General features: G+C 64.8%; 94 protein-coding genes, 1 other RNA gene and 3 pseudogenes (1 of these 98 running past the window's edge). 35 read left to right on the forward strand and 63 right to left on the reverse strand.

The window, feature by feature from the left end:
- Positions 1–212 precede the first annotated feature (212 nt).
- Both FHT09_RS10420 and FHT09_RS10425 read right to left on the reverse strand, forming a co-directional pair.
- Positions 213–428: a hypothetical protein gene (locus FHT09_RS10420; RefSeq protein ID WP_104606557.1), complete on the reverse strand. Its 216-nt coding sequence runs from the start codon at positions 426–428 to the stop codon at positions 213–215.
- 351 nt (positions 429–779) lie between these two features.
- Positions 780–1,655: a DMT family transporter gene (locus FHT09_RS10425; protein WP_016902964.1), complete on the reverse strand. Its 876-nt coding sequence runs from the start codon at positions 1,653–1,655 to the stop codon at positions 780–782.
- Between the two features lie 304 nt (positions 1,656–1,959).
- Here FHT09_RS10425 and FHT09_RS10430 point away from each other — a divergent pair, with 304 nt between their 5' ends.
- Entirely contained in the window at positions 1,960–2,811 is an 852-nt protein-coding gene (locus tag FHT09_RS10430) for an SAM-dependent methyltransferase (protein WP_104538635.1), read from the forward strand.
- Positions 2,812–3,055: 244 nt separating this feature from the next.
- Complete coding sequence (locus tag FHT09_RS10435) at positions 3,056–3,562, forward strand: hypothetical protein (RefSeq protein ID WP_181141360.1); 507 nt, start codon at positions 3,056–3,058, stop codon at positions 3,560–3,562.
- 180 nt (positions 3,563–3,742) lie between these two features.
- Here the strand turns inward: FHT09_RS10435 and FHT09_RS10440 are convergent, their stop codons facing one another.
- Complete coding sequence (locus tag FHT09_RS10440) at positions 3,743–3,955, reverse strand: hypothetical protein (RefSeq protein ID WP_104538636.1); 213 nt, start codon at positions 3,953–3,955, stop codon at positions 3,743–3,745.
- Between the two features lie 419 nt (positions 3,956–4,374).
- Here FHT09_RS10440 and FHT09_RS10445 point away from each other — a divergent pair, with 419 nt between their 5' ends.
- On the forward strand, positions 4,375–4,920 hold the full coding sequence (locus FHT09_RS10445; RefSeq protein WP_104538637.1) for a hypothetical protein: 546 nt from the start codon (positions 4,375–4,377) through the stop codon (positions 4,918–4,920).
- Positions 4,921–4,984: 64 nt separating this feature from the next.
- Here FHT09_RS10445 and FHT09_RS10450 read toward each other — a convergent pair whose 3' ends face one another.
- From FHT09_RS10450 to FHT09_RS10460, 3 genes are all read right to left on the reverse strand, one after another.
- Positions 4,985–5,884 (reverse strand): NAD(P)/FAD-dependent oxidoreductase, encoded by a 900-nt coding sequence (locus FHT09_RS10450; protein WP_104538638.1) that lies wholly within the window; start codon positions 5,882–5,884, stop codon positions 4,985–4,987.
- A gap of 423 nt (positions 5,885–6,307) precedes the next feature.
- Positions 6,308–6,748, reverse strand: coding sequence for an Rrf2 family transcriptional regulator (locus FHT09_RS10455; protein WP_221230700.1), 441 nt, complete (start codon positions 6,746–6,748; stop codon positions 6,308–6,310).
- A 140-nt stretch (positions 6,749–6,888) separates the two neighbouring features.
- On the reverse strand, positions 6,889–8,721 hold the full coding sequence (locus FHT09_RS10460) for a diguanylate cyclase (RefSeq protein WP_258077237.1): 1,833 nt from the start codon (positions 8,719–8,721) through the stop codon (positions 6,889–6,891).
- A gap of 475 nt (positions 8,722–9,196) precedes the next feature.
- Between FHT09_RS10460 and FHT09_RS10465 the strand changes: the two genes are divergently transcribed.
- Together FHT09_RS10465 and FHT09_RS10470 are read left to right on the forward strand one after the other, a co-directional pair.
- Complete coding sequence (locus FHT09_RS10465; RefSeq protein WP_104606559.1) at positions 9,197–10,288, forward strand: DUF1615 domain-containing protein; 1,092 nt, start codon at positions 9,197–9,199, stop codon at positions 10,286–10,288.
- A 337-nt stretch (positions 10,289–10,625) separates the two neighbouring features.
- On the forward strand, positions 10,626–12,950 hold the full coding sequence (locus FHT09_RS10470) for a S9 family peptidase (protein ID WP_104606560.1): 2,325 nt from the start codon (positions 10,626–10,628) through the stop codon (positions 12,948–12,950).
- Between the two features lie 325 nt (positions 12,951–13,275).
- Here FHT09_RS10470 and FHT09_RS10475 read toward each other — a convergent pair whose 3' ends face one another.
- Together FHT09_RS10475 and FHT09_RS10480 are read right to left on the reverse strand one after the other, a co-directional pair.
- On the reverse strand, positions 13,276–14,451 hold the full coding sequence (locus tag FHT09_RS10475; protein ID WP_104606561.1) for an HBL/NHE enterotoxin family protein: 1,176 nt from the start codon (positions 14,449–14,451) through the stop codon (positions 13,276–13,278).
- Between the two features lie 480 nt (positions 14,452–14,931).
- Complete coding sequence (locus FHT09_RS10480; RefSeq protein WP_026064749.1) at positions 14,932–15,267, reverse strand: DUF3817 domain-containing protein; 336 nt, start codon at positions 15,265–15,267, stop codon at positions 14,932–14,934.
- 149 nt (positions 15,268–15,416) lie between these two features.
- Between FHT09_RS10480 and FHT09_RS10485 the strand changes: the two genes are divergently transcribed.
- The 3 genes and pseudogenes from FHT09_RS10485 (at position 15,417) to FHT09_RS10495 (ending at position 16,904) form a co-directional block, all read left to right on the forward strand.
- On the forward strand, positions 15,417–16,040 hold the full coding sequence (locus tag FHT09_RS10485; RefSeq protein ID WP_146096539.1) for a YiiX/YebB-like N1pC/P60 family cysteine hydrolase: 624 nt from the start codon (positions 15,417–15,419) through the stop codon (positions 16,038–16,040).
- Between the two features lie 45 nt (positions 16,041–16,085).
- Positions 16,086–16,226, forward strand: a pseudogene (locus FHT09_RS10490) (alpha/beta hydrolase); the annotation flags it as partial.
- Between the two features lie 216 nt (positions 16,227–16,442).
- Positions 16,443–16,904, forward strand: a complete 462-nt coding sequence (locus FHT09_RS10495) for a membrane protein (protein ID WP_024937826.1) — start codon at positions 16,443–16,445, stop codon at positions 16,902–16,904.
- Positions 16,905–17,046: 142 nt separating this feature from the next.
- On the opposite strand, the gene FHT09_RS10500 is transcribed toward FHT09_RS10495, so the two are convergent.
- Both FHT09_RS10500 and FHT09_RS10505 read right to left on the reverse strand, forming a co-directional pair.
- Complete coding sequence (locus tag FHT09_RS10500; protein WP_104606562.1) at positions 17,047–17,442, reverse strand: VOC family protein; 396 nt, start codon at positions 17,440–17,442, stop codon at positions 17,047–17,049.
- Positions 17,443–17,521: 79 nt separating this feature from the next.
- Positions 17,522–18,496, reverse strand: coding sequence for a glutathione S-transferase family protein (locus FHT09_RS10505; protein WP_104606563.1), 975 nt, complete (start codon positions 18,494–18,496; stop codon positions 17,522–17,524).
- A gap of 224 nt (positions 18,497–18,720) precedes the next feature.
- Between FHT09_RS10505 and FHT09_RS10510 the strand changes: the two genes are divergently transcribed.
- Both FHT09_RS10510 and FHT09_RS10515 read left to right on the forward strand, forming a co-directional pair.
- A complete protein-coding gene (locus FHT09_RS10510; RefSeq protein ID WP_104606564.1) occupies positions 18,721–19,338 on the forward strand; it encodes an NAD(P)H-dependent oxidoreductase in 618 nt (205 codons plus the stop codon).
- Positions 19,335–19,934: a TetR/AcrR family transcriptional regulator gene (locus tag FHT09_RS10515; RefSeq protein WP_104606565.1), complete on the forward strand. Its 600-nt coding sequence runs from the start codon at positions 19,335–19,337 to the stop codon at positions 19,932–19,934. The genes FHT09_RS10510 and FHT09_RS10515 overlap by 4 nt, the downstream gene beginning before the upstream one ends.
- Before the next feature lie 213 nt (positions 19,935–20,147).
- On the opposite strand, the gene FHT09_RS10520 is transcribed toward FHT09_RS10515, so the two are convergent.
- Positions 20,148–20,927 (reverse strand): SPFH domain-containing protein, encoded by a 780-nt coding sequence (locus FHT09_RS10520; protein WP_104606579.1) that lies wholly within the window; start codon positions 20,925–20,927, stop codon positions 20,148–20,150.
- A 419-nt stretch (positions 20,928–21,346) separates the two neighbouring features.
- Here FHT09_RS10520 and FHT09_RS10525 point away from each other — a divergent pair, with 419 nt between their 5' ends.
- From FHT09_RS10525 to FHT09_RS10555, 7 genes are all read left to right on the forward strand, one after another.
- Positions 21,347–22,933, forward strand: coding sequence for an SDR family oxidoreductase (locus FHT09_RS10525; protein ID WP_104606566.1), 1,587 nt, complete (start codon positions 21,347–21,349; stop codon positions 22,931–22,933).
- Between the two features lie 134 nt (positions 22,934–23,067).
- Positions 23,068–24,093 carry an alpha/beta hydrolase gene (locus FHT09_RS10530; protein ID WP_104606567.1) on the forward strand — a complete coding sequence of 342 codons (1,026 nt, stop codon included), beginning with the start codon at positions 23,068–23,070 and terminating at the stop codon, positions 24,091–24,093.
- 290 nt (positions 24,094–24,383) lie between these two features.
- Positions 24,384–25,025 (forward strand): GntR family transcriptional regulator, encoded by a 642-nt coding sequence (locus tag FHT09_RS10535; RefSeq protein ID WP_181141358.1) that lies wholly within the window; start codon positions 24,384–24,386, stop codon positions 25,023–25,025.
- Positions 25,026–25,271: 246 nt separating this feature from the next.
- Complete coding sequence (locus FHT09_RS10540; protein ID WP_104538648.1) at positions 25,272–25,412, forward strand: lasso peptide xanthomonin 1; 141 nt, start codon at positions 25,272–25,274, stop codon at positions 25,410–25,412.
- A 48-nt stretch (positions 25,413–25,460) separates the two neighbouring features.
- Positions 25,461–25,607: a benenodin family lasso peptide gene (locus tag FHT09_RS10545; RefSeq protein ID WP_006452333.1), complete on the forward strand. Its 147-nt coding sequence runs from the start codon at positions 25,461–25,463 to the stop codon at positions 25,605–25,607.
- Between the two features lie 110 nt (positions 25,608–25,717).
- The gene (locus FHT09_RS10550) at positions 25,718–26,392 is read left to right on the forward strand and encodes a lasso peptide biosynthesis B2 protein (protein ID WP_104606581.1); all 675 of its coding nucleotides are present in this window, start codon (positions 25,718–25,720) and stop codon (positions 26,390–26,392) included.
- Complete coding sequence (locus tag FHT09_RS10555) at positions 26,392–28,125, forward strand: lasso peptide isopeptide bond-forming cyclase (RefSeq protein ID WP_104606568.1); 1,734 nt, start codon at positions 26,392–26,394, stop codon at positions 28,123–28,125. The genes FHT09_RS10550 and FHT09_RS10555 overlap by 1 nt, the downstream gene beginning before the upstream one ends.
- Positions 28,126–28,186: 61 nt before the next feature.
- On the opposite strand, the gene FHT09_RS10560 is transcribed toward FHT09_RS10555, so the two are convergent.
- The 5 genes from FHT09_RS10560 to FHT09_RS10580 form a co-directional block, all read right to left on the reverse strand.
- On the reverse strand, positions 28,187–30,262 hold the full coding sequence (locus FHT09_RS10560) for an Atxe2 family lasso peptide isopeptidase (protein WP_258077238.1): 2,076 nt from the start codon (positions 30,260–30,262) through the stop codon (positions 28,187–28,189).
- 69 nt (positions 30,263–30,331) lie between these two features.
- On the reverse strand, positions 30,332–32,779 hold the full coding sequence (locus FHT09_RS10565; RefSeq protein ID WP_184416940.1) for a TonB-dependent receptor: 2,448 nt from the start codon (positions 32,777–32,779) through the stop codon (positions 30,332–30,334).
- A gap of 673 nt (positions 32,780–33,452) precedes the next feature.
- On the reverse strand, positions 33,453–33,776 hold the full coding sequence (locus FHT09_RS10570; RefSeq protein ID WP_104607553.1) for a DUF4880 domain-containing protein: 324 nt from the start codon (positions 33,774–33,776) through the stop codon (positions 33,453–33,455).
- A gap of 94 nt (positions 33,777–33,870) precedes the next feature.
- Positions 33,871–34,443, reverse strand: a complete 573-nt coding sequence (locus FHT09_RS10575) for an RNA polymerase sigma factor (protein WP_230608465.1) — start codon at positions 34,441–34,443, stop codon at positions 33,871–33,873.
- Positions 34,444–35,132: 689 nt separating this feature from the next.
- On the reverse strand, positions 35,133–35,966 hold the full coding sequence (locus FHT09_RS10580; RefSeq protein ID WP_104607551.1) for an oxidoreductase: 834 nt from the start codon (positions 35,964–35,966) through the stop codon (positions 35,133–35,135).
- Positions 35,967–36,056: 90 nt separating this feature from the next.
- Here FHT09_RS10580 and FHT09_RS10585 point away from each other — a divergent pair, with 90 nt between their 5' ends.
- Positions 36,057–36,989, forward strand: a complete 933-nt coding sequence (locus FHT09_RS10585) for an AraC family transcriptional regulator (protein ID WP_047126132.1) — start codon at positions 36,057–36,059, stop codon at positions 36,987–36,989.
- Positions 36,990–37,388: 399 nt separating this feature from the next.
- Here FHT09_RS10585 and FHT09_RS20450 read toward each other — a convergent pair.
- The 6 genes and pseudogenes from FHT09_RS20450 to FHT09_RS10615 form a co-directional block, all read right to left on the reverse strand.
- Positions 37,389–37,778, reverse strand: a pseudogene (locus tag FHT09_RS20450) (XVIPCD domain-containing protein); the annotation flags it as partial.
- 1,347 nt (positions 37,779–39,125) lie between these two features.
- Positions 39,126–39,938, reverse strand: a complete 813-nt coding sequence (locus tag FHT09_RS10595) for a hypothetical protein (RefSeq protein ID WP_146096602.1) — start codon at positions 39,936–39,938, stop codon at positions 39,126–39,128.
- Positions 39,939–40,143: 205 nt separating this feature from the next.
- Positions 40,144–40,346, reverse strand: a pseudogene (locus FHT09_RS10600) (SymE family type I addiction module toxin); the annotation flags it as partial.
- A gap of 42 nt (positions 40,347–40,388) precedes the next feature.
- Complete coding sequence (locus tag FHT09_RS10605; RefSeq protein ID WP_258077310.1) at positions 40,389–41,543, reverse strand: XVIPCD domain-containing protein; 1,155 nt, start codon at positions 41,541–41,543, stop codon at positions 40,389–40,391.
- Between the two features lie 36 nt (positions 41,544–41,579).
- Complete coding sequence (locus tag FHT09_RS10610) at positions 41,580–41,987, reverse strand: hypothetical protein (RefSeq protein WP_104607548.1); 408 nt, start codon at positions 41,985–41,987, stop codon at positions 41,580–41,582.
- 357 nt (positions 41,988–42,344) lie between these two features.
- Entirely contained in the window at positions 42,345–42,743 is a 399-nt protein-coding gene (locus FHT09_RS10615; RefSeq protein ID WP_184416942.1) for a SymE family type I addiction module toxin, read from the reverse strand.
- 719 nt (positions 42,744–43,462) lie between these two features.
- Between FHT09_RS10615 and FHT09_RS10620 the strand changes: the two genes are divergently transcribed.
- The 3 genes from FHT09_RS10620 (at position 43,463) to FHT09_RS10630 (ending at position 45,211) form a co-directional block, all read left to right on the forward strand.
- Positions 43,463–44,026 (forward strand): hypothetical protein, encoded by a 564-nt coding sequence (locus FHT09_RS10620; RefSeq protein ID WP_047128025.1) that lies wholly within the window; start codon positions 43,463–43,465, stop codon positions 44,024–44,026.
- Between the two features lie 97 nt (positions 44,027–44,123).
- Positions 44,124–44,786, forward strand: coding sequence for a hypothetical protein (locus FHT09_RS10625; RefSeq protein ID WP_104606225.1), 663 nt, complete (start codon positions 44,124–44,126; stop codon positions 44,784–44,786).
- A 95-nt stretch (positions 44,787–44,881) separates the two neighbouring features.
- Positions 44,882–45,211 carry a hypothetical protein gene (locus tag FHT09_RS10630; protein ID WP_146096499.1) on the forward strand — a complete coding sequence of 110 codons (330 nt, stop codon included), beginning with the start codon at positions 44,882–44,884 and terminating at the stop codon, positions 45,209–45,211.
- Positions 45,212–46,012: 801 nt separating this feature from the next.
- On the opposite strand, the gene FHT09_RS10635 is transcribed toward FHT09_RS10630, so the two are convergent.
- Together FHT09_RS10635 and FHT09_RS10640 are read right to left on the reverse strand one after the other, a co-directional pair.
- On the reverse strand, positions 46,013–46,951 hold the full coding sequence (locus tag FHT09_RS10635; protein ID WP_104606226.1) for an XVIPCD domain-containing protein: 939 nt from the start codon (positions 46,949–46,951) through the stop codon (positions 46,013–46,015).
- 9 nt (positions 46,952–46,960) lie between these two features.
- A complete protein-coding gene (locus FHT09_RS10640; protein WP_258077217.1) occupies positions 46,961–47,428 on the reverse strand; it encodes a hypothetical protein in 468 nt (155 codons plus the stop codon).
- Positions 47,429–47,805: 377 nt separating this feature from the next.
- Between FHT09_RS10640 and FHT09_RS10645 the strand changes: the two genes are divergently transcribed.
- Both FHT09_RS10645 and FHT09_RS10650 read left to right on the forward strand, forming a co-directional pair.
- Positions 47,806–48,546 (forward strand): transposase, encoded by a 741-nt coding sequence (locus FHT09_RS10645; protein ID WP_258077218.1) that lies wholly within the window; start codon positions 47,806–47,808, stop codon positions 48,544–48,546.
- Between the two features lie 74 nt (positions 48,547–48,620).
- A complete protein-coding gene (locus FHT09_RS10650) occupies positions 48,621–49,103 on the forward strand; it encodes a hypothetical protein (protein ID WP_146096500.1) in 483 nt (160 codons plus the stop codon).
- Positions 49,104–49,366: 263 nt separating this feature from the next.
- Here FHT09_RS10650 and FHT09_RS10655 read toward each other — a convergent pair whose 3' ends face one another.
- The 9 genes from FHT09_RS10655 to FHT09_RS10695 form a co-directional block, all read right to left on the reverse strand.
- Positions 49,367–49,795 carry an ASCH domain-containing protein gene (locus FHT09_RS10655; protein ID WP_146096501.1) on the reverse strand — a complete coding sequence of 143 codons (429 nt, stop codon included), beginning with the start codon at positions 49,793–49,795 and terminating at the stop codon, positions 49,367–49,369.
- Positions 49,792–51,963, reverse strand: a complete 2,172-nt coding sequence (locus tag FHT09_RS10660; protein ID WP_146096502.1) for a GNAT family N-acetyltransferase — start codon at positions 51,961–51,963, stop codon at positions 49,792–49,794. Before FHT09_RS10660 ends, FHT09_RS10655 begins: the two co-directional genes overlap by 4 nt.
- Before the next feature lie 312 nt (positions 51,964–52,275).
- Positions 52,276–52,872 (reverse strand): hypothetical protein, encoded by a 597-nt coding sequence (locus FHT09_RS10665; protein WP_146096503.1) that lies wholly within the window; start codon positions 52,870–52,872, stop codon positions 52,276–52,278.
- Positions 52,866–54,224, reverse strand: coding sequence for a dGTP triphosphohydrolase (dgt, locus tag FHT09_RS10670; RefSeq protein WP_104606228.1), 1,359 nt, complete (start codon positions 54,222–54,224; stop codon positions 52,866–52,868). The genes FHT09_RS10665 and dgt overlap by 7 nt, the downstream gene beginning before the upstream one ends.
- Positions 54,225–54,312: 88 nt before the next feature.
- Positions 54,313–57,000 (reverse strand): pyruvate dehydrogenase (acetyl-transferring), homodimeric type, encoded by a 2,688-nt coding sequence (aceE, locus tag FHT09_RS10675; RefSeq protein WP_104606229.1) that lies wholly within the window; start codon positions 56,998–57,000, stop codon positions 54,313–54,315.
- 295 nt (positions 57,001–57,295) lie between these two features.
- Positions 57,296–58,294, reverse strand: a complete 999-nt coding sequence (locus FHT09_RS10680; RefSeq protein ID WP_047126143.1) for an arabinogalactan endo-1,4-beta-galactosidase — start codon at positions 58,292–58,294, stop codon at positions 57,296–57,298.
- An 805-nt stretch (positions 58,295–59,099) separates the two neighbouring features.
- A non-coding RNA gene (locus FHT09_RS10685) (sX9 sRNA) lies at positions 59,100–59,174 on the reverse strand.
- A gap of 86 nt (positions 59,175–59,260) precedes the next feature.
- Complete coding sequence (locus FHT09_RS10690; RefSeq protein WP_104606230.1) at positions 59,261–60,583, reverse strand: XVIPCD domain-containing protein; 1,323 nt, start codon at positions 60,581–60,583, stop codon at positions 59,261–59,263.
- Positions 60,580–61,179: a hypothetical protein gene (locus tag FHT09_RS10695; RefSeq protein ID WP_181141319.1), complete on the reverse strand. Its 600-nt coding sequence runs from the start codon at positions 61,177–61,179 to the stop codon at positions 60,580–60,582. The genes FHT09_RS10690 and FHT09_RS10695 overlap by 4 nt, the downstream gene beginning before the upstream one ends.
- 298 nt (positions 61,180–61,477) lie before the next feature.
- Between FHT09_RS10695 and FHT09_RS10700 the strand changes: the two genes are divergently transcribed.
- Genes FHT09_RS10700 through FHT09_RS10710 form a run of 3 tightly spaced genes read left to right on the forward strand, consistent with a single transcriptional unit; the run spans position 61,478 to position 64,274 of the window.
- Positions 61,478–63,427, forward strand: coding sequence for a SpoIIE family protein phosphatase (locus FHT09_RS10700; RefSeq protein ID WP_221230709.1), 1,950 nt, complete (start codon positions 61,478–61,480; stop codon positions 63,425–63,427).
- Entirely contained in the window at positions 63,427–63,858 is a 432-nt protein-coding gene (locus FHT09_RS10705) for an ATP-binding protein (RefSeq protein ID WP_104606232.1), read from the forward strand. Before FHT09_RS10700 ends, FHT09_RS10705 begins: the two co-directional genes overlap by 1 nt.
- Entirely contained in the window at positions 63,855–64,274 is a 420-nt protein-coding gene (locus tag FHT09_RS10710; protein ID WP_104606233.1) for an STAS domain-containing protein, read from the forward strand. The genes FHT09_RS10705 and FHT09_RS10710 overlap by 4 nt, the downstream gene beginning before the upstream one ends.
- Before the next feature lie 130 nt (positions 64,275–64,404).
- On the opposite strand, the gene FHT09_RS10715 is transcribed toward FHT09_RS10710, so the two are convergent.
- The 9 genes from FHT09_RS10715 to mdcA form a co-directional block, all read right to left on the reverse strand.
- Positions 64,405–65,124, reverse strand: coding sequence for a GntR family transcriptional regulator (locus FHT09_RS10715; protein ID WP_104606234.1), 720 nt, complete (start codon positions 65,122–65,124; stop codon positions 64,405–64,407).
- Positions 65,125–65,203: 79 nt separating this feature from the next.
- Positions 65,204–66,559 (reverse strand): SLC13 family permease, encoded by a 1,356-nt coding sequence (locus FHT09_RS10720; RefSeq protein ID WP_104538666.1) that lies wholly within the window; start codon positions 66,557–66,559, stop codon positions 65,204–65,206.
- A gap of 84 nt (positions 66,560–66,643) precedes the next feature.
- On the reverse strand, positions 66,644–67,564 hold the full coding sequence (gene mdcH, locus FHT09_RS10725; RefSeq protein WP_104606235.1) for a malonate decarboxylase subunit epsilon: 921 nt from the start codon (positions 67,562–67,564) through the stop codon (positions 66,644–66,646).
- A gap of 178 nt (positions 67,565–67,742) precedes the next feature.
- On the reverse strand, positions 67,743–68,588 hold the full coding sequence (gene mdcB, locus FHT09_RS10730) for a triphosphoribosyl-dephospho-CoA synthase MdcB (RefSeq protein WP_104606294.1): 846 nt from the start codon (positions 68,586–68,588) through the stop codon (positions 67,743–67,745).
- A gap of 323 nt (positions 68,589–68,911) precedes the next feature.
- On the reverse strand, positions 68,912–69,553 hold the full coding sequence (gene mdcG / locus FHT09_RS10735; RefSeq protein ID WP_104538667.1) for a malonate decarboxylase holo-[acyl-carrier-protein] synthase: 642 nt from the start codon (positions 69,551–69,553) through the stop codon (positions 68,912–68,914).
- A 2-nt stretch (positions 69,554–69,555) separates the two neighbouring features.
- Positions 69,556–70,260 carry a biotin-independent malonate decarboxylase subunit gamma gene (mdcE, locus tag FHT09_RS10740; protein ID WP_104606236.1) on the reverse strand — a complete coding sequence of 235 codons (705 nt, stop codon included), beginning with the start codon at positions 70,258–70,260 and terminating at the stop codon, positions 69,556–69,558.
- Positions 70,251–71,153, reverse strand: a complete 903-nt coding sequence (locus FHT09_RS10745; protein ID WP_181141329.1) for a biotin-independent malonate decarboxylase subunit beta — start codon at positions 71,151–71,153, stop codon at positions 70,251–70,253. The genes mdcE and FHT09_RS10745 overlap by 10 nt, the downstream gene beginning before the upstream one ends.
- A 124-nt stretch (positions 71,154–71,277) precedes the next feature.
- The gene (gene mdcC / locus FHT09_RS10750; protein WP_104606238.1) at positions 71,278–71,595 is read right to left on the reverse strand and encodes a malonate decarboxylase acyl carrier protein; all 318 of its coding nucleotides are present in this window, start codon (positions 71,593–71,595) and stop codon (positions 71,278–71,280) included.
- Between the two features lie 9 nt (positions 71,596–71,604).
- Positions 71,605–73,251, reverse strand: coding sequence for a malonate decarboxylase subunit alpha (mdcA, locus tag FHT09_RS10755; protein WP_104606239.1), 1,647 nt, complete (start codon positions 73,249–73,251; stop codon positions 71,605–71,607).
- A gap of 187 nt (positions 73,252–73,438) precedes the next feature.
- On the opposite strand from mdcA, the gene FHT09_RS10760 reads away from it, so the two are divergent.
- Together FHT09_RS10760 and FHT09_RS10765 are read left to right on the forward strand one after the other, a co-directional pair.
- Positions 73,439–73,987: a PadR family transcriptional regulator gene (locus FHT09_RS10760; protein WP_104606240.1), complete on the forward strand. Its 549-nt coding sequence runs from the start codon at positions 73,439–73,441 to the stop codon at positions 73,985–73,987.
- 485 nt (positions 73,988–74,472) lie between these two features.
- Positions 74,473–75,261, forward strand: a complete 789-nt coding sequence (locus tag FHT09_RS10765) for a siderophore-interacting protein (protein ID WP_104606241.1) — start codon at positions 74,473–74,475, stop codon at positions 75,259–75,261.
- 444 nt (positions 75,262–75,705) lie between these two features.
- Here the strand turns inward: FHT09_RS10765 and FHT09_RS10770 are convergent, their stop codons facing one another.
- Complete coding sequence (locus FHT09_RS10770) at positions 75,706–76,437, reverse strand: YceI family protein (protein ID WP_104606242.1); 732 nt, start codon at positions 76,435–76,437, stop codon at positions 75,706–75,708.
- Between the two features lie 233 nt (positions 76,438–76,670).
- On the reverse strand, positions 76,671–77,261 hold the full coding sequence (locus FHT09_RS10775; RefSeq protein WP_104606243.1) for a malonic semialdehyde reductase: 591 nt from the start codon (positions 77,259–77,261) through the stop codon (positions 76,671–76,673).
- Positions 77,262–77,397: 136 nt separating this feature from the next.
- On the opposite strand from FHT09_RS10775, the gene FHT09_RS10780 reads away from it, so the two are divergent.
- The 5 genes from FHT09_RS10780 (at position 77,398) to FHT09_RS10800 (ending at position 82,038) form a co-directional block, all read left to right on the forward strand.
- Positions 77,398–78,354: an ELM1/GtrOC1 family putative glycosyltransferase gene (locus FHT09_RS10780; protein ID WP_104606295.1), complete on the forward strand. Its 957-nt coding sequence runs from the start codon at positions 77,398–77,400 to the stop codon at positions 78,352–78,354.
- 49 nt (positions 78,355–78,403) lie between these two features.
- Complete coding sequence (locus FHT09_RS10785; RefSeq protein ID WP_104606244.1) at positions 78,404–79,267, forward strand: DUF2145 domain-containing protein; 864 nt, start codon at positions 78,404–78,406, stop codon at positions 79,265–79,267.
- On the forward strand, positions 79,264–79,767 hold the full coding sequence (locus tag FHT09_RS10790; RefSeq protein ID WP_104606245.1) for a hypothetical protein: 504 nt from the start codon (positions 79,264–79,266) through the stop codon (positions 79,765–79,767). Before FHT09_RS10785 ends, FHT09_RS10790 begins: the two co-directional genes overlap by 4 nt.
- 228 nt (positions 79,768–79,995) lie before the next feature.
- Entirely contained in the window at positions 79,996–81,450 is a 1,455-nt protein-coding gene (locus tag FHT09_RS10795) for a nitrilase-related carbon-nitrogen hydrolase (protein ID WP_104606246.1), read from the forward strand.
- A gap of 30 nt (positions 81,451–81,480) precedes the next feature.
- Positions 81,481–82,038 carry a VUT family protein gene (locus FHT09_RS10800; RefSeq protein ID WP_104606247.1) on the forward strand — a complete coding sequence of 186 codons (558 nt, stop codon included), beginning with the start codon at positions 81,481–81,483 and terminating at the stop codon, positions 82,036–82,038.
- Positions 82,039–82,184: 146 nt separating this feature from the next.
- Here FHT09_RS10800 and glnE read toward each other — a convergent pair whose 3' ends face one another.
- The 10 genes from glnE to FHT09_RS10850 form a co-directional block, all read right to left on the reverse strand.
- Entirely contained in the window at positions 82,185–85,016 is a 2,832-nt protein-coding gene (glnE, locus tag FHT09_RS10805) for a bifunctional [glutamate--ammonia ligase]-adenylyl-L-tyrosine phosphorylase/[glutamate--ammonia-ligase] adenylyltransferase (RefSeq protein ID WP_104606248.1), read from the reverse strand.
- A 491-nt stretch (positions 85,017–85,507) separates the two neighbouring features.
- A complete protein-coding gene (locus FHT09_RS10810; RefSeq protein ID WP_104606249.1) occupies positions 85,508–85,858 on the reverse strand; it encodes a DUF3325 domain-containing protein in 351 nt (116 codons plus the stop codon).
- On the reverse strand, positions 85,846–86,169 hold the full coding sequence (locus FHT09_RS10815; RefSeq protein ID WP_104538678.1) for a hypothetical protein: 324 nt from the start codon (positions 86,167–86,169) through the stop codon (positions 85,846–85,848). Before FHT09_RS10815 ends, FHT09_RS10810 begins: the two co-directional genes overlap by 13 nt.
- Positions 86,166–87,788 (reverse strand): PepSY-associated TM helix domain-containing protein, encoded by a 1,623-nt coding sequence (locus FHT09_RS10820; protein WP_181141320.1) that lies wholly within the window; start codon positions 87,786–87,788, stop codon positions 86,166–86,168. Before FHT09_RS10820 ends, FHT09_RS10815 begins: the two co-directional genes overlap by 4 nt.
- A 40-nt stretch (positions 87,789–87,828) precedes the next feature.
- Positions 87,829–90,357, reverse strand: a complete 2,529-nt coding sequence (locus FHT09_RS10825) for a TonB-dependent siderophore receptor (RefSeq protein ID WP_181141321.1) — start codon at positions 90,355–90,357, stop codon at positions 87,829–87,831.
- Between the two features lie 119 nt (positions 90,358–90,476).
- Positions 90,477–91,526, reverse strand: coding sequence for a FecR domain-containing protein (locus FHT09_RS10830; protein WP_104606251.1), 1,050 nt, complete (start codon positions 91,524–91,526; stop codon positions 90,477–90,479).
- A gap of 9 nt (positions 91,527–91,535) precedes the next feature.
- On the reverse strand, positions 91,536–92,045 hold the full coding sequence (locus tag FHT09_RS10835; protein ID WP_104606252.1) for a sigma-70 family RNA polymerase sigma factor: 510 nt from the start codon (positions 92,043–92,045) through the stop codon (positions 91,536–91,538).
- Positions 92,046–92,462: 417 nt separating this feature from the next.
- Positions 92,463–94,868, reverse strand: coding sequence for a hypothetical protein (locus FHT09_RS10840; protein ID WP_184416944.1), 2,406 nt, complete (start codon positions 94,866–94,868; stop codon positions 92,463–92,465).
- Between the two features lie 129 nt (positions 94,869–94,997).
- Entirely contained in the window at positions 94,998–96,245 is a 1,248-nt protein-coding gene (locus tag FHT09_RS10845) for a phosphodiester glycosidase family protein (RefSeq protein ID WP_181141323.1), read from the reverse strand.
- The gene (locus FHT09_RS10850; RefSeq protein ID WP_104606254.1) at positions 96,235–98,892 is read right to left on the reverse strand and encodes a TonB-dependent receptor; all 2,658 of its coding nucleotides are present in this window, start codon (positions 98,890–98,892) and stop codon (positions 96,235–96,237) included. The genes FHT09_RS10845 and FHT09_RS10850 overlap by 11 nt, the downstream gene beginning before the upstream one ends.
- Positions 98,893–99,004: 112 nt before the next feature.
- On the opposite strand from FHT09_RS10850, the gene FHT09_RS10855 reads away from it, so the two are divergent.
- On the forward strand, positions 99,005–100,168 hold the full coding sequence (locus FHT09_RS10855) for an ROK family transcriptional regulator (protein ID WP_104606255.1): 1,164 nt from the start codon (positions 99,005–99,007) through the stop codon (positions 100,166–100,168).
- Between the two features lie 182 nt (positions 100,169–100,350).
- On the opposite strand, the gene FHT09_RS10860 is transcribed toward FHT09_RS10855, so the two are convergent.
- From FHT09_RS10860 to FHT09_RS10875, 4 genes are all read right to left on the reverse strand, one after another.
- Entirely contained in the window at positions 100,351–101,091 is a 741-nt protein-coding gene (locus tag FHT09_RS10860; RefSeq protein ID WP_146096505.1) for a hypothetical protein, read from the reverse strand.
- The gene (locus tag FHT09_RS10865; protein ID WP_104606257.1) at positions 101,088–101,999 is read right to left on the reverse strand and encodes a peptidylprolyl isomerase; all 912 of its coding nucleotides are present in this window, start codon (positions 101,997–101,999) and stop codon (positions 101,088–101,090) included. The genes FHT09_RS10860 and FHT09_RS10865 overlap by 4 nt, the downstream gene beginning before the upstream one ends.
- Positions 102,000–102,080: 81 nt before the next feature.
- The gene (locus FHT09_RS10870) at positions 102,081–103,133 is read right to left on the reverse strand and encodes a glycerophosphodiester phosphodiesterase family protein (protein WP_258077219.1); all 1,053 of its coding nucleotides are present in this window, start codon (positions 103,131–103,133) and stop codon (positions 102,081–102,083) included.
- A 410-nt stretch (positions 103,134–103,543) separates the two neighbouring features.
- Entirely contained in the window at positions 103,544–105,721 is a 2,178-nt protein-coding gene (locus tag FHT09_RS10875) for a hypothetical protein (RefSeq protein WP_104606258.1), read from the reverse strand.
- 222 nt (positions 105,722–105,943) lie between these two features.
- On the opposite strand from FHT09_RS10875, the gene FHT09_RS10880 reads away from it, so the two are divergent.
- The gene (locus tag FHT09_RS10880; RefSeq protein ID WP_104606259.1) at positions 105,944–107,458 is read left to right on the forward strand and encodes an acetyl-CoA hydrolase/transferase family protein; all 1,515 of its coding nucleotides are present in this window, start codon (positions 105,944–105,946) and stop codon (positions 107,456–107,458) included.
- 798 nt (positions 107,459–108,256) lie between these two features.
- On the opposite strand, the gene FHT09_RS10885 is transcribed toward FHT09_RS10880, so the two are convergent.
- The 5 genes from FHT09_RS10885 to FHT09_RS10905 form a co-directional block, all read right to left on the reverse strand.
- Positions 108,257–109,330 carry a 3-deoxy-7-phosphoheptulonate synthase gene (locus tag FHT09_RS10885; protein ID WP_104606260.1) on the reverse strand — a complete coding sequence of 358 codons (1,074 nt, stop codon included), beginning with the start codon at positions 109,328–109,330 and terminating at the stop codon, positions 108,257–108,259.
- A 27-nt stretch (positions 109,331–109,357) separates the two neighbouring features.
- Complete coding sequence (locus FHT09_RS10890; RefSeq protein ID WP_146096372.1) at positions 109,358–109,567, reverse strand: hypothetical protein; 210 nt, start codon at positions 109,565–109,567, stop codon at positions 109,358–109,360.
- A gap of 217 nt (positions 109,568–109,784) precedes the next feature.
- Positions 109,785–112,676, reverse strand: coding sequence for a TonB-dependent receptor (locus FHT09_RS10895; protein ID WP_104606261.1), 2,892 nt, complete (start codon positions 112,674–112,676; stop codon positions 109,785–109,787).
- 737 nt (positions 112,677–113,413) lie between these two features.
- Positions 113,414–115,054, reverse strand: a complete 1,641-nt coding sequence (gene groL, locus FHT09_RS10900) for a chaperonin GroEL (RefSeq protein WP_011035771.1) — start codon at positions 115,052–115,054, stop codon at positions 113,414–113,416.
- Between the two features lie 147 nt (positions 115,055–115,201).
- Positions 115,202–115,343: the 3' portion of a co-chaperone GroES gene (locus FHT09_RS10905; protein WP_003483210.1), read on the reverse strand. 146 nt of this gene lie beyond the right edge of the window; the window shows 142 of its 288 coding nt (coding positions 147–288); its start codon lies off the right edge, out of view; the stop codon is at positions 115,202–115,204.

Genomic DNA, 115,343 nt, shown 5'->3' on the forward strand with positions numbered 1-115,343 from the left:
GCAGCATGCGCCGGCGAATGGTGGTCGGCTTGCCCCATCGTGGTGCGCCGCTCATCCACGCGGCCACTGCTGTCATCGAGGGGCCGCAGCCGCCAGGGATGCACGCAAGGCATCGCCGGAGCGGTCATCGCCATCTGCCTGGAGCCTGCGCGCTGCGGCGCTGTCATCGGCCGCGTCTGCCTGGTGGTGGCACAGTCGGTTGCCAGCCGCGATTACCCCCCTGCAAGCCCGCCGCCAACGCGGCCCGGCAATGCCTGATCGTCGTCCTCTTCCAGATCGCCCACCTCCTCGCGCAAACCGCCCTGCTGCGGTGTCTGCTCTTCCAGCGGGATATCTTCTTCGTTGGTATCCGGATCGGGCGTGCCATGTGCCGACAGACCGGCGCTGGCGGCGCTCATCGGACGCGAAACGAGTGGATTGAGCTGCATGGGGTGACTCCGACCGGTCGAATGGAGCACCGACAGTGCGCATCGCAGCGCTACCGCACCGTGATCCCGGGCAGCGGAATGCTGACGCGCCGTTGACGGCGGCAGATAGACGCTCGGCCACGTTGCTCCTGCATCTGGCAAGTGGGACGCCCGAGCTGCCCGCCAATCGCTGCGACATCGCCGCATCGCTGAAACCTGGCGTGCACTGCGCAGGGAGCCTGCTGCGCCGCCGTAGCGGGAATCGGGAATCGGGAATCGTAATGGCATCAAGCGCATCGCGGCACTTCGAAGCAGCGCCGTTCCGATTCCCCATTCCCGACTCCCCCATTCCCGCGGCGCACAGCGCCGCCCTCACACGATCTTGGTCCGCCGCCACCACCGCGATACCTGCTCTTCACGGATCAGCGTGAACAGGCCCGCGCCCAGAATCAGGGCGATGCCGACCGCCATCGGCCAATCCAGGTGATCGTGAAACAGCAGGTAGCCGAAGGCGATCGCCCACAGCATCTGGCTGTACTGCGTTGGCGCAACCACACTCACCGGCGCCATGCGCGTGGCATACATCAGGCAGATCGCCGCCAGGCCGGCAAGCAGGCCGTAGCCGGCCAATAGCCCCCACTGATACAGCGTGGGCCAGACAAAGGTCGGCAACATCATGATCCCGCCCATCACCAACGGGCCGATCACCCCGGCGCCGTACAAGGTCAGGCGTTTTTCGCTGTGGCCGGCCATGCGCAGGGTGATGACCGAGATCGCACCGACCAGGCCGCACACGATCGCGGCCACATGCCCATGGGTGAGATGACGAAAGCCCGGGCGCAGCACGATCAACACGCCGATGAAGCCGACGATCACCGCCGACCAGCGCCGCCAGTGCACCTCTTCCTTGAGAAACACCACCGACAGCACGGTGACGAAAATCGGCATCAGGAAGATCAGCGCAAACGCCTCGGCCATCGGCAAGGTGGTGAACGCGATCACCGAGGTCAGGTTGCCGATGGCGCCGGTGAGCGCACGCAACAGCCACAGGCTGGGTTGCTTGGCCATCACCAGTTCGCGCAACCGGTCGTCCGGCTTTTTCAGGAATGGCACGGCCACCAGCATCAGCAGTGCACCGAGAAACAGCACCTCATACACCGGCAGCGTGCCTTCCAGCAGCTTCACGAACGCATCGCTGATCGAATAGGCCGCATAACAGGCAAATCCCAACAACACACCCTTCAGCATTTGCCGATCCTCCGCGGTTGGCGCCAATCGGACAACATGTCGATGGGGCAGTGCGCAGTATGCGGTGCGGCGTGCGTCAGAGGAATCGGCGCACGCATCCGGGCACGATGGCTGCTGCATCGCCATCGGCATACCGTCGCATGCGACCCGGCTTCCCGCGTCGCTGCAGATACCGCCGCTGCGCCGCCCCGCCATCGTGCCGGAGGTGGATTGGATGCGCATGCGCGATGGGGTCGGTTACGATGCCAGTCCACCCCTCGCACCAGCAACGCGCGTAACGCGCGTAGACCCAGACCAGCAATCCGTGCCCCACTATTCCGGCCCACTACTCATTTGCTCCGATGCCCAGGCGCTGCTTGCCGCGCGCGGCAGTGGTCTGACCCAATGGACCGGCTCGCTGGATCTGGGCCGCAGTACCGGCACCGCCCAGCTGGATGCGCAGACCTGGCAGTGGCGCGGCAGGGGCTACCCGTATCCGGGCAAGTTCAAGGAGCGCACGCTGTACTTCTGGGACGGTGACGATTTCGCCCCGATCTCGCGTTTCAGTGGTGCGCTGATCAAGCTCATCCCCACCGAATGGGGCGCGCCCACCTTCGAGATCGATGGCATCAAGATGCTGCCGTCGGCGCAGTTGTCGCCGTTCGAGGATGCGCGGCGCAAGGTGGCGCTGGTCGCGCCACGTGGCAAGATCGTCCTGGATACCTGCGGTGGGCTGGGCTACTTCGCCGCCTGCTGCCTGGAAGCCGGGGTGGCGCAGCTGCAGTCGTTCGAAAAGAATGCCGATGTGCTGTGGCTGCGCACGCTCAATCCCTGGTCGCCGGACCCGGACGATGCCGCCTACGGCGGGCGCCTGCAGCTGGCCCATGCCGATATCTCGCAGCACATCGCCACGCTGGCAGACGATTCGGTCGATGCCATCCTGCACGACCCGCCGCGCTTCGGCATCGCCGGCGAGCTGTATTCGCAAGTGTTCTACGGTCAGCTGGCGCGGGTGTTGCGTCGTGGCGGACGCCTGTTCCATTACACCGGTGCGCCCAATCGACTCACCAGCGGGCGCGATGTACCCAACGAAGTGAGCAAGCGCCTGAGCAAGGTCGGCTTCAGCACGCAACTGGCGCTGGATGGTGTGCTGGCAACGTTGCCGGCGCGGCGCTGAGTGCACGATTGTTGCGGAAATTGAAACCGCGCGGTAAGTAGCAGCCAGCTGTGAATCGGCGCTGCGCGCAAAGCCGCGGCACGGCGGACAAATTCCGCACAGAGCATCGGCTCCCATGCAGGTGGAGCGCATCGCATCTGCCACCCACGCCTGACCAGCAAACGGATCTGCGATACTGCACTGCCCACGACAAGGACGTTGCATGCGCATCCGCTTTCCGACCTGGTTGCTTACTGCGCTGTTGATGACGACCGGTGCGCCAGTGCACGCGCAGACCGCGCCCCAGACACCACCACCGCCCATGTCCGAAGTCACCCCCCGCCATCCGGTGACCACCGCCATCCTGGCCGGGCGTACGATTCGCCTGGGCGAACACGCCGGCAAGTGCGCGATCTTGCGCGATGAGCAAGTGCTCCCGCTGGGCATCGGCGCCCCGTGCTACTTCAGCATCAATCGCCAATACGGCGCCCAGGTGCACCACTTCCAAGGCAGCGACATCGTGCTGGTGCAACACGCCCACCCTACCTCGGCGCCGGACTGGGATAGCAAGGTGTACGGGCCGATCTGCGCGTTCGAAGCGCAGTCCGTGCGCGAAGTCGATGGCGTGCTGGAGCCCGGCAGCGTCGCCACTTCCTGGCACTGCGACCCGACCATGGGAGCCGATCAGAAGCAGTTCGTCTACAGCTACGACACCTGGCCCAAGCGCGAGACGCAGACGCCATCACGCCGGCAAAAACAAACGCAGCCCTGATGGCCGCATGATGCGCAGGCGTCGATCGATCGGCGCAGGTGGTCGTCACTGCCCTGCGCCCGACGGCTGATCGACGCCGCATGCCAAACATCGGCTCGCCGTACGCGGGCGCGGGCGCAGCCGCGTCGTCGTCGACAGCGCGGCACCGCAGTTGCGCATGCTGTGCAACGACCGCGCAGGTCATCGCCTGCCGTGTCGGTACGCCGTCCAGGCAACGTAGGTGAACCAGGCGATGACCGCCAACGGCACACTGGTCAGCAAGCCATCCCAGCCGATGGCGATCCAGAACCGCTGCGGGTCTGCATCCGCGTAAAAAATCCTGGTCGGCCGGCCGCGGATGACGCTGATATAGCGCCCCGTGACGATCGCCTCCAGCACCAGCCACAGCCGCATGCAACAGGCGATCGCCACGACAACGGCTCCCCCGCCGATGATCCATTCGTGGATCCGGGACGCTGCGGGAGCTGGCGCAGGTGGCGGTGATTTGGGCCGCTTTTTTTTCACGCAGGCACCGGTTCGATGGTGGCGGCGCAGTGTACGCGCAGCACAACCGGCCGAGGCCATCCATCGCACGCATGCAACACCTGGTGGTCGCGCAGTGAGCGCATGCCACGCACCTGCCGGCTGAGCGCGGCCGCTATACTGATGGCGCAGCGCACTCGCTCAGAGTGAATGGAATGCTCCACGCTGCATTCGTCTCAGGGAAGATGGCCAGCAACAGTGCAACATGGATTGTCCGGACGCTTCCTTGGGGTTTTTGCTGTCTTCGCCATGCAGTGGCGACAACGGCCTCGTACCAAGGATCTTTCGCTTTGAAGACGTTCACCACCTTCCTGCTTGTCTCTTTCAGTCTGCTGCTGGCTGCCTGCGGTGGCGGCACCACCACCGGCGCCTCCAAGCTCTCCTCCAGCGACTACCTGCTGCACAACATCTCGGTCTGGAATGGCGCGGTCACCATCGTCGACCCGTGGGTGTCGGGCGATCGCGGGCAGAGCCTGGTGGCCGATGCCATCGCGCACAAGCCGCTGGACGGCTACAAGACTGCGCTGGGCAGCCAGCGCAAGGCACTGGCCGCCAACGCGCAGGCCAATACAGCCATGGCCTCGGGCGTGCCCGACAACGCCAAGGACCTGGACGGCAAGCTGTCGGCCTACCTCAACAGTGCCGACGCGATGATGGCCGCGCTAGAACGCGTGGCCGCCCTGCCCAACGGCTACGGCAACCCCGAGCTGGCGCCGTTGGCCAAGGATCTGGAAACCGTGTCCACCCGGCTCAACACCGATATGGAAGCGCTGAATACCGCGCAGCGTGCGTATTCCAAGCAGCACAAGATTGCGATGCAGGAAGTCAGCCAGTAAGCAGCGCAGCCGCGATCAACCCTGCAGGCCGGCATGGTCTGCAGGGGCGATCGCAACACGCCGCTCAGTTGCTCAGACCGAACATCAACGAACGATGCGTTGCCACGCCGGCCATTGCGCCGCTGGCAACCGCAAAGGCGATCGATGCCGCCGGGTTGGCCACATCGCCGCAGGCAGCGATACCCGGCACCGAGGTGGCCTGCATGGCATCCACCGCGATATGACTGCCCAGCGGGCCATCGCTGGTGCTGCATCCCAGCGATGCGACCAAGGCACTGAGCTCGGTGTGGGTGGTGACGAACAAGCCATCCAGCGCGCAGACCTGCCCATCGCGCAACACCAGCTCCAGCACGTCGCCGTCGCCTTGCAGCGCCGCCACTGCGCCGCCTACCACGTGCACGCCACGTGCCTGCAAGTGCGCGTGCTGCGCCTCATCCAGCACCAACGTGTCGTTCAAGAACAGCTGTGTTGCGCCCCAGTCCGGCAGCATGGCCGCCTGATGCACCGCAAAGGCGGAGGTGGCCAGCACGCCGATGCGGCCCTGCTCCAGCTCATAGCCGTGACAATACGGGCAGACGAACACCTGCGTGCCCCAGCGCTCTGCCAGGCCGGCCAGCGCCGGCAGACGATCGACCACCCCCATCGCCAGAACAAGCCGACGCGCCGTATGCGTGGAGCCATCGGCCAGCGTCACCTCGAATGCCTCCGCCTCGCCGCGTAGCCGTGTCACCTGGCCGTCGGCCCATTGCACGCTCGGATAGGCCAGCAGCTGTGCGCGTCCCGCATCGGCAATCTGCGCAGGCAATGCACCGTCGCGGCTGAGAAACCCGTGCGAGGTGGCGGCAAAGCGATTGCGGCGCTGGCCGCCATCGATCACCAGTACCGCGCGCCGTGCACGCGCCAGCTGCAGCCCGGCCGACAGCCCGGCGTAGCTGCCGCCAATGATGATCACATCGTGCTGCATGTCCGCTCCCGATTTAAATTCTCTCATGTAATTTTAGATGTTACATTAAAAGACTGGCGATTCAACCGCGGTGTGCTGACGTGGTCACCTGCTCGATGGTTGAAGGGTCGTGTGCGACCGAGGGTTGCTGCGCTGCCTGCTGTCGCGCTTGCCGTGATCGGTGGTGGTTCGCGTCATCACCTGACAGCAATGAACAGTGCGGCGTAGCGGTACTGCGCGGGTGCGCACCTCACGCCACGTCGGGAAAAACGGCAGCGTCCTGGCGATTGCGCCTGGCCAAGCGCGCCCTGTCTGCGATCGATGCCGACCAGCTGCCGCAAAGCGCATGCGTACGCTGCATGGGACTGCAAGCGCAGGCACACCGCGCGCCTGCCAGCCCGGCTGCACGTCATGCACAACGGCGTATACAACAGTTGGTGTGCGTCAGCGCCTGCGTTTGCCTGTCGGCAGACCGGCAGGCAGCGCGGCTGCCGTGCACAGCGCGTCGAACTCGTCCGCCAGCGTTGCCAGCGTCACCGTGCCCAGGCGCTGCAGCAATACGGTTTGTGCCTGGGCCAGCGCGTCGGCGATGGCTGCGTTGACCACACGCTCCACGCCACATTGCGGGTTGGGGTGATCGGCGCCGATCGCAAACAGATGCGGGCCGCCCACTGCACGATGCACGTCCAGCAATGTCACCTGGGTCAGGTCGCACGCGATATGCCAGCCGCCGTTGTGGCCCTTGCTCGACTGCACGTAGCCGGCAGCGCGCAAGCCGGCCATGGTCCGACGCACCACCACCGCATTGGTCGACAGCATGCCGGCGATCTGCTCGGAGGTCATCGGCTGCTGGCTTCTGGCCATGTGCAACAGCACATGCAGCATGCGGGAAAGGCGGCTATCGGTTCGCACGCGGTATCGGTTCGCTCAATCGACGGAAGGCAACGCGGCAGCGCCACCGCACGATTGTGCCGCAGCCCCGCGCAGATGTCGCAGCCGGCGCCGCGCAGCTGCGCATGCGGCACTCAACACACCGCCCATTGATCGCGCCCGGCGGTCTTGGCGGCGTACAGGGCAAGATCGGCCTGCCCCAGCAGCGCATCCAGACCGATCCCCGCAGTGACGCTCACCGCGCCCATGCAGAACCGCACCGGCTGGTCGGCGGGCAGGCCGGCGATCTCGATCGCGGCCACTGCATTACGCAGCCGCGCGAAGACGGCAGGAATCTCCTCTGCGCTACAGCCCGGCAGCACCAGCAGGAATTCCTCGCCGCCCAACCGTCCCAGGCGATCCTGTGTCCGCAGTGCCAGCCTGGATGCGCTGGCGAGCGCCTTGAGCACGGCATCCCCGGCCGCGTGCCCGCGCATGTCGTTGATCAGCTTGAAGTGATCCAGATCGATCAATGCCAGCATGCACGGAACCTGCGAGCGCACCGCTTGCTCGATCTGCTGCTGCGCCTCGGCGCGAATGGCGCGGCGGTTGGGCAGGCCGGTGAGTTCGTCGCGCATCGCCAGCCGCGAGAGTTGCCGCCGATGGCGCCCACTGAAGGCCAGCACCACCAGCGTGCCCAGCAACAGCAGGCAGGCGGCGCACAGCGCGATCCACAGGGTGCGTTGACCGGCTTCGCGGGCCTGCAACGCCAGTTGCGCGGTCTCGCTGCGCCGGCGCAGCTCGGCGGTTTCGGCGCCGCGGCGCGCGTCTTCGTAACGCGCCTGCAGGCGCAGCATGACGGTATCGCGCTGGCGATCCAGGCTTTGCGCGCGCAGCGTGTTGGCGCGTTGCAGTTCCTGATACGCCTCGGCATGGCGTCCCTCCGCTGCCAGTGCCTGGGCGATGGCATCGAGCAGTTGCGCGCGTCGTTTCAACGGCAGATTCGGATCGTCCGCTGCCTTGGCCGCGACGATCTCCACGCCGAGGCTGCCGGACTTGAGCGCGGTCAATGCCTGGAGCAACACCGCGTGGCAGGCGGCCACACGGCCGACGTTGCCTTGCCGTTGCATCAACGGTAGTGCCTCGCGCGCCATTGCCAGGGCCGCAGTGGCATCGCCGGTTTCGATCAGGACCTCACTGGCGCTGGTCAATGCCGCGGCCACACCGGCCTGATCGCCCAGCTCGCGACTGAGCGCCAGCGCGCGCTTGAAATGCAGCAATGCCGCGTCCGGCTGCTGGGCTGCCAGCGAAGTGCCGTATTCGTACTCGATCAGGCTGCGCTGAAAGCGTGCCGGCTGGCCGCGCAGGCGCGCCAGGGCGCGCTGCAGATAGTCTTCGGCGTCGCTTTCTTCCGCAGAACGCCCCCCCACGCGGGTGGCCAGCGAGCCGAGCTGGGTCAAGGCATCCAGTTCCAGACTCAGGCTGTGTTCGCGCACGGCGCACTGGTAGCTGGCCTGTGCGGCGTTCCACGCCTCGTCGCTGCTGCCGGAGGCGAGCATGCTCCACATGTCGACCGCCTCGACCTCGCACAGCAGATCGTTGCGCCCCATCGCACGTGCGCGCTGCCGCAGCGCTTCCAGCCGCGCCAGCATGCCGCGATTGGGATTCTCACGCACATCGTTGAGCGCCTGCACGATCGCCAGCCACAGCTGCGCCTGCGCCGCATTGCCACGTACCCGTTCCGACATCGCACGTGCCTGCGCCAGTGCCGTCTGACGGCGCTCGGTCTCTTCCAGGGATATCAGCACGCGCGCCTGCGCCAGCAAGGCCCAGAACTGCGCATCGGCATCGCCATCGCTACGGGCACGCTCCAACGCGGCCTGGGCGGCCTGCAAGGCGGCCTTGGGGTCGTCAATCGCGGCGGTTTCGATGCTCTTCCACGGCTGCGGCTGCGCCCACAGCGTCGCGCTGAACAGCATTGCTGCCATCCCGACGCCCATGCGCTGCCAACCTGGCCTCGCACCGCTCATCGACACCTCACGGCGACGATGAGCCACACCGCAGGACTGCCGTGCACAGCACACGCCGCCCGGCCCATGTCGGGCTTGCTGGTTGCTGCGGCACTCAAGCCCTCCCTTGGTTGGCTGGCAGTGGAATCGGGGGCGACGTCGGCATCTGCCCGAACGCCACATCGATGCAGGCACCCGGTCATGATGACCGGCCGGCGCGACAGGTCATGTGATCGCCACGCTTGGCGTCAAGAACGTTATCGGCCCGCACGCAGCGGGCTTGAATCGGCCTGCAGATCGCGCTGGCAGCGGCCCGCGGCCGTGCACCCGCCATGCGCGGCGGCCCAGCGGGCAACCCGCACCGTCGCGACGGCACGGCGCCGATGCAGCCGCCCGGCGACAGCCACGTAAACTGCGGCACGGCACCTGCCACTACCTGGATCCTGGAGACACCGTGATATCCCGCCTGCCCCGCCTGCTCACGCTGCTTGCCGTCGCCTTGCTGTCGGCCTGCGCCACCCAGGCGCCGCGTGCGCCACAGCGCTCCCCGGACGCGGTCAAGGCCGACATCGCCCGGCGGCTGCCGGCCACGCTGAGCGATCGCAACGGCTGGGCCGACGATGTCTACGTGGCATTGTCCTCGCAGGGGCTGGACACCAGCGCCGAGTATATCTGCGCGGTGCTGGCGGTGACCGAGCAGGAGTCGACCTACCAGGCCAACCCGGTGGTGCCCAATCTCGGCAAGATTTCGCGCGCCGAGATCGACCGCCGCGCCAGCGCGCATCACATCCCCGGCTTCATGGTCGATGCCGCCCTGCGCATCGACTCGCCCGACGGCCGCAGCTATGCCATGCGCATCGCGGGTGCGCGCACCGAGCAGGAACTGAGCCGCATCTTCGAAGACTTCACCGGCAGCGTGCCGCTGGGCGCGCGCCTGTTCGACGGGCTCAATCCGGTGCATACCGCCGGGCCGATGCAGGTCAGCATCGCCTTTGCCGAGCAGCATGCCGAGCGCTATCCGTATCCGCCCGGCGCCTCGATCCGCCACGAGGTGTTCAGCCGTCGCGGCGGGCTGTGGTTCGGCACCAGGCACCTGCTTGGGTACCCGGCCCGTTACGACGCACTGCTGTACCGCTTTGCCGACTTCAATGCCGGCTGGCACGCCAGCCGCAATGCCGCCTTCCAGGCGGCGCTGAGCAAGGCCAGCGGCATCGCGCTGACCCTGGACGGCGACCTGCTGACGCCCGGCGCCAGCCTGGATGCGCCCGGCGGCACCGAACGCGCCGCACGCGCCCTGGGCAGCCAGCTGGCGATGAACGACCGGCAGCTGCGCCGCGCCCTGGAAGCCGGCCACTCCGCCGATTTCGAAGACACCGCGCTGTATCGCCAGGTATTTGCGCTGGCCGAGCGCAGTGCCGGCAAACCGCTGCCGCGCGCGATACTGCCCGGCATCACCCTGGAGAGCCCCAAGATCACCCGCACCCTCACCACCGCCTGGTTCGCGCAACGGGTGAACGAGCGCTGGAAGCGCTGCATGGGCAAGTAGGGCTGCCAGTAAAGCCGCTGCGCACCGGAACGCAGGTGCAGCGGCGGCTGCCGCGAACGGACCTGCCGCCCGCACACGTCCGCGTCTGCGCATCGTCTCCACCGCTGCGCTGTACCCGCGCCATGCGGGCAGCGCGTGACCGGTCGCGCTGCGCGGGGGCACCATCGCCGGTCGCGCCAAGCGGGGATCTGTGCGTTCTGGATCTGCCGCATTGGCGAGATAGCACCGCCTGGTCACCGGCACGACTTCCGGCAGAGGCAGCGCCCCGGCCCAGCGGGTAGCATCGGGCGGTCGCGCCGACCGCGTTGCGCGCTCCTTTCGTCCTGGAGAGTCCTACATGCCCACCCCGTCGCCGATGCGGCAGCTGTTTTCCGCCATCGTCCTGGCCGCCTTGCCGGCCATCGCCGCTGCGCAAGCCCCCACCGTCACCGCCGCCGATTACGCCCGTGCCGAGCGCCTCACCAGCTATCTGGCGCAACCGCTGGTCGATCACCAGGCCACCCGCATCGACTGGCTGGACGCCACCCACGTGGTCTATGTCGACCACGATGCCAAGGGCAACCAGCTGCTGCAGCTGGACACCGCCACCGGCAGGAGCGCGCCGATCTTCAAGCAGTCCGCGCTGGTCGCCTCGCTCAATACGCTGCTGAAGACCGGCGACAAGCCGCTCAAGGCCGACACCTTCGCCCCGGTGGTCAAGCGCACCGCCGATGGCCGCTACCGCCTCAACGTGCGCGACACCGCCGTGGTCTGCGATGCGCGTGCGCGCTGCAGCAAGCTGTATGCAAAGGACAAGGCCGAGCCGGGCGTGCTGTCGCCGGACAAGCGCAGCGAAGCCTTCATCCGCAACTGGAACCTGTGGGTGCGCGATCTCGCCAGCGGCCAGGAGACCCAGCTCACCCGCGACGGCGTGGAAAACTTCGGCTATGCCACCGACAACGCCGGCTGGCAGCACAGCGACAACGCCATCGTTGCGTGGTCGCCGGACTCGCGCAAGATCGCCACCTTCCAGCAGGACCAGCGCAAGACCGGCGACATGTACCTGGTCAGCACCAAGCTCGGGCACCCGGAACTGCAGTCGTGGAAATACCCGCTGGCCGGCGACAAGGACGTGACCATGATCGAGCGCGTGGTCATCGACGTGCCCACGCGCAGCGTGCTGCGGCTGAAACTGCCGCCCGACCAGCACCGCTCCACCCTGTGCGATGACGTCAGCTGCTCGCCGGGCCTGTGGGACGATGTGAAGTGGGCGCCGGACGGCAAGACGCTGGCCTTCGTGTCCACCTCGCGCTTCCACAAGCAGGCCTGGTTGCGCATTGCCGATGTCGCCACCGGCGACGTGCGCACCGCCTTCGACGAAACCGCCAAGACCTATTACGAAAGCGGCCAGGTCACCGCCAACTGGGCGTACCTGCCCGGCAGCAACGAGGCGGTGTGGTTTTCCGAGCGCAGCGATTGGGGCCAGCTGTATCTCTACGACCTGGCCACCGGCAAGCCCAAGCGCGCGATCACCAGCGGCGAGGGCAACGTCACCGAACTGCTGCGCGTGGACCCGGTGACACGCACCGCCTGGTTCGTCGGCGTCGGCCGCAGCCCCGGCGTGGACCCGTATTACCAGCAGCTGTGGAAGGTGAGCCTGGACGGTGGTGAGCCGGTGCTGCTCACGCCAGAAGTCGCCGACCACAGCATTGCGTTGGCGCCCGATGGCGCCCGCTTTGTCGATACCTACTCCACCTCGATCACGCCACCGGTCACGCTGCTGCGCGATGCCGGCGACGGACGCACGGTCAGCACGATCGCCACTGCCGACATCAGCCGCCTCAAGGCGGCCGGCTGGGTGCCGCCGGAGCCGATCACGGTCAAGGCGCGCGATGGCAAGACCACGCTGTATGGCCTGATGTTCAAGCCCAGCAACTTCGACCCGGCGCGCAAGTACCCGGTCATCGATTACGTCTATCCCGGCCCGCAGACCGGTTCGGTCCGCGGCCGCAGTTTCCTTGCCGGCCATGGCGACAATCAATCGCTGGCGGAGCTGGGTTTCATCGTGGTCGCCATCGACGGCATGGGCACACCGTGGCGCTCCAAGACCTTCCACGACACCTGGTACGCCAACATGGGTGACAACACCTTGCCCGACCAGGTGGCCGGCCTGAAGGAACTGGGTCAGCGCTATCCGTGGATCGACCTGGGCCGCGTCGGTATCTGGGGCCACTCCGGCGGCGGCAATGCATCCACCGCCGCGATGCTGCGCTACCCGGATTTCTTCAAGGTGGCCTGGTCGGAAAGCGGCAACCACGACAACCGCGGCTACGAGGACGACTGGGCCGAGAAGTATCACGGCGAGCACATCGTCAACAAGGACGGCAGCTCCAACTACGACGACCAGGCCAACGCCACCCACGCCAGCAAACTCAAGGGCAAGCTGATGCTGGTGCACGGCACCCTGGACGACAACGTGCCGCCATATCTCACCCTGCTGGTGGCCGATGCCCTGATCAAGGCCAACAAGAACTTCGACATGCTGATGCTGCCCAACGCCAAGCACGGTTACGGCGAGCTCACCCCGTATGTCAGCCGCCGCCGCTGGGACTACTTCGTGCAACACCTGCTCGGCGCCACGCCGCCGGCCGACTACCAGATGAAGCCGATGCCCAAGAACTGAGCGGTATGCACGGCACCGTTGCTTAGGGCGCCAATGCAGCACCGTGCAGACGACGAACCGCCACACGTGCCACTCGGGGTGGCGCCGGCCGTACGTGCTGGCGCTGTACGCTTCCACAGCGCCGGGACCTGCTGATGACGACTGCGCTGTGCACCGGTAAGCGGAACATCGCTGGCCGCCGACGCGCTTCAGATGGCGGGCTGACGGAAGCGTGTGGACATCCACACACCTCCGCCAGCCCGGCCACATGCTCACCAGTCCATGGCGACCCGATGCACGTGGCTCGGCAATGCAGCCACCTCATCCAACCATGCAATGCCGATCGTCAGGCAGTGGCAGGGTCGGGAATCGTCGCGGTGGCGGGCGTTGCCTGGTTGTACTTGATCGAGGCGATTGTATTGCACAGTCCCACCAAGGTCTGCCAATCCTGGTTGGCGGAATTCAGATTGGACTGAAGCTGCGGCAGGTTCAAATTGGTGACGTTTCCGTTGCAGTTGGTCAAGTCCGTCACCACGGCATTCAACTCGGACTCAAGCTCTTCCCAGACCTGCAACACCAGGGAAATCTGCGTGCTGGCCGCTTGCGAAAGCGCGATCAATCCATTGACCTGGTCATTCAGCACCGCCAGGCTCGCCGCCTGCTGGGTCACAGCGTTCATATTGCTGTTATCAGCCTCTACCTGGCTCTTCAACGCCTGAATCTTGTTCGATGCGATGACCATTGTTGTGATCAGCGCTGCTGCGGCGACGATCCCGAATGCCAAGCCGATCCCGAACGAGAAAATTGCAATCACCGCACCAGTAAAGAAGGCGACACCTGCGGCAATCGCAGATGCCGTCTCGACGGTTTGCCAATGGCTGATTTCCGACTGCAGCGACGCGATATCGGCCTTGAACGCAGCGATCTTGGCCTGATCCACCTCCTGCTCCTTGGTCGAGTCAACGACTGCCTGCGCCAGCACTGCCGCATCGGAGGTCAGGTTATTGCTGAATGTAGTGATGGACTGCTGGACATTCACCGCGCTCTGCGTATAAGACGTGATTTGGGAGATCATGCTGCCGAACTGAGACTTCAGCGCAGCAATCGCAGCGGCATTGGTCGGATCGTTCTGCAGCACCGCCACCAGGGAATTGATGGTGGACATGCTGACATTGAAGGAAATGCCATAGCCCGCAATCGAGTTGGGGATACTGACGAGATTGGTCGCAATCGGATACCAGCCATTGGCGTGAATCTGTGCATCGCTGAACGCTGTCTGGAACGTGCTGTACCACGTGGGCGAAGGCGAGATCGTCGGCAACTGCGTATTGCCGATGCCCAAGACATAGGCCATGACCGCATTATTGGCATTGAATGCGTTTGCAAGTTGCTGATCGATGGGCAAGGGATCGTTGGAGACGGCAGCCAATACACGCGAGGTACCGATCGCACTCGCGATGCTGGTCACCTGCGGGGCCGAACTCAGAGCAAAGGGAAAAAACGGCTTCTTCTGCGCTTGCATGGATCGTCTCCTGATGCTGTCAACCAATGAATCGAGGAATGTCACCGCCAGATCCGGACCGCTGGTTCTCGGATCCAGACGTTCTGTTTACGTCACCTGCGTGTGGTCCAATGGATCCGTTCGCCTTGGGTCCATGCCGGATTGCGACCACCGATGCCCGAGCCCGGACGCGTTGGACGCTCCATCAACGCTTGCCATTCACACAGCGACTGCCGGTTTGCTGGCACAACGGGACAGCACCGGTGATCGATGCTCTCAAGAACTTTGCCGTGCTATCTGCGAAAGCACCGAGTGCCCGAGAACCCAGCATCCCCTAACGGATGTGCACCGACCCGTCGATTTGTCTCAGCCGGCACATCGTCCGGCAGGTGCAGGCTCTACCACGCCGATCGCCAGGGACGTCCATGAACAGCGGATGCGCTGGTCGATCACTTCCACTGCAATGGCGATCACGCTGCATCGGGGTTCACCCCGACGCGGTCAGCCGGCAGTTCGCGTCGGCACACCCAACAAACCGATACGCCGGAACCACATTTCCAGCGGCACCGTCACCAGCGGCGGCAACGCGGCCAGCAGGCTCAGCGCCCACGCCCACCACGGCCAGCGCAGGCGCAGTGCGGCAAGCACGCTGACCGCCACATAGAACAGGAAGGCCGCGCCATGCAGCCGCCCGAACAGCCACACCACAAGCTCGGTGGTGTGCGTGCCGTACTTGAGCAACATGCCGAGCAACAACCCGGCCCAGGTCAGCCCTTCGATAAAGGCGGCCACGGCAAACAGCCGGCCGATCGGCGACAACGCAGAAGAAGCACGCATGCAACACTCCAGACGGACAGGGATTGCCGCGACGCGATGGCGGCGGCGACGCCCGCTGGCAGTTGCATTCTACAGAGCACATCGCGCATCAGCAGCCGGCCCGCGTTCCTAGCGATAATGGTGGCCCTTGCACCACCTGCCGGCCTCCCATGCGCACCCTCTTCTTGCTCGCCGTGCTTGCACTGGCGCTACTGCCCACCACCTCCATCGCCGTACAGCTGCAGGACGGCGACTTGCTGTTCGTCACCGCCGCCCGCACCGGCCTGAGCGGCGCCATCGACGATGCCACCGCCAGGCAGGATGCCCCCAGCTTCGATCATGTGGCACTGCTCGCCCATGACGCTACCGGACAGGTGCTGCTGCACGCAGACGAACAAGGCTCGCGGCAGCAGCCGCTGCAGGCATTCGTCGAAGAAGCCAACGCCAAGCATCGGCAGATCCATGTGTACCGGCTGACGGAAGAACAGCGCAATGCGATCCCCGGCGCCATCGCGCAGGCACGGCGCATGCTCGGCAAGCCTTACAACCAGACCTACGTGCAGGACGACAACAGCTACTACTGCTCGGACTTCATCGAACGCGCGTTCCGCGCACGGCACGTCTTCGCCCTGCAACCGATGAACTTCAAGAACCTGCAGACCGGCAAGATCTCGCAGTACTGGACCGACTTTTACCGCAGCAGGGGCATGGACGTGCCGCAAGGCCTGCCCGGCACCAACCCGAACGATATGGCGGCCGCTCCGGTGCTGGCGTATGTCGGCCGTTTGAATTGATGCGCGGGAATGCCGGCAACAACAGGCGCCTGCTTCGCCAGTAAGCTAGTGCAGACGCTGCGCGCGGCACAGTATCCGTCGCTGCAGCTGGAGCTGGAGGTGCTCAACGACGAAGATCACCTGAGTGTCGCACCGCGCGGCATCACCCATGGGCTGAAGTTCCTGTTGAGCACCAAGGCTCCCTGAGTGCAATGCCGCGCGCCTGGTTGCGCGGCGCAAGCCGATACATTCCCGGCAGCGCATCGCAAGCACATCCAGTGCCGTGCGGGCGCCGCCAATGCACGGCATGCACAAGCTCTTGCCAATGCCCATACATGCACCGTCCTAGTGTGTGCACATCCATACAGCGTGCCGCACGCAGCGCATTCCGCCTGCGATTGTTGAGCACATGCAGAGGTGTACATGGCTTTGATTCATTCCATCCTGATGGGCGCCGTCGCCGGCATGCGCTCGATGACGCCGCTGGCGGCGGTCACCAATGCTGCGCGTACCGGCAAGCTTCCTGCCGACAACGGCGCACCGCCGCTGCTGGCCAATCCGCTGGCGTCGGCCGGCATGCTCGCGCTTGCCGGCGGCGAGCTGGCAGGCGACAAGATGAAAACCGCGCCCGACCGCATCGTGCTGCCCGGCATGATTGCGCGCATCGCCACCGGCGTGATCGTCGGCGCGGCCCTGGCTCCCCGCCATCAGCGCGGCGTCGCCGCACTGCTGGGCGCGTCCACCGCAGTGGCGGCCGCCTATCTCACCTTCAACCTGCGCATGCGTGCGATCGACCGCTACGGCCAGACCAGTACCGGCGTGGTCGAGGATGCGATCACGGTAGGCGCGGCGACGTTGATCATGCGCGATGCGGCCAAGCACTAGCGCGACGTCCCTCACCTAAGCCTGTCGCCCACCGCAACCACAGGGCGTGCTATGGCGACGGCTGTTCCACCGTCGCCATAGCGAAGCGATAACCCGGTGCGCGGTCGCGCTGCGGCAGTCGCAGCGGCGCAAGTCTCACAGCCTACGTAGGCCGGTAGATCGCGCAGAGCTTGTTGCCGTCCGGGTCGCGCACGTAGGCCAGCCAGACCGGCCCCATGCGGCTTTCACGCACGCCCGGCGGATCTTCGATGGACATGCCACCTGCCGCCACCGCAGTGTCGTGGAAGGCCTGCACCTGCTCGGGCGAGCCGCAGCTGAAGCCCACAGTGGCGCCGTTGCCGCTGGTCGCGGGCGCATCGTCGATCGGCTCGCTGACAACGAAAGTGCTGCCGGCATGGCGATAGAACAGGCGCACATGGCCCGAGTTGGCAGGATTGACCAGGGGTTCGGCGGCACCCAGGACGCCGCCGAGCACCGCATCGTAGAACTGCCTGGATCGCGCAATATTGTTCGATCCCACCATCACATGATTCAGCACGCATCACTCCTGTCCGTATCGAAGGCGCACAGCTTAGGGCAGCGCGTGGGTATCCGGCAGCATTCGGCGAATAGCTGCATCAGCCGCCACGCCCATGCGGCGCCTGCAGATCCAGCACCGGCCCCAGCGGTACGATGCCGGTGGGATTGATCATGTCGTGACTCTGGTAGTAATGGTGCTTGATGTGCTGGAAATTCACCGTGTCTGCGATACCCGGCATCTGATACAGCTCACGCAGGTAGCCGGACAACTGCGGATAGTCGGCAATGCGCCGCAGGTTGCACTTGAAATGGCCGACATACACCGCGTCGAAACGCACCAGCGTGGTGAACAGGCGCCAGTCCGCTTCGGTGAGCCGGTCACCGCACAGGTAGCGCTGCTGGCCAAGGCGCGCATCGAGCCAATCCAGGCTCTCGAATAGCGGCACCACCGCCTCTTCGTACGCAGCCTGCGTGGTGGCAAAGCCTGCCTTGTACACGCCATTGTTGACGGTGTCGTACACGCGCGCATTGATCGCATCGATCTGCTCGCGCAGCGGCGCCGGATAGAAGTCGCCGGGCGCAGCGCCGACCGCATCGAAGGCGCTATTGAACATGCGGATGATGTCGGCCGACTCGTTGCTGACCACCGTGTTGCGCTCGCGATCCCATAGCACCGGCACGGTCACACGCCCGGAATACTGCGGATCCGCCTTCAGATAGACCTCATACAGATGCTGCGCCTGGTGGAGCGCATCGCCCACCACGCCCGGCCCTGGCGCAAACGTCCAGCCCTGCTTGCCCATCAGCCAGTGCACCACCGACACGTCGATCATCGACTCCAGACCTTTCAGGCGCCGGAAGATCAGCGTGCGATGCGCCCACGGGCAGGCCAGCGACACATACAGGTGATAGCGCCCGGGAGCGGCCTGGAAGCCACCCTCCCCGTGCGGGCCGGGGCTACCGTCGCGCGTCACCCAGTTGCGGAACTGCGATTGCGAGCGCTCGAAACGCCCACCGCTCTTGTCGGTGTCGTACCAACTGTCCTGCCACTTGCCATCGACCAATAGGCCCATTTAGCTCTCCTTCTGCAACGTTGAAGGATCACCGTAACGCAGACGATTTGGAGGCAGCGCGATGGTCGGGCGTTTCATCGGCAAACACAGCGTTGCAGTGGGCCTGCACGCCCCTATGAGCAACAGACGCAGATCGGCCCACAACGCAGGGCGAAATTTTGCCAAGGTCGACAATATACTAAAGGTAGGTTACTAATGGTAATTAAATCCCACCGGACCAATCCATGCACACCCTGATCGTCGTTGCACACCCGGACACCCAATCATTGACCCACGCGGTCGTCGCCCGCCTCGCCGATGGGCTCGCCACCGCGCAGGCCGGGCACTCGGTCGAGATTGCCGATCTGGCGGCGGAAGGGTTCGACCCGCGCTTCACCGCAGCGGACATCGCCTTGTTCCAGAAAAAGGCGCCGGCACCGGCAGACGTCGCCGCCGAACACACGCGGCTCGATCGGGCCGACGCCCTGGTGTTGGTCTACCCGATTTATTGGTGGTCGTTTCCTGCTTTGCTCAAAGGCTGGATCGACCGTGTGTTCACCAACGGCTGGGCCTATGCAGAATCGGAAAACGGCAACGTGGTGAAAAAACTACAGCGCCTGCAGATCCACCTGGTGGCTGTGGGCGGTGCGGACGCAGGTACCTTCGCTCGCCATGGCTACGACCAGGCCATGCAGACGCAGATCGCCCACGGCATCTTCGATTACTGCGGCGCACCGGTCGCAACAGCGCAGTTTCTGCTTGCCTCCGATCCTGGCTTTCCGGCAGCGCATCTGGAGACCGCGTGGGCGATTGGCCGTAAGCTGTTTGCCGACCACCGCCCAAGCGCCCCAGAGTCTCGATGAGTCCACCGCCCGATGTATCGCCACGTCGCCGACTGCCCAGGGAAGAACGCACGCGTCAGCTTCTGGCCAAGGCATGGCAACTGATCGGCGAGGAAGGCACCGATGCCCTGACGCTGGGCAGGCTGGCCGACGCGGCCGGCGTGACCAAGCCGGTGGTGTACGACCACTTCGGTACCCGCAACGGGCTGTTGGCCGCGCTTTACCAGGATTACGACGCGCGCCAGACGGCAATCTTCGACGCCGCCGTCGAGGCCGCTGCGGCGACCCTGCAGGACAAGGCCCGCGTGATCGCCACCAGCTACGTCAACTGCGTGCTGACCCAGGGACGCGAGATCTCCGGCGTCGTCGCTGCCCTCACCGGCTCCCCGGAACTGGCCGCCGTCAAGAAACAATACCAACACGCCTTCATCGCAAAGTGCGCAGCGCTGCTGGCGCCTTTTTGCGCATCATCCGGCATTTCGCCCGCCAGCCTATGGGCCATGCTCGGCGCTGCCGACGCACTCTCCGACGCAGCCGTTGCCGGCGATCTCAGCGAAGCGCAGGCGCAGCACGAACTGCAGGCGATCATTCTGGGCATGGTCGAGCGAAACGGTTAACCCGGCAAGGCAACAAGGAAGTTGCCGGTCACTTGAGCCATCATTGGACAGCTGGACTGACCTGCGTGTCATTCCAGAACGCGCGACGCATTGCAACGTCCCAGAGCTATCTTCGGCTGACCGAAGCGAACGCAATGACCACTGGCTGTTGAAGCCCAAGACATGCAACGGCAAGGCAACACATGTTGCCTTGCCGAAATTTGGCGACACACGCTACTTGGCAATCACCGACGTGCCGGAAGGCACCATGTAGCAGGCCTGCGCCTTCTTGCAGGCATCGGCAGTGAGTTCGGCGATCTGGCTGGCCAGGTACTGCTCGGGCGTCAGGCCCATGCGATTGCGGTATGCATTGTCGGCATCGGCCTTGGCAACCTGTTCCTGCTCGCGTTGCCGCTCTGCGGTCGTCGCCTCGACCAGCGTCTTGACACGCTGTTGCTGCGCAGCGGTGAGGTTCATCTGCTGCAACACGTCCGGATTGGGGCGCGCGCGGCCGAGCGTGATGTTCTGGATCTGGATCGGCAAGCCTTGTTGCTTGACCAGCGTGCTGACGTTCTGGGTGACCGACTCGTCGATCTTCCTGGCGGTATCCGGGTCGCTCATCATCTTGGTCATGTCGTAGCGCTTGACCTGATCGCGCACGATTGAGGCGTACTGGCTGGCGACATTGTTCTTGAACCAGTCCTGCCCAAACCCGGACAGCAGCAAGGCCGGGGCGGTGATCCGGTACTGGATCTGGGTCGAGAAGTCCAACAGGATATTGTCGCTGGAGGAGAAATCGTCGAAGGCCACCTGCACGGTTTGCGGGGTGACATCCACATACGACGCAGAGGTGGTCAACCAGGTGTACGTGCGCCCGGGATCCCGCACATCGTCCAGGCGGATGCCCCCCTTGCCGAAGAACAGCGGTTTATCCACCAGCACGGCCTGTTGCCCCGGATCGGGCGAGACCACCGTACACGCACAGAGCAAGCCGGCCAGCCCGAAAGCCAGCATGGAATTCTTCATCAAGGTCCCCTTGAATGGACGGGCATGATGCCCTTCCGTGTGTGGGGAAGATTATCCAATCCTGGATGCGATCGCACCCCGGCCTCCCGCATGACGGGCGGCAACACGCCGCTGCATGCAAACACGTGCACACAGATCTTCCAGCCGTGTGCTGAGAGCTGAACCTGGCGCACGCCCTGCGCGGCAATTGGCTGCATCCGCAGCAGCGACGCCCTCACCGCCGCAACCTGTCCAGCCCTGTCATTGGCGCGCGCACCCAAGGATCGGCGAAAATAGCCGCGGTCCGGACGCTCCGGCCTGCGGCGGCAGCGGTCCTGGCCAGCGCGGCCGCTGGCCGCCATCCATCGTGTCCACCGCGCCGCCCGCTGCATGCGCTTCGCCTTCTGCCGCTCTTTTCCGGATCCATCTTGAACACCAACGCCCCGCCCCTGCCCGCCGACGACCTGCCCCTGACCGACCGCCTGCGCGCGGCGCTGGACCTGCTGGAGGCCATCGAGGCCGACCGCAGCGTGCTCGACACGCTGCCCGAGGCCGACCGCGTGCGGCTGCACCAGGTGGTGGCCAGGGTCTATCACCCCGAGCCGAAGGCGCGGCGACAGTTGCTCAAGCAGCGCGAGCGCGAGCGGCACCAGGAGAAGGTGCGCAAGGCCGAGGCGCTGCTCGAGCAGCGCGGCATCCGCGCACTTCGGCGCAAACCGGTGTTCAGCACGCCGAACTTCTTCCCGCCACATGCCGCCGGCCTGCACGACGCGCACAACGGCCACAACGCCACTGCCGCACCGGAGCCCACGCATTCGCCGGAGTTGCGCCACTGCTACGTGTGCAAGCAGAAGTTCACCCAGCTGCATCACTTCTACGACCAGATGTGCCCGGCCTGCGCCGAGCTCAATTTCTTCAAGCGCACCGAAACCGCCGACCTGCGCGGACGCGTGGCGCTGCTGACCGGCGGACGGGTCAAGATCGGCTATCAGGCCGGCCTGAAGCTGCTGCGCGCCGGTGCGGAACTGATCGTCACCACACGTTTCCCGCGCGATTCGGCCGCGCGCTATGCGCAGGAGCCGGACTTCGGCCAATGGGGCCATCGCCTGCAGGTGTTCGGCCTGGATCTGCGCCACACCCCCAGCGTGGAAGCGTTCTGCAGCCAGCTGCTGGCCACCCGCGACCGCCTGGACTTCATCATCAACAACGCCTGCCAGACCGTGCGCCGCCCGCCGCAGTTCTACGCGCACATGATGGCCGGCGAAACCGCCGCGCTGCACGAGTTGCCGGACACCGTGCGCAACCTGGTCGGCCATTACGAAGGCCTGCGCACGCCCGAACCGCTGCGCGATGCCTCGGCGATGGCGCTGCCGGCGGTGCATGGCCGCGGCCTGGACGGCGCCGACGGCCTCACCCGCGCCGCCGAGCTGTCGCAGGTGGCGCTGCTGGACGACGAGCTGGTCGGCCAGCAGCACCTGTTCCCGGAAGGACGGCTGGACCAGGACCTGCAGCAGGTGGATCTGCGCGGGCGCAACTCCTGGCGCCTGCTGCTGGACGAAGTGCCCTCGGTGGAGCTGCTGGAGACCCAGCTGGTCAACGCCATCGCGCCCTTCATCATCAACGCGCGGCTGAAGCCGCTGATGCTGCGCACGCCCGAGCGCGACAAGCACATCGTCAACGTCTCGGCGATGGAAGGGCAGTTCTACCGCAACTTCAAGACCACGCGGCATCCGCATACCAACATGGCCAAGGCCGCGTTGAACATGATGACGCGCACCTCGGCGGCCGATTACCAGAACGACGGCATCCACATGAACAGCGTCGACACCGGCTGGGTCACCGACGAGGATCCGGCCGACATCGCCGCGCTCAAGGTCCAGCAGGAACGCTTCCACCCGCCGCTGGACATCGTCGACGGCGCCGCGCGCATCGTCGACCCGATCATCCACGGCGCCAACACCGGCGAGCATGTGTGGGGACAGTTCCTCAAGGATTATGCGCCGACGGATTGGTAAGGGCTTTCAGCGGCAGGCGCCTGTACCGGCGTCTGCCGCAAATGTTGCCGCCATGTGCAGAATGGCCGAGCTCCCTTGTCGCCCCATTGACTGTGCCACCGCTAGCGTCGGGGTCAATCAACCGAGGCGCACACATGACAGAGCACGGCAAGCCCAATCCGATCATCGACACCATCTCCAATGTCATCGGCGCCATCCGTACCGATGACGACATGCACGACCTGGCCCAGGCGCACGATGCGCTCGAACCCAAGGCCATCGAAAAGCTGACGCCAGCCGAAGCCCGGCAGCAGCCGACCATCGCCGATGCGGTCAAGAAGCTCCTGCATGACCAAGGCAAGTCCGCCGACCCGGAAGTGCTGGTGCCCGGCGTCAAGCGCACCTCACACACCCTGGAAACGCCCGCCGGCAATCTCCCGGCCTTCGTCTATACCCCGCAGGGCGGTACCGCACTGCCGGTCATCGTCTATTTCCACGGCGGTGGCTGGGTGATTGCCAATGCCGAGGTCTATGACGGCGGCGCGCGCGGGCTGGCCAAGGAAACCGGCGCCATCGTGGTCTCGGTCGACTATCGCCAGGCGCCCGAACACAAGTTCCCCGCCGCCTGGGACGACGCGCTCGCCGCCTACGAATGGGTGCTGGCAAACGCGGCAAGCATCGGCGGCAACCCGCAGCACATCGCACTCGCAGGCGAGAGCGCCGGCGGCAACCTCGCCATCGCCACGGCCGTGGCCGCGCGCGACAAGGGGCTGCAGGCACCGACGCATATCCTGGCGGTCTACCCGGTCGGGCAGACCGGCAGCCTGCACACCGAGTCCTACATCGAAAACGCCATCGCCAAGCCCCTGAACAAGGCCATGATCGAATGGTTCGTGGGGCACCTGATCCGCAGCGACGCCGACAAGGCGGATACGCGTCTGGACCTGGTCAATGCCAACCTGCGCGGCCTGGCACCGGTGACAATCATCAACGCCACCATCGACCCGCTGCGCAGCGACGGCGCCAAGCTGGAAGACGCCCTCAAGGAGGCCAACGTACCGGTCGAGCGCGAGGTCTACACCGGCGTGACGCACGAGTTCTTCGGCTGTGCAGCAGTGGTTGCCAAGGCGAAGGCAGCGCAGGAGTACGCAGGCAAGCGGCTACGCGAGTCGTTTCGCTAAGCAGGGCACACTGTTTGGCACGACCGTTATGCCCCGCAATAGCAGGGACAGATAACGTACAAAGACGAGGGCCGCCTGGCATACCAGGCGGCCCTTGGGTTTTTTCTAGTCTCAATTTGTACGTTATTAAAACTATTACTGTCGGGACAGGTGTCGGCTCGAAGCCTGCCTCGTACACGGCACGATGTGACAAGCCTGGGACTAAAAAGGACTACCGCAGCAACTCCTGCCGCAGCCTTTGCTTGTACGATCCAGCCAGGGAGGCGTCGCGGCCAGACAAGGAGTTCGTCATGACTGAAATCCACTCCAAACGTGCAGTTGCCTATGCGCAGGTCAGGCGCGCACTGCAATCCGGGCAGTATCCGCCCGGGCAGCGCATCGACCCGGCAAAGCTGGCTACCGAGTTCAAGATCAGCCCCACGCCGGTGCGCTTTGCCCTGTATCGCCTGGTCGGCGAAGGCCTGGTCATCGATCACGCACGCTTTGGCTTGCAGGTACCGCTGCTCACCGAGGTCGCGCTGCGGGATCTTTACGACTGGATGGACCGCCTGTTGCGGATGGCCTGCGATATCGGCGTTGCATCGACGCCGCATGCCCCCGGCCAGTTGGAACCCACCACCGCGCCTGCGGACGTGGTCAAGCAAACCTGGAAGCTCTTCGACGCCATTGCCCACGCCACTGCGCATTGGTCGCTGCATCGTGCCGTCAGGCAGGCCAACGACCGGCTGGCACCGGTGCGACGTGCCAAACATGGCCTGCTCGACTCCCTCGAAGAAGAACTGGCAGAGCTCACGCTGCACTGGCAGCAGCGCGACCTCGCCGCGCTACGCATAGCGCTACACGCCTATCACGCGCGCCGCATCCAGGCCGTGCCGCGCATCGTGGCGGTGATGAATGAGCGCATCAATCAGGCTTATCGGCCCGGCGACTGACTGTCGCCAGCGCAAGGCCTGGCAGGATCTGCATGCTGCGCTGGCGCACTGCCGGTAACGTGCGCCTGATGTGGCATGAACGGCGCGATGCGATGCCACCGGCCAGGTTTCTACAGCCATCTTCGATGGCGGTCACACAGTGCATTTAATTATGACGGTGTTACGACTTAATCATTTGAAAATCAATAAGACCGCTTTTTACCTTGTCTGCGTCATGGATCCCCATGACGCAACCAGGAGACAGCGATGAACATCAATGACACCACCTACAGCGATGCGTCCAGCGAGATCACGGTGCTTGGCGTCGCCAGCACCGATACCAAAGGCGGCCCGCTGGCTGGCGAAGAGATCGGCGGCTTCAATGTGCCTGGCATTTCCGAAGAGTGAACCCGGGGCGTGCCTATGTGCACGCCTCTCCCACCAGGAGTAGAGACCATGGATACCAGCAACAACGACGCTCGTACCACGGCGTTGGATCAGGATCTCATCGTGCTCGGCGTCGCAAGCCTGGACACACAGGGCGGGCCATTGGCAGGCGAAGAAATGGGTGGCATCACCACGCTGGGCATCAGCCAGGACTAGGCATTGCCAATGCGCGGCAGTCGCCGCTGGGCTGTACATGCCGACGGGCAACTTCCCAGGCCACGGGGCGCACTGCAACGGTGCGCCCCTTCTCTCTCAAGGACAGCGCCATGCACCGCTACACATTGCGCGACGACCTATCGTTCTGCCGCATTGGCCAGCGCCTGGTGTTTCTCGATGTCGGCAACGACCGCTACTTCCGTCTGCCCCAGGCACTGGAGCACGCCCTGCTCGCCTACCTGGCGCAAGACCCGGTGCCTGACCTGCAGATCAACGACCTTGTCGAACGGGGCCTGCTGGTGGAGCGGTCGCAAGCGACCGCCGGCCCGCAGCTTCCCGTCAGGCCTGTTGCGCGTAGCGCGATGGAAATGCCCATACCAGCGCGGCGACCACAGCTGTTTGAAACGCTCGAAGTGCTGGCACTTGTGTTGTCCACACGTCTGGCATTGAAGCGCACCCCGCTTGGCAGGGTACTTGGCAGCCTCTCCGCTGGAGCACAGCGTCGGGGGATGCAGCAATGCTCGCTTGCCGGACTCGAGCAACGACTCACCGATGCGGCAGCCGTCTTCCGGCGCTCCCGCGTGTGGGTGCCGGTGGAGATGCGCTGCCTGCTCGATTCGGTCGCATTGGCAAGATTCCTGCACAGGCGCCAGCTCGACGCCCAGGTTGTGTTCGGGGTCGCGCTCGATCCGTTTTCGGCCCATTGCTGGGTACAGACAGGCGATCTGGTCTTGAACGACACGGTCGGCAACGTCCACGCGCACACCCCCATCCGGGTGGTGTGATGTACCGCTACATCGCCTTGCTCAACCATGCGCAGGCACACCGCGATGGCGATCGCGCCGGTGTCGATGCGTCGCTGCGACAGATCGGCTTACACCTACGGCAACGCGCTGGGCACATCGATCTGTATGCATCGGACGACACGCCCGTGCTTGCCATCCCTGGTGGTGGCGCACTGATCGGCCATGTCTTTTCGCAGCGCGACAACGCCCGCTTGGTGGACGGTGCATCGCTGCATGCGTTGTCCGCAGCACAGCGCACGCGGCACCTGATCGATACGCACTGGGGCGAGTACCTGCTGTTGCATGCACCGCACGCGGATCCGGACACCGTCACCGTCATGCGCGAGCCTTCCGGCGGCGTGGCATGCGTCTACGCGCTGCCGCATGGCTTCATCACTTCGGATATCTCGATCGCCACGCATGCGGGTGTGTACGCGCGTGAGATCGACTGGGACTCCATCGCCCATCATCTGCACTACCCGCATCTCAAGACCGAGCGCACCGGGCTTGTCGGCGTGCGCGAATTGCTGCCGGGCAGCCAGCTGTGTCTGCAGTCCAACCGCAGCAGTGTCGAGCAAGTCTGGAACCCCTGGGATTTCGTCGCAGCAACTCAGCGCCGGCACGACCCACTCGACGCACAGGCGCAGGTGCGTCAGGCAGTAGCCTCCAGCGTCACGTGTTGGGCGCGAACCGATGCGTCCGTGCTGCTGGAACTGTCTGGCGGCCTGGACTCTTCCATCCTCGCCGCATGCCTGAAAGACACCACCGCGCGCGTGGCATGCTGCAATCTGGTCACGCCGGTGCCTGGCGCCGACGAGCGGCACTATGCCCGGCAGATGAGCGATCTGTTGGGCACCGAGCTGATCGTGCGCACCTTGGGACTCGACGCTGCACCGGTCGATTTCGCACCGCCGGCACATGCAGTAGCGCCCAGTACCTGGTTTCTGCAGCATGCCTCCAATGCGCTGAAAGAAGCGGTCGGCACGCAGCTGGCCATCACCAGTTTCTTTTCCGGCGGCGGCGGCGACACCGTGTTCTGCAACACCAGAACCGCCGCACCCGCTGCAGATGCCTTCCGTGCAGGCGGCCTGCGCGCCGGCTTCAGCGCACTCCATGCGCTTGCCGAACTGCACCAGTGCACGCTCTGGAAAGCAGGCAGGTTGACGATCAAGAAACTCCTCGCCAAGGCCGGGCCGCCGCGCAAGCCGGAGCGCTCGTTTCTGCCAAACACGCAGGCTGCGGTTCCATTGCAATCGCATCCCTGGTTCGATGCCCCGCCCGACAGCCTGCCCGGTGACCGCGAACGTATCGTCGATCTGGCCGGTACCCAGGTGTTCCGCGATGGGCTGGCGCGCAGTGCGTCGTGGCACCTGCGTATGCCGCTGCTGTCGCAACCGGTGGTGGAAGCCTGCCTGACAGTGCCGAGCTGGATGTGGATCGCTGGCGGCCGCAATCGCGCCGTCGCACGCGATGCGTTTGCTGATGTGCTGCCTACACAGATCCTGCATCGCCGCAGCAAAGGCACCTTCATGAACTACTCCGGCGCGGTCTATCGTCAGGGCAGGCAGCAGATCCGCGATTATCTGCTGCAGGGTCGGCTTGCAGCCAAGGGGCTGCTGGACGCCGATGCCCTGCGCCACCATTTCGACCACACCTTGGCCGACGGCGACCACAGCGTCATGCGCATCTTCGAGCTGTGTGCGGCCGAAAACTGGGTCCGTCATCAGCGCTGACGTTGTCTGCGCTACGTAGATGCGTGCCGACGTGTGCCATGCGTCATCTGCACCACGCACACTAGTGGCCACGCGCCGGCAGTGCCGCCTTGATTGCGCGCCAGCGCGCGTACTGCGCGGCCTTTTCCGGCGCAGCGTCCTGGTAGTCCTGCAACCAGAAGCGGAACCAATCGACGTTGCGCGCATACACGGCCAACTTGTGCTGCGGCTGGAACTTCTGGTGCGGTTCGTTCGCAAACACGTACAACTCGGCGCGTTGCGCACGCAGCAGGGGAATCAGGTAATCCAGTGCGTACAGATACTCCTGCTCGGAATGCTGGAACAGGATGGGCGCACGAATCCGCTCCAGCTTGAACGCCGGCGACAGCGCCTTCCAGCGCGCGGGCGTCTGCTCCGGTGCACCCAGGCCCCACATGTCGCGCAGCCCCTTGAGGAAGGGCTCGCCCTTCATGCTGCCGAACAGGTAATACGACGGCGACACCACCGGGTTGGCCACCGAAGCGGCCGCCAGCAGGTTCGACTCGGTGGCCGTCCACAAGGTCACCGCACCGCCGAAGCTCAGCCCGCCCATGCCCACCCGCGTGCGGTCGATGCCGGCCTGCGACGACAACAACGCCACCGCGCTTTCCACCGCCGCCAGCCCTTCGCCGTGCCGTTCCACCGCATCCATGGTGTAGCCGGGCAGCTGATTGATGCACAACGCTGCGATGCCTACTTGCGCCAAAGTGGCCAGCGGCCACTCATCGCCCACGCCACCGCGCACGAAGCCCGGGCAGCTGTAGTAGGTGACGAACAACGGCAGCTTGCCCGCGCCGGTACCGTGTGCCGCGAAGAACTGGCCGCTGTATCGCCGCCCGCGTGCATCGCTCCACTGCAACAACCGCGCAGGCGTTGCACGCGCCATGTCCGCTGCAAGCTCCGCGTTGGGATCGAACAGCACCTGCCGCGCGCCATCGTCCAGGCCGAGACGTTCCAGACGCGGCGGGCGATCGGCTTCGGCTGTCACGCACACCAGCGCAACGGCCGAGGCACCGCAGCGTGCCGCCGGGTCACGGCCGCCGTTGATCAAACCGCGCCCCTGCACCACCAACCGCACCTGCCCGGTGGCCGGATTCCAGCGCTGAATGGATTGCGCCAGGCCCAATGCAGGATCGGTGATGGTGAAAAGCACCTCCGCACTCCCCGGGCGCCACTGCACTGCACTGATTGCCTTGCCCACGCAGGCCGCCGCCGTGCAGCGCACGGCCTTGCGCGCATGTGCGCCGGGCACGACTGACAGCGCCACCTGTGGACGGAATAGCTGGCCGTTGCCATCGCCCACACGCGACAGCACCGCCACCGCCCCACCGGGCGCACGCACGGACTGCCACACGTCACCGTCGACACCGTGCGTACTGATGGGCGACTCTTCCGCGGGCACCGGCGCAGCGGCGAGTGGCCGCGTGGTTGCCGTGGCCAGGTCCAGCGCCAGCCAGTGCTCCGGCACATCCGCCGACAACCCGGTGCGATCGAACCACACCGTGCCGAAGCGCTGCGTCGCCAGGCGTCCTTGCACATTGCCCGAGCGGAACAGGCCTTGCCCGAGCGGCACCGTCTCGTCGATCCGGATGCCCTGCGCATACTCGTCCTGTTCGGCCGCCATCACCTGTGCGCGCGTGGCACCGACGCGGTAACGCAGCACCCGCCCATCCGCGTCCAGCGAAAACTCCTGCACGTCCGCCGCATCGTGGGTCACCGCTTGCGCGCCGGAACCGTCCGCTGCCGCGCGCCACACCGCGATCACGCCATCGATCAATGCGCGGTAGTACAGCCAGCGGCCATCCGGCGACCACAGCACCTTTGCAGGCAAGGACCCGCCAGCCGAATCGCGCAACGGCATGCCACCATCGGCGACGCGTCTGGGCGCAGCGTCCTGCAGGCCCTGCACATACCAGACGCTGTCGTAGGTGTTGCGCTGCACCGCTGCCTGCTCGGTGCGAAAGGCCACACTGCGGCCATCCGGTGACAGCGTGGGGCTACCGATATCCACCACTTCCAGCAATCGTTGGGGCGACACCGTTTGCGCGTGGCCCACGCACGCACCGGCCGCCATCAGCACGCCTGCAAGCAGCAGGCGCCATGGTTTGTGATTCCTCACGCACACACTCCTCTCGGCAACGCTTAAGGCCCATCGCCAGTACAGCGGCTGCAGCAGCCAGCCGACGCATCACCAGTGCTTGGACACCGACACGCTCACGAAGCGGCCAATCGCCGAATAGTTGGTGGAGTCGTACGGCGCCACGTACAGTGGCGAGGTCACCCGATACAACGGCGGATCGCGATCGAAGACGTTGTCCACCGACGCGCCGAACTCCAGCCCGGCCCACGCACCGCGGCGTGTGCCGGTGGCGTAGCGCAACGCGATATCGAATGTGGTGAATGACGCCGACTCCACCCCATCGGCGCGGTTGCGCACCCCGCCGCGGTAGTTGCCGAACAGCGAGGCAGTGAGCCCGCCCTGCTTCCACACCGCACCCACGCGGCTGCTCAGCTTGGGCGGGTTGAACAGCGTGCCGGCCAGATCGAACGCCGGTTGCGTGGGCAATGTCTGCTGCGTGCTGTCCAGCCAGCTCGCCGAGCCGCGCAGGGTCAGCGTGCCGCGCGCCAACGCCACCTGGTAGCTACCGCTCAGGTCCAGACCCTCGATGTCCTGCTGCGCCACGTTGGCGTACTGCGTGTAGATGATTGCCGCCACCCGGCTCGGGTCGTAGGCGACGCCGGCAAAGTTGGAGAACCGGCTGGCGAGCGCGATCACATCGGCCTGCGCCTGCGGCGTCGGCGTGCGGTCCACGAAGGGCGCGTAGATCGGGTTGCGCAAGGCCTGGCTGGCATTGGCGATCGGCTGCAGCACACGGTTGCTGTAGTCCACCCCGAACCAGGTCAGCTCCGCCTCCAGGCCATCCAGCGCCTCGGGGTGCCAGGCCAGCGAGACCGAGCGGGTGATGGCGCGCTCCGGCTGCAGATCCTGGTTGCCGCCATCGGCCACCAGCACCGTCGTGCCGGCAGGAAAGCCCACCCCGCCGAACGCGCCCGGCTGGAACAGCCACACCTCCTGCGCGTAGTTGCGCTCGAACAGCGTCGGCGCCTTGAACGACTTGCCCCACGAGGCCTTGAGCGTCACATCGCTGCCAGGCGCATACAGCACACCGAACTTGGGCGTTGTCACCCCGCCGAAGCTGCTGTAGTCCTCCCCGCGTACCGCCGCTGTCAGCGTCAGCCGCTGCACACCAGGCACGCCCTGCGCCGGGCCCACCACCGGCAGGTTCAGCTCCGCATAGGCGAAGCGCGCGCTTTCGCTGCCGTCGATCGTCTCCACGCCACTGACGTGGTCGACGTTACGGAACGTGTTGCTGCGATACCCCACCCCGGTGGCCAGGCGCGCATCGCCTGCCGGCAGCGCGAACAGCGGCCCTTCGGCGCCCAGCTCGTAACTGCGGCTGTCGTTGCAGTAGCACAGGTCGGTCACGCTCACCGCACCGCTGGCCAGCGCCGTTTCCTGGCGGTATTGATCGTGCTTGCTGTTGCCGTCGGTGGCGCCCAATGTCAGCGTCCAGTCGTTGGGCAACCACACCGCAAGGCTTGGCGACAGCAGCAGGCTGGCGGTGGTCGGAGTGACCCGGCTGTTGCGGCCACTGACAGCGTAAAAGTGCAGTTGGTCGCGTTCAGTGCGTAACGCATCCAGGCGCAATTCGGCGTTGTCGCCCAGCGCCTGGTAGGCACTCAGCAGCCCGCTGCGCAGGTCGCTGCCCGGATACAGCGTGGACGGGTCCACCAGCTGTGCGGTGTAACCACGCTGACGGCTGTAGATGGGGTCTGCGGAGACGTCCTGATAGGTCGCGATCACTCCACCACTGCGCCAGGTGGTGCCTGCCGTAACGCTGTATTGCCGAGAGGTGAGGCCGCCTTGCGTGGCCCGCCCGAAGCGCGTGCCAACGCTCACCCCGTCGTAGTCGCGCTTGAGGATCACATTACCGACGCCACCCACCGCGTCCGACCCATAGATTGCCGACGCACCGTCGGCCACGATCTCCAGCCGCTCCACTGCCTCCACCGGGATCGCGCCGAGGTCCACCGCCTGGGTGAATCCACCATAGGCCAGCCGGCGCCCATTGAGCAGGGTGAGCGTGGCATCGGCGCCCAGCCCGCGCAGGTTGAGGCTCGCGCCGCCGGTCATGTTTTGGTTCGCATTGCCGGCCCCGGCCAGATTGCCGCTCAGCACGCCCGGGTTCTGCCCGCCGGAAAAGTTCTGCGGCACGCTGCGGATTACCTCGCCCAGATCGCTGAAATCCTCTTCCTGGATACGCGCCGCGCTGATCGAAATCACCGGCGACGGAACGGCACCGCCCTTGATGCGCGTGCCGGTGACTTCGATGGACTCCAACTCGGTCGTGGCGGTTGGCGCCGGCGGGCCCGCCGCAATCGCAGCCTCCGGCGAGCCGGGCCTGGGCGGCTCGCCGGCGTTCGGTGCTACGGCTGCCGGCGTTTTCTGCGCCGCTGCAGGAGGTTGCGTCGCCACCTGCGCTGTCGCGGCCTGTGCCCCCACCGCACCTGCCGCCCCGCTCGCCGCGGCTAGCAGGGCGAGGGAAATGGCGTTACGTAACGTGCGTGTCTTCATGCTGCGTCCTTTGGCTTGCCTGGGTTGGCCCGCCGACGACGCACGCCGGGGTGACCCGGCGCGCATCGCCAGCTGAGCAAGATCGGTCCTGCACCCGACTGCTGAAACGCGGGCACCGCAACGCGGCAGGCAGTGACCAGTATCGCTAACTGTTTGATTTTCTGGCAACCATCGCGCACGCAAAGTGGCTCGGTACCCATCCGGGTCCGACACGTCATCGCTGTGTCCGCGGTCGCCCTGCTCCTACCCCCTGCTACGCGTCCGACGCGCTACACCCGCATCGCCATCACCCGTGCGCGCCTTGCCGTGGCCACGGGCACAAGCGCATCACCGCGCTGCGCATCGACGTGACCTGCAGGGGTTTGCACGCCTTGCGTGGCCGTGCGTTGCTGTGCCCCAAGGTTGTGCAGCGACACCAGCGAGACAACCGCCAATGCCAGTCTGCTGCGTGCATGATCCAAACCGGCACTGCTCCCCGATACTGCCCGTCGTGCTTGCATGTGCATCCTTCGCGTCCTGGGCGCGGCACCATCGCCATTGCGTCCCCCGACAACAAGTGACGTTGCACAAGCGCAATGCCCTACCAACGATGTCTGCAACATGCAGGCAGCGCTGCAACAGCGCGCACATCCAACGGTCTATGCAACACGCAGTGCGGCGTGCGGAGTGCGCGCTACTGCCTCAGCAGGTGATGCACCGCATAGCCAACTGCGGCAACCAGCATCGCTGCCAGCACCAGCCAGGGCCAGCGCTGACGCCGGCCGGAGCGCGACGTCAGCAGTTCCAGATCGCGTGCAGTAGCGGCCTGCAACTCGGGATCATCCAGCACTGCCGACGCGTGTTCGTCCACGTCGAGTAACTGCTGGTAGGCCACACGGTGGCGCGGATCGGCAGCCAGCCATGCCTCACGCGCAGCGCGCTCGGCAGCAGTCTCGCTGCCGCGTCGAACGAGATAGGCGGCCGCCTGCGCGTGGATGCGCCCGGACTCTGCACGCATGGCTGGTTACTCCCGACGGGCCGTCTGCCTGCGCCCTCGTACACGATGCTACCAGCATCTTCCGGCGGCGCCAGCCAGCAGCCTTGCAGCCCGGTTACTGCGGCAATTTCCCCACGGCCGCACGGCACGCCAGTAGCGCACGGCTGATGTGCTTCTCCACCATCTTGGTGGAAATCCCCATCGTCGCGGCGATCTGCGGATAGGTGAGCCCGTCGAACCGGCTGAGCTTGAACGCAAGCCGGCACTTCGGCGGCAGTTCGAGCAAGGTGCGCTTGAGCAGCACATCGAGCGTCTGGCGCGCATCGGCGATTTCGTCCACGCCGGCCTCGTCGGCGCGGATCGGCGCAACCTGGTCCAGCGACACGTGCAGCGCCGCCAGCCGCCGCTGACGCGAGCGCCGCAGCTCGATCACCAGGTTGTGCGCGATGCGGTACATCAGCAGCCTGCGGTCGCCGATGTTGGGGGCATCGCGGTACACCATCATCCGCGAGAAGGTCTCCTGCGCCAGGTCTGCCGCAGTCTCGGCATCGCGCGTACGGCGGCGCAGGTAGACCAACAGCTCGGCATGCAATGCGGCCAATGCCTGGTCGAACTCGGCACGGAGACGGTCCCTTTCGGCGAGCGACGGCTGGCCGCGCACCACGGGCGGCCCGTCACGCGAGCTCATCGTGGTCGCCGCGCCTTCGGCCAAGTGCCGCTGCCCACCAACTCCCCCACGCATCTTGCGACACGACGCACCAGCGCAACGCGCGCGCGAGGGTCATGCAAGTGGATCTGAACATGAGCAGTGCAGCCGAAAGAGGGAGAGTGGGTGGTGGGAACCGCACCCCGAACCGCAGCCCCACCTCTTCCTCTATGACGGCAAGCGATGCTAACCCCCTACGTTTTGCGCGTCAGTCAGCCTCCGTCCACATCAACACGCACGTGCTGCACACCTCAACCCTGTCACTTGCACCGGCGATACTGCATGACCGATTCGCCGTCAGAAATCACCATATGCTTTCCCTTTCCAGATACGGGTCATCCGTTCTTCCAGTTGGCGCGAGATCCGACGTGGCGGACACGATCCAGGTGCGAGGTTTGTAAGCAACAAGGCAGATTGCTACCGACGTCGTTCGGCACTCGTACGACGCATCGTCCGCCAAGTCTGGTTTCATCAACACCAAAGCCCTCACTCCATCCTTTGGTAAACGGGCCAGAAGCGCGGGATCGGTGTTCATTGCCCTTCACGAACTGAACCACCTGTTCCATTGCCACCCCGCTACCCCGTGTTGTAGGGGCGCCGATCGGTGCTCGCGTTAAGACTCATCGCGCTCCCCCCTTCGCTAGCAAGCGCGCTGCACCAGAGACGCATCTTCAGCCGTCGGTTGAAATGGTTACCTTTTCCCAATCGGCGATGGACGCTGCGAACGCAGCCAGCTTGGCTCGCACCAGCGTCAACGCATCGCTCCCCAGAAGCAAATGCGCCGGCGGATTTTCCGCGGCAATCACCTTCAGCATCGCGCGTGCTGCCTTCACCGGGTCGCCTAGCTGCTTGCCACTCTTCTCCTCACGGGCCTGGCGGATGGGATCAAAGATGGCGTCGTAATCCGCGATGGATCGCGGCGCGCGCTGCATCGAGCGCCCCGCCCAGTCGGTGCGAAACGAACCCGGCGCCACCGCTGTCACCGCGATGCCTAGCGGACCAACTTCCTTGCCCAGCGTCTCGGAGATGCCTTCCAGCGCGAATTTGCTGCCGCAGTAGTATCCGATGCCGGGCATGGTGATGTGGCCGCCCATCGAGGTGATGTTGAGGATGTGGCCGCGGCGGCGCTGGCGCATGTACGGCAGCACGGCCTTCATCATGGCGACGGCGCCGAATACGTTGACATCGAACTGGCGGCGCATCTCCTCGAGAGGCGACTCCTCCATGATACCTTCGTGGCCGTAGCCCGCGTTGTTTACGAGGACGTCGACCGGGCCGACATTCTCCTCCACTTCGGCGATGACGCCGTCGATGGCGGCGAAGTCGGTGACGTCGAGGAGGCGGCCATGAACCTTCCCGGGAACGAGGTCTTCAAAGACGCGTTTCGCCGCCGCGTTGCGAACGGTACCGATGACCACGTGGCCCTGGGCGACGGCTTGCCGGGCCAGGGCACGGCCCAAACCGCTACTGACACCGGTGATGAGGAGGGTCTTCGGGTTGCCCATGGGTGCTCCGTTGGTTGGTCTTGGAATGCATAATCCGCCCCCATTGCCGGGTCGATAAGACACAATTGGCTTTTATTCTTGCCTATTCCTATGGATGCTCCGAAGGCTCGCACGCTCAAACTTCTGCGCGAACTGGCACCCGACGAGGGCTATAACCTCACGGCGGTGCCGAGCGTCCGCATCCTCCGCTCCGACCGGGCGCTTGCCCGCACGCCCGTGCTTTACGACCCCGGCATCGTCATCGTGTGCCAGGGCCGCAAGCGCGGCTACTTCGGCGACCAGCTCTACCTTTACGACGCGGACCAGTACCTCGCCGTCTCGGTGCCCGTGCCTTTCACGATGGAAACGGACGCCACGCCGGCCCACCCCCTGCTGGCCCTCTACCTCCATCTCGACTTCCCGCTCGCCGCGGAAGTGGCGGAACAGATCGACCGCAAAGGCCTGGCCGACACTCTGCAGCCACCGCAGAGCATGATGTCCACGCCCGTGGACGGCGCCATGCGCGATTCGGTCCTGCGCTTCCTCGAGGCCATGCAGAAGCCACTGGATGCCGCCGTCCTCGGCCCGGGACTGCTGCGCGAGCTCTATTTCCGCGTATTGACGGGCGCGCAGGGCAGCGCCATGCGTAGTGCACTGGCCATGCGCGGCCAGTTCGGTCGCATCAGCCAGGCGCTACGTTTGATCCACGCCTCATATCCGCAGCCCCTGGACGTGGCGCGCCTGGCGAGCGAAGCAGGCATGAGCGCGCCCAGCTTCCAGGGCCACTTCAAGGCGATCACGCAGGTCTCGCCCATGCAGTACGTGAAGTCGACGCGGCTGCACCAGGCGCGGTTGTTGATGGTGCGGCAATCGCTGACGGCGGAAGCGGCGAGCCATGCGGTGGGGTACACCAGCCCATCGCAGTTCAGTCGTGAGTTCCGGCGGTTGTTTGGTGCCACGCCGGCGGCCGAGGCGCGGAGGATGCGGGAGACGTTTGCAATTCCCGAAGCATTTGCGGATGCGGTGTACGTCTCTTCGCACTAACTAAGGGAACCGAGGCAACTAAACCGCATGGCTCTTTCCGCTTGGAGGAGCGCGGAGACCGCACGTTGCCGGCCTGCGCACGCGCGGTATTTCAGCAGCGCTACGACCGCAAGGACTATCAAGCGGCGCTCTCTACACTGTCTCCCGCCCTGACGCAGTGCGGGCAGACGCCGAGATGGAACGAGAAGGGAAATATGCGCAACGACGTGGCAATCGTCCAAGACAAGACTGCTCAGTACGCGCCATGCCTGGAAACGCTGCATGACTACGTTGAGGATGCAGCGTCCCCAGACGATGTCGTGACGGACAACTGGCCGGCACGGCATCTCGCTTACCGCTCGCAGCATGCCGCAGAAGAACGCGTGCAACACTGCCCGAGACAGACAAATGTATGAGGCGTCACACCATCCGGTGCTGCGGGGCGATCGATTGCTCGCGCTGCTGCTCCTGCTGCTGGGGGTGCTGCTGGCGCTGCGTCTCATTCAAGGCCTGTAACTGCCCCAGAGACTGCTCGACCGGCTGTGCAATCGCGTCGCTGGTCTTCATGTGCGCCATCTTGTGAGCGGGGTCGTTCAACGCGCCTTCCACAACGAAGACGTTCTCACCCTGCCGCACGGACTTGGTGTTCTCGCTCAGCACGACATGATCGATTCGCGACAGCCCGTTCTCCCTGGCCAGGTATGCGCTGCTTGCTGCAAGGCGGGCGCTGTTGTCGTCGTAATCTCGACCGAGGCCTTGCTCCAGGCGGCGCACGGCATCCTCTGCTTGACGATGTAGGGGATCTTGAGATGGACCGAGCGAGCCATGCGTCGGCCCTACAGGCTGCGCTTCATGCCGCTCAGGGTGACTGACCTCACCTCGTACACGTAATGGAATTGCATGCGGATCGACATGGAGCAGGCGTTCATGCGAGCCATCCGAATTCGTGCGATTGATATCAGTCGTTCCGTCCTGGTGCCGCTCTCGGCTCAGACTACCCCGTAAAGCATCCGACCACACACCACCAACAACTGCATGGCCCTGACCGTCACGGTTCCATACGACAACATCGTTGCCGGAAGAGTAAAGACCTGCGGTTGGACCGCTCTTTCCCTCAGCTTGTGGCCGCCCCCATGCGTGACTTGCGCCTTGATCCACTGATTGGATGAAGGCTGGGGCCTCGCCGTTTTGCAAGAAGAGTGTTTTAACCACACCGTAGTGATGAGACACATCAGCAGCGCCGCGGCCATTACGTGCATCAGTCGGATTGATGAGTGGATCGGCCACCACGCTCCCGTACGCAGCAGACAGTGGGCTTGCTTGGTTTGCCTCACGCAATGCATTGAAGACTGCGGTGCCCTTCAGTGCATGCTCTACACCACTTTCGATGTAATCCGCCTGCTCGTGACCTTTGACGATCTTGTTGGGGAGCATGCCATCGATTCGTGTCTTTACGTCGTCGACGCTCTGTAACGTCCCGTCATTGATACCCTGTAGCACGCCAGGGTAGCGACCACGTCCAGCCTGGTTTTCAAGCTTCATGATCATCGTTGCCAACTTTGCTTGATCATTCAGACCTGACTCTGCATATAGATCCGTCTTGCGTAGCTGCTGCACTGCGCTGCCCAGATCTTTTGCACCATCGCCCGGTCGCATCAGCTGCTCGACCTGAGTTCGGTCGTGCTCATGTACAAATGCGGTTCCCTCGTCAGAGGCGAGGAAGCGATCAATGTTTGATTTGATCGTTCCATCAAGTGCTCTTCCATTCTCCGCCTTGATGGCATGGCCATCCCGCTGTAAGTCGTGGATGGTTTGCGTGCGCTGCTGCTCTGAAAGAGCAACAGCCGGTGTTTGTTGCCTAGCCCACCCCTGATAGGCGTCAACTAGGCCGGTCGCGACATCTGGATGTTGCCCGAGATCGGTTTGCAGCGTCCCGATTGAAAATCCACTATTGCCGATGGGCGTCATCACGCCATCATTGATGGACCCCGCAAATGAAAGCCGGTAGGCAACGTTTTTGCCCGCCATGCTTCCCTCTGATGCGACGCCGATCGCAAAATAGGCAAGTGTCTTGAGTTCGTTGTCACTCAGCTGCGGCGGCACTGGTTGTCCTGTTTCTTGCGGCATGTCCTTCTCCTTGGCTGACGAATCAATCAACTAACGGCTGCAAAGCGTTATATTCGTGCGGGCAGCGTGGATGACGGTCAAATACTCGTCAACGACCCCTGGCGCCATCCCTTCGGAAATCTGGTCATCCGTGCGCGCAGCATCTTGCTGGTATTTGGATAAAGCCGACAGGCAGCCTGGCTTGTCTTTCAACTTGTAGAGCGTGAGCGCGTAATCGTTCCGTAGTGCGCCCTCATCGGCCAAACTCATTGTCGGCACGCAGCGTTGATAAATGGGCGCAAGCGCGCCCTTGGCTTCGACATATTTCTTTTGATCATAGAAGGATTTGAAGTTGCGACGCGCCTTCTCGATTGCATCGGTGGCACAGCTTGAAGGCACACGCTTGTAGGTTCCCTCGAAGCTGCCGTTGCTGCCGCAATAGGCCTGGCACTGCTCTTTGGTCGAAGTGCTGATGGCTACACCACTCGCCTCCATCTTCAGAGCAAGTGAGCATTGACTTGGCTCTGCACCTTCATAAACAACCGCGCGGCCGCTTTTATCCAACTGACCAAAAAGCGTACATCCGCTGTCGACATTCTCTGTATCCAAGGAAAACTTCGGAAGTGCTTGGCCCTTGGGTGCATCAATGATCAGGCGCCCCCATCCACCTTCGGTGACATAGGTACCGATCACAATCTGGGGAGGTCGCGGTGCATCGACATCTGTGATTGGAGTAGAAGCAGGCGTCGCAGCGGTGGCCGCCGCTTGCTGGCTACCAGGTTCTGGCTGTGCTTTACCGCACCCAGGCAGCAAAAAGACTCCCGCAAAGATTAGCGCATAACAACTATTCCCAATGCCTTTCATGGCCGTGCACCTTCAATGTGTCGAGGCTGGACAAGTTACATCACGCAACCAGTTCGGGCACGTTCCGGCCAGTACAGTGGCCGCGGATCTCTTCGCTTCATGGACTAATAACGGAATACGCTGGGGAACCAAACTCACGTAAGTGAAGGGTTTTCCCGCGCCTCTGGCCGTCGGCCCCAAGCCCAGCGCCGCGCCCTGCTTGGCGCTACCGGCACCGCACCGGCGGCAATACCTCCATCAACAACTGCCCGTGCAGGCGGTGATGCGCAGCTTGGTGCCGATGGCAAAGCCAGTTGTTTGTTCCAGCCATAGCCCGCTGAGGCGTAAGCGGGGTACGTGCTGGTCGTCGGCGTGGTCGCGGGTGCCGGGTAATGGGTGTAGCTCGGTGCACTGGCGCGTACAGCGGGAGTGCGTATGGATGGCCTGGCCTTATCTTTGCTGTGTTGGGCCTCAACGCGTCATCGACGGACCGGCCTGGGTAACGGCTTGCTGCGATTGCTCCAGCGCCTGCTGCTGTTCGCGCGCCTGGGCCTGAGTCTGGTTGATTGCCTGCAGGCGATCGAACGACTGGGCCTCTGGCGCCTGCACGGCGTCCACCGTCGGCATGTGTGCACGCTGGTGTGCCGGGTCGTTGAGGGCGCCCTGGACGACAAAGACCTTCTCGCCGCCGGCCAGCTGACCTGTTGGGTTGTTGAGCACAACATGATCCACCCGCGACAACCCTTCCTCTTTTGCCAGCGCAAGCAGGCTGGCAGTCATGCGCTGACTTGCCCCGTCCCACTCTTTGCCGTGCTGGGCGTCGAGCTGCGTCACGCCACCCTTGATCTGCTGGTAAAGCGCGTGGTCCGCATGGCCTGGCTGTGAGGGCAACAATGCGGTCTTCGGTGATGCCGGATGTGATTCAGATCCAAGTCCACCCTGCTTCACACCAGAAGTAGTGATATCGCCAACGGCTCCGGGCTCCGGCCGCCCCTGTTTAAGCTTCCAGGGGACGATGTGTTTGTCGTAGTAATCGCCATAATATTGTTCGTAGGTCTTACTTGGAGCGACCGAAGGTTGTTCCGTCTTGAAGACTTGGGCAATCTGGTTCAATGCAGCATCGCGTGTGATGCGACCTGCCATTTGCTGATCTGCAATTGCCTCGTACTGCTGCGGCCTCGTGCCGCTTCCAGAAATACCGATATCCGGCCCCTGATGATTCAGAATCTCACGTCGGACTAGTGCGTTACTGAGCGTTGCAGCGGCTTCGCCGCGCAGCATGTTGTTCACATAAGCTTGCTTGGAAGAATAATCTTTAGGCTCAGCAAAACCATGGTGTCCAATCTCATGCGATAGTGATCTGGCGATCCGTTCGCCTTTGCCAGTTGCGTTCTGGTCAATCACTACTTTCTTACCTGGATCCAGGTAGGTGCCTCCACCCGCGCTGCCCCAATCAATGCCTATGCCATCTCGCTTTAACTGAGAAAGGCCCGTTTGGAGTGTGGGTGAAGAGTTGATCAAAGGCGCCAATGCTGGATCCTTCAGCGGAGAAGCCGGTAGCGCACCATTGGACTGTGCACCTACCTGTTTCGGCAGTGGAAATATTTTATCTTCATTAATTTCCATCACGCATTTCCCTTGCTTGATTCATCAAACTTTATCTCAAAGTTTGCTGATCGAGATATAACTTAGGTGTGACTGGTCTTCCGTCAGACCAAAGATGACCTTAGTGCCTTTAACTGTCATCTCCCAATAGGCCCTGGAATCTCGCGCATCTGGACGAGGTGGGTAAGGAATAGCGTCTACCCAGGGAGACTCCATAAAACCCGGACCAGGTGGCGAGAAATCGATAACCAACTTCCCACGCGATGGATCATCTGTTGCACTAATGAACTCAACATGCTGCACCTTTTCACCTGCCAGCACGCCTTGCTCGCTTACCCGAAGCTCTCTTTCTCCGTCTACGTGCCGTGGTCCAAATTGAGCTTGGAGCTGAGTACTGACGGCGGCGACATCCTGGAAGTCTGTTGCGATCAAACGATCGACGTCTTGTTTAAGGCGCTCCGTCACGTCTTTGCTCCTGGTTTCAGCGGAGGGCTTTGCAGCCGCTATGGCTAACTGATCGCGTGGAGTGCTCGGGGCACACCCCGCATGAAGGGTGCATAGTGCCAGCAGCGCACTCGCTAACAACGTTGCCCGAGGTGAGTCACTACGTCCGTTGTTGCCTTGCCTGCCAAGGGATTCCCCAAGGTGAAGGGCCATCTCTCTGGTCCTGCGCTAAGAGTGTCGCTGAAATCTAACACGCCAATGATCTTGGATCAGGCATAGGTAGCAATCACCGCAAGTCGCTCTTAGACCGCACGATTGACGAACCGCGCACCGACTTAACATGAATGCGGCAGGCAGCCCTGAGCGACACGCGATAGGTCACTTTGCCGGCGTTCCCACCGGCGGCAACACCTCCATCAGCAGCTGCCCTTCGCTGGCGGTGATGCGCAGCTTGGTGCCGATGGCAAAGCCCAGTTGCTCCAGCCATAAGCCGCTGAGGCGGACGTGGGGCACGTGCTGGTCGTCGGCGTGGTCGTGGGCGCCGGGGTAATGGGTGTAGCTGACGGTGCATTGGCGCGGGCGGCGGGCGCGGCGGGGTGCGCGCAGCGTGCCGGGGCCTCGCGGGGCGGCGTCCGGGTCGGGCGGCAGCATCGGTGGCAGCCTGGTGCGGTCGGGTTCCACAACAACCCACTGCACCCGCTTGGGCGGCGTGGGGCGCGTGCGCGTGCGGGTGGGTCGTCCGCTGGCAGATGTCGTAGGTGGGCGGCGGCGTGTCATGGCGCCTCCGGGTGGTGGCGGGTGATGGATGCGGCGACGCACTGCTGCATCCCCGCAGCACTGCGTGCGAACCGGCGGCGCGAGGTGTGCAGCAGCACAGCGAGCTGGCGACTTAGCGGATACGCCGGATGGTCGCTCGCCTGCTCAACAGCTGCGCGTGCAGCGAGCCGGCACAGCACTCCGGCCACATTCCACCGCAGGTGGTGAGAGGTGATCGACAACAGGTCAACTGGCACAGACGCCAGCATGGATGGTGCGGTAGACATGGCAACGCCCTCCTGGAACAACCCAAGAACCGCCGCCAACGGCGACGGGATGTCGGGAGGTTCGAAACCGCACAGAGCCGGCGGGCGTATTTCCCTTGCGGGTGTTGTATTAGCCGCCCTCCCGACGCAGGCATTGCGTCGGCTTGTACCTGCTGGATGCAGGCACAAAAAACCCACCGGTTTGACGGAGGTGGGTACCGCTCTGTGAGGAGTTTCGACGCTCCTTGCGATTAGATTGCAAGTGCAAGGTGTGGCGTGTCAATAGCTACATAAGACCTTTGCCTGACTCCGCGCCCGCAGGGCAAGCCCGTCGCAAATGCTTGGCATCGATTGCCCAGCCAGTGACTTGTATCGCAAAACCGAAGATCCACTCTCAAGGAGTTATGCACTGCGACCGATGCAATGGTTTGCTGCTTTCGGTATACCGCGCTCCGCTCCACTTGAAGGAACGACATGTCAATCTTGCGAAGAATTTCTGAGTCAATCGTAGGTACCAAGGAGGCAATCAAGGAGAAAGGCGATATTGGGGAGACGGATCTCTGCAAGTGGCTTGGCGACTCTGGCCTGTCTTACGTTGCGGTCTGCCAGGCAAGGGAAAGCTTCGCCCCACTCTTCACAGGTGAGATCAAGCGACCGGATTTCATGGTCCTGCTCGACTCCATCGGACTGATTGCCGTAGATGCCAAGAACTTCGACTTGAAGGAGTGGGACGGGTCGCCCTGCTTCACGCTAAGCCTGCAGAAAGAGCTGCTGAAAGCGGTCGCGTTCGAACGCATGTTCCGTATCCCGCTCTGGTACGCCTACAGAGGCGAGGACAATGACAACGTCTCCTGGTATTGGATCAGCGCGCTCAAGGCCGTTGAAGTGGGAATCAAGCGCGATGGCCGCCATGGTGATTTCCTGACCATCGGCCTTGAGCACTTTGCACATGTGGTCAACCCCGATGACATGGCCAAGCTCTATACACAGCGACTGCCCGGTGTTTCCAGGATCGCGGCCCTTCCGGTCACGAACTGAACGCGAATCGGCATCTGCAGACGTGACGTCAGCTTCCGATCCTGCGTCCGCGCCTCCGCCGACCATCGTGGTCTTCACGCTCATTGAGGAGGGGTGAATGTTCAAGGATATGATCGCGGCCGGTGGCCCTGGCCTACTCATCCCAATCGTGTTGTTCGCGCTCATCATTTATGCAACGCGCGGTCTCTTCGATCTTCATGGCAGGCGAAGTCAACATCGACGGGAATTCCTTGAGCACTGGGACCCCAAGCGCGCAGATGACGATCTCTGGCTTGAGGTCACCGTTCGCCATCTCTATGGACAACCGCTACCTGCTCATGTCATCCGCACCGCTCTGAGCCACCCACACTGCAGCCAGGCATTGATGGACCTTTCGGAGATCTGGGAGTTCTACCATTACGACTCAGACACCCAAACGGTGCGCTGGGCTCACACGCGACACAAGCGCGCAGTTCGCAGATGGCTGAATCACCGCTGGTCGTTGGTGCGCTATTTCCTGCTTGCATCCATGGCGATGGGCGCAACCTATGTGGCGGCCCACGCTAGCGGACTCTCGCAATGGCTCTACGCAACTGCGGCAGCAATGTGCGGAATTGGTGCGTTCATTAGCTTGTGGCGCTGCGACGCAGAGAAAAAGGCAGCCGATGCCGGCGAGATTTGGATCAAACGCATCAACGACTCTCTCAGGTTGCCCCACGCTACAAATGACCTGACTGCTTGTGAAACCGCCTCCAGTGCCGCGTTAGTAGAAGAAAGCTAAGCTCGGACACATAGACACCTTGACCATCAGGAGCCTTCACCGTGCCATCTACAACACCCTATGATCCAGCTCTAGTGCTCGGCAACCTGGTTGACATGAAACGACACGAAGTGCTCGCGCAGATCGCGGCTATCCAAGCACCAGCTGATTCCGCGGAAGGCATGCTCTACGCGCTCATCGCGACCAAGCGTTCGCTGGATATGACTTCGCAAGAGGCTGCCTCAATGGGTATCGATACAACGGAGCTAGACACCGAGCGAGCGCGCCTCGACGTCTTGGTTTCCGAAGCTAGAGAAACCTATGCAAAAGCCAAGGAGAAGGCGGTCAAGGACACTCAAGCTCTGCGTGCAGGCCTAACAGATCCCAGCAGACCCGTAGAGTCGCCTGTCATACCTCAATCATCAACTGCGCCGGATAGATCCTAGTAGACGCGAGCTTCGACGGTCGCAGCAAGCTCTACTCACTGAATTTTTCAGCAAGACATTAAAGACCAGGTGCTTTTGCCTATGAGAAGCAGCTGATCAACGCGACCCCGCATAACCGCATCATTGCTAATCCTTGAATTCAAGCTATTGCCAAAAGCGCATTCTCACATGACCTAAGCAATTGAGACATTACACAAAATTTTATCCAGCAGGTAACAGCACTTTAAGCGACCTACTTACGAAGCGGCGACTAGTTTTGGTCGGGTGATAGAAAGGCTTCTGCGAGATCGCTCATGTCATGTGTACCACTCCTGCCGGCCTAGGACCGCGTGGTGGCGAAGAAGTATCCCAAAGCGACGATCCCGCCCCAAAAGGCCAATGCGATCCCACACAATTGCCATGTTTGTTGAGGGAACTTGCCACCGTTTCCAACGGATTACTAAGCCGCGGGTAATCAACCCAAGCACCATTAACAGCGCGAGAAGTAACCCTACCGCCCATAGCACCAGAACACCCAGGCAGCCGTCACTGTGGCAGTTGGTAGCGAATAAAGAACCCCAACCCGTAGGCGCGGCCACAAGCACAAGCCCCAAAACCAACACTGCCTTGACAACGCGCCCCATAGTCCAGCCTCGTAACTCGCAATTAGCCATGGAAGCAGCGCAACCACGACGTCTTCTTCCTGATACTCAAAGCAAGGACCGGCTGCTTCGCCGGCGTCAAGCTGACTTATCGGCTAAGCACCTTGACCCAGCCATTTCCTCACCAACCGGCTCCCTTTCCCAGCCAAATCAACGGCGATCAACCCATCTGCATCGGCGCCCGACTTTGCTCAAGTGCGGGTTCCTGCTGTGCTGCCAACGCACGTTCTTGTTGGGTGTTAGAGATTTGCTCGACCTTTGCGAATGACTGCTCGACAGGTGTTTTTGCTGCTTCTTCGGCCTTTATCGATGCTCTGAGGTGAGCAGGGTTTTCCAACTCGCCTTGCACTACAAATAGGCGCTGGCCTGCTCCATCACCGGGAGTGTTTCCGAGAACCACGTGGTCTACACGGCTCAGTCCGCCCTCCTTCGCGGTTGCCAGCAAACTAACGGAAATCTTCTCGCTAGTGGCATCGTAGGCCCTGCCATGTTGCTGATCGATGCCTGCAACCTGTTCCCGAATCGTGTTGAGCATCTCACGATCCTTGTCTGGCAACTGCGCATCACTGATCATGCGCTGCAGGAGTGTCCGCTCCGGCATCGGGTTGTATTGCTCAGTGTTCAATTCGCTGTCGGGAACAGGGGCTTTGATACTACGGATGTACTCAACGTTGCTGAGCGGTTTCAGGCCACCCTCGAAGTCCTTATCCTGTATGAACTTCAGGTCGGTACGATGCAGACCGGCGTAATTGACAGCGCCCCATGTGTAATCGATGCAACTGTTCATTGCGCCGTGATACTGCGTATTGAAGCCGTGCTCGCCGGGCTTTGCACCAAACTCCACCAATTTTTCGTACTGATCCTTGCTGATCTCCATCGTGCGTTGATAGAAAGGCTTTTGGTATTGATCGGCATCATCGTTGTAGACCTTCCCAGGCCCTGACATCACACCGTGCTCGATAGGTGCAAACCCGAAGCTGGTTTGTTCCTTCCCGTGCGTGACTGTGTAGTACATGTGCCCTGCTGCCGATGTTCCACCGTCAAGAAGCGGTGTCCCCGGTGCGGCAACGTAGAGAGTGACAGCGTATTTATCGTCCATGAGGTGTTCCTACTTTGATTTGTGCCGGTAAGCGACCAGCAACTCAGATTCGATCGATGTCAACTGCGGCGGCTGGCCAAGCAGCCTGATGCTCAGCTGATACCTGCCAGGCTGAATTCCTTGCGCCCATGCGAAGGCAAGCTGCGTGTAGCGATGCCCTGGAGATTCCAGACCCGCAGATTGAAGGGACGAGCCATCCACCTCGTCCAGCCACACGCCTGGAACACGCCCGTCTGTACTCACAGCGATGGTCCGAGCGGGAGCGCCTGCCTGCGATTCAACGCGCACCAATGGGATGTTGACTGCACCGCTTGGTTCAAGCCGTTTCAGAACAAGCTCAGCGTGCAGGCCGGATCTGCGGAGCGCTTGGGCAGCTTCAAGTGACTTCAGAGCATCCTCGTCACCGACGCGGATACCCAGGAAGAGTGTGTCAGTCGCATTCTTGCCAGGAGGCCGCACGTTGAGTTCGACCACCATCGGACTGGACATCCCTGCCAACTGCAGCGGTCGTACGATGGGAACCTGCCCATCAGCCACAACGCGCGTTGCCACGTCCTGCGTCTGGGTTGTCTGTGCCTGGCAACCTGTCAGCAGCGAGATGCCTGAGCAGACCAGAACACACAGCAGAAGCTGCCCGTATCGTTGCATGTGTATCCCTTCACGTTAAGCGAGACTGCCAAGCCGCGCGTCTATGGCCCTGCTTATTTATACACCGCTAACAGCGGTCAGGTTTAGTTCCTACACGGCGCTAACGGGGTCAGGTTCACTTCCTACCCAAATTTCAGGCTACAGCTTCAGCTTTCGAGAGGGCTTCCTCGCTATCAGCACCAACGCCTGGCTGCGAGTCTTGTGCCATGGCCAGACTTCCACGCATCGACCTTCCCGGCATCCCGCAGCACATCGTGCAGCGGGGGAACAACCGGTTGCCCTGCTTTCTGGATGATGGCGATCGATTGCGCTATCTGCACCTGATGCATGAGGCCTTGTATGCCACAGGCTGCCAGTTGCACGCTTACGTATTGATGGACAACCATGTGCACTTGCTAGTCACGCCACCTGCGGCGAGACGAATCGGGCAACTTATGCAGCGGCTTGGACGAAACTACGTAGCATTGTTCAATGGCCGCCACGGGCGCACTGGTACGCTATGGGAAGGGCGGTACAAAGCGTGTCTTGTGGACAGTGCGGACTACGTCCTTCGCTGCTATCGCTACATTGAGCTCAATCCCGTGCGTGCTCGCCTGACAGACAACCCGGCAGCGTATCGTTGGTCCAGCTGCCCAGCCAATCTAGGCCAGCGCAAGCACTCCTCACTGACACCACATCCCTGTTGGCTTGCGCTTGGCAGCGACCCGATCGAGCGATCCAACGCCTACCGTGCTCTGCTCGATGAAGCCCTCTCCGACGAACTGCTTACCAGCATTCGTCTTCATCTACAGCAGCAGCGAGCCCTGGGCCACGACGCCTTCCGCGCAATGGTCGAAACCAAGACCCACCGGTTTGTCGGAGGTGGGTGCCGCTACGTGAGGAGTTTCGACGCTCCTTGTCGCGAGGTCGCTAGCAAATGCACCGATTGTCAACAGTCCAAACAGTGAATCCGCTCAAAAAATTATCTCAAACCTTGAGACGGTGAGCTTGCTCAATTGGTACATCACAAGGAGAAATATCTATGAGTACTGAGATGAAGCCCCGCAACTACATGCTTGAAGGCCTACTGGAACTAGGACGCAATTGGGCCCTAGCCGTAGCGATCGCCAGTGCGGGCATTGCGTTCTTCCGAACGGAAACGATTGATGGCCCGGTCGGCTGGGAAAAGAATGTATTTATTGCATGCATCATCACATCTATAGCATTTATGTTCATTGCAGTTCTTCGCTTCGACGAAGGCTTATCTCAACGACTGAAAAGTCGAACCTCGCGCATTCTCGGATTAGTTCTTTATGCAGCCTTGACAGCAACAGGCTTTGGTCTGGTGCTTTTAGTTAGCAAAGTTGCAGACAACAATGCAATTGTGAAGATATGCGATAGTCCGGTCGCTACGCCCGAGACACGGGTTTACAAGGCAGATGAGTGCGTTCGACTCCGCTCTCAGAGGAAGGTATTTTGGGACAAGCTCGAAGGCCACCCGGACAAGAGAAACGGAGACAATTGACCAACGAGAAACGAGTCAGGTTCATTTATAGCCAGAAGTGAACCTGATTGCATTACTAACAGTTTCTGGTGCAGCCCGGCTTGCGCTTGCGGCAGGAGCAATTTCGGCCACCGCGTCGGATCGCTAAGCGATTAGGTAGTCGATGTAGCCAAGCTCAAAGGAAAGAAGCGCTCTCTGGCCGTCATTTCTGTAACGGACGCAACGCCTACGAAATTTCTTACCACATGAACAAGTGCGCCTCTTATTCCCCCTCCTAATAATCTTCACTTGGCGGCTGTAACTGCATCAGTAACCATTTCTTTAACATGCAAATGTTTAAAAAACTGAGGAGGCTGGAAAGACTCATCAACACTTCTGAGCTGCTTTAGGCTGACAGGATTCTCGAGTCGCCTCGTATCCTGCAATTCTATTGCTACGCCAGTTGCTCGGCACGAGAAATACTCAAAGAACTCAGCCTTAGATACACCCACTTGATTCTTAAAACGTTTCCACAAATATTGGGGGGACGCCTCATGTATTTTTTTTACCGTTGCATGCCCAACAACCGAACCTTCAGGCATCTTGGCGTACATCCATATCACCGTGCCAGGCGACACCCTCGGCGCCCTACGCCGAAGCTCCACCTTTTTTTCGCCGGACAAAATGTTCTGCGCATGACGCGGCTCAAGTGATATCAGAATGTTTGCGCTCATGCCGTAGCTCCAACCGAGAGTATTTTTCTTATCTGATTCTCAGACAACGATAATGCGGTTATCAACTGCCCATCCTTTATTCCGATATTTCTAAGCACACCTATTGAGACCGGGTTCTTTAGCCACAATACGTTATCAAAAAGGCAAGCCGCTTTATTTTTTGCCTTACCAATCTCAGATAGTGTATCAAGCGTCAGAACGGACTTCGACAATGACTCTAACGCACTCTGGTCGCGCCGGATGAGAAACGCGTCAACCACTCTAGCCACCGCGACGATTGACTTCTCTCCTTTGGCGCCGGATTCGTAGAAAAATAGAAGCGCCCCCTTTTGGTACTTTTTCAGAGATCTAGGGTCGCCCAAGTAGACTCGCTGCCGGGAGAGCTCAGCTTGCATCTTGGGGCCAAAGGTCAGCTGACGACTGGCTCCCAATAGGCGCTCTAGATACTTTGCTTTAATCGGAACTACAAGTCCGGGACGATCCTCAACAGCAAAAATCAACGGAGAAAGCAAGTTCTCGAGATCTCGAAAGCTAAGAAACCTCCTCTCACCATCGGCACCATCTATTGGTTGGGGCTCCGCATACCTTCGCCAATCTGGCATCGATATCGGAAGAGAGAGCTGCTGCTCGGCTTTTATCTGATCGCGTAGTAGGCCCCATTGTGCAGGCCCGACTACCATCTTCGTTGCGAGCTTTCTTAGCACCCCGGCATGATTTACTCGAAATCCGTAGCCGTAAGCCACCTCTTTTGCTGCAATCTGCCCGGAAGGCATTTCCAAAGACAGCGATGAGAAGCCAACTTCACAACACTCGCTAATCACAGAAGTCAGCAATGCATCCGCCATTGGAAGAACAAACCCAAGGGTTTCATCGGCGGATATTCTAATTGATACATTTCTACTATCTTTGGCAGAGCGTGACCAGCAGCAAACGCCTACTACACTTTCCTTCACCTTCGCCACGACCCGCTTCGCCAGTCGTTCACCAGCGGCTAATGGAATCCACTTACCGGTTATGTCGTGAGCTTCAACACCCTGAGATAGCAGAAATTTTCTTACGGCATCTGCATCTACATCTCCATAACGTATTACCTCAAATCCGCCAGACTCTCCAACGTCAAACTGAATTTTATGTTCGTCCGTCCAAAGTGGACGTATAAAGTCTTCAATGGTAAGAACACTTATTCCGTAGTTTCTGGCAAGCTTTTCCGATGCTCCAACAATTCTTTCGTCGCGCGTTACGAAACCAGCAGCCCCATGTGAAATAGCAGTCACAACATGACGCGCATCAGAAATATCATTCCGTTTGAAGCCATCCGGGTATTTTTTTTCAGGAAATATTAAGAGCGCAACCTCTTCAATGAGTTTTTCGACAGCCTCACTATCGACCAAAGCAGCCCTTGGAACAGACTCAATTACACCGCGCATTGGATCAGGATGGCCAGAGATAGCAGTTCTATCAAGCTCCCTGCCTGCTTCATCGCTGATTGCGAGTTGATACTCTCCCAGATGTGCCAACCGAATAAGCGATACAGCGGCCTCATGATTTGCTCGCTGATGCGCTATATCAAAGAGTACGTTCAGATCTACCAGATAGACCGGCAGGGCCTGTGAGCCCGCCGTTGTCAAACCCAAATTATCTGCGCCGCGCTTAGTTAAACCACTTGGTGGAAATAGCTGGGGTGTATCGAGCTCAAAAACCCGTATCAGAATCTTTCGACCAGTAGTCTCTCCGCCAGCCACTCTTCTTCCAACAACAAAGCCCGCATCAGCCCAGAACTTATTTGCATCAACGAGATCTTCCGCCACCCGAGCTCTTATCGAAAGAAATTCATGGGTGCCCAATAGTTGCTTTAGTGCGCTAATCAGTTGCCCGGCTACACCTCGCCTGCGGCTCAGAGGATCGGCATACATTTGCAACACAGTCGCATGAGGGAACTTCAAATCAAATAGCAAATGCCCCAGGTAGCTCTGCGACGCAGGATCCACCGCTACAAAAAGCTGATTGCGGCGTGCGTGTCTAGCAAAAACTGACGCCGGCAAAAAACCAAGTGATTTTTTGTTTGAATCGGACGCTGCTCGAACCAAGTCGACATACGGAGCCACTTCCTCCCAGTTTTGGAGAATGCTTACGGCTTTCGCCTTGTCCTTACTATTAAGTGAATTCATTCCATTCCCCAGCAAGCATCAAATTTTGGTCTAAAATTCTCTCGACTAGTCTACCGCTGGCGCGCACGGCAGATTAGATATCTGCGAAACACTAAGGTACCGAGCAGCCGCAATCTCATCGCTTATCGAGAGGGTGGATTTAGGGCACAGAGCATAGTCGAGCTTCCTGGGCAGCTGACGCAGCATTGAGAAAGATTCAAGACTGCTCGTCGCCAACCGCGCATGCCATTAGACGTTGCCACAAGAATTGGCGACTTAAATTTCCCCAAAATGTGGCACAGACCTTTTTTCTTAAAATTATCTTTGACTGAACTATCTAATACTCTCTAGCAGGCGAGGGGCTGCCGAGTGATGCGATGAGTTGGCGCTCCATCTAAGCGCGGAATACCCGCCGATAAGACGATGACCAATCCATCTCTCATCTACCAACGGCTTATCTCCAGGCAAATTCATGAGCAATAGACGACCTAAAAAATGATGCCATTCTGCGGGCCCCATTAAGCCCAAAGAATAACCATGAATACTTCGGCCACTATCAAACAAAATTAAACTAGCCGCCATTCTTGAGCCGAGAAAATTTCTTGCCCGCTCCCTAATTAGAGAGACCGGAGGTTTTCCAACAAAATCGATCATTCCAAGATGCTTTTTTCGCCCACGTCCATCAAGAACAACGGAATTCATTGCTAACTCCCACTCATCCTGTAGCTGAGAGATAGCTTCTAATACCCACCCAGATGTTACGGCAGCAGCAGTCTCGGTAAAAACCACTCGCTCATCGAGCAAATGGCACGGACGATAAAAATACCGAGAAAAACTAAGCAACACCTCTCTGCCATAAATAGCTTCTATTTCTCGCACCAGACTGACCGGGTGAGATGTCGCGTCGAAGCTGAAAATTTCATCTACCACTTTGTGCCACCCAGGACTTTATGCATATCCATGGCAAAAGAATCCGTCATGCCAGAAATATAGTCAACAATAAGATGTGCGCGACACCAACCCTCTACATCATCACAGCACGCTTGGGTAGCCTGTACATACGTCGCCACATGCCTGCCCGCGATAAAATCAATCAATCGTTTTTCTACGTCGTAGCCAGACATTCTTGCACCAGGCTCCAAAAGCTTCACAAACGTTTCCCGCGGCAGATCTAGCAGAGTACCAAAGCGATCAAGAAGACCCGTTATTGCTGCATAGCCAGATAGCTCTAGTGATTGGATTGAAGGGTCTCTATAAACTTTATTTCTAACTACTTTTTTAATTGCGCCCAAAATGCGCCCATCCAAGCTATCTTCTTGAATGATCTCCTTAAGGGTACCCGCAAGAATCTCATTATGTTTATCCACATAGGCAGAAGACGCCGCTGTGACAAACCTTCGCACAAGGGAACTTCTAAACGCTACCGTCTCATCAACTTTACCGGCGCCCTTTGCCATTCCCCTAACGCCCTCGATAACACCCTTAACCTCGCTGTCCGCTCGAACCTCTTCGATTAACGCCTCAATGAAATCATCATGAGTCAATATTCTTTTTTCCACACCATCTTCAATATCACTCAAGCAATAACATATATCATCCGCGGCCTCCATTAGGTAGGCCAACGGATGCCTCTGCTCTGGCCCTAGAGAAAACTTAGCCCTAATTTTTTCGAGCGCATCCGTTTCGGAAAAAAAAGCACCAAATTTCTTGTAGTGATTTTTTTCCAATGGAGTTGACGGATACTTGAGTGTCGCCGCAAGTTGCGACAAGGTCAGGTTCATACCGCTCAAGCCGTCAGAACCATTGAGCTTGGTTATTATACGAAAGCCCTGGGGATTCCCATCAAAGCCAGTGAAGTCCAAGTAATTAGGACTATCGGAGCGGCCGGAAAACCATTTTGCGACGGCTGCTTCACCGAAATGCCCGAACGGAGGATTGCCTATATCGTGGAGCAGACACGCAACCTCGACTGTCACCACAAAAGCATGTTTCAGATCTGTTTGTTCGAGTCCCCAGCGAGCAATTTCTCTAGAATCAGAGACCTTTTGGATTACGCTGGTTGCTAGAAACCTGCCTACGTGCGCGACTTCTAAAGAGTGCGTAAGACGGGTACGAACAGCCGCATTGTCCTCCAATGGGAAGACTTGGGTTTTTCGTTGCAATCGCCTGAATGAAGCGGAGTACAGAACGCGTGCGCGATCACTCTCGACTTCTTGCGCGATGCTTTCCTGGCCTCTTGTGCTCTTACGTATGCGCTCGACGGTTAACAATTCCTTGTACATTACCCCTCCCAGTACATCTGATTTGGAATGAAGATTGACTAAAAAAGAAGGCGACCTCAGGCCGCCTTCTTGATTTACGAGCTAACCATCAAACCCCGACAGGATTCGCCTTCTCAGGATCAATCTTGTACTGCTTGATCGCCCGGGCCACATCCTTGCCGGTCATCTTGCCGTCCTTCGCCAGCGCGGCAATCGCCGCATGCGCGATGTAGTACCGGTCGACCTCGAAGAAGCGGCGCAGATTCGCACGCGTGTCCGAGCGGCCGAAGCCGTCGGTGCCGAGCACGGTGTAGGTGGTCGGCACGAACGCGCGGATCTGGTCGGCGAACAGGCGCACGTAGTCGGTGGCGGCGATGGCCGGGCCCTGGCGGCCCTCCAGCAGGCGAGTGACGTACGGCTTGCGCTGCTCGGCCTCCGGGTGCATGCGGTTCCAGCGCTCGGCGTCGAAGCCGTCCTTGCGCAGCTCGTTGAAGCTGGGGCAGGACCAAATATCGGCGGTGACGCCGAAGTCTTTGTCCAGCAGCTCGGCGGCGGCGATGGCCTCGCGCAGGATGGTGCCCGAGCCCAGCAGCTGCACGCGCAGCTCGCCCTTCTTGGGCTTGCCGGCGTCCTGCAGCAGGTACATGCCCTTGATGATGCCCTCGGCCGCGCCGTCCGGCATGCCGGGGTGGGCGTAGTTCTCGTTCATCAGGGTGATGTAGTAGTACTCGTCGATCTGGTCTTCCATCATCGCCTTCATGCCGTGCTGCATGATGACGGTGACCTCGAAGCCGAAGGTCGGGTCGTAGCTGCGCACGTTGGGGATGCCGCCGGCGGCGAGGTGGCTGTGGCCGTCCTCGTGCTGCAGGCCCTCGCCGTTGAGCGTGGTGCGGCCGGCGGTGCCGCCGAGCAGGAAGCCGCGGGTGCGCATGTCCGCCGCCTGCCAGGCGATGTCGCCCACGCGCTGGAAGCCGAACATCGAGTAGTAGATGTAGAACGGCAGCATCGGCACGTCGGAGACCGAGTAGCTGGTGCCGGCGGCCATCCACGAGGCAATCGCGCCCGGCTCGCTGATGCCCTGCTGCAGCACCTGGCCGGTCTGGTCCTCGCGGTAGAACATCAGCTGGTCGGCGTCGACCGGCTTGTACTTCTGGCCGAACGGGGCATAGATGCCGATCTGGCGGAACAGGCCTTCCATGCCGAAGGTGCGGGCCTCGTCGGCCACGATCGGCACGATGCGCGGGCCCAGTTCCTTGTCGCGCAGGGCGATGTTGAGGCTCTGCACGAACGACATGGTGGTGGAGTACTTGCGCTCGCCGCTGTCCTTGAGCAGGCGGTCGAACTTGTCCAGCGTGGGCGCGACGAACGACTGGCTGGCCTTGGGGCGGCGCGACGGCAGGTAGCCGCCGAGCGCGGCGCGGCGCTCCTTGAGGTACTGCACTTCCGGCGAGTCCTCGCCGGGGTGGTAGAACGGCACCTGGCCGTCTTCCAGCTGCTTGTCGGTGACCGGGATGTTGAAGCGGTCGCGGAAGTGGCGCACCGCGTCGTCGTCCAGCTTCTTGGTCTGGTGGGTGGGGTTGAGCGCCTCGCCCGCCGAGCCCATGCCGTAGCCCTTGACGGTCTTGGCCAGGATGACGGTGGGCATGCCCTTGGTGTTCACGGCCTGGTGGTAGGCGGCGTAGACCTTGTGCGGGTCGTGGCCGCCGCGGTTCAGGCGCCAGATGTCGTCGTCGGACAGGCCGGCCACCATGGCGGCGGTCTCCGGGTACTTGCCGAAGAAGTTCTCGCGGGTGTACGCGCCGCCGAAGGCCTTGCAGTTCTGGTACTCGCCGTCGACGGTCTCCATCATCAGCTTCTTGAGGATGCCGTCGCTGTCCTTGGCCAGCAGGGCATCCCAGTAGCCGCCCCACAGCAGCTTGATGACGTTCCAGCCGCCGCCGCGGAACACGCCTTCCAGTTCCTGGATGATCTTGCCGTTGCCGCGCACCGGGCCGTCCAGGCGCTGCAGGTTGCAGTTGACCACGAAGATCAGGTTGTCCAGGCCCTCGCGGCCGGCCAGCGCGATCGCGCCCAGGGTCTCCGGCTCGTCGCTCTCGCCGTCGCCGATGAAGCACCACACCTTGCGGTCGGACTTCTCGATCAGGCCGCGGTTCTCCAGGTAGCGCAGGAACTGCGCCTGGTAGATCGCCGCGAGCGGGCCCAGGCCCATCGACACGGTGGGGGTCTGCCAGTAGTCGGGCATCAGCCACGGGTGCGGGTAGCTGCTCAGGCCGCCGCCGTCCACTTCCATGCGGAACTTGTCCAGCTGCTGCTCGTCGATGCGGCCTTCCAGGAACGAGCGCGCGTACACGCCCGGGGCGCTGTGGCCCTGGATGTAGAGCAGGTCGCCGGGGTGCTTGTCGGACGGAGCGCGCCAGAAGTGGTTGAAGCCCACGTCGTACAGGGTGGCGCTGGAGGCGAACGAGGCGATGTGGCCGCCCAGGTCGCCTGGCTTGCGGTTGGCGCGCACCACGGTGGCCATGGCGTTCCAGCGGATGATCGAGCGGATCTTCCACTCGATGGCCGAGTCGCCGGGGCTCTTGGCCTCGTTGGCGGGGGAGATGGTGTTGACGTACTCGGTGGTGGGCGAGAACGGCAGGTAGGCGCCGGCGCGGCGGGTCTGCTCGACCATGCCCTCGAGCAGCTGGTGGGCGCGCTCGGGGCCTTCGACATCGATGACCGCCTTGAGCGATTCGAGCCACTCCTGCGTCTCAAGCGGGTTCGGATCGTTGTGCAGCACTTCGTTCAACCAGTTCATTAGCGCTCCCGGGGGGACACACCCCGCGGGTGTGTCGACATCGTGAATTCGTGAACCCCCAAGTGTACCGCACGCACCTGTTGCCATTCCTCGCTACGGGTGCGTATGGAATGGGACGGTGTCGTGCGTGGGTGTGCTGGTGGCGGGTGCCGCGGCTGCGGGCGCGGCCGGCGTACGACCAAAGGATAAGGGCCAGCCCGAGGTGCATGCCCCGTAGGAGCGCACCTGGGCGCGAGGGGGTTTATCGGTAATGCCCGTCGCGCCCGGGTGCGCTCCTACGGTGGGGGGGGGGTGGTCAGAACGCTTGTAGCGCTTCGGTCAGCTGGCCGTTGTTGTTGACCGCGCCCATGGTGTAGCCCTGCCAGCCGGGGTAGGCGTTGGGCTCCCAGTAGAAAATGCCGAGCACGCGCGATCCGATGGCGCTGCTGCGGCTGAGCAGGTTGGTGAGCATGGCGCGGGTGGTGGCGGCCTGCTGCCAGTCCATGCCGACCTCGGCCACGATCACGTCGCTGCCGTAGCGGGAGATCATGTCGCGCATGTTGGTGTCCAGGCGGTTGTTGTAGTCCTGCCAGCTGCCGACCGGCGGGTAATGCGACATGCCGATGACGTCCCACTTGCCGCCGGCCGAGCGCAGGTTGTCGAAGAACCAGCGGAAGTTGGCGTTGTCGTAGCCGTTGGCCAGGTGCACGATGACCTTGGCGTTGGGGTACACCGCCTTGGTGGCGTTGTAGCCGCTGTTGATGAACTGGCCCAGGGTGGCGAAGTTGGGCGTCTTGCCCTCGTTCCACAGCATGCCGCTGTTGATCTCGTTGCCCACCTGCACCCAGCTGACGGTGATGCCGTTGTCCTTGAGGTAGCTGAGGATGCCCTGGGTGTGGCTGTAGACATCGGTATTGAGCTGGGCGACGGAGTGGCCCGCCCAGGCGGCCGGCTTGGTCTGCTTGCCGGGGTCGGCCCAGCTGTCGCTGTAGTGGAAGTCGATCATGATGCGCATGCCCTGCGCGGCCGCGCGCTTGGCCTTGTCCAGGGTGTCGCGGCCATCGTTCCAGCCGCCGGACGGGTTGACCCACACGCGCAGGCGCACTGCGTTGCCGCCCACATCCTTGAACAGCTTGATGAAGTCGGTGGTATTGCCGGCCGCATTGCGAAACACCTGCGGCGGGTTGGCCGCGGCCTGCTGGTTGAGCCAGCTGACATCGGCGCCCTTGGCGATGCCCTGCGCGCCGGCGCCGGCGCTGAGGCCGCCCAGCAGCACCAGCAGCACACAGTGGTACCCCTTGCGAAGAACGTGCATGAACCCTCTCCCTTGATGGTTGGATGTCGCGCCACGTGGCGCCCTGCCTGATCCCCCCGAATTCGCCGCATGCCTGTGGCGATGCGGCGCTGCCCGCAGCGGCCAGACACGCTGCGAAACGGTGGCGATTGCAGCACGGCGGCGCAATGCGGCCGCGCTCGCTATAGCTGCTGCGCCATTGCGGCATATCTCGCGGCGGCAAACACCTTGCGCCAGCGAACTGGCGATATTTTCGCCAGCGCATTGTTGTGCGGGTGCAACAGAAAACCGGCGCGCTAGTGCGCGGCGTGTGCGACTGGCGATCGGTCGCTGCGGCGATTGGTGTGGTGGACTGTTAGCGACAGCGCATGTATCCGGGCTCGATGCGATGACGCGCTGCCGACTTCCTGGCACCGGGACGCGTTGCTGGAAGCGCACACCCTCGCCGTACGTACGCCGCTCACCGCGCGCTGTGGCTGTGCTGTGCTGTGCTGTGGCTGTGGCTGTGGCTGCGGCTGGCAGCTGACAGCTGACAGCTGATTCTGGAACGACACCCCTGGCTCGATCACCGTCACCGGCGCTCCCGCGGCAAGCTGCGATTCCAGCTCGACAGCAGCAGCCCGACGGGTGAAGACCGCCCGGCTTCCAGCTGCCCTGCCCGCTCGGCGCACTCGACAAGCTCGCGTCCATGGATGGGCAGCGACCGAACGAAAAAACGCCGGGCAAGCCGGCGTTTTTCTTACAAGCCACTCGATGGCGGCAGTTCGCGGATCGAAGCGTCGCCGCGTCGGGCCTGCGGGTCGGGCGCAGTCACCGCATCAAGCGCGACTACCAGCGCGTAGCGAGCGGCCGTCAGATGGTGCGGACGGCGCACCCGGCACTGCAGTGAAGATTGGTCCATGCCGATTCCGGACAACGGCTGCGCCCACCTGGCGGCTGCGCAGCCGTTTTGTCGACCGCTCCGCGCTCATGCATGCACGAGCGCGCTCAGCCCAGCGCGCGTGCGCCCTGCTGTTGTTGCTGGGTCTGGGTTTGCTGCTGTTCCAGCGCCACCGACTGGCGTGCGGCGTTGTCGGCCACGCGCTGGCTGCTTTGCTCCAGCGGGGTACTCATGGCGGCCACCGTCTCCACGCTGACGCGCAGCTGCGCGGGGTCGTCCACGCGGCCCTGCACGGCGAAGGTGCGTGCGGCATCGGGGCTCATCATCACCGCGTCGATGCGCTGGCCGCCGACGGCGTGCATTTCCGAGGCGAGCGAGCCGGACAACTGGGCGCTTTGCTGGTCGGGCGTGCGCCCTGCGCGTGCGTCCTGTGCGTGCACGCCACGCTGCGCGTCCTGGAACAAGGTGTTGCCCGCATGCCCCGGCTGGTCGATGCGCAGCGAGGTGTGGTCGTTGCCGTGTTCGCGTGCGTCGCGCTTGGCGGGCTCGCCTGGAGCGAGCGGGCCGCGGATGGCGTCGATGGCGTCCTGGCCGAGGCCGCGACCGCTGCGGCTGATGACGGTGATGCCGGCGCGGATCTGATCCAGATCGGTGCGGTACTCGTTGATCATGCGCTTGTTGGTTTCCGCAAGCGTACGCGCACTCGGATCGCTGAGGACGGAACCTTCCTTCAAGAAGTTGTCGAGTTTGTGCGCGCCTAACGAGGTTCCTGCAGCGAGCACCGGAGAATCCGGAATCAGAAAGTTCGCTCTGCTGTTGCTGTAACCGGCGTGACCGAGCGTACTGATCTCGTCCGGTTTTGCGTAGATGCGCACCTGGCCGAAATGCGGCGACGCTGCACTCACCGGGTCGGACGCCATCACATGGTTCACCATGGTGTTACCGCCCTCCGGAATCCGGTAGGACAGGCTGGCTGCACCATACGAATTGAAGGTTTCGCCCTTGAGGTCGTAGTGGTGTGCGGAAATCTGTGCGAGCGCACCACCGAGCGAATGGCCCGTCATCGTCACTTCCGGCTGGTGCCCGGTCCGGTTGCCGTAGTCCTTTGCGTAGTCGAGTGCATGCTTGGTCAGCGCCAGCGCATCGTCGGCTTGCGGGTTGTGGCGGCTGCGCACCATCGATGCATCGGTCAGGATGTCGTCGATCTTGCCCTCGGTGCCGCGGTGCGCGACAACGATTTCGCCAGTGCTTTCACGGCGGTAGATCGTGCCCTGATAGCCGGTGGCCTTGTTGTCGACATGCTCCAGGATGGCGTACTTCTCGTTTCCGACCGGAACCAATTCCTCATGACCCGGCGCGCGCCGCCCAACCGCGTGATTCTTGTACGTGTCCTCGGACAAGTTGGCGTAGTGCTGCGATGGGACGGTCATGGCGCAACTTCCTTGGCAGCCAATGTGATGGTGAAGAGATTGTCGCGGATCTCGGGCTTGAACTTGTCCGGGCTCAGCTCACCTGTGTCCGGAAAGCTCTCGGACTCCGAGCGCGGATAGCCTTTCTTCCAGTAGTGCTTTGTCTGCGGCTGCTGCGCAGTCACCGTCTTGCCTTCGATAAACGACAGGAAGCGGGTTTCTTCCTCGGCACCGGTGGCTTTCAACAGCACGCTGGCGCCGCTGAATTCCCAGTGGCAGACGCCGCGGCCGTAGTAGTCCTCGTCCTGCATCAGGTCCAGATAGACGGTGCCGCGGTATTCGGTGTCGGAGATCTTCTTGAGTGCGAAGTCTTCCTGGCTGGTGATGCGCCCGGCGGTGCCGGTTTCGGGCTGGATCTTGCCGCATTCGGCTTCGTTGCTGACGTCGTACTGCGCCGCGCCCTGCACCAGGCCGAACGCACCGGGCGCCTCGTCCAGCGTCAGCGTGAGCTCGTAGGCCTTGCGCGGGTTGGGATTGAGCTTGGCAAGGCCGCGGCCACCGGCCTCGACGTCGGCTTCTGCGGCGGCCTCGGTTGCGGGGGATTGGGTCTGGGTCATGCTGGTCTCCGGGGCGTTACAGGCCGTAAGCAAAAGGGCCAGCAGGCTCGGGGTCAGAATCTGGCGCAAGGCCGGCCTCCATGGCGATAGGGGGGAGTCAATCTAGTTTGCTTGACCCGCTGGGGTCAATTTACGGCAGCTGAGGATGAGGCGGCCGTGAGCCGGTTGCCGGCGGCCGCAAAACTGCCATGATCGGGGCCATCCGCCACCACGGAAGCGCGCCATCGCCACAGGTCCCACATCGCCAGCCGACAGCGTGGCCGTCACTGCGCGGGTGCACTGGCGGCACAGCCTGCGCATGCGCGTGTTGCTGGCCGCCACCGCGGTGCTGGTGGTGTTGCTGACGTTGCTGGGCACGGTGTTCTACCTGGGCGCACGCGCCGAGCTGGTGGAGGCGGCGCGCACCGAGGTGGATGGCCTGACCGAGCAGACCGCGCGCAGCCTGGCGGCGATGCTCGACTCGGTGCAGGTGAGCGGCCGCACGCTGGCGGCCAGCAGCAGTGCGGTGGGGCTGCAGCCGTTCAATCTGCGCGCCCTGCTGCTGGCCACGCTCAGCGGCGACCCGGATATCGGTGCGGCGCGCTTGATCATCGAGCCGCGCACGCAGAAGGCGCGCGACACCGGGTTTGTCTGGTACGTGCATCGCGACGGCGCGCGCGTGCTGGAAAAATCGGTGCAGGACCTGGGCTACGACTACCGCGCGATGCCGTGGTATCTGCGCACCCAGCGCGACGGGCGCGCGTGGTGGTCCGAGCCGTATCTCACCACCGATGGCGGCAGCGCGCTATACACCAGCTACAACCTGCCGCTGCGCCGCCCGGGCGATGCGGTGGATGCCGCGCCGGTGGGCATGGTCAGCGTGGACCTGCCGCTGCAGCACCTGCGCGACATCATCGACCAGTTGCCGCGCGACATCGGCATCCGGCCGATGCTGCTGTCGCCCGAAGGCATGCTGGTGTTCGGCCCCGACCCGGCGTTGAACCTGCGTTACACGCTGGAGCGTTACGTGGCGCAGTCGCGGCCCGACCTGCTGCCGCTGCAGCGCGCGGTGGCGGCGGGCCAGCCGATCTCGTTTGCGCACACCGCGCCGGATGGCGAGCGCTTTCTGACCCATAGCGCGGCAGTGGGGCGCAGTGGCTGGACCTTTGTGCTGTCCGCCTCGGAAGGCTATGTGCTGGCGGGCCTGAACTGGCTGGCCGCGTGGGTGGCGCTGGCGGCGTTGCTGGGTGCGGTGGTGTGGTGGTGGCTGATGGGGCGGATCACCCGCAAGCTGACGCGCCCGATCGAGGAATTGACCGATACCGCCGAGCACTTTCGCCGTGGCGAATTCGAGTACCCGCTGCCGCACATCGAACGCCGCGACGAGGTGGGCGTGATGGCGCGTGCGTTCGACAGCGCGCGCGATGCGATCCGCGACCACATCGTGCAGATCGGCGAGATGACCGCCGCCCGCGAGCGCATGCACAGCGAGCTGCAGATTGCGCGCGAGATCCAGCAGGCGATGCTGCCTTCCGGGCGTACCTTCGACCGCGCCGGTTCGCATCTGGAAACCTGCGCCTGGCTGGAGCCGGCCAAGGCGGTGGGCGGGGACTTCTACCACTTCGTCGAGACCGAGCCGGGGCTGCTGTGGTTCGTGGTGGGCGATGTGTCCGACAAGGGCGTGCCGGCCGCCTTGTTCATGGCACGCGCGGTGAGCGTGCTGGAAATCGCCGCGCGCCGGCATACGCGCCCGGACAGCATCCTGATCGCCGCCTCCACGCGGCTGGCCGAAAACAACGACACCTGCATGTTCGCCACGGTGCTGTGCGGGGTGATCAATGTGGTGAACGGCGACTACTGGCTGGCCAGTGCCGGCCACGAGCCGCCGGTGTTGATCGACATCGACGGCAGCGCGCGGCCGTTGCCGCTGGATACCGGCGCGCCACTGGGGATCGAGCCGCAGGTCGCCTACCCGGTGCTGCAGGGCCGCATGTGCGCCGGGCAGACGCTGCTCGGCTATACCGACGGGGTGACCGAGGCGATGGACGAGCAGGGCGCCAGCTATGGGCTGGAGCGCCTGCTCGGTGCGTTGCGGCCACGCCGCAGCGCGGCGGCGCAGTGCAAGGCGGTGATCGCCAGTATTGCCCACTTCACCGGCCAGGCCGACCCGTACGACGACATCACCCTGCTGGCGATCCGGCTGCGCCAGGAGCATGCTGGACCGGTCGCAGACGCTGGCCGGGATGCCCCCGGAAAGGCAACGACCTGATGAAGCTCGACCTGGCCATCGCGCCCTCGCTGGCCCAGCTGGCCGGCGCCAACGACGCGCTGGAACACTCGCTCACGCTGGAAGGCCTGCACGCCGAGCGCATCGGCCAGGTGCGGCTGATCGTGGAAGAGCTTGGCTGCAATGCGCTCACCCATGGCCAGTGCGCCGAGCAGCCGCTGCGCCTGCAACTGCAGCTGGACCCGCAGGCGCTGGTGCTGGAGATGCATGACCCCGGCAGCGCGTTCGACCCCAGCACCGCCGCGATGCCGGACCTGAGTGCCGAGCTCGACGAGCGCGCGATCGGCGGGCTGGGGCTGTTCCTGGTGCATCAGTTCGCCGATCACATCGACTACCGCCGCGATGGTGCATACAACGTGGTGCGCGTCACCCTGCTGCACCCATACGCCCCCCTCCCCGAGGCACTGTCATGACCACGCTCGCCATCCAGATCGACCCGCCGCAGGACACCCGCCAACGCGTCATCCTGACCGGGCGCCTGGACACCCACACCTCTCAGGATCTGGATACGGCGCTGTCGCCGCTGCTGGGCACCCTGATCACCACGCTGGTGCTGGACCTGACCGCGCTGGAATACATCTCCAGCGCCGGTATCCGCTGCATCTTCAAGGCGCGCAAGGCACTGGCCACGCGCCAGGGCAAGGTGCTGGTGACCAACCCGCAGCCGCAGATCCGCAAGGTCTTCGACATGGTCAAGGCAGTGCCGCTGAGCGATGTCTTCGCCTCCACCGAAGAGCTGGATGTCTACCTGGCGGCGATGCAGCGCAAGGTCATCGAACAGCATGCGCAGGGCGATACGCCGATCGTGCCGCATTTCGCCGAGGCCTGAGAACGGCCAACGCCGCGCAGCGAAGCGCCGCCGGCTGGATGCAGACGGCACGCGCACGGCAGCAGTGCACCCCGGCAGGAGAAGGCAAATGCGATGGTGCACGTGATGATGCGCCGGACAGCGCCAACGCCTACCTCCCGCCTACCCTCGGCAAGGGCGCCGGCACGTTCAACATGCCCCCGGCCGCCACATACGCCGCCAACGCCTGGCCCTGGCTCAGCAGATGCCCGTGCATCGTGCGCTCCGCGCCTTCGGCGTCGCTGCGGCGGACGCACGCCATCAGCTCGCGATGCTCGGCCAGCGACTGCGCCATGCGCCCGGGCGTCAACAGCTGCCGGCCACGGTGCATCTTGAGGATGCGGTGCAGGTCGTGGGTGACGCGGATCAACCACGGATTGCCGGCGTACTGCTGCACGGTCTCGTGGATCAGATAATTGTTGCGGTAGTACTCGGCCAGGTCGCCGGCGGTGGCGGCGGCTTCCATCGCCGCGTGCAGGTCTTCCAGGCGTTGCACGCCGGCCGCGTCGATGCGCTTGACCGCATCGTGCGCGCAGCGGCCTTCCAGCATCGCCATCACCGGGAACAACTGGTTGAGGTCTTCCAGCGTCAGCCGCGTGACCCGGCTGCCGCGGCCGGCGTCCAGTTGCACCAGGCCTTCGGCGGCGAGCAGCTTGAGGCTCTCGCGCAGCGGGGTGCGGCTGATGCCGAGTTCCTCGGCCAGCGCCGGCTCGTCGATCCATTCGCCCGGCGGCAGCGCGTAGTCGTAGATCTTCTGGCGCAGGCGCTCGGCCACTTCCTCGTACAGCGGTACGCGCTTCTTGGCGCTGCGCGAATCAGGGGCGAGGGTCATGGCAGGCGGGTCGTCGATGCTGGCGTGGGGGCGCCCATTCTACTGGGGCGCCCCGACACCCTGACGGACGCGGGCCGGATCACAGCCAGCCCGGCACCACGAACAGCAGCCAGGCCACCAGCGGCCCGAGCAGCACCACCAGCCCGCTGTAGACCAGGAAACGGCGGAACAGCGCGTCGCGTTCTTCCTTGGCGGCCGAGGCCACCACCAACGCACCGTTGGTGGAGAACGGGCTGACATCGACGATGGTGGACGACACCGCCAGCGCGCAGATCACCCCGGCCGCGCCGAGCTGGCCCTGCATCAGGAACGGTACCGCCAGCGGAATGGTGGCGCCCAGCACCGCCGCCGACGAGGCGAACGCGGAAACGACGCCGCCGACGTAACAGACCAGCAACGCCCCCAGCAACGGCATGCCGATCTGCGACACGCCGGTGCCGATGTAGTCCACCGCGCCGGCCTTTTCCAGCACCGCCACGTAGGTCACCACGCCGCTGATCAACAGCACCGTGGACCAGCTGATGCCGTCCACCGCGCCCTTCTGCGCGCTGGGCGAGATCAGCGCCAGCGCCACCGCCACGGTGATCGACACCAGCCCGACGTTGAGGTTGTAGACCAGCGCGGCGATGCCCAGGCCGAGCAGGCCGACCAGCGTGATCACCCGATCGCGCGTGATGGCGACCGCCTCCAGCGCCAGCGGATTGGTCGACAGGGTGCCGCCACCGGCGGCCACCAGCGAGCCATGCCCTTCGATCGCGAACGGGCGCTTGGAGGCCTGGTCGTCGGCCACCGCCACATACTGCGCATCGGCAAGCGAGACCTCCTGCCGACGCATCAGCTTGAGCCCGCCGAAGGCGCAGAAGCAGATGATCGCCATCATCAGGTTGAAACCCAGGCTGGTGAGGAACACCGCCATCTCGGTGACGTCCAGCCCGGCCTTTTCCACCACCTTGTTGGTGATGCCGCCATACACGCTGATGGGCGAAAAGCCGCCGCCCTGCGCGCCATGGATCACCAGCAGGCCCATCATCAAGGGATTGATGCGGTACTGCTTGGCAAAGCGCAGCGCCACCGGGCCGATGATGGCCACCGCCGCCGGCCCGAGCGCACCGAAGGCGGTGAGCAGACCGGTGATGACGAACATCACCCAGGGAATGGCGACGATGCGCCCGCGCACCGCGCGCACCGCCCAATGCACCAGCAGATCGATGGTGCCGTTCTTCTGCGCGATGGCGAACAGATAGGTGATGCCGACCAGGGTCAGGAACAGGTCGCCCGGAAAGCCGGCCAGCACCTCCTTGCCGTCCAGCCCCACCCACACACCGCCGATGATGAAGGCCAGCGCAAAGGCCACCGCGCCCATGTTGATGGGCAATGCGGTGGCGACGATGAACATGATCACCAAGCCAAGAATCGTTGCAATTTGCGGGGTCATGCGCCCTCCCAGACACCTGATACGCGTACAGCACGGATGGCCACCCGCCACCCAGGGGTCACGCCGTGTGCACCACCTCGACCGTCATGCCGCGCGCTCGCATGCGGCGTTGACCCACTCGACCACCCCGTGGGTGCTCTGAAATTCGTCGACCGATCGCGCCTCGCAACCCGGCACGCGCTCGCGTGCCATGCGCGCCAATGCGCTGCCGGGCCCCAGTTCGAGAAACACGCGCGCGCCGCGTTCGGCGGCCTGCACCAGCACCTCGTACCAGCGCACGGTCTGCGCGATCTGTGCGGCCAGCGTGTCCACCACCAGGGCCTGCGTGGTGACAGCACGCGCATCGATGCCGGCCAGCACGCGCAGCCTGGGCGCCTGCACGGCCGCATTGTTCAATTCGACGGCGAAGGCGTCGGCGGCCGCACGCAACCACGGCGTATGCGCCGGCACGCTCACCGGCAACGGTGTGACGCGTGCGCCCTGCGCCTGCGCTGCATCGCCCAGTGCCTGCAGCGCCGCCTGCGGGCCACCGAGCACGGCGTGGTCGTCGCCATTGACGATGGCGATGGCCGCGCCATGCGCCCGGCACAGCGCCTCGAGCGTGCGCAGCGGCAGCCCGAGCACCGCCATCAAGCCGGCTTGTTGCGGGCTGGCCGCATCCATCAGGCGCGCGCGGGTGGCAGCCAGCTGCAAGCAGGTGGCGATCTCCATGCTGCCGGCGACCGCATGCGCGGCCAGCTCGCCGACGCTGTAGCCCAGCACCAACACCGGCGTGGGCAGCTGTGTACGCAGCACCTGCCAGTGCGCCAGCGTGCCGGCGCAGACCAGCGGCTGTGCGATGGCATTGGTGTAGCGGGAGTTGTCTGCGGCTAGCGTTTGCGCCGAGGCGCCAAGCACCTTGCTCGCGGCGGCGATCACCTCGGCCGCGGCCGGCGCATCGGCAACCCGCGCGAACATCGCGGCGTGCTGCCCACCCTGGCCGGGACAGAGCACGGCCAGGCTCATTGGATGGCCTGCTTGCAGAAAATGCTATGCCTTGTGCGAGCGTCGCCCTTATTCGCGCTGCAAGCCTTTTGTTCCGTATCCAGGCGAAGCAGGCCGTTGCCTGAGGCAATAAAGAGAGCGGCGCCGCCGCACGCCTGCGTGGACGTTGCCTTCGCAGTTGCCAGTGGTCGACACCGGCTCATGCCGTCTCCTGGCAGTGCAGGAACCAGGCACAGGCCAGCAGATCGGCGCTGCCGCCCGGGCTCAGGCGACGCGCAACAAATTGCGCGCCGATGGCGTGCACGCACGCGCGCCACTGCGGGTGTGCGATGCCGCCATCGGCCAGAAACGCACGCGCCTGCGCCTTGGCGTAAGCCAGCCCTTCCTGCCCGCCGCGGTGCAGCAGGTTGAGATCGTCGACCTCGGCAATCAGGTGCATCAAGGTCTGCGCCAGTGCGGCCTCGCGCGTGGCGCCGCGGGGCAGTGCGCCACGCAGACACGGCAATGCGATCTCGCGCAGCAATGGATACCCGGCTGCAGCCTGTTCGCGCACGCCACTGATCCGAAATGCTGCACGCACGCGCTGGCCATTGCTGCGTGGATCCAGCGGTGCGGCCCGCAGCGCATCGCGCCAGACCTGCACCGCGTTGCAGACTGCTTCGCCGGTAGGGGCATGACCGTGCACGGCACGCACGCGCGCCGCCTGCGCAGTGAGCACGCCCATGCTGAAGATCGCACCACGATGGGTATTGATGCCGCCGGTGGCGCGCAGCATCGCCGCTTCGGCCGCGATGCCGAGCTGGCGCAATTGCTCGAACGGCGCGTTGTCGATACCGGCCTGTGCAATCGCGACGAAGTAGCCGCGCAAGGCGAACAGGCTGCGCAGGAACGTCGACGCGTCCATATCGGCATGGCTGCCGCTGTCGAGCGGCGTGACCAGGCCGGGCTTGGGTGCGCAGCAGAGTTCTGCATGCAGGGCGGCGACCGCCAGCCGTCCCAGCCGATGCGCCAGTGCGCTGGCGGTGCCGGCTTCGGGATGCGATATGCCTTGTCGCGCTGCACTGTCTTGCAGCTCGCCATGTGTGCGTGCAGCGCGCGATGGCGCATGCACGCGGTCCGAACCAGTGCCTGCAGGGGCAAGGCGCAGTAGCGGCTGCGACGGTACGTCGTGCGGTGCTGCCGGTACCAGTGTCGATGTCGGTGTCGATTGGGTGTCCGCACGAACCAGATGCATCGCTGGGCTGTCTGTACCAACCAGGGATGCTGCGATGCCTGCCTCTTTCGCCCTTGTCATTGGCCGCTGCCGCTCCACCGCGTTGCAATGCGTCACGGAGCGCCCGGCATCGGCGGTGCGTTCGGCCAGCGTGCTCATGCCGCGCTCCATACCGGAAACAGCGCGCTGCGCGGCAGCAGGCGGCAGCCGTTGGTGGACTTCACCAGTACCTGCTGTGCGCTGCCGGCGTATTCGCGCCAGTTCACCGCGGTGTCGTCGGGCAACAACAGTTCGCCGTCTGCGCGCAGCCGGTGACGCTGTTCCCAACGCTGCAGCACTGTCACCACTGCCTGCGCCTGCTCGGGTGTGGCGATGGACCACAACAGGTCCAGATCCGATTGCGCATGCACATACGCAAGCCCGGTCAGGGCCTGCCATGCGAAGCTGCCGAAGACGCGCGGCTGCAGGGCGTTGGCATTGCACTGGGTCAGCAAGGCCTGCAGTGCAGGCTGCGTCGCGGAGGGTGCGGCTGCGATCACGGCGTCCAGCGCCAATGGCGCGGTGCTGCGCGCGACCTCGTCCAGGCCGGCGCTCAGTGCCAGGCGCTGTTTGCCTTCGCTTGGCGGCAACGGCACGCCGAGCCGCAGGCTGCCGGGTGCCTCGCTGCCATCGCCGCGTGCCACCACTGCCGGCAGACCCGCGGCGAACCACTGCTGCAGCCGTGGCTGCGCACCCGGCGTCAGCGCTTGCCAGCGCGCGTCCGGTTGCAACCACACCAGTGCGTGGCGGCCGGGCATGCTCAGGCCTCGCCCGCAGCCACTGCGGCAGCGACATCGCGCGCCAGGGTGCGCCCGCCACGCTGCGCGCCAAGTGCCCGGCGTTGATCGCCATCGCTGGGCGCGGCCAGGGCATCGCCCAGCGCCTGCGCCAGATCGCCGTCCCAGAGCGACTCCACCGCGCCCATGCGCACGTAGTTCTCCACGCCAGGCGCGAACACCGGCGAGCTCTTGCTCAGTGCCTGCAGGGTGTCCACGCTCTGCTTGGTGACGCGGGCCATCGCGCGCAGATCCATCACCCGGATCTGCGCATCCGGCAATGCGTGGATGTGGTCGGCCATCAGACCGAACGACAGAAAGCCGCCACTGACCGATTCGCCATACACCAGCGTGACCAGCCGTGCGCCGCGCTTGCGCGCCAGGTCCAGCGCGCGTGCCAGATGCGCGAAATAACCGTTGATACCGAGCAGTTCGTCGCGGCGCGCCAGCCGTTGCCCGGCGGTGTCGGCCAGCATCACGATCGGCCGCTGCGGATGCGCGCGCGTGCTCGCCAACACGGTCGCCGCCAGTGCCAGCGCGTGGTCCACGCCGACTTCCAGCTTGTTGGCGGTGCCGATCACGGTGACCTCGCCCGCGGCCGTGGTGGCACTGCCGGTGAGCACATCGTCGTTGCGGGCGATGGCGTGGCCGAGCGGAAACAGCCGGTCCAGCAGTTGGCTCAGTTCCATGGCGTGCTCCGGTCGGCGGTGGCGGCGAGGAAGGCGTCGGTGTCCAGCAACGGCAGGCGTTGCGCCTCGACAATGCCCTGGCGCTGCCAGATCTCCAGGCCATCGCGGCAATCGCCGTAGGCGGCGATGCGGCTGGACAATTGCTGATGTGCAGCTTCCAGCGCCTGCAGCGCGGCCTCGCCTGCCGGCTCGGTCAGCGTGTCCAGCGCCTGCACGGCAGCATCGGCAAATGCGGCGATACGGTCGGCCACCAGCGTCTGCGCCTCGCCCAGCAGATAGCGGTGCTTGCCGCCGGTGACGCGCCACACCAGGGCACGGTCACGTGCGTCGAACTCCTCCACACCGCGCACGGTTTCGATCACGTCCGGGCCGGACAGCGACAGGCGGCCTTCTTCGGACATGATCACCGCGCTGCAGCAGCGCGCCACGATGCCCATGCCGCCGAAGGCGCCATTGCCGCTGCCGATCAAGGCCAGCACCGGCACGCCGGCGGTGCGCGTGTTCAAGGTGGCACGCATGATTTCGGAGATGGCGATCAGCCCGGCGTTGGCTTCGTGCAGACGCACGCCGCCGGTGTCGAGCAGCAACAGCACCGCCGCCGGTTGCGTGGCGGCGGCGCGTTCGAGCAGGCCGGTGAGCTTGGCGCCGTGCACCTCGCCGACGCCGCCGCCCAGGAAGGCGCCTTGCTGCGCAGCGATCAGCACGTTGCGCCCGCGCAGTGTGCCTTCGCCGACGACGATGCCGTCATCGAAGGCGCCGGGGGTGTCGAGCTGGGCCAGATGCGGGCTGATCAGGCGACGGCGCGGGCCGACGAATTCGCCGAAGCTGCCGGCATCCAGCACGCCATCGATGCGCTCGCGCGCATCGGCCTCGTAATAGCTGCGCTCGGCCATGGGGATGGTGGTGCTCATACGTATCTCCCGACGACATGCGTAGGAGCGCACCCGGGCGCGACTGCGGCGTTACCGGGAACGCCCGTCGCGCCCGGGTGCGCTCCTACGGGGTGAGACGGGTGGCTCATGCGGCGGCTCCCTGCAGGACGTCCATCGCCTGCTCCAGGCGCAGGCTCACCACCGCCGGCGTGGCGCCGACATCGTTGACGCTGATGCGCACATCGCGCAACGGATGGCGCGCGGCGAAATCGTCCAGCACCGCCTGCCAGATCGTGCCGAAACCGCGTGCGGCGGTGAGGATCTCGATCTCCATCGCGCCGTCCAGCGGCACGCGCTCGACCAGCACTTCCAGGTTGCCGGAGGCGACCACGCCGACCAGCGCATGATCCAGCCCGGCGCGCGCGCCATGCTGGCCATCGAAGCGATACCGCAGGGTTTCCATGCCGTGCCCCTACCAGTTGCGAAAACGTTTCGGCGGGTCGTACAACCCTCCGGACCAGCGCACCAGGTCCTTGACCGTGCGCGCGGCGAGCAGGTCGCGCGTGGCATCGCGTGGACGGATGCCCAGGTCTTCCGGCCGCTTGATGACGCCGCGATCGCGCAGGTTTTCCACCGCACGTTTGTCGCGGCCCAGGCCGACGGCGGTGTAACCGGACACGCCACGGATGGCCTGTTCGCGCTCTTCGCCGCTGCGGCACAGCAACAGGTTGGCGATGCCTTCTTCGGTCAGCACGTGGCTGACGTCGTCGCCATAGATCATCACCGGCGGCAGCGGCATGTTGGCGCGCTCGGCCAGTTCCCAGGCATCGAGCTTGTCGACGAAGGCCGGCGCCATGTGTTCGCGGAAGGTTTCCACCATCTGCACCACCAGCTTGCGCCCGCGCGGCATCTCGCCGGGGCGCGCCGCCTCGCGCCCGGCCTTGAGCCAGGCGGCGCTGGCGTGCCGGCGGCCGCGCGCATCCGAACCCATGTTGGGCGCGCCGCCGAAACCGGCGATGCGGTCGCGCGTGGCGGTGGAGCTGTTGCCCTGCAGATCGATCTGCAGGGTGGAGCCGATGAACATGTCGCAGGCATACAAACCGGCGGTCTGCGACAACGCCCGATTGGAGCGCATGCTGCCGTCGGCACCGGTAAAGAAGATGTCCGGGCGCGCGGCGATGTAGGCCTCCATGCCCAGTTCCGAGCCGAACGAATGCACCGAGTGCACGAAGCCCGATTCGATCGCCGGGATCAGCGCCGGGTGCGGATTGAGCGCCCAGTGCCGGCAGATCTTGCCTTTCAGCCCCAGCGACTCGGCGTAGGTGGGCAGCAGCAGTTCGATCGCGGCGGTGTCGAAGCCGATGCCGTGGTTGAGCCGGTCCACGCCGTACTCGGCATAGATGCCCTTGATTGCCATCATCGCCATCAGCACCTGGATCTCGGAGATCTGCGCCGGGTCGCGGGTGAACAGCGGTTCGATGTAGTTGGGCCTGGGTGCCTGGGTGACGAAGTCCACCCAGTCGGCCGGAACATCCACGCGCGGCAGCGTGTCGACGATCTCGTTGACCTGCGCAATCACGATGCCGCCCTTGAACGCGGTGGCCTCCACGATCACCGGGGTGTCTTCGGTATTCGGGCCGGTGTAGAGATTGCCGTGGCGGTCGGCGGCCTGCGCGGTGACCAGCGCGATGCGCGGGGTCAGGTCGATGAAATAGCGGCCGAACAATTCCAGATAGGTGTGGATGGCACCGATCTCGATGCGGCCCTCGCCAACCAGCCCGGCCAGGCGCGCGGCCTGCGGGCCGGAGAACGAGAAATCCAGCCGCTTGGCGATACCGCGCTCGAACACGTCCAGATGCGCGGGCAGCGACAACACCGATTGCACCATATGCAGGTCGTGCACGCGCGCCGGGTCCACCTCGGTGAGGCAGCGCGCCAGGAAGTCGGCCTGCTTCTGGTTATTGCCTTCCAGGCAGACGCGGTCGCCCGGCTCGATCACCGCTTCCAGCAGCGCCACCACGTCGTCGGCGGCCACCACGCGCCCCTGCGGCGCCAGGGCTGCGGCGCGCTGCAGGCGCTGGCGCCGGCTCTCGGCCTGGGTGTCCCACTGTCGACTCATGCGTCTGCCTCACCGGGCAAAGCCCGTAATGTCGAAGTAATTACATCGTAATTATGGAGAGCTGTAGTGTCTAGCCGCGTTGCAGCATGGCCCGCAGGGACAGCCAGGCTGGTCGGCCCGGCAACCGGCAGGTGCTTGCGGGCGATCCCACTTCGATATATCTTTTCGCCATGCTTCGCTATATCGAATGACAGTGCGCTCTCGCCACGACGACTTGCCGAATGAACTCGATCCGTCCCTTGCGCGCAGCGCCACGCGCCGCGGCGGCGGTGCGCGCGCGCGACCACTGGAACATGGCGACCTGCGCTTGCTGCTGCTGGCGCTGATCGAGCAACAGCCGCGCCATGGCTATGAGTTGATGCGGCAGATCACTGCGCTGTTCAAAGGCCTCTACACGCCCAGTGCGGGCGCCATCTATCCGGCACTGGCGCAACTCGAAACCGAGGGATGGGTGCAGACCGTGCTGGACGAGGGCCGCAAGCGCTACCAGGTCAGCGCGGCCGGCCGCATGCATGCGGCACAGCACCGCGACGCACTCGATGCGGCGCTGGCCCGCACCCACCGCCGCGCGCGCGCGCTGATCAAGGCGCAGACACCGGCGCCGATTCGCGAGGCCATCCACCGCATCAAGCACGGGCTGTTTGCACGGCACGGGCAATGGACGGATGCAGAAACCACACGCATTGCCGCGCTACTCAACGCCGCCGCTGACGGCATGGAGCACGACGACGGCTGAGTGCGTGTGCTGCTGCAACTCCTAGACAAGCCGATGCCGCCTGATCACCCTTTGCGGTAGTTGCATGTCATCGCAGTGTCGACGTTGTGGGCGCAGTGATGTGCAGCCCCGATGCATGCAGTGTTCTGCGAATTCGTGAGTCTGCAAATTCCGATCATCGACCTTGCTTATTTCGCAGCGGCGTAGCTGCCTGTTCTGATCGAAATGCAGTCTCAGAATCAACACACCTTCAGGCGTCGGTAACTGAGCCCCTCTCCCTCGGCAGAGGGATTGGGGTGAGGGTCAAGGGCGAAGCCACGTGTCATTGCAACTGCACGAGGCTTCGCTCGTTCCCTCATCCGCCCCTGCGGGGCACCTTCTTCGATGGGAGCAGGGTGAGCAACAACCGCTGTTTTTCGCCAGTTGGCTGGCTAGATCGTCGCATCATCGTTTGCAGTCACTCCCCCGCCGCGCATCTGCGCGCCACATCCAGGAATCGCACCACAATGGCCATCCACACCCACACCCAACTCCGCCGCGATCCGCGCCTGCGCTCCTTGCAGGTGGTGCGCTGCGAATCGCTCACCCCGCAGATGCGCCGCATCGTGTTCGGCGGCAGCGAGCTTGCCGGCTTTCAGAGCGAGGCACCGGACGATCACGTCAAGCTGTTCTTCCCCAATGCCGATGGCGCTTTCGTGCTGCCGACGATGACGCCGGACGGTCCGCGCTATGCCGAAGGCGCGCTGCCCTCGCCCGGCCGCGATTACACCCCGCGCGCATTCGATCCGCAGAGCGGCGAGCTGAGCATCGACTTCGTGCTGCACGGCGACGGCGTGGCCTCCAGCTGGGCGGCGCAGGCACAGCCCGGCGACACGCTGAAGATCGGTGGCCCGCGCGGCTCGTTCCTGGTTGCCGACGACTACGACCACTACGTGCTGATCGGCGATGAAACCGCGCTGCCCGCGATCGGCCGCTGGCTGGAAGCCATGCCCGCCGACATGCATGCGGAGGTCTTTATCGAAATCGCCGATGCGGCCGAACGCCAGGAGCTGCTCAGCGCCGCCGAGGTGGAGGTGTACTGGCTGGAACGCAACGGCTTCGATGCCGCCAGCAGCACGTTGCTGGAAGACAGCCTGCGCGATTACGAGCCGCACGACGGCGACACGTTCTACTGGATCGGTACCGAATCCATGCGCGCGCGTGCGATGCGCAAGTTTCTCGAAGAGCACATGGGCGTGGACAAGGACTCGGTGCGCGCGAAGGGCTACTGGAAGGCTGAATCAGCCCCGCACTGACGGACAGCACGGCGGTGCTGGGTGCGGGGTTCCACGCAAACGGCAGTTGATCTGTGGCTTTTCCGCAGGGCCCTTGGCCGCCCACCATCGCGGGGCACGCCGCAAGTACGTCCGTGTAGGCTCTTACGCGGCATCCATGCCGCGTAAGGCCCCGCGATGGTGGACGGCCAAGGACCAGTCGAGTCGATCGGTGCGCATGGCTTTCAATAAAACGATCAACAAACTGTCTGGTGCGGTGTGCCCGCCGCTCGCGGGCTCGCGGCGTGTCCCGCGCACGGCGAAGGCACCGCGGGCTCGATCGCAATGCCCATAAAAAAACGGCGCCTCCCACCGAGGTGGAGAGGCGCCGTTTTCTTCAGTCAACAGCCTTAAGCCGGTCGGCGGGCTTTGGCGTTCCGCACATCGGTGCGATCGCTCGCACCGATGCATCGACTGCGCTGCGCCTTACTTGGCAGCAGCGGCGTCACCGGCCTTGGCCTGCAGGGCTTCGGTGGTGATGCGGATCTTCACTTCGTCGCTGACGTTCGGGGCGTACTGGCCCACGCCGAAGTCGGTGCGCTTGATGGTGGCGGTGGCGTCGAAACCGGCTGCCGGCACCTTCTTCATCGGGTGCTCGCCGGCACCGTTGAGGGTGACGTCCAGCACGACCGGCTTGGTCTGATCCTTGATGGTCAGGTCGCCGGTGACGGTCAGCTTGTTGGGGCCGGCCGCTTCGACCTTGGTGCTCTTGAAGGTGGCGGTCGGGAACTTGGCCGCGTCGAAGAAGTCACCGCTCTTGAGGTGTTCGTCGAACTTGGCGGTGAAGCTGTTCAGACCAGACAGCGGCAGGGTGACCTGCACGGTGGACTTGGTCACGTCGGCCGCGTCGTACACCAGGGTGCCGTCGACATTGCCGAAGTGCGCGGTCGGGTTGGAGAAGCCGAAGTGGCTCCACTGCGCCAGCACGTCGGTGTGGCTCGGGTCCAGCGTGTAGGTGCCCGAAGCCACTTCCACGGCCGGCGCGGTCGAGGCGGCCGGCGCAGCAGCCGGGGCAGGAGTAGTGGCAGCGGCATCGGCCGGTGCGGTGGCGGCCGGGGTTTCGGTGGCCGGCGCGGCGGCATTGTCGGCCGGCTTGGAGCAGGCGGCGATGGCCAGGGTCAGGGCGAGCGGCAGCAACAGTTTGTGGGTGGTCTTCATTGAAACTCCTTGAGATGAGGGACCGCATTGGATCAACGCGGATGGAACAGACGCAGACGGACGAGGACTGCAGCAAAGCGGAAACGTGCGCCTGGGGCGGATTGGACAAGGCGTACGGTGTTCAGGTGGTGCGGGTGGCGCGCTGCGAAGCCGGAGTGTACGTGGCTGCCTGCGTGCCGGAGGGCCCGGCTGCGCGCGCCCGACGGTGCGCGCAGCCGCCGTGTCGGCCGCCGTTACTCGATACGTGCGGCTTCGTCGAAGCTTAGCCGCGGCAGCCGCGCAAACAGCCCGGCCGGATCGCCATAGCCAAGATTGACCAGGAAATTGGACTTGATCGGCGTCCCGGCGAAGAACGCCGCATCCACCTTGGCATTGTCGAAGCCGGACATCGGGCCGGCATCCAGACCCAGCGCACGTGCGGCCAGGATCAGGTAGGCGCCCTGCAGCGAGCTGTTACGGAATGCGCCGGCCGCGCGCCCCTCACGCGGGCCTTCGAACCAGCTCTTGGCGTCGGCATGCGGGAACAGGTACGGCAGCTTTTCGTGAAAATCCTCATCGGAGCCGACGATCACCGTGACCGGCGCGGCCAGCGTCTTGGCGGCATTGGCCTCGGACAGCGCCGGCTTGAGCTTCTGCTTGCCCTCCGGCGTGGCCACGAATACGAAACGTGCCGGCGACCCGTTGGCCGCGGTCGGGCCCCACTTCAGCAGATCGTAGAGCTCGCGCAGCTGCGCTTGGCTGACCGGTCTGTCGAGAAAGGCGTTTTGCGTGCGGGCGGTACGGAACAGCTGATCCAGCGCGGCAGCGTCGAGCGAGTCGGACATGGAAACTCCGGGAAGCAAGGGAATGGGCGACGGTAGGATGCAGCACCGGCGCCAGCGTGAAGACCCGCAGTGTAGAGTGAGGCGATTGCTGCAACACGCGCTCTATCTGAAACAAATCTATGTCGGATCTGAAACGATGGCGCTGACCTGGGCGGTCAGCGACGGCCGCGCCGGCAATGCCCGCCAGGCCGAGGCCTTGGCGCAGGCGCTGCACGCCGCACCGGTCACGGCGCTGCATCTGCAGGCCCGCATGCCGTGGCGCTGGGCCGCACCGCGCCTGTTGCCGGGGGCGCAGGCCGCTTTTGGACCCGGCTTTGCCCGGCAATTGCAGCAGCCGCCGGTGCTGGCGATCGGCTGCGGGCGCCAGGCCGCGCTGGCCACCAGGCTGCTGCGCGCGCGCGGCAGCCGGGTGGTGCAACTGCTGGACCCACGCCTGGACCCGCGCCACTGGGATCTGTTGATCGTGCCCGAGCACGATGGGCTGCGTGGCGCCAACGTGCTCACCCTGCTCGGCAGCCTGCATCCGGTGGACGATGCCTGGCTGGCCGCCGGGCGCGCGGCCTTCGTCGCGCTCGGCGCGCTGCCCGGCCCGCGCGTGGCGCTGTTGATCGGCGGCCCCACCGCGCAGCTGCCCTGGACCACCGAAGCGCTTGCGGCGCTGTGCACGCACCTGCGCGCGCAGGTGCTCGCGGCCGGCGGCAGCCTGCTGGTCACCACCTCACGGCGCACCCCGCCCGAGGCGATCGCAACGCTGCGCCAGGCGCGTGCAGGCCTGCCAGGCCTGCCAGGCCTGCTGTGGTGCGACGAGCGCGACGGGCCCAATCCGTACGCCGGCCTGCTGGGCTGGGCCGATGCGATCGTGGCCAGTGCCGACTCGGTCAACCTGCTCTCCGAAGCCTGCGCCACGCGGGCGCCGGTGGCAGCGGCGTTTGCCGCACAGGCGCAGGGACGGGTGGCCACGTACCTACGGGCACTGCAGGCGCATGGCCGTCTGTGCGATGCCGGCGATGTCTTGGCAACGCCGTCGCAGCGTCAACCACTGCGCGAAACCCAGCGCATCGCCGCACTGGTGCGTGCGCGCCTGCACGTATGATGGTGCCGCCGCCGATGTCACGCGGCAGACACAAGGACGATGCATCCCCATGCGACTTGTACACAAACGGCGCGGTTGGCCTGCAGCAGCGCTGTTGCTCGCATCCCTGACGTGCGCACTCCACGCCATCGCCGCGCCGGTGTGCACCCCGCACTATCCGGCGCCCGCCACGCTGGCGGCGATGTTCGACCTGGCCAAATCCACCCAGCAGGCGCTGGACGCAGTGGACGGTGCGCAGGTCGTGCTGTTGGCACGCGGCGGCCAGGACCTGAGCCGCTATGGGTTGAAACACAGCCATCTGGCCTTCGCGTTGCGCGAGGACGACGGCACCTGGCGGGTGAAGCACCTGCTCAACCACTGCAGGTCGGACAACTCCGCGCTGTACCACGAAGGCCTGAGCAACTTCATCGGCGAAAGTGCCCTCGCTGCCGATCTGCGCGTCGGCGTGCCGGCACCGGCGCTGCAGCAGCAACTGCGCACGTTGCTGCAGGATCCGGCCACGCTGGCGCACACGCTGCACGAGGCGCGCTACAGCATGATCGCCTATCCGTTCTCCACCGAGTATCAGAATTCCAACCAGTGGGTGCTCGAAGTGCTGGCGGCTGCATTGGCGGCGACCAATGCAGCAGATGCGACACCTGCGCCGGTGAGCGATCGACGCAGCGCACAGGCCTGGCTCAAGCGCAACGGTTATCAACCCACCCGCCTGCATCTGGATCTGAGCAAGCGCATCGGCGCACGTTTCTTCATCGCCAATGCCGCAGTGACCGACCATCCCGCCAGCGAGCGCCTCTCCGGCAATTATTCGGTGATCACGGTCGAGTCGGTGTTCGACTTCCTGCAGCAGCAACACATGCTGCAGCAGGATCATTCCATTCCACGCAGCGTCACCACGCACGGAGCGTCTCCATGAACATCCCTCTTCGATCTGCCGGCCTTGGGCTGTTGCTGGCCATCTCGTTTGGCCAGCCGATGCAGGCCAACGCAGGCTTGACCACGATCACCCGCGGCGACGCCTCGGCGATGTCGGCGATCCTGGTGATCTCCGCGCCGTACTTCGTGTCGTTGGCGCTGGGCCATAGTGCGATCGCAGGCTCTGAAGCGCTCAGCGAGGCATCGCACAAGGCCTCGGCCGGGCCGTTGCCGCCGATGCGGGTGAAGTCGGTGGAAAAAACCACCGATGGCGGCTGCCAGGTGCAGTTGCAGGATCCCGCAAAAGCGGAGAACACGGCACTGCTGCGCTGGCCGGCTCGCCAGGACGACCCGACTGCGGGCTTCCACGTTGGCGAGACGGTGAGCTTCCAGCCGAGCCCGGCCGGTGCGGGCTGGACGGTACAGTCGCCACAAGGCCAGGCGCTGGCGTTCGTGCCGACCGCAGAATCCGCTGCGCAGAACAGCAGCACCACCTGGTGATAATGGAAGACGCCGTACAGACACCCGCGGTTGCGATGGGGCGTTGCTGACGGCGCCTCACGTGTACAGGTAAGGTATTGCGCACGGCGTGGGCAGATACATCGGCCATTGTCTACCGAAGTGCAACACCACGTTCGTTGATGACCGCTGCAGTCGGATGACGATCGTCACTGTCTGATCGCCAGCACGCCAGTGCATGATCCTTGCGTGTCTTCCACTGGATCTGCAATGCACCACACGCCGCTGTCGCCCATGCGCATGCTGCTGGCCGCCCTGTTCGCCGGTGCGGCCTTGTGGTTCGGGATCGGTCTGCAGCCGCCATGGTGGTGGGTGTGGCTGGCGCCGGCGCCGCTGCTGTGGCTGGCCTACACGATCGAGCGCACTGCGCACGCACGTATTGCGGTGCTGATCGCCACCAGCATGGCCGCGATGCACTATGTGCCTTACTTCCGCCTGGCGATGCCGTTGCCTGCAGTGATAATGGCCGCCTGCGGCATCGCGCTGGTGTGGTATGCGGTGGTGATGGGCGCACGCCGGATCGTGCAGCGCCTGCGCAGCGGCTGGAGCGTACTGGCGTACCCGCTGCTGTGGGTCAGCGCCGATTTGTTGATGGCACGGTTGCTGCCGGACGGTAACTGGGGCAGCCCTGCTTACTCGCAGGCCGATGTGCTGCCTTTACTGCAACTCACTGCACTGACCGGCGTGTCCGGGCTGTTGTTTGTGGTGTGTCTGCTGCCCTCGTTGCTGGCGTTGCTGGTGTGGCGTGGCAACGCTGTGCGCCGTCCGCTGCTGATCGTCGCTGCCGTGGCGCTGACCTTGGCCGCAAGCACCGGCTATGGTCTGTGGCGGCTGCAGACGCCGGTCGCCGGCACGCCGCTGCGCATCGGCCTGGCGGCCATCGACGATGCGATCGGCCCGAAGGCTGCACCGGCGTACTGGCAACCGATCCGCAATCGCTACGACGCCTTGATCGGCACGCTCGCCGCGCAGGGTGCGCAGCTGGTGGTGTTGCCGGAAAAGATCGCAGTGCTGCCACCGCAGCAACTGACGCAGTGGCAACAGCACTACAGCGCGCTCGCCCGGCAGCACCGGCTGTGGCTGCTGGTAGGGATTGCCGAACACGGCGCGCAGCCGCGCAACCTTGCCTGGTTGTTCGATCCGCAGGGCGTGCGCGTGGAGAGCTACGAGAAACAGTTTCTCGCCCCGCCCGAGCGCGCGCAGCACTACGCACACGGGCAGGACTACGCCATCCGTCACGTCGATGACCTGCGCTGGGGGCTGGCGATCTGCAAGGACATGCTGTTTGCACGGCTGGCACGCGCCAATGGCCAACGCAACGCCGCACTCATGCTGGTGCCGGCCTGGGACTTCGCCTATCGCGATGCCTGGATGTCGGCGCATATGACCGCGCTGCGTGGCGTGGAGAACGGCTACACCGTGGTGCGTAATGCGCGCGAAGGGCTGTTGATCGTCACCGATGCGTACGGCCGTGCGCAGCTGCAGACCCGGAGCGCGCCGATGCCTGGAACGAGCGCAAGTGTCAGCGCGCTGGTCGCCCCGCAAGTGGCAACGTTGTATACGCAGGTCGGCGATGTCTTCGGTGGCGTGTGCGTGCTTGCGATGTTGGTGCTGGCCCTGGTGGCGCGTCGGCGCACTGGCCTGCATGCGTCAACGCGCGGATAATTCGCGCTGATCGCTCACTGCCGCACCGCCATGTCCGCCCCATCCCCCACCCTGTTCACCCCGCTCACCGCGCGCGCATTGGCATGGGCGGTCCTTGCCATGGGCGCGGTGGTGCTGTTGTCCAACATCCTGGTGCAGTACCCGATCAACGATTGGCTGACCTGGGGCGCGTTCTCGTATCCGCTGGCGTTCCTGGTGAGCAACCTGATCAATCGCCGCTTCGGCCCGCGCGCGGCGCGCAAGGTCGCGTGGTGCGGCTTTGCGCTCGCAGTGATGTTGTCGCTGTGGCTGGCCACCCCGCGCATCGCGGCGGCCTCCTGCACCGCCTTCATCGCTGCGCAGTTGCTGGATATCAGCGTGTTCGACCGGCTGCGCAGTGGCAACTGGTGGCGCGCGCCGATCGTGGCCACCACCTGCAGCGCCACGCTGGATACGGCGATCTTCTGGAGCATCGCGTTTGCCGGTGTCGGCCTGCCGTGGATCAGCTGGGCGTCCGGCGATCTGGCGGTGAAGCTGGGCATGGGCGTGTTCCTGCTCGGCCCGTTCCGCGCGCTGCTGTGGCGCAGTGCGCCGCGACCGCAGGGCTGACCAGGCGCCTGAGCACAGCTAATCAGGCGCAAGACAGGCGCGGTGGATGGATGCGATTCCAACCCACCGGCGCAGTCGCCAACCCGGCCTGCATGCCGTGCTTCCCCTCATATCGCAACGCTACGCAACGCCCGGATACCGGCCGATCAAGGTGACAGGGCTGCCACATCCTTGCCAACCGGAAACGCCAGGCCTTGTGCATGCGCAGTGGTGAAGATGCTGTGCCGTGCCTGCTGGATGGCCGGGGTCGGTGCGATCAGCCGTGGCCGACGATCCAGCGTGCAACTCAGGCCCGCCTCCACCAGCGTGGCATGCGCCTGATGCAATGGTGCTGCACTTTCTGCCGATAGCCACTGCACCTGCACCAGCGCATCGATCAACGCGGGCGTGGCGCAGTCCAACAGCAGCGCGGGGTGCCGTGCGGCCTGGCCTAGCACGCCGGCCTGCAGGACGAATTCCAGATCGACCAGGCCGCCGGCGCCCTGCTTGAGATCCAGCCGCGCCGCATCGCTGCGATCCAGTTCGCTGCGCATGCGCGCGCGCATCTTGCGTACGTCCTCGTGCAGCACTGCTGTGTCGCGCACGCGTGTCAGCGTGTCGGCACGCACCTGCGCGAAGGCCGCGCAGAGCGCGGCATCGCCGGCCACCGCACGCGCGCGCACCAGCGCCTGATGCTCCCAGGTCCAGGCGCGCTCGCGCTGGTAGTCGCGGTAGCTGGCCAGCGAGGACACCAATGCGCCCTTGCCGCCGTCCGGGCGCAGCCGCACATCGATATCGTAGAGACGGCCGGCGCCGGTCTCGGCAGCCAGCAAGGTCATCACCTTCTGCGCCAGCCGCGCAAACCAGCGCCCGGCGTCCAATGGTCGCTTGCCATCGGACGCCTCCACTTGCTGCGGGTGATCGTAGAGAAACACCAGATCCAGGTCCGAGCCGAAGCCCAGTTCCAGGCCGCCCAGACTGCCGTAGCCGATGATGGCGAACGCACCGCCCGACACCTGCCCGTGCGCGGCGATCAGTTCGCGGCGCGCCAGCTGCAGCACCGTCTGCACCACCGCTTCGGCCAGCCAGGCCAGTTGCCGGGTGCTGTCCACGGCCTGCTGGCGGCCATCGAGCGTGGCCAGTGCGACGCGGAAGCTCAGCGCGAGCCGGCGCTCGTTGAGTTCGCGCAGGGCCGCTTCTGTATCCTCGATCTGCAAGGTGCCCAGGCACGCGGCGTGCAACGCGTCGCGGTCGGGCAATGGACCGCTGATGCGGGTGTCGAGCAGTTCGTCCAGCAGCAGCGGATACGCAGCCAGGCGCTCGGCCAGCAAGGCGCTGCGCGAGAGCACATCGACCAGGCGTGCGAGGGCGCTGGGTTGTTCGTCCAGCAAGGCCAAGTAACTGGTGCGGCGCAAGGTGGATTGCAACAGGCCAAGCACGCGGCGCACGGCGGCATCCGGCTGGCTGGCGCGGGTGGCCGCATGCAGCAGCGCCGGCATGACGCGGTCCAGCCGCGCGCATGCGGTATCGGAGAGCGCGCGCACTCCGGAAGACTGCGCAAAATCGGCCAGCACCTGATGCGCACCGCCGGGATCGTGCAATCCGATGCCGGCCAACGGCGCGGCATCGCCTCCCGGCAAGGCGCGCCAGTAATCGGCAAGTGCGTCGGGCGCGGTGGCGCGCACGCGTGGTGCCAGCAACTCGGCAAACTCGGCGGCAACGCGCGCGCGTTGCGGAGCGAGTGCCTGCAGCAGCGCCGGCCAATCCGCATAACCCAGGCCCAGCGCGATGCGTTCGCGATCCAGCGGGGCCTGCGGCAGGGCATGGGTCTGTGCGTCGCGCAACATCTGCAGACGATTTTCGAGCCGGCGCAAGAAGCGATACGCCTCGGTCAATGCATGCCCGTTGTCCGCATCGATCTGGCCTGCCGCCACCAGCGCCTGCAAGGCAGGCAGCAGGCGACGCTGGCGCAGGCTCGGCTCGCGTCCGCCGCGAATCAGCTGCAGCGATTGCGCCAGAAACTCGATCTCGCGGATGCCGCCCGGCCCGCGCTTGATGTCGTCCAGACGATCGTGGCGGGCGACTTCGGCAGTGATCGCCGCCTTCATCTCGCGCAGGCCGTCCAGCGCGGTGAAGTCCAGATAACGCCGGTAGATGAAGGGGCGCAGCGTTTCCAGCCAGGCTTCGCCGGCGTCGATATCGCCGGCCACCGCGCGCGCCTTGAGCCAGGCGTAGCGCTCCCAATCGCGCCCTTCGCGCTGGAAGTACTGGTCCATGCCGGTGAACGACAAGGCCACGCGCCCGGCCGTGCCGAACGGACGCAGGCGCAGATCCACGCGATGGCTGAATCCATCGGCGGTGGTTTCGTCGAGCAGCTTGGCCAGCTGTTGGCCCAGACGCGCAAAATATTCCTCCGCTGCCAGCGGGCGGGCACCATCGGACTGGCCGCCCTGCGGATACGCATAGACCAGATCCACATCCGAGGAAAAATTCAGCTCGCCACCACCGAGCTTGCCCAGCCCGAACACCACCAGCCGCTGCACGCTGCCGTCTTCGGCAATCACCTGGCCGTGGCGGTCGCGGAATTGCTGCTCCAGCGCCTGCAGCCCGCATTGCAGGCAGGTTTCGGCCAGGCGGGTGGCACCGGCCAGGGTGGCATCGACGCTGTCCAGATCGAGCACGTCGCGCCAGACCAGGCGCGTCGATTCCGCACTGCGATAGCGGCGCAACTGCGCCGCCCAGACCTGGGGCTGTGCGGGGTCGAGTACCGGCAGTGGCAATGGCGATGGATCCGGCTGCGCCAGATGCAGCAGCAAGGCCGGCTGACGCGCCAAGGTATCGAGCGCAAACTCGCTGGCGAGCGCAACCTGTTCGAGTTGCCGGTCGAAGTCATCGCCCGGCCAGCGCTGGTCGGCCGGCACGGCATGACGGACACGCGCCACGGTCCGCTCGATCAGGGCGGTGAGCGCAGGAGACACGGATGGGGTAGGCAGTGACATGCGCCGATTCTGGCATCCCTGCACGATAGCGGCACGTGCATGCGGGCGATCCAGCGGTGTCTAGAGGCAGCAATACAACTACTGGGTTCAACGCCGCCCTGCGTGTGGTCCCATCAGCACGCGGTCATATCGGGGGGCGTGATGTCCTCGCTGGTTGCGGGCTTCTCGGCCGCATGGATGCCACCGTGGGACCTGCACGGATGATTTACGACGGATCCCAAAGGTGGCGAAGGCATCGCGCGTTGAAACAGCGTCAGGGCTCGAAAGGCGGCTGTCTTGAGCTCAGGTTGGGCAAGGTGGATAAGCAGCGGCAACGCATGTGATCTGTGGCTTCCTTGCAGGGCCCTTGCCCGCCCACCCTCGCAGGACACGCCGCAAGTACGTCCGTGTAGGCGCTTACGCGGCATCCATGCCGCGTAAGGTCCCGAGACTGTAGGCGGAAAAGGACCAGTCGAGATGGTCGGTGTGTGTGGCCTTCAAACGACAGCAAACTACAGCACGTGCCAACCCATCACGCCGCATGCGACGCAGCCCAGCAGCATTGCCAGCCACGCACTCCAACGCGGCGCATACGCCAGGCCCAGCGCCGCCCACAGTGCGGCCACGCTGACAAACCCCAGCCACAACACCGTGCCCACTGTGCCGCCCCAAGCGAGCACGCATAGCACCAGCGCGGCGATCAACAGACAGACAGCCAGCGCACGCAGCCACCATCGCTGCGCGACCGGCGCAGTGCGGCGGCCGGTGAGCTGCTCGTAATGGCGATGCATCGCCACGGCCAGGGCCATCATTGCGGCGTGGCAGAGCGCGGTGCCTAGCAGCGCGGCAATCAGCCCGTCCATGGCGGATGTCCCAACGACCAGCTCGCACCACTCAGCGCGGCAATGCCCACGCCCAGCCAGCCCCACATGCGCAATGCACTGCGCGCACGAAACATCCACAACACGACGACGGTGTAACTGGCGAAGCTCAGCAAGGTCGTGCTCAGCACCGACACCGCGGGCGACACGCCCGCAAACCGCCACAGCAGCTGCGCCAGCACACTGCAGCCGGTGGAGGTCAGCGCATAGCCGCCGACACTGGCAGCGAGCACGCGACCGGCAACCGACCAGCGGTAGCGCGTCACCGATGCGGTGCGCGAAGACCGCTTCACAACCCGTCCATTGCGGCTGCGGCACCACGCCCGGTGCGTGCCGGTACCGGTCGCGCGGCGCTGCGATGCGCCCGATACGCCGCGTAAGCAAATGCAACGCCGAAGACGAGCGAGACCAGCTCGACCCCGGCGCGCTGCAGGTCGCCGGCAGCCAGATACACGCCCAGATGCTGCCCGGTGGTGACCGCATTGAGCAGCGGCAAGCCGACACACAGCAGCGCGGTCATCGCCAGTTGCTCCACCCATGCACGCGCGGGTGGGCGCAGCAGCGCATGCAGCAGCGTGGCTGCCCATACCCACAGGAATGCGTGGATTTCGATCTGGCTGCGCTCGGCCTGCGCGGCCGGCACCAGGCGGTTGGCATAGAAATACGCAATGCTCGCCAATGCGGTTCCCGCAAGCGCGGCGACATTGAGCGCTTCCACCACCCGATAGATACCGGCGGTGGCCGTGCCGAACTCCTGCTCGCTACGCCGACGCCGCTTGATCGAAAACAGCAAGGTGCCGGTAGCCATCATCAAGGTGCCGGCCAGGCCGCAGATGAAATACAGCCATTTGCTGGTCCAGCCGCCGAAACCGGCCACGTGCAGGGTCTTGATGACCTCTTCCACATCCTGCGCGTGCAGGTCCGTGCGCGCGGCATCTGCGTGCTGCTCCAGCAGCGCACCGCTGGTCGCGTCGAACAGCACGCTGCTGGCTGGATTGAGCAGGCGCCGCGAGCTGCCGGTCTCTGCCACGCGCGCGACCACGCGCAGCTTGCTGCCGGGTTGATCGGGCCGCTCGACCACCAGCGTTTGCGCGGGCGCTCCGTTGAGCGAGTCTGCACGCTGCACCAGCTCCGGCAGATAGGCGGGCACGCGATTGACTGCGGTTCCGTCCGCGCTGGTCGCAGGCACTGCCGGCGACAGTTCATCGGCATAACGCGTGTACGCGTCCTCGTCGCTGCCATACAGCGCGTGCAATGGCGCGGGCATGTAGCTGGTGGAGAAATACGCCAGGCCGGTGTAGACGATCATCAGCAAAAACGGCAGCGTCAGCACCGCCGTGGCGTTGTGCGCGTCCAGCCACGAACGCTGGCCCTTGCCCGGGCGGAAGGTGAAGAAATCCAGAAAGATCCGCTTGTGCACGATCACTCCGGACACCAGCGCGATCAGCCCGCACAGCGACACCCAACCCACCAGCCAGTACCCGGGAATGCCGCCGTGCAAGGTGTAGTGGAAGCTCATGAAATGCCGGCCGCCCTCGGTCTGGCGGCCCCACGGAGACGGCAGCAGCTCGCCGCTCCCGGGGTCCAATGACGCCTGCTCCCGGCCATCTGGCGTCCGCCAGAACAGCGTCAGCGCCTCACCCGGATGCGTGGGCAAGGTGATCCGCCACATGCGCGCCTGTGGCGCGAGCTGATGCAACTGCGCCAGTGCACGCGGCACCAGCGCTTCGTCCGACAGGACCGTCTGCATGCTTGCACTCGGCAAGGCCGGTGTGGCCTGCATCCAGTTGGTGATCGGATCGCGAAACACACTGAGCGTGCCGGCCAGGAAGATCGCGCACAGCAACCAGCCGCAGCTCAGGCCGCACCAGGTATGCAGCCAGGCCATGCTTTGGCGAAAGCCATCTTTCATCCGGCAAGCACCATGCACCACCGCAGCGCTGGTGCCCGCATCACAACGCGCCGCGCAGGGTCACCATCACATTGCGTGGTTCGCCGTAATAGCGCCCGTTAACGAAGCTCGACAAGGTGTTGTAGTAGTGCTTGTCGAACACGTTGTTGAGATTGACCGCCACCGACCATTGCCGGTTGACCTGGTACCGCGCCAATGCATTCCAGACCGCACGCCCCTGGATCGGCGCGGTGGCGGTGCCGATCTGCCGATACGCCGCGCTCTGCGCGCTGACACCGCCACCGACGGTGACGTCCTGCAGCGCGCCCGGCAGACGGTAGGTGGTCCATACCCGCAGCAAATGCTTGGGCGTATAGCTGTTGAAGGTCTGGCCCTGGCTGCTGACATCCTGCAGATAGGTGGTGCGGTTGAAGGTGTAACCGGCAAACACGTTCCAGTCGCGCAGCACCTCGCCGCTGACTTCGGCATCGAACCCGCGGCTACGCACCTTGCCGCTGTCGATGTAGCAGAAATCGTTGTTGCGGCAGGTGGGGCTGGTGGTCAGGTCGGCCTGGGCGCGGTTTTTCTGATCGATCTGGAACAACGCAAACGCGCTATTGATGCGCCCGTCCAGCCACTCCCCCTTGATGCCCAGCTCGTAGTTGGCGCCGGTCATCGGCTTGAGCATCTCGCCGGCTTCGGTCTGCGCGTTCTGCGGCTGGAAGATGTCCGCATAACTGGCGTAGGCCGACCAGGTCGGGCTCACGGCGTACACCAGGCCGGCATACGGCGTGACCTGCCCGGTTTCGCGGGTGTGCTCGATCGATTGCGACGGCGACAGCCCGGTGGTGGTGGTGTTCCACAGGGTGTCGTGCCAGCTCACGCGGGTGCCGACGATGGCCCGCAACGGATCCGTCAGCTGCCAACGCAGTGCGCCGTACAAGCCGAACTCGCGCGAGGTGCCATGCCGGGCCTCGCGTGCATTGGCGAAGATTTCCGCATCGCTGATCGCCCGCACAGTGCGCTGCAGATCGAACACATTGAAGGTCTGGACGTTGTTCTTGTTGCCATAGACCGTATCCACGGTGGTTTCGGCAAAGTTGCTGCCGATCACCACCTCGTGCCTGCGCCCCAGTGCATTGAACTGCCCGATCACATTGGCATCGAAGCCGAACGCATCCGCGTCGGAAATGGTGCGCGCGGCCAGCAGCGCGCCGGTGCCGTTGGCCGGATTGATCGCGCGGCTGGAGCTGGCAAATTTCAGATCGTGCAGCTCGCGCACCTGCACCGCACTGAGCTTGAACACCCAGTCGGCATTGAAGCGATGGTCCAGGTCCAGATACAGCCCGCGATTGGACGAGGACTGCCGGTTCCATGCCGCACCCAGATTGGTCTGGCGCGGCAGGCCGATATCGCGGCCATCGCTGAAACTGGGCAGACCGCCGAAGAACGGCCGGCCTTCCACCTGTTCGTAGCTCACGCCCAGGCTGAGCTGGGTCTGTGGCGAGAGCGTGTAATCGAGCGTGCCGTAGTAGGTGGGTGTGCGGCGCGTGACGCCATCGACGAACGAGCGCTGATCCTGATGATCGATCACCCCGCGCGCGCGCAATGCGCCATCGGCGGTGAGGTTGGCGCTGCCATCGATCAGCGCACCGTAGCGGTCCCAGCTGCCGCCCTGCACCATCACGCTCACGCCCGGCACATCCAGCGCACGCTTGCGCACCAGGTTCACCGCACCGCCGGGGTTGCCCGCGCCCTGCAGCAGGCCGGCCGCACCGCGCAGCACTTCTGCGCGATCGTAGATGCCCATGTTGGCGCTGTAGTTGCTCGCCCGGCCATACATGCCGCGATTGAGCGGCACGCCGTCGTACTGCACCGTGGTGATGTCGAACCCGCGCGAATAGATGTACTTGCCGCCCTGCGGGCTCTGCACGATGGTGATGCCGGTGGTGCTGGCCAGCGCGTCGTAGACCGAAGTGATGTTCTGCTCGTCCATCAACTGGCGGGTGACCACGCTGATCGACTGCGGGATGTCCTTGAGCGACTGCTCGCCGCGGCCGATGCTGACCGCGCGCGCGGTATAGCTGCCGGTGCCGCTGGTGGTCGCACTGCGGTTGGCCTGCGCGGTCACCTTGACGGTGGGCAGCAGCCACGCGTCCACCTCGCTCCTGGTCGCGCTGGGCTGCGGCACGGCGCGCAACACGTAGCCGCCGGTCTGCAACGGCACCGCCTGCAAGCCGCTGCCGGCCAGCAGCGCAGCCACGGCGGCCGGTGCGGTGTAGCTGCCATCCAGCCCGGCAGTGGTCTTGCCATCGGTCTGCGCGGCGGTGAAGCTCAGCAACAGGTTGGCCGAACCGGCCAGCTGACGCAGCGCCGGCGCCAACGGCCCGGCGGGGATGCGATAGGCCTGGCGTGCATCCTGCATGGCAGGCGCGGTCTGGGCGATTGCATCGGGCATGCCCGCACACAGGGCCAGGCTGCACAGCGCAACCGCCACGGCCATGCCGAGGGGCCGCATGGGCGGTGCCAGGGCGTTGCGCTGAAACGACGAAGAGGAAAGTTGGCCGCGGCGGCGGGCAGTGATCGACATGCTGTTCCCACAAAGGTTTGGTGTCGCACTGACACCGTCATTGGGGAGGTGCCGCAACGGCGGCGATCGGGCAGCCCGGGTGCACACTTTTTTTGGGCGATGTGTCGCCTGGCGGCGCCTCAGCCCGGTCCGGCCGCCTGCACCGTCACCCAGTAACGGCTGCGCCGGCTCACCTGTACCGGCAGCACGTTGGGCAGCATCGCCAGGATGCGGTCGGTGTCCTCCAGCGGGAACACGCCGGAGACGCGCAGGCCGCCCACCTGCGGGTCGCAGCGCAACAGCCCGGAGCGATAACGGCCCAATTCGGCGATGAAGTCATCCAGGCGCCACTCGTCGGCGATCAGCTGCCCGCGCAGCCAGGCCGCGGTCTGCACATCGACCGGCGCGATGGCGCCGAGCGCGTCGACGGTAAAACGGCACTGCTCTCCCGCATGCACGCGCCCGACGGCCTGCGCGGAAGCATGCGGCCGCACCTCCACCGCGCTTTCCAGCACGCTCAGCCGAGTGTCGTGCTGGTCCTGGCGCACGCAAAAGCGCGTGCCCAGCGCACGAATATCGCCCTGCGCGGTGCGCACCAGCAAGGGCCGTGCATCGTAGCCCGCGCCCAGCGCCTGCGCGGTGGTCACCATGATCTCGCCCGCCAGCAACTGCAGCCGCCGCTGTTGCGCACCGAACCGCACATCGATGGCGCTGCGCGTGTTGAGGGTGATGCGGCTGCCGTCCTGCAACTGCACCTCGCGGCGCTCACCGGTCGCGGTGGCGTAATCGGCGGTGGCGCGCTGCCAGCGTTCGGTGCGCGAGGCCAGCACGCCGGTGGCCCCGGCCACCCCGCCCCACAGCAGCAGATTCAGCGCCTTGCGCCGGCCCGGCGATGTCTGGCCGTTGCTGCCGGCATACGGCGACAGGCTGCGATACGCCGCCTGCGGGGTCAGCGTCTTCAGCCGCCCGGTCACCGCCTCGATATGCGCCCACGCCCGCGCATGGTCCGGATGCGCATCGCGCCACTGTTGCCAGCGCTGCAGCTGCGCCTGGCTCGCGGTGCCGGACATCAGCACCGTCAGCCACTCGGCAGCCTGATCGGCGACCTGCGCACTGATCGGTTGCCCGCCGGCCAGCGGTGCTCGCTGGTCATCGGCGGCGCGCGCGCGGCGTGAGGCGGCATCAGCCATCCGTGCGGCTCACGCCGACAGGGCGAACAGGCAATGCCGGTTGGCACGCGTGAGATATTGCTTGACCGAGCTGCTGGACACGCCCAGCCGCTGCGCGATCTGCGCGTAGCTCAGCTCCTGCAGATGCGCCAACAAGAAGGCTTCCTTCACCTTGGGCGGCAGGCCATCCAGCGCCTGGTCCACCTGCTGCACCGCTTCCAGCGCCAGCAATTGCAGCTCCGGCGACGGCGCCAGTTCTTCCGGCAGCGCAGCCAGCAGTTCCAGGTAACTGGTTTCCAGCAATTTGCGCCGCTGCCGGTGCGCCATCAAGCGGCGCGCGATGGTGGCCAGGAACGGGCGCGGTTCGCGGATCTGGTCGGCCGCCCCTGCGCTGATCACGCTGATGAAGGTGTCCTGCGCCAGATCGGCAGCCACGAACGCATCGCCCAGCTTGCGGCGCAGCCAGCCCTGCAGCCAGCCGTGGTGGTCGGTGTACAGGCGCTCCACCTGCTGATGAAGCGCGCCTTGCGTGGCCGACACGATGACCTCCTGAACGGCTGGGTCCGGACGGCAAGGCGTCCGGCGACAAATGAGAATTGATCTCATTCTAGCGGAAGCCGGCCGAGCCTGCAGCCGCAGCCACCGGCCGATCCGTCACGCGGGTGGGCGACGTGTGGGCAATTGGCGCCCCTGCGTCAGCCGCAGTGGCCTGGCCAGCCCCTCGACAGCTGGGCGTCTGGCAGGCGAGCGGCGGTGCGGTGGCTTGACTCGCCAGGCGTCGGGCAATAAAAAAGCCCGCTTGCAGCGAACTGCCAGCGGGCTTTGCTCCCTCCCCCACGTCGGGATGCAGGAGCATAGTGCGCGCCCCGAACGCCACTTGCACGCTGCACTGCAAAACAACACCAGGCGGTACAGAAGTGGCGCTTGCGCGTCACGTCGCATTGGCGCGCGGCGGCCTCAGCGCAGCAGATCGGGCTGGGCCTGATACCACTGCGGTGCACGCAGCAGATGCCATTCCGGGGTACCGCCACGCAGCCCCACCGCCGCGCTCAACACCCCCCAGCGCGCAAGCAGGCTGCCGCTGCGCTGGCTGCCCTGCAAACGCAAGCGCGCATCCACCTGAAAACGTTCGTTGCGTGCCTGCAAGCGATCGACGATGACGGTGTCGCCCTGCCAATGCACGCGCCCGGTCACCTGCGCCTGGCCTGCATCCACCAGCCGCAGCATCCAGTCCGGAATCGAGCGATCGCGCGTGTACAGCGACATCAGAAATGCCAGGTCGCGCACCTGGATGCGCACGCGTCCATCCACGCCAACCGGCTGGCGCCATTGCATGCGGGTACCTTCCAGACCGATGCGCGCCCACCAGCCGTCGCGACGCCGGCCATCGGGTCCGGTGAATCCGATATTGCGCAGCTGGATGGTGCTGGCGTCGAGGCGGAAATTTTCCGCACGCAGATCGCCACGCTGCAAGCGCAGATCCGCATCCACATCGCCACGCAGTGCCAGGCCGGCAAACTGCAGCCGTGCCGCGCGTGCGCCGATCCGCAGACCGCCCTTGCCGATACGGCCGCCGGGTTCGATCTGCAGATCGCCACTCAATACACCGTTGCCGCCATCGAAGCGCAACTGCTGCTGCGGCAGATAGCGGTTGTAGGCACGCAGATCCGGCACGCGTGCATTGGCGAACAGCAGATGCGCGCGCGTGGCGTCACGCAGCGTGGCCAGGTTGCGCGCATCGGCGCGCGTCTGCAGATCCAGACGCAGGTCGCGTCCCTGCACGAACGGGCGCGTGGGCGTATCGCTGTGCGCAATGGAGAACTGCTGCATCTGCAAGGCAAGTGCCGGGAGCAGCTGCCCGTTCGCATCGGCACCCACACGCAGGTCGGCACTGGCCTGCCCATCGATCGCATGCCCCATCACGCCGACATGCGCACGTACGTGCGGCACCTGCAGGCGACTGCCGGCACCGAGCTGGCCGCGATCGATGCGCAGATCCGCATCCACCAGCCCGTCGCCTTCCAGCGTCAACCAGTCCACATCCGGAAACAGCGCCGGGATCCAGCTCAGCGAGGACAGCTGCCAGTGCAGGCGCGCATGCCCGGAGGTGCGCGGCAGCAGGCGGCGCATCGATTGCAGCGGCAGCTGCCGGCCTTGTACGCGCAGGTCCGCATCCAATGTCAGCCCGGCATCGGCTGGCTCGGGCATGCTGACTTGCAGACGCATGTCCTGGTCCACCTGCAGTTGCGCTGCAAGCTCGCCGAGCAGGGCAGCCGGCGTGCGCGTGCCGTCGTGCAGCGGTGCGCGCCATTGCAGTTGGCTGCCCGGCTGCAAGCTGCCACGCGTCCAGCGCAACTGCCCATCCGCACGCCCCTTGCCGGCACGTGTGGCGAGCGTGTGGTGTCCTTGCGCATTGCGTGTGACATCCAGTGCCGCGGTGTCGCCATGCACGGTCAGCTGCGCATCGGCAAGCTGCAGCATGGCCAGCCCACGTGCCTGATCCGGTGCATGGCGCGCGATGCCGGCCTCGATGCGCAGCTGGCCGTTGCGCAGCACTTCGCTGCCACCCCAGCGCACGCGTGCGTTGTCGAAGCTCGCGCGCGAGGGAAACACTTCCATCGGCCCGCCGCGCAATTGCTTGAACAGGCCGAGCTGCAGCTGACCATCGCCTTCGATCCGCAGCTGACGCAGCGTCAACGCCTGCACCTGATCGGCGACGATGCGGTCGAACTGCAGGGTCCAGGCCGGAGCGGTCGATGGCGGACGCGCGGGTCTGTCGGCGATGCTGGCGAGCTGAGCCGATTGCGGTGCGCGGGTGACTGCATCGGCCATCGGCGTGCGCGAACGGGTGCTCGCCGCGACGTCTGTCGTGTTGGCAGGCGTCGTGTTCTGCGCGGTTGGCATCGTCGTGCCGGCTGTGCCAGTCAGCGGCGCGGCAGCCTGCATGTTCGGCCCCGTCGCTGGCGCTTGCGTCGCTGCAGCGCCGGGCGTTGGCACAGCCGCCTGCATGCCGCCACGCACCCCGTGCGCATGCAGCTCCGGCACCAGCAGCTGCCGATGCAGCAACGGCAACAACCGCACCTGCCCGCTCATGCGCTGCGCGCTGACGTTCCAGCTGTTCCGTGTCGAGCGGCCTTGCAACTCCACCTTCCACAACACCAGACGGCCCGGCCACCAGGTCGCTGCCGGGCCCCAGTGCATGGTGAACCTGTCCGGCTTGCGATTGAGCGCGGCCGGTCCGAGCGGCGTGTTGAGTAACAGGTTGCCGAGCAGGATGTACGCCAGGTAGGTACCAAGCGCCGCGTAGAGCGGTACGCGTAGCGCGCACGGGAACAGCGGGCCTGGCCGGCGGCTTGTCTTCATGACCGAACAGCTCCCAGGGCGGCATCGCGGCGGTAGCCGGGGATTGTGCCGTATCCGCGGTGAGCGGGCGTCATGCCGCGGGCGTACCCGACTCCGGGCGTCCGACGAGGCGCGGTTCCGAAGCGTGTCCTAGCGGCAAGTGCCCACGCACACCCCGAGCTGCGTGGCCACCGCCCGCTCCCGGCCCGGGATCCCGGTATGGATCGGGCTGTTGAGGGCGCGCACCTGGCCGTGGAGTCGGCCCACCAAGGTACTGGACCCACCCCCATCCAGGTTCATGGCCGCCGTGGCGCCCAGTCGTTCGAAGACCGCGGTCAGCTGGTCCAGGGTCAGCCCGTCGCTGTAGCCCGGCTGCCGCCCGTCGGCAACGACGACCCACAGTTTGCGCCGGTGGGCGTCCAGACCGATGGCGCTGCGGGGAGCGGGGTGGTCGTAGTAGTCCGCGCGGCTCGCCTCGCGGGGCTGCCGACGTCGGTCCAGCAACAGGAGCGGGCCTGCGCCCAGACCCAGACGCGTGTTGCGCGGACAATGCGCGCGCGCAATCGCAGCGCGTCCGCGCCTGTCGACACAGAAGGCGGCGTTGACGCGGCGGTCGGCCGTGGCGGCATCGGAGACCAGCTTGCCGTCGACGATGGACAGACCCTCCGCATCGACCCCCTGTCCCGGCAGCGGCACGAAGGCATCGCTCAGCAGGCGTCCGCCCTCGAAAGGGAGGAAGTAGCTGGCATTGACCGCCAGCACCAGATCGTGCGAACGCGCGAACTGTGTCGTCGGCGCTGCAGAAAATTCCCCGCCGCCGCTGGTGTCGCCGGCGGTACCCACCAGACTCAGGCCCGGTGTGTCGAGGTCGACCTCGGCGATATGCAGCATGGTCACCGTCGAAGCAGCCTGGATTCTCTCGTGCCAGTAGCGCACCCCCGGCGCCAAGGCGAGCGGCTCGCTGCTGCCGACGACGCGGTTCAGTTCGGGCTCGATCATGACGCGGCCCTGGGCCTTTGCGGCCTGCACCACTGCCGCCACCGCATCCAGGCGCCGGGCCGGCGTACGCAGCAGCAGACGCCGGCCCGGCGAGATCGCCAGGATCTCGGTCAGCGGCGCGCAGCGCGCCGCCCCGCAATCGGCGGTGGCGCCCACACGCGGCCGTCCCAGCTCGTCGTCGATCACCTGCAGCGCCAGCCGGTTATCGCCGTCGGCGGCCTTGCAACCGCGCACCGCACCGAGCACGTCGTCCGGAAACCGGCCCCAGCAGTCGCCGGCTATCACCGCCTGTATCGGCACGAAGCCGGCCGGGTCCGGCGAAGCGGCGTCGCCGGCGCTGGCCGTTCCCGTCCCTAGCGCACAGATCACGGCCAGGCGCCGCCAGATGTCAGAATGCATAATCGACCCCCACGTAGAAGGCTCGCCCGTTGTCGAGCTGTTCGCGCAGCAACTGCTGGTCCAGCCCGACCAGGCGGATCGGGCGTGCATTGGAGAGGTTCTTTCCCTGCAGGGTCATGCGCAGGTGCGAAGTGAACTGCCACCCCAACTGCGCATCGTAGGTTGTGATCGCGTCGTAGTAGCGGTCGTTGACCGGATTGTCGGTGGCCGCGGTGATCAGCTGCTTGCCGGTGTAGTTGGCGCTGAGGCGGGCTCTGAACGGACCCCGTTCGTAGAGCAACGAGACGTTGGCGCTGCGATCCGGCGATTCCATCAATGCAGGCAGGACGCGCACGCTGCCATCGACCATCTCGATATCGGCGGTGCGCGCATCGAGCAGAGTCAGATTGACCATTGCGCCCAGGTGCGACCACGCGCCGGGCAGGAAATCGAAGCGGGTGTCGATCGCGGTCAGCTCCAGCCCGTTGACGCGCGCCTGCCCTGCATTGACGGCTTGATTGGTGGTCACCTCGTAGACGCCGATCAGGCCGGCGGGATCTGTCTGCAGACTGGTGGTGGTCAGGCGCATGATCTCGTCATCGATGCGCTTGCGGAAAAGCGCCAGCGACAGTTGCGCGTCCTGGTCCGGATACCACTCCAGCGACAGGTCGAGGTTGTCCGAGCGGCGCGGCTTCAGCGTTGGATTGGCGATCTGGTTGGAAATCGTCAGGGCGGCCGGATCGATCGTCGGCACGCGGTTCTGCCCGAGGTCGCCGTAGGTCGGCAGACCCAGCGTGCGGCTGCCCGACAGGCGCAGCCTGAGCCTCGGCGCCAGGTCCCAGGCCAGGTTGGCCGAGGGCAGCAGGTAACGGTTCGCGCTGTCGGTGCGCTGCTGCACGTAGTGCTCGGTGCTGTTCAGCGGCTCGGGCATCGGATTGACCACCTGGCGCTGGATGAACTCGTTGCGCAGGCCCAGTGCAGCCTGGGTGCGCTCGCCGCGCCAGGTACCCATCGCATAGGCGGCACCAATCCGCTCTTCGATGCTGAAGTCGCTCATCATGCTGTTGCGCGTGTTGCTCGAAGCCAGCGTGTAAGCGGACGGGTGGGCGGCAAAGTAGGCCCGGGCCTTCGCCGGGTCGACCAACAGCAGGCAGGTCAAGTCGGCGTAGGGACATATCCGGGCAGTGTCGGGGCCGATGTCGGCAAGTGTCGCGCGAGCCGCCGGGTTGTAGCGCACTTCGTCGAGTCCGTAGCGCTGTTCGGCCGCGCGGTGCAGCAGGCCCGCGCGAAAGCCCCAGCCGCTGGCATCTGCGTCGGCATTCTGGCTGTAGTCGAGCTTGATCGTGGTGTTGTCGGTGCTGCTGCGCTCAACCTGGTCCGCGAAGTGGGACTGCCGATAGTTCGCCGGATTCGCATAGTAGTCGGGATCGACGAGCGCGATGCCCGGCCGCCCGGTGCCCCTGAGGGTGTAGGTATAGCCCAGCCGTGGCGAAGCGGCGCTGGTGAACACATCCTCGCGCGTATCCTGCCCGTAACTTCCGCTGGAGCGGTTGAACACCGCGTCCATGCGGCCTTGATCGTTGGGCCGGTAGCTGCCGCTCAGCTGCACGTAGCGCATCCGCCGGGTCTGGTCGTAGCCGTTGGCGTCCGCCTGCGCGGTGCCCTGCGCGTAGGCGCCGCTGTCCGGGGCTAGGAGGGTGGCGTTGCCCACGCGGCTGACGAACTGCGAGCGCCGTTGTTCCTCATTGCGGTGCTCGAAAGCGGCGGCCGCGAGCGACAGCGTCAGGTCATCGCGATTGTCGTACTCCAGCTTGCCGAAGGCGCCACTGCGCTCGCGCACATTGTCGTAGGTCAGGACACGGAAACGTTCCGGCGCAACGGCCATGCCGCTCGTCTCCAGCTCCGGCGTCAGCGGCTGACGCATGCCGTTGGCGTAGTACCCATAGCTGTCGACGGCGGTGTTGAGCGAGGACGAGTCGCGGCGGAAGTAGTCGCCGGACACGACCAGCCCGAAGCGGTCGTCGTCGCCGAACGTCGTGCTGAAGATGCCTTGCACCTGTCCGGACGGGCCGCCGCTGTCGAGCTGGCGTCCGTTCTGCCAGTGCGCGAGATTGCCGCGGAGGGTGGCGAACGGACCGGTGCGGTCGAACGCACTCCGCGTGCGCAGGGCGGCGATGCCGCCGATCGCATTGCTGTCCATGTCGGCGTTGAAGGACTTGTACACGTCCACGCGCTGGACCAGCGAGGAAGGAATCACGTCCAGCGACTGCACACGTCGGCTGGTCTCGGTGGCGGGCAGGGCCACGCCGTCGATGAGCACCGTGTTGTAGTCCGGATTCAGGCCCCGCAGGCTCATGAACTGCGCCTCGCCCCGGCCATTGTTCATGACCATCGATACCCCGGGCACGCGTTGCAGCGCTTCGCCGAGGCCGAAATCGGGAATCGAACCGATGTCGTCGGCTGCCACGCCGTCGGACACCACCGTCGCTTCGCGTTTGGCGGCGATCGCCTCGCGGATCGACAGGTCCTGGCCGCTGACCTGTATGACGTCCAACTCGGTGGGAGCGGACGCGGTCTGTGCCGCGGCGGGGAGCGCCATCGCTACGGCCAGGCCCGGCAGCCACAGCCGCGCACCGGCGCGCAGCGATCGAAATACGCAAGGTTGCATTGCGCCTCCATGAGCAACAGTGATCAAGAAGCCGCTAATTTATTCACTTTAAGTTTCCTATTTGTTGCAGTGCTGACGCTATCCTGCCGAGCGACCCGGCCTTTTCCAGACGATGCCCAAGCCGCTCCAGCCATCATTGCCGCCGCAGCCCCCTCCTTTTTCCCTTTTGAGCGCGAACGAACGCGACCTGCTGGATCGACTTCGGGCGGCGGGCACGCTGACCCGAGCGGACCTGAGCCGGGGCACCGGCCTGACGGTGCAGTCCGCCGTTCGATTGATCGATGGACTGCAACAGCGCGGATTGGTCACGATGGGTTCGACGTTGGCTCGCGGCGTACGCGGCAAGCCGGGGGTGGCGGTGTCGTTGGCGGCCCATCACGGCCATACCCTGGGGCTCTCGATCGCCACCGATGTGCTGAGCCTGGCCGTGCTGGATTTCGCCGCGCGGGTCCGCGCCACGCACGTGCTCCCGCTCGAAGCGGCGACCCCGAAGAGCCTGCTGGCGCAGATTCGCAAAGCTGACGCGGCCGTGATGGCAGCCGCGAAGCGACCGCTCGGGCCACGGCTGGGAATGGGCGTGGCGATGACCGGCTTCTTCACCGGCAAGGACGGACAGATCAATCCGCCGGACCCGCTGCGGTCGCTAGGAGAAATCGAGATCGCCAACTGGTTGGCGAAGGCCACCGGACAGCCGGTCTGGATGGACAACGACGGCAGCGTCGCGGCGGCGGGGGAAGCCATGTTGGGCGTCGGCTCGCGCTATCGCGACTTCGCCTATCTATACTTCAGCTATGGACTCGGGGGCGGCCTGGTGCTCAATGGCCAGGTCGTACGAGGCGCCCACGGCAACGCCGGCGAATACGCCGGCATGCTTCCGGCGCTGGGACTGGAGCGGGCCACGTTGGAACTGCTGCGCCAGTTGCTGCGCGAGGACGGGGTGGTCCTGGCGGACGTGCGCACGCTCCTGGCGGCTTACGATCCCGCCTGGCCGGCGATCGACCGCTGGCTCGCGCGCGTCGCCCCCGGCACGTCGCTGATCGTCTCTGCCATCACCGCAAGCTGCGACCCGGAGGCGGTCGTCTTCGGTGGCAGACTGCCGCGTGATTTGGCACAGCGGCTGATCGATTCGATCCGGATCGACAACCAGCCGCGTCGCGGCCAGTCGCGGCCACTACCCCGGCTTCTTCCTGCCGAGATGCCGGCCGACATCGGCGCCATCGGCGCCGCGACCCTGCCGTTGAGCGCGCGTTACTTCCAGCGTGCGGCCCGGCCCTGATCCCGCGGATGTCGCGACAACGTTCAAGCGGCGCCCGCGCCCGGGCATCGGCTGCAGCGCGGGGTCTGGGCCGCTGCCGGCAATTGGCTGGCCGGTAGCCGGGCTCGGGACCGAGGCAGCGGCGCCCATCAACCCGCGTCGGTGCCGCCTGGCAGCCCGGATGGCGCCTGCCGCCCGGGCTCCTAATGCGCGCAGCACATCGCGTGCAGATCACGCGCCAACGCAACGACCTGCTGCTCGCTTCGGGCATCAAGTTGGTCGAGCATTTCGGCTCCCTTCAGGGGGCCTGCGCCCAGCGGTGTGCCCCTGGGCTGCTGCGCCACCAGGCGCCACGCAGCCGAGTACAGCGGCTCGGAGGTCTCCACGACGCCGGACGCCATGATCTGCTGCAGACTCTCCATTGCTGCGGCATTGCCGCGGTAGGCCTGCTGTTCGAGCCCGCCCACGATCTGCCTGAGTTCGGCCCGCTCCGCATCGCTCATGCGCACGACGCCGTCGGCGCTGCTGCGTTTGGCCAGGACACCGATCACGTCGTCGGCGCGTTGATCCAGCAGGGCCACCTGGGCGCGTGCGTCGCCCTGGCTGGCCGCCTGGCGCAACAGGCGCTCGGCCTCCACGCGAGCGCCCGGCCCTAGCCGGGCGCAGGACTTGCGTTGACGCTCGAGTTCGCTGAGCTTGCGCGACGGCGTGTCCGTGGCCGGATCGAGAGCCACCTGGCCGGCCAGGGCGGCTTCTGCCTGCTGGGCGCAGTCGAGCAGGAACTCGGCGCGGGCATACATGCCCCCACCCGACGCCGGCGCCTCCGCGGGCAGGCGAGAGACGGCCTGCCCACCCGCGGCGGATCGGGGTATCGGCACCGGGTGACGATCACACGCCACCAGCATGGCGGCCAGCAGCGCCCCGGCCAGCAGCCGCCCCGTCATTTCGACTCCGGGCGCGCCGCGGTTCCCGGGGCGCTGCGATCCAGCTGGACCGGTTGCTGGCGCTTGAGCCGGGCGACAGTCTCGTCGATCGCCTCGCTGCGCAGCTGTGCCTCGATGACCGGGCGTATGGCCTCGAAGCTGGCCACGCGGCGCTGCTCCAGCTCGATGAGGTGGTATCCCGCCTGACTCTTCACTGGCTCGGAGACGTCTCCCGGCGCCAGCGCCCGCACCGTGGGCGCGAACTCGTCGGCAAGATAGCGCCCGAACATGGCAGACAGGGCGCCACCCTCCTGCGCCGTCGTCTCATCGTCAGACACCTGCGCGGCCAGCTTGCTGAAATCGGCCCCCTGGCGCAGTTGTTGCCGCAGTTCCCCGGCACGGGCCAGCGCCTGCGCGTCGCTGCGCGCCACGCCGTTGCGGCTTGCGTGATGCGGTGGAACCGCCACGAGGATGTGGCGCAGGTGATACTCGTCGAAATCGCCCTGATGGGCATCGAAGTAACCACGCACCCGCGCCAGATCGGTCGGCGTGGCCGCCATGATGCGGCGGCGCTCTGCATCCGCAAGGATCAGGTCTGACTGGACCCGGATGCGCGCAGCGACCACCGGATCGCGGTCCAGATGGTGTTGCCGCCCCTGTGCAGCGAGCAGATGCGATGTCGCATAGTCGTCCACGACTTCCCTGGGCAAGTCGTTGGCGCTGTAGGCGACACGCTGCGGCGGTTGCAGCGCTTGCGCGAGCGCGTCGAAACGCGCGGCGTCGTAGGTTTCCTGGCCGATCCGCAGCACGGGCGCGTCGCCGGCCCAGGCCGATGCAACGAAAAGCGCACCGCCGAAAACGATCAGGCCACGGCAGAGCAGCCGGGCCGGTTGGCACGTTGAGGTCATGGTGGTTCCCGGAAAATCCATGGGCTCGCCCGGGCGCCGCAAGGCGAAGGCCGGGCGAGTCGATGGCCGGCGTGCGCAACACTACGCACGCCGGCACTGCACTTACGGCTTGTCGGTGGTCACCAGGCCGAAACCTGCGGCCTTGATGAAGTTCATGCTGCCACGGCGATCGTCGGTATCGCTCTTGCCATTGTAGGTGGCGTAGATATCGGAAAGCTTGTAGCAGCACGCGCCGGTGTTCTGGTAGAACTCGTTCGCGCGCGGGCCGTCCGGAATCGCCTGGAACACCGCGATCTTGGCGCCGTAGGTTTCGGCGATGCGCTTCTCGCGGGCGAGCAGGCCGTTGGACTGCTTGACGTTGATCTCCACCGTTTTGGCGCCATACTGGCGGATCCACTTGTCCAGGCTCTGCTGGACGTTGATCTTGGCGAGCATGTTGGTGGTGTACACCGGAATCGCGGTGATGTTGCCGTAGGTGAACTGCGCCGGGTCCGGATACAGCGTGGCGTTGACCTTGACCGCGACGTAGTACGGCGAATTCGGGCCGAAGGCGAGGCGCGAGCGCTGCGCGATCGCCGACACCGCGGCATCGTCCTTGACGTCGAAGACCATCGGGATGGTGTAGCCGTATTGCGTCACCGCATCGAACAGGTCATTGACGCTGGGCAGCTTGACGGCTTCCATCACCCGGGAGCGGTCCGGCGACAGCAGACGCAGATTGCGCAACGCCTGGTAGCTCACCGAGGCGACGGTGGGATTGGTCCCACGGTTGGAAATCGGATCGTACTTGGAGCCGCCGCGGAAGATCGTCCAGACGTTGGTGGTACGGCCGAGATTGAAGTCGTGCATCAGCATCGGCACCCCGTCGCTGGTGAGCTTGATGTCGAACTCGACACCATCGACGCACTTCTCGTTGGCCCAATGCATCCCGGAAAGCGAGTTCTCCGGCACCTGGACGCCGCCCTGATTGCCCCACATCCCACGGTGAGCCAGCACCAGCATGCCGCCGGCCGGCGCATGGTTCAGGATGCGGTCCATCCGGTTCTTGACCGGCCCGCAGTTTTCCGCGAACGCGATGCCGGGCACGAGGGCGGCACTGGCCAGCGCCGCCCCGATCAGGGCGAGGAGCAACGATCTGGGTTTCTTGAATGTCATGACGAATTCCTAGAGGGTGGTGGAAGAGTCTTAAGCGAACCTCACCGCGCGTTCACGCGTTTGCGCACGCGACAATGATCGACGTACCTGACGCGGAACTCGAAGTGTGCGGTTCGGACGCCACCGTACGGGCCAACTAAGAACTCGCCGTTGCAGGCAGATGTCAGGATCGGTGTTTGAGATCGACCGCACGGTTGGCCGACACCGCGCGCACGGCCAATGCCGATGGCCACACCTGCATGCCTACGAGGCCCGCGCCGGGCGGGCACTGCCCGCGTGCGATGAGATGGGCATGCGCATTCGCGCTGTCCGGCTGCCCCGATGGATCTGCGAGCGGCATGACCCCAATTACAGGCGAGTCGGACCTGCCCACCCCTCGTCCCGGCTGGCGTTTGAGGCACTCGGTCCCGCTAGCGCGCTCCCGCGCCCAGCAGCGCCGGGCGCCCCTCGTACCATTCCCGCGCACCGGCCAGGTGCCAGGTGCGGCGCTGATCGTCGAGTTCCATCGCAGCGCCGAGCACGCCCCAGCGCACGTATAGGTCGCCATGCCGACGCGCCTCGCCGATGTCCAGACGCGCGCGCAGCGACAGCCGGTCGTTCTCGGCGTGCAGCCGATCCAGCACCACCCGGTCCTTGCGCCAGCGCAGCGTGCCGGTGGCCTGCACCTCGCCGGAATCGGCCAGGCCGAGGATCCACTTCGGCGCTTCCGAACGCTGCGCGAACAGCGCCAGCAGCAGGCTGGCGTCGCGCATGCGAATGTCGGCCTCGGCATCCACCTGCGACGGCTTGCCGGCGGCGATGTGGCCGCGGGCCACACTCAGCGTGGCCCAGCCCTCGCGACCGGGCCGGGTCTGCCCGGCGATGCGCAGGTTGCGCAGCGCCAACCGGGTACCGCCCATGTCGAACTGCTTGCTGGCCAGGTCGGCGCGCCGCACCTGGGCCTTCAGTTCGGCATCGCCCGCCACCTCCAGGCCGGCCACGCTCATCCGCGCGCCGCGTCCGCGCACGCGCGCGCTGCCCTTGCCGATCTTGCCCGCGGCGTCCAGCTGCACATCGCCGCTGAAGGTGCCGCTGCCGCCGAGGAAGCGCACGTTGTTCTGCGGCAGGTAGCGGTTGTAGGTGGTCAGGTCGGGCACCCGCGCATCGTTGAAGCGCAGCCGTGCCTGCAGGCTGTCGTGCAGCCGCGCGAGCTCGGCGTCGCCGGCCAGGCCCAGTTGCAGATCGCGGCCGAGAATGAAGGGGCGCCGGGGCGCCTGCTCGGGCGCCACCTCGAAAGCGGGCAGCGCCACGTCCAGGCGTGCCTGCGACCGTCCGCCGGTATCCACGATGCGGCCCTTGGCGCTGGCGGCGCCGTGGATGCGGTTGCCCATCACCTCGGCCGAGGCTTTGGCATGCGGCACGTCGAGCGTGCTGCCCGGCACCAGTTGACCGTCGGCCAGGTGCAGGTCGGCCGCGACCAATCCACCGCCGTCGAGCGTGAACCAGGACTTGCGCACGAACAGCTCGGCAATCCAGTTCAGCGATTCGAACTGCCAGCGCCCACGTACCTGCCCGGACAGGCGCGGCAGCACCTGCGCAGGATCCTGGAAGGGAATGCTGCGTCCGGCGATGCGCAGATCGGCCTGCAGCTCGCTGCCCGTCTTCTCGTCGCGCGGCAGGCGTGCCTGCACACGGATGTCGCGCGCCACGTCCAGTTGCAGCGCCAGCATGCCGCGGTCGGTCGCGCCGACGCCGGCCATCAACGGCAGGCGCCAGACCGCATGACTGCCCTGTTGCAGGGTGCCGCGATCCAGCGTGATATCGGCCTCCACCCGCGCCACCGACGGCCCGCTGCGGATGTCCACGTGCGGCGCGCCGGTGTCGATCTTCAACGCGACGGTATTGGCCTTCAGCTGCAGGCGCGCGTGGGTGAGGCCGAGCTTGCGCAGGCCCGGCGCCTGGTCGCGGTAGTGGCGCGGAAACTGGAATTGCGCATCCAGCTGCGCGCCATTGAACACCTGCACCCCGTCGTAGCTGACCACCGCATCGCGAAAGCCCGCTTCGGAGGGAAACAGCTCCGACGGCCCGCCCTTGAGCTGCTTGAGGAAGCCGACGCTGCCGTGGCCCTGCCCGGCGATCAGCAACTTGCCCAGGCGCGCACTGCGGATGCTGTTGCTGGTGATCGCGTCGAAGCGCAGCGTCCAGCCCCGATCGCCGCGTGGCGGCGGCGGGATGGGGGTGTCGGAGGTTTCCACTTCCGCGCTCAGCCCGGTGGCGTGCAACCACGGCAAGCGCACCTCGCGCCGCAGCAGCGGCAGCAACGCCACGCGCGCATTGGCACGATCGGCGTGAAACACGTAGACCGTGCGGTTGGCCTGCCCGCGCATGCGCACGTTCCAGGCCATCACCTGCCCCGGAAACACGGTCAGTGCCGGGCCGGTCTGCATGGTGAATTTATGCGGCTGCCGATTGGTGACGGCATCGAACAACGGCGTATTGAGGAACAGGTTACCGGCCAGCAGGTACAGCGCATACAGCGCCACCAGCACGACCACTGCGATACGCCACGGCCGGGGCCAGCGCTGGAAGCGATCGCGAACAGAGGGCATGGGCGCAGGCAGAAGTCGAGTCTGCCGCCACTATCGCGGTTGCGCTGGCGGCAAAGCGTGAACGTGGCCGGTGCGCAGGGGTGCTACTAGCCTGGCCTGGCACGCAACAGGTCGCTTCGCACGCGCTTGACGTCGTCCGCACAGTCGTATTGCACCAAGGTCGCAGCGCGGCCGACGCATGCAGCGGCGATAATGGCAGTCCCCTGTCTCGCTGTGCCGCCCATGTCCGACGAACGCATCCTGTACGCGCCGCTGCGCGAGCGCCTGGTTTCTGCCGAGGCCGCTGCTGCACTGATCCAGCCCGGCGAGACCGTGGCGATGAGCGGCTTCACCGGCTCCGGCTACCCCAAGGCAGTGCCGATGGCGCTGGCGCAGCGCATCGAAGCGGCACATCTGCAAGGCCAACCGTTCCAGATCAAGCTGATGACCGGCGCGTCCACCGCACCGGAGCTGGACGGTGCGCTGGCCAAGGCCGACGGCATCGCCATGCGCATGCCGTTCCAGTCCGACCCGGACGCGCGCCAGCGCATCAACGCCGGCACGCTGGACTATATCGACATCCATCTCAGCCACGTCGCCCAGCACGTATGGTTCGGCTTCTACGGGCAGATCGACACTGCCGTGGTGGAAGTCTCGGCGATCCGCGCTGACGGCAGCCTGGTGCCGTCCACCTCGATCGGCAATAACAAGACCTGGCTGGACCTGGCCAGCAAGGTGATCATCGAGGTCAACGATTGGCAGCCGGCCGGCCTGGATGGCATGCACGACGTCTATTACGGCACCGCGCTGCCGCCGCAGCGCAAGCCGATCCCGTTGATCCACGGCGACGACCGCATCGGCGAGCCCAGCCTGCGCTGCGATCCGGACAAGATCGTGGCAGTGGTGCGCACGCATGGCCCGGACCGCAACAGTCCCTTCGCCGCCGCCGATGACAGCAGCGAACGCATCGCCGCGCATCTGATCGAGTTCCTGCGCCATGAAGTGGGCAAGGGCCGGCTGCCGGCCAGTCTGCTGCCGCTGCAATCGGGCGTGGGCAATATTCCCAATGCGGTGCTGGCGGGGCTTGCACGCAGCGGTTTCCGCGACCTGGAAGCGTTCACCGAAGTGATCCAGGACGGCATGCTCGCGCTGCTGCGCGATGGCGTGCTGCGCTACGCCTCGTGCACGGGTTTTGCACTCAGCCCGGAGGGCAACGAGGAGTTCAAGCGCAATATCGATTTCTACCGGCAGCGCATCATCATGCGCACGCAGGAGATCTCCAATCATCCGGAGCTGGTGCGCCGGCTCGGCTGCATCGGCATGAACGGCATGATCGAGGCCGACCTGTACGGCAACGTCAATTCCACCCACGTGATGGGCAGCCGCATCATGAACGGCATCGGCGGCTCCGGCGACTTTGCGCGCAACGGCTTCCTGTCGATCTTCCTGAGCCCCAGCATCGCCAAGGCCGGCAGCATCTCGTCGATCGTGCCGATGGTCAGCCACGTGGACCATACCGAACACGACGTCTCGGTGATCGTCACCGAACAAGGCCTGGCCGATCTGCGCGGCCTCACGCCCAAGCAACGCGCACGCCAGCTGCTCGATCACTGCGTACACCCGCGTTACCGCGATGCACTGGAAGACTATGTGGCGCGCGCCAATCGCGACAGCTACGGCAAGCACACCCCGCATCTGCTGACCGAGGCGTTGTCGTGGCATCAGCGCTGGTTGGAGACGGGGGATATGTTGGGGTGAGCTGGGATTCGGGATTCGGGAATCGGGAATCGGGAATCGGTAGTTGTAGCCCGGCATGGCGGTGTTGCTAGAGGGATCGGAGCACGGTCGTCGTGCCGGTGTTTAACGCTTCGCGAACTTCATTGCTGGCGCCGACATGCCGCGACATCGCGATGTCATGCATGTGGCCGATAACGTTCCTGCCCGCTCGCATTCGGCGGCAGGACGGCTCTCTCCCCCTCCTGCCGCCGGGCGCGACGGGTCATCACTGGGTGGTGTCCAATCCGTCGGGCCGGCTCCCTGCGCCGGCCCGGCGTTCTTGTTCTGGAGCGGCCATCAACACCACCGTGTTCGTTGCAGGCTGCTCGACAGGCTTGTTTGGCCGCTGGTCGCCGCAAGCGAGCGCTGTTGCGGATGTGCTGCGTTCTGGATGCTTTGCACTTTGAAGATGCCGAGCATCGAATGGAATGTGCGTAGCGTTGAATACGCTGCGCATTGAGGCACTGCCGCTCCGGATGGAATGCGCCTTGAATCTGTTGCCATTGCACGATTGCGAATTCGCCGCGCCGCGCCGTTATGAGCATGCGGTCTTAGATGGCTGCCTTCCGCCGTACCCTCACCCCAACCCCCGCTCCGCGCCCCGGGCCCGCGCTTGCGGCGCGGGCGCACCACGGCACGCGCGCCAGTGACGCGCAAACGGTGACTTGGCGCCCCGAAGGAAGCGGGGCTCCATCCCTTCTCCCTGCAGCAGAAGGTGGCGCGCAGCGCCGGATGAGGGTACGCGCGAAGCCTCGCCTTCTCACCGCAGCGCCTCAGCGATCACGCAGCTTCGGCAAGCCGCCTGGCACGACGTGCACGCACGGCCGTCGCCAGGCGCTCCAGCACCTGCACCGAGGCGTCCCAATCCAGGCAGCCGTCGGTGATGCTCTGGCCGTAGGTCAGTGCGCAGCCGGGCACCAGTTCCTGGCGTCCGCCAACCAGGTGGCTCTCCACCATGACGCCGACGATGCGGGTCTCGCCACCTTCCAGCTGCGTGGCGATGTCGTCGATGACCTTTGGCTGGTTCTCGGGATTCTTGCCGCTGTTGGCGTGGCTGGCGTCGATCATCAGGCGCGCCGGCAAGCCGGACGTGTTGAGCACCTGGCTGGCCGCTTCCACACTGACCGCATCGAAGTTGGGCTGCTTGCCGCCGCGCAGGATCACGTGGCAATCCGGGTTGCCTGCGGTCGCGGCCACCGCGGTGTGGCCGTCCTTGGTCACGGCCAGGAAATGATGCGGGTGCGAGGCCGCACCCACCGCGTCCACCGCAATCTTGACGTCGCCGCCGGTGCCGTTCTTGAAGCCCACCGGGCACGACAAGCCCGATGCCATTTCGCGATGCACCTGGCTTTCGGTGGTCCGCGCGCCGATCGCGCCCCAGGCCACCAGGTCGGCGATGTACTGCGGCGAGATGATGTCGAGGAATTCCACACCGGCCGGCAGGCCGAGGTTGTTGATGTCGCGCAGCAGACCGCGCGCCACCCGCAGGCCCTTGTTGATCTGGAAGCTGCCATCCAGATCCGGATCGTTGATCAGGCCCTTCCAGCCGATGGTGGTACGCGGCTTTTCGAAGTACACCCGCATCACGATCTCCAGCGCGTCGCCGAACTGCTCGCGCAGCGGGCGCAGGCGGTGCGCGTAGTCCATCGCCGCGACCGGATCGTGGATCGAGCAGGGCCCGATCACCACTGCCAGGCGGTCGTCGCGTCCATGCAGGATCTCGTGCAGGGCGGCACGCGACTTGGTCACGGTCTCGGAGGCGCGCTCGTCGCAGGGCAGCAGCGACAGCAGCTGCGAGGGCGGGGCAAGGGCTTCGATCTTGCGGATACGCAGGTCATCGGTCACAGGCGGCATAACAGTGTCTCGGTGGGCGGTGTTGCATCAGGGAGCCAGGCGCGGCGGCAACAAAAAAGCCGCCAGTGTGCGCTGGCGGCTTTTCGGGAATGCTGCTGAAGGTTTCTTCAGGTTGAGCGCAATCCGTCCTCCGCCAGCGGCATCGGAAAACCGTAGTACCAAAAGTAAAACTGGCTGCGGGGTGCGTTCATTGGGTGCATTGATACCACGCACGTTTGGCCGTTGCCACTGTTTCATCGGCAACGGAACGTTGCAGCGGTGCCCCACGGGGGAGCCTGCGAGCTGCGTGTGCCGCGCCGACCATCACGTCGCACGACAAGATGGCGGCATCGCCACGCGCGCGCTGGCAAGCCTGGGGCCAACGGCGTCACGACGTGCCTGAGCACGTGGCAGCGACACTGCAGCGCACGCCACGGCGCCATGCCGTGACGTGCGATGCGGCCGCCACGTTCACTCAGAAGGTGAACACATATTCCGCCGCCACTTCGCGGCCGATCGGGTTGAACAAGGTGGTGCTGTAGAAACCGTAGCCGTAGAAGCGCTCCTTGTTCTCGTAGCCCACTTCGTTGAACACGTTGTTGACGTAGAAGTTGACCTTGGCGTGGTCGGTGATCTTGTAGCCGGTGCTGAGGTTCCAGTAGATCGCCGGGCCGACGCGGCCGAAGTAGCGCTTGCTGCTCTCGCCCAGGTGCACGTTGGCGGTGTCGGTGACCACGCATGCGTCCGAGGCGCTGGGTTGGTAGCCGTCGTCGAAGCGCTCGCAGGTGCCCCAGTTGACCGCGCGCATGGAGCCGAGCCGGCGGAAGTACACCGTCCAGTCCCAGGCGCCGCCGTTGTCCCAATGCACGCTGCCACGCACACGGCTGCGCACGCGTTCGTCGCGGCGGTTTTCGTCGCTGTCGGTGCGGTAGATCTGCTCGCGATAGGCCAGCAGGTTGTTGTAGTCCAGCGACAACTGGAAGTTGCCCCAGCCCGCGGTGGCAAGCCGGTATTTCAGCGAGGCGTCGATGCCGGAGGTTTCCATCTGCGCCAGGTTGATCGGGCCGCGCTCGATGCTGGCGATGGTGCCATCGGCGTTGCGCAGCACGCGCGAGGTGATGGTGTCGCAGTAGCCGGCGCCGCCGGGATTGTTCCAGGCGCCGCCGCTGATGGTGGTGCCGGTGCGGCAGCCGGCTTCGGCCGAGAGGATCTCGTCGCGGTCCAGATCCTTGATCATTTCCTCCAGCTCGATGCGGTAGTAGTCCACGCTCAGCGACAGGCCCTGCACGATGTCCCACACCACCCCGCCGGTGAACGAGCGGCCGGTTTCCGAGCGTAGATCCGGCGTGCCGCGACGGTTCACATCCACGGTGTAGTAGATGTTGCTGTTCTCGTCGTTGCAGCCGCCGGTGAGATACGCGCCGGTGGCGATGCAGCGGTACTGGTCGATCACGGTCTGGTTGGTGGAGCTGGGTTCGCCGAGCACGTAATGCATGTCCGGCGCGCGGAAGCTGGTGGCCAGCGTGCTGCGCAACAACAGGCTGTCGACCGGGCGCCATTCCAGACCCGCGCTCCAGGTGGTGTCGCTTTGGGTGCCGACATCGGTCGGAATCGCCGCCGAAGAGCGATAACTGCCGTAGCGATCGTAGCGGCCGGCGACATTGGCGCTCAACGTCGACAACAGCGGGATCTGCAATTCCAGCCCGGCCGAACTGCGCATGCGCTCGCCGCCGCCACTGTCCACCACATCGACCGGATAGCACTCGTTGGCGCAGGGGTCGGGCGAGAGCTGGTAGCCCTGCTTGGCGACTTCGGCCACGGTGGCGAAGCGGATCGGCCCGGCCCAGCCCTGCACCAGATCGCCGCTCAGGCTGAAGCTGGCCTGGTTCACCCACGAATACGCCGAGTTATGCGATTTGGCGACCAGCTCGTCGTACTCGCTCGACGACAGCGGCGCATACAGGCGCGCCTGGTTGATCGCATAGATCGGCGTGCCGTCGGCAGCGGTGCCGGTGGGGCTGCCGAGGAAATAATCGGTGGCGCGGGCGGTGTCCACGGTGCGTACGTATTCGTCCACCGTGTAGCGCGAGCGGCCCACGCTCAACTCCCAGTCGAAGCGGTCGGCCCACGCACCGCGCAAGCCGGCGCTCAGGTCCCAGGACTGCTCCTTGTTGTAGTTGGCCAGGCGGTCCCAACCGCCGGCCTCGCGCCGGGTGAGCTGCCGGATCGCATACAGCGAGCGGCCGGTGTCGGCGTCCTGGAACGGGCCCAGGTACACGTACGGCGGGTCGTAGGTCCAACGGCCGATGCTGCGGTTGGCCGACAGCGTGGCCCAGGCTTCGGTGTGCTCGCCGAACTTCCAGGTGCCGTAGAGATAGGCCGAGTAGTCCTCGCTGCCGGTGACCAGCCCCCAGTCGCCGTAGTCGCGGGCCACGCCGCAATAGTCGCCGGCATTGGTGAGCGCACCGGTGTTCTGGTTGTAGCTCAGCCGCTGCCCGTCGATGAACTCGCCGCCGAAGCGCGCACAGGTGCCGGCAGGCGGTGCGAGACGTTCGTTGGTGTTGGCATCGACCAGGCTCAGGCCGGTGAACGGATTGAAGCCGTACAGGCGGTTCTGGCCGGTCCAGTTGGAATAGGACATGTCGTCGGAGTCGTCCATCTCGGGGCGATCGCGCCCGCTCAACGGATCGCGCCGGGTGGCCTGCAGCGCGTAGGTCAGGCTCCAGTTCTCGCCGGTGCGCCCGCCCGCCCAGGACACGTCGAAACTGTCGCGGCCACCTTCGGTGGCAGTGCCGCCGCGCAGCCGCACCTGATCGCCCTGGTAATCGCGCTTGAGGATCACGTTGACCACGCCGGCCACCGCGTCCGAGCCGTAGATCGCCGAAGCGCCGCCGGTCAGGATGTCGATGCGCTCCACCGCCGCGGACGGGATGTTGCTGTAGTTGGAAAAGTTGCTCTCGCCGCCGTAGGGCAGCGGGTAATCGGCCACGCGGTGCCCGTTGACCAGCAACAGGGTGCGGCCCGGCCCCAGGTCGCGCAGGTTGATCGGCGAGGCGTTGGGCGTATGCGAGCCCCATTGCGTATCGGCCTCCACCGATCCCTGCTGGTTCATGCTGTTGAGCACGTCGTAGACGGTGGCAAAGCCTTCTTGCTGAATTTGCTGCGCGGAGATGGTGACCACCGGCTGCGCGCCTTCGACCTGCGCGCGCTTGATGCGCGAACCGGTGACGCTGACCGCATCCAGGGTGGAGGTGGCACGCGGTTGATCCGGCTCGGCCTGCTGGGCAGCAGCCGACGGTGCGACCGCTGCGGTCAGGGCAAGGGATAAGGAAATCGACAAGGCAAGGCGATGACTGCGGCAGTTCATAAGATCCCCGGGAGAGGCCGGCGCGGCCGGCATGGCGTTTCACTGCAACGACGCCTGCGAGCGATGCACCGCATCGCTACCCCCTGTCCGATGGCCCCCCGACCGTTCGGCGCAAGCGCCTGCGCAACGACGCTAGGGCTGCGATGACATCGGTGTCAACACATTGTCATGCAAGTGTGATGGGGCTCGCATTTTGGTGAATGGCGCAGGGTTCCACACGGTTGGGGCCGCGAACCGATTGCGCGGGCCGGTGGTCGCATCGGCGCCGCGTAGGAGCGCATCTGGGCGCGACTGGGGCGTTCCCGGTGAAGCCTCTTCGCGCCCTGGGGCGCTCCTACGAGGTCGCGGGGCCATGCACACGCGGGTTCGACATGGTTGGGGCCGCGGCATCGGCGCCGCGTAGGAGCGCATCTGGGCGCGACTGGGGCATTCCCGGTGAAGCCTCTTCGCGCCCTGGTGCGCTCCTACGAGGTCATGGAGTGTGCGTGGCCATGCACGCGCGGGTTCGACACGGTTGGGGCCGCGGCATCGGCGCTGCATAGGAGCGCACCTGGGCGCGACTGGGCGTTCCCGGTGAAGCCTCTTCGCACCCTGGTGCGCTCCTACGAGGTCATGGGACCTGCGTGGTCACGCACGACCAATCGACGAGCGGATGTTGCGCCATCCATCTTGCCGCCCACAAAAAAACCCCGCCTTTCGGCGGGGTCCTTTGTGCTGCAACAGCCGAGTGGCCTGGATTAGAAATCCATGCCGCCCATGCCGCCCATGCCACCGCCGGCCGGCATCGCCGGCTCGTCCTTCTTCGGTGCATCGGCCACCATGGCTTCGGTGGTGATCATCAGGCCGGCGATCGAGGCGGCGTTCTGCAGCGCCGAGCGGGTGACCTTGGTCGGATCCAGGATGCCGAACTCGACCATGTCGCCGAACTCGCCGTTGGCGGCGTTGTAACCGTAGTTGCCGGTGCCTTCCTTGACCTTATTCAGGATCACGGACGGCTCTTCGCCGGCGTTGGCCACGATCTCGCGCAGCGGGGCTTCCATCGCGCGCAGGGCGATCTGGATGCCGTGGGTCTGGTCTTCGTTGGCACCGGTCAGGTTACCGACGGCCACCAGCGCACGCACCAGGGCCACACCGCCGCCCGGGACCACGCCTTCTTCGACGGCTGCACGGGTAGCGTGCAGGGCGTCTTCGACGCGGGCCTTCTTTTCCTTCATTTCGATTTCGGTCGACGCGCCGACCTTGATCACTGCAACGCCACCGGCCAGCTTGGCCACGCGTTCCTGCAGCTTCTCGCGGTCGTAATCGGACGAGGTGTCTTCGATCTGGGTCTTGATCTGGCCAACGCGGGCTTCGATCGTGGCCGAATCGCCGGCGCCGTCGATGATGGTGGTGTTCTCCTTGGAGACCTGCACCTTCTTGGCGCGGCCCAGGTCCTTGATCGTGGCCTTCTCCAGCGCCAGACCCACTTCCTCGGAGATCACGGTGCCGCCGGTCAGCACGGCCATGTCTTCCAGCATCGCCTTGCGACGGTCGCCGAAGCCCGGTGCCTTGACGGCCACGACCTTGACGATGCCACGGATGGTGTTGACCACCAGGGTCGCCAGCGCTTCGCCTTCGACTTCCTCAGCGACGATCAGCAACGGCTTGCCGGCCTTGGCCACGCCTTCCAGCACGGGCAGCAGGTCGCGCACATTGGAGATCTTCTTGTCGTGCAGCAGGATGAACGGGTCGTCCAGGTCGGCCGACTGGCTCTGCTGGTTGTTGATGAAGTACGGGGAGAGGTAGCCGCGATCGAACTGCATGCCCTCGACCACGTCCAGCTCGTTTTCCAGGCCCGAGCCTTCTTCAACGGTGATCACGCCTTCCTTGCCGACCTTCTGCATCGCTTCGGCAATGATGTTGCCGATCGATTCGTCCGAGTTGGCCGAGATGGTGCCGACCTGGGCAATCGCCTTGTCGTCGGTGGTGGGCTTGGAGATGTTCTTCAGCTCGATGACGGCGGCCTTGACGGCCTGGTCGATACCGCGCTTGAGATCCATCGGGTTCATGCCGGCGGCCACGGCCTTGGCGCCTTCGCGGATCAGGGCCTGGGCCAGCACGGTGGCGGTGGTGGTGCCGTCGCCAGCGTTGTCGTTGGTCTTGGAAGCGACTTCCTTGACCATCTGCGCGCCCATGTTCTCGAACTTGTCAGCCAGTTCGATTTCCTTGGCGACGGAGACGCCGTCCTTGGTGATGGTCGGCGCGCCGAAGCTCTTCTCGAGCACGACGTTGCGGCCCTTCGGGCCCAGGGTTGCCTTCACGGCATTGGCAAGCACGTTGACGCCACGAACCATACGGGTACGTGCGTCTTCACCGAAACGAATGTCTTTAGCAGCCATTTGTATGTAACTCCGGAAATGGGGAATAGGGAATGGGGAATCGGTAGATCAACAGCGTGAATCGGGGCGGGGTGGGATGGCGAAGGGCGCTAGCCGCTCTGCCCATTCCCGATTCCCAACTCCCGATTCCCGGCGCATAGCGCCTGATCAGCCGATGACCGCCAGGATGTCGTCTTCGCGCAGCACCTTGTACTCGACGCCTTCGGACTTGTAGCTGCTGCCGGCGTACTGGCCGTAGATGACCTTGTCGCCGACCTTGACCACCGGCGCGCGCAGGCTGCCGTTGTCC

The sequence above is a fragment of the Xanthomonas sp. CFBP 8152 genome (genome assembly GCF_014199025.1).
GTDB classification, from domain to species: domain Bacteria; phylum Pseudomonadota; class Gammaproteobacteria; order Xanthomonadales; family Xanthomonadaceae; genus Xanthomonas; species Xanthomonas arboricola_B.

Bases quoted from the DNA above. Each gene is read 5' to 3' on its own strand.
- glnE (WP_104606248.1), bottom strand. From the start codon at position 85,016: ATGTCACTGCCTACCCCATCCGTGTCTCCTGCGCTCACCGCCCTGATC.
- FHT09_RS10605 (WP_258077310.1), bottom strand. From the start codon at position 41,543: ATGGAAATTAATGAAGATAAAATATTTCCACTGCCGAAACAGGTAGGT.
- FHT09_RS10450 (WP_104538638.1), bottom strand. From the start codon at position 5,884: ATGCAGCACGATGTGATCATCATTGGCGGCAGCTACGCCGGGCTGTCG.
- FHT09_RS10890 (WP_146096372.1), bottom strand. From the start codon at position 109,567: ATGAAACAGTGGCAACGGCCAAACGTGCGTGGTATCAATGCACCCAAT.
- FHT09_RS10505 (WP_104606563.1), bottom strand. From the start codon at position 18,496: ATGGGCCTATTGGTCGATGGCAAGTGGCAGGACAGTTGGTACGACACC.
- mdcG (WP_104538667.1), bottom strand. From the start codon at position 69,553: ATGCCCGGCCGCCACGCACTGGTGTGGTTGCAACCGGACGCGCGCTGG.
- FHT09_RS10650 (WP_146096500.1), top strand. From the start codon at position 48,621: ATGAGTACTGAGATGAAGCCCCGCAACTACATGCTTGAAGGCCTACTG.
- mdcH (WP_104606235.1), bottom strand. From the start codon at position 67,564: ATGAGCCTGGCCGTGCTCTGTCCCGGCCAGGGTGGGCAGCACGCCGCG.
- FHT09_RS10555 (WP_104606568.1), top strand. From the start codon at position 26,392: ATGTACCGCTACATCGCCTTGCTCAACCATGCGCAGGCACACCGCGAT.
- FHT09_RS10630 (WP_146096499.1), top strand. From the start codon at position 44,882: ATGAAACGACACGAAGTGCTCGCGCAGATCGCGGCTATCCAAGCACCA.
- FHT09_RS10820 (WP_181141320.1), bottom strand. From the start codon at position 87,788: ATGAAAGATGGCTTTCGCCAAAGCATGGCCTGGCTGCATACCTGGTGC.
- FHT09_RS10425 (WP_016902964.1), bottom strand. From the start codon at position 1,655: ATGCTGAAGGGTGTGTTGTTGGGATTTGCCTGTTATGCGGCCTATTCG.
- FHT09_RS10460 (WP_258077237.1), bottom strand. From the start codon at position 8,721: ATGGCAGCAATGCTGTTCAGCGCGACGCTGTGGGCGCAGCCGCAGCCG.
- FHT09_RS10795 (WP_104606246.1), top strand. From the start codon at position 79,996: ATGCACCACACGCCGCTGTCGCCCATGCGCATGCTGCTGGCCGCCCTG.
- FHT09_RS10615 (WP_184416942.1), bottom strand. From the start codon at position 42,743: ATGACACGCCGCCGCCCACCTACGACATCTGCCAGCGGACGACCCACC.
- FHT09_RS10580 (WP_104607551.1), bottom strand. From the start codon at position 35,966: ATGGGCAACCCGAAGACCCTCCTCATCACCGGTGTCAGTAGCGGTTTG.
- FHT09_RS10770 (WP_104606242.1), bottom strand. From the start codon at position 76,437: ATGAAGACCACCCACAAACTGTTGCTGCCGCTCGCCCTGACCCTGGCC.
- mdcC (WP_104606238.1), bottom strand. From the start codon at position 71,595: ATGGAAACCCTGCGGTATCGCTTCGATGGCCAGCATGGCGCGCGCGCC.
- FHT09_RS10535 (WP_181141358.1), top strand. From the start codon at position 24,384: ATGACTGAAATCCACTCCAAACGTGCAGTTGCCTATGCGCAGGTCAGG.
- FHT09_RS10865 (WP_104606257.1), bottom strand. From the start codon at position 101,999: ATGGATTTTCCGGGAACCACCATGACCTCAACGTGCCAACCGGCCCGG.
- FHT09_RS10790 (WP_104606245.1), top strand. From the start codon at position 79,264: ATGAACATCCCTCTTCGATCTGCCGGCCTTGGGCTGTTGCTGGCCATC.
- FHT09_RS10545 (WP_006452333.1), top strand. From the start codon at position 25,461: ATGGATACCAGCAACAACGACGCTCGTACCACGGCGTTGGATCAGGAT.
- FHT09_RS10800 (WP_104606247.1), top strand. From the start codon at position 81,481: ATGTCCGCCCCATCCCCCACCCTGTTCACCCCGCTCACCGCGCGCGCA.
- FHT09_RS10850 (WP_104606254.1), bottom strand. From the start codon at position 98,892: ATGCAACCTTGCGTATTTCGATCGCTGCGCGCCGGTGCGCGGCTGTGG.
- FHT09_RS10875 (WP_104606258.1), bottom strand. From the start codon at position 105,721: ATGCCCTCTGTTCGCGATCGCTTCCAGCGCTGGCCCCGGCCGTGGCGT.
- FHT09_RS10870 (WP_258077219.1), bottom strand. From the start codon at position 103,133: ATGACATTCAAGAAACCCAGATCGTTGCTCCTCGCCCTGATCGGGGCG.
- FHT09_RS10810 (WP_104606249.1), bottom strand. From the start codon at position 85,858: ATGGACGGGCTGATTGCCGCGCTGCTAGGCACCGCGCTCTGCCACGCC.
- FHT09_RS10680 (WP_047126143.1), bottom strand. From the start codon at position 58,294: ATGCACGTTCTTCGCAAGGGGTACCACTGTGTGCTGCTGGTGCTGCTG.
- FHT09_RS10495 (WP_024937826.1), top strand. From the start codon at position 16,443: ATGGCTTTGATTCATTCCATCCTGATGGGCGCCGTCGCCGGCATGCGC.
- FHT09_RS10515 (WP_104606565.1), top strand. From the start codon at position 19,335: ATGAGTCCACCGCCCGATGTATCGCCACGTCGCCGACTGCCCAGGGAA.
- FHT09_RS10570 (WP_104607553.1), bottom strand. From the start codon at position 33,776: ATGCGTGCAGAGTCCGGGCGCATCCACGCGCAGGCGGCCGCCTATCTC.
- FHT09_RS10830 (WP_104606251.1), bottom strand. From the start codon at position 91,526: ATGGCTGATGCCGCCTCACGCCGCGCGCGCGCCGCCGATGACCAGCGA.
- mdcA (WP_104606239.1), bottom strand. From the start codon at position 73,251: ATGAGTCGACAGTGGGACACCCAGGCCGAGAGCCGGCGCCAGCGCCTG.
- FHT09_RS10705 (WP_104606232.1), top strand. From the start codon at position 63,427: ATGAAGCTCGACCTGGCCATCGCGCCCTCGCTGGCCCAGCTGGCCGGC.
- mdcE (WP_104606236.1), bottom strand. From the start codon at position 70,260: ATGGAACTGAGCCAACTGCTGGACCGGCTGTTTCCGCTCGGCCACGCC.
- FHT09_RS10895 (WP_104606261.1), bottom strand. From the start codon at position 112,676: ATGAACTGCCGCAGTCATCGCCTTGCCTTGTCGATTTCCTTATCCCTT.
- FHT09_RS10585 (WP_047126132.1), top strand. From the start codon at position 36,057: ATGGATGCTCCGAAGGCTCGCACGCTCAAACTTCTGCGCGAACTGGCA.
- FHT09_RS10780 (WP_104606295.1), top strand. From the start codon at position 77,398: ATGGCGCTGACCTGGGCGGTCAGCGACGGCCGCGCCGGCAATGCCCGC.
- FHT09_RS10845 (WP_181141323.1), bottom strand. From the start codon at position 96,245: ATGCATTCTGACATCTGGCGGCGCCTGGCCGTGATCTGTGCGCTAGGG.
- FHT09_RS10470 (WP_104606560.1), top strand. From the start codon at position 10,626: ATGCCCACCCCGTCGCCGATGCGGCAGCTGTTTTCCGCCATCGTCCTG.
- FHT09_RS10855 (WP_104606255.1), top strand. From the start codon at position 99,005: ATGCCCAAGCCGCTCCAGCCATCATTGCCGCCGCAGCCCCCTCCTTTT.
- FHT09_RS10625 (WP_104606225.1), top strand. From the start codon at position 44,124: ATGTTCAAGGATATGATCGCGGCCGGTGGCCCTGGCCTACTCATCCCA.
- FHT09_RS10700 (WP_221230709.1), top strand. From the start codon at position 61,478: ATGCGCGTGTTGCTGGCCGCCACCGCGGTGCTGGTGGTGTTGCTGACG.
- aceE (WP_104606229.1), bottom strand. From the start codon at position 57,000: ATGAACTGGTTGAACGAAGTGCTGCACAACGATCCGAACCCGCTTGAG.
- dgt (WP_104606228.1), bottom strand. From the start codon at position 54,224: ATGTACAAGGAATTGTTAACCGTCGAGCGCATACGTAAGAGCACAAGA.
- FHT09_RS10480 (WP_026064749.1), bottom strand. From the start codon at position 15,267: ATGCGTGCTTCTTCTGCGTTGTCGCCGATCGGCCGGCTGTTTGCCGTG.
- FHT09_RS10435 (WP_181141360.1), top strand. From the start codon at position 3,056: ATGACGACCGGTGCGCCAGTGCACGCGCAGACCGCGCCCCAGACACCA.
- FHT09_RS10440 (WP_104538636.1), bottom strand. From the start codon at position 3,955: ATGCGGCTGTGGCTGGTGCTGGAGGCGATCGTCACGGGGCGCTATATC.
- FHT09_RS10575 (WP_230608465.1), bottom strand. From the start codon at position 34,443: ATGAGCTCGCGTGACGGGCCGCCCGTGGTGCGCGGCCAGCCGTCGCTC.
- FHT09_RS10885 (WP_104606260.1), bottom strand. From the start codon at position 109,330: ATGCCGCCTGTGACCGATGACCTGCGTATCCGCAAGATCGAAGCCCTT.
- FHT09_RS10715 (WP_104606234.1), bottom strand. From the start codon at position 65,124: ATGACCCTCGCCCCTGATTCGCGCAGCGCCAAGAAGCGCGTACCGCTG.
- FHT09_RS10710 (WP_104606233.1), top strand. From the start codon at position 63,855: ATGACCACGCTCGCCATCCAGATCGACCCGCCGCAGGACACCCGCCAA.
- FHT09_RS10510 (WP_104606564.1), top strand. From the start codon at position 18,721: ATGCACACCCTGATCGTCGTTGCACACCCGGACACCCAATCATTGACC.
- FHT09_RS10775 (WP_104606243.1), bottom strand. From the start codon at position 77,261: ATGTCCGACTCGCTCGACGCTGCCGCGCTGGATCAGCTGTTCCGTACC.
- FHT09_RS10840 (WP_184416944.1), bottom strand. From the start codon at position 94,868: ATGAAGACAAGCCGCCGGCCAGGCCCGCTGTTCCCGTGCGCGCTACGC.
- FHT09_RS10655 (WP_146096501.1), bottom strand. From the start codon at position 49,795: ATGAGCGCAAACATTCTGATATCACTTGAGCCGCGTCATGCGCAGAAC.
- FHT09_RS10420 (WP_104606557.1), bottom strand. From the start codon at position 428: ATGCAGCTCAATCCACTCGTTTCGCGTCCGATGAGCGCCGCCAGCGCC.
- FHT09_RS10880 (WP_104606259.1), top strand. From the start codon at position 105,944: ATGTCCGACGAACGCATCCTGTACGCGCCGCTGCGCGAGCGCCTGGTT.
- groL (WP_011035771.1), bottom strand. From the start codon at position 115,054: ATGGCTGCTAAAGACATTCGTTTCGGTGAAGACGCACGTACCCGTATG.
- FHT09_RS10645 (WP_258077218.1), top strand. From the start codon at position 47,806: ATGGCCAGACTTCCACGCATCGACCTTCCCGGCATCCCGCAGCACATC.
- FHT09_RS10785 (WP_104606244.1), top strand. From the start codon at position 78,404: ATGCGACTTGTACACAAACGGCGCGGTTGGCCTGCAGCAGCGCTGTTG.
- FHT09_RS10540 (WP_104538648.1), top strand. From the start codon at position 25,272: ATGAACATCAATGACACCACCTACAGCGATGCGTCCAGCGAGATCACG.
- FHT09_RS10635 (WP_104606226.1), bottom strand. From the start codon at position 46,951: ATGGACGATAAATACGCTGTCACTCTCTACGTTGCCGCACCGGGGACA.
- FHT09_RS10745 (WP_181141329.1), bottom strand. From the start codon at position 71,153: ATGGCCGAGCGCAGCTATTACGAGGCCGATGCGCGCGAGCGCATCGAT.
- FHT09_RS10620 (WP_047128025.1), top strand. From the start codon at position 43,463: ATGTCAATCTTGCGAAGAATTTCTGAGTCAATCGTAGGTACCAAGGAG.
- FHT09_RS10760 (WP_104606240.1), top strand. From the start codon at position 73,439: ATGACAGTGCGCTCTCGCCACGACGACTTGCCGAATGAACTCGATCCG.
- FHT09_RS10765 (WP_104606241.1), top strand. From the start codon at position 74,473: ATGGCCATCCACACCCACACCCAACTCCGCCGCGATCCGCGCCTGCGC.
- FHT09_RS10565 (WP_184416940.1), bottom strand. From the start codon at position 32,779: ATGAAGACACGCACGTTACGTAACGCCATTTCCCTCGCCCTGCTAGCC.
- FHT09_RS10860 (WP_146096505.1), bottom strand. From the start codon at position 101,091: ATGACGGGGCGGCTGCTGGCCGGGGCGCTGCTGGCCGCCATGCTGGTG.
- FHT09_RS10695 (WP_181141319.1), bottom strand. From the start codon at position 61,179: ATGACCCAGACCCAATCCCCCGCAACCGAGGCCGCCGCAGAAGCCGAC.
- FHT09_RS10485 (WP_146096539.1), top strand. From the start codon at position 15,417: ATGCGCACCCTCTTCTTGCTCGCCGTGCTTGCACTGGCGCTACTGCCC.
- FHT09_RS10825 (WP_181141321.1), bottom strand. From the start codon at position 90,357: ATGTCGATCACTGCCCGCCGCCGCGGCCAACTTTCCTCTTCGTCGTTT.
- FHT09_RS10595 (WP_146096602.1), bottom strand. From the start codon at position 39,938: ATGAAAGGCATTGGGAATAGTTGTTATGCGCTAATCTTTGCGGGAGTC.
- FHT09_RS10455 (WP_221230700.1), bottom strand. From the start codon at position 6,748: ATGCTGCATGTGCTGTTGCACATGGCCAGAAGCCAGCAGCCGATGACC.
- FHT09_RS10660 (WP_146096502.1), bottom strand. From the start codon at position 51,963: ATGAATTCACTTAATAGTAAGGACAAGGCGAAAGCCGTAAGCATTCTC.
- FHT09_RS10530 (WP_104606567.1), top strand. From the start codon at position 23,068: ATGACAGAGCACGGCAAGCCCAATCCGATCATCGACACCATCTCCAAT.
- FHT09_RS10475 (WP_104606561.1), bottom strand. From the start codon at position 14,451: ATGCAAGCGCAGAAGAAGCCGTTTTTTCCCTTTGCTCTGAGTTCGGCC.
- FHT09_RS10520 (WP_104606579.1), bottom strand. From the start codon at position 20,927: ATGCTGGCTTTCGGGCTGGCCGGCTTGCTCTGTGCGTGTACGGTGGTC.
- FHT09_RS10690 (WP_104606230.1), bottom strand. From the start codon at position 60,583: ATGACCGTCCCATCGCAGCACTACGCCAACTTGTCCGAGGACACGTAC.
- FHT09_RS10550 (WP_104606581.1), top strand. From the start codon at position 25,718: ATGCACCGCTACACATTGCGCGACGACCTATCGTTCTGCCGCATTGGC.
- FHT09_RS10720 (WP_104538666.1), bottom strand. From the start codon at position 66,559: ATGACCCCGCAAATTGCAACGATTCTTGGCTTGGTGATCATGTTCATC.
- FHT09_RS10640 (WP_258077217.1), bottom strand. From the start codon at position 47,428: ATGGTGGTCGAACTCAACGTGCGGCCTCCTGGCAAGAATGCGACTGAC.